Genomic DNA, 115,343 nt, shown 5'->3' with positions numbered 1-115,343 from the left:
CTCACGGACGGTCATGGTGAACTCTCCTCGCGGTGAAAGGGATCAGAAGTTGCCGAGACCGCCGCAGACGTTGAGCGCCTGCGAGGTGATGGAGGCGGCGGCGTCCGAGGCCAGATAGCCGACCAGTCCGGCGACCTCCTCGGGCGTCGAGTAGCGGCCGAGCGGGATCTTCGCCTGGAACTTCTCGAGGATCGCGTCCTCGGAGGTGTCGTACGCGGCCGCGTAGCCCTGCCGTACGCGCTGTGCCATCGGCGTCTCCACATAGCCGGGGCAGACCGCGTTGACGGTGATGCCGGTCGGCGCCAGCTCGTTGCCGAGGGCCTTGGTGAAGCCGACCACCCCGTGTTTGGAGGCCGAGTAGGGGGCGCCGAGCACGACCCCCTGCTTGCCGGCGGTGGACGCGATGTTGATGATCCTGCCGCGGTCCTTGGCCGCCATGCCGCCCGCGTTCAGCACCTCACGGGTCATCAGGAACACGCTGTGCAGATTGGTCGCGATGACGTCGTACCAGAGCTCGTCGGCGATCGAGGCGGTGGGACCGCCGCCGCTGCGGCCGGCGTTGTTGACCAGGACGTCGACGGTGCCGAAGCGGTCGACGGCCTGTCGTACGAAGCGCTGAACGTCGGCACCCTCGCGGACGTCCGCGACGGCGCCGTCGATGTCGAGGCCCTCGTCGAGCAGCGTCTTGACCGTCTTCGTCACGCCGTCCTCGGTCCGGGCGCACAGGAACACACGATGGCCCTGTCCGGCGAGGAGCCTGGCCGTCGCGAGGCCGATGCCGCTGGTCGCGCCGGTGACGACGGCGACCTTCTTTCCGGAGTTCTCGGTCGTCATGCTGTTGTCTCCTGTGTCTCCTGTGTCTCCGGGCGGGATGTAGGGGCGTCAGCTGGAACGGGCGGGCACCAGGAAGGAGTTGACGGCGTCGATCAGGGCGCGCGGCGTCTTCGCCTCCGTCACCGTGTCGTCGTCGAGGGTGATGCCGAACTCGCGCTCGATACGGCTGCTGGTCTCCAGCAGGGCCAGGGACTCGTATCCGAGCGACTCGAACTCGGCGTCGAGAATGTCGCCGTCCAGGTCGACGGCCTCGTCGGCGCCTGCCCCGTCGCGCAGAATGCGCCGAAGGTCGTCGAGGGTGAACTCGCGGTCGGACATGACGGTCCTTTCGTCGGGGTCATGAGGGAGCGGGGGAGTGAGGGAGCGGGGGAGTGAGAGAGCGGGCGAGTGGGGGGCGAACGAGGGATACGGCGGCCGACGGCACCGCTCTAGTCGTCGACGGCGCGCACCACGGCGGCTGAGTTGAAGCCGCCCTGCCCCCGGGCGAGGATCAGCGCCGCGCGCACCGGCATGCGGCGCGGGCGGGTGGTGACCAGCTCGATCGCGTACGCGTCGCTGGGCCGGGTGCCGACGGACGCCGGGACGACCCCGTCGCGGATGGCCAGGAACGCGGTGGCCAGGTCCAGCGGGGCGGCCCCCGAATACAGGCGGCCGGTCATCGTCTTGGGCACGCTGACCGGGACTCCGCGGGGCCCGAAGACTCCGGCGATCGCCTCGGCCTCGACCCGGTCGAGCTCGGGCAGCGCGGCTCCGTCGGCGAACACCACGTCGATGTCGCCCGCGACCGTTCCCGCGTCGCCCAGCGCCAGCTCGATCGCCTTGCGCAGACCGGGCGGACGCCCGCTGCCGGGCCGGGGGTCGAAGGTGGACCCATACCCGGCGATCTCCCCGTAGATCCGCTGGGCGCCCCGGGCGCGCGCCCGCTCCAGGTCTTCGAGGACGAGCAGCGCGCCGCCCTCGCCGGGCACATGGCCGCGCGCGCCCGCGTCGAAGGGCACATACGCCCGCGCCGGGTCCTCGCTGGTGCTCAGCCGTCCACCGGCCATCTGGGCGACCCAGCCCCAGGGACAGATCGAGGCGTCGACGCCGCCCGAGACGACCAGCGGGGTGCCCTTGCGGATCTGACGGCGCGCGTGGGCGACGGCGTCGAGCCCGCCCGCCTGGTCGCTGACGACCACCGCGCTGGGGCCGCGCATCCCGTTGCGGATGGAGATCTGGCCGCTGTTGACGGCGTAGAACCAGGCGAACGACTGGTACGCGCTGACGTAGCGGCTGCCCTGGCTCCACAGCGCCTTCAGTTCCCTCTGGCCGAACTCGAAGCCGCCGGAGGAGCTGGCCGTGATGACGCCCATGTCGTACTCGGGCAGTCCGGCGGGGTCGACGCCCGCGTCGGCGAACGCCCAGTCCGCGCCGGCGAGCGCGACCTGCGTCATCCGGTCGGTCTGCGGCAGCAGCCGGGTCGGGAGGTGCTCCAGGGCGCTGAACTCCCGGATCTCGCCCGCGAGCCGGGCCGGGTACTGTGCGGGGTCGAAGCGGGTGATCCGCCCGATGCCGCTCGTGCCGGCCAGGGTCGCCGCCCAGTACGCGTCGGCGCCGAGGCCGTTGGGCGCGGCGACGCCGAGCCCCGTGACGGCCACGCGGACGGCCGGGCCGGCGCTCGTACGGCGCCTGTCGCGGACGGCGGTCTGCACGCTCACGCGGCGCCCCTTTCGGCACGGTCGGGGCGGGCCAGCACGATCGCGCTCTGGAAGCCGCCGAAGCCGCTGCCCACGGAGAGCACGGCGTCGGTCCGCCAGTCGCGGGCGGTGACCGGCACATAGTCCAGATCGCACTCGGGGTCGGGGGTGTGCAGGTTGGCGGTGGGCGGCACCGCCCCGTGCTCCATGGCCAGCGCCGACGCGGCGATCTCGATGGAGCCGATCGCACCGAGGGAGTGGCCGACCATCGACTTGATGGAGCTGACCGGCACGTCGTAGGCGTGGCCGCCGAGGCTGCGCTTGAAGGCGGCGGTCTCGTGCCGGTCGTTCTGCTTGGTGCCCGAACCGTGCGCGTTCACGTAGTCGATGTCCTCGGGGTTGAGCCGGGCCTCGTCGAGCGCCACCGTGATGGCCTCCGCCATCTCCCGCCCGTCGGGGCGCAGTCCCGTCATGTGGAAGGCGTTGCTGCGGGTCGCGTACCCGGCGATCTCCGCGTAGACGTGCGCGCCGCGGGCCCGGGCGGAGTCCAGCTCCTCCAGGACGAACACGGCGGCGCCCTCACCGAGGACGAACCCGTTGCGGGTCCCGTCGAAGGGCCGGGAGGCGTGCTCGGGGTCGTCGTTGCGCGGGGTGGTCGCCTTGATCGCGTCGAAGCAGGCCACGGTGATCGGAGAGATCGGGGCGTCCGCGGCACCGGCGACCATGACGTCGGCGGAGCCCTCCCGGATCAGGTCGGCGGCGTATCCCACCGCGTCGAGGCCCGAGGTGCAGCCGGTGGAGACCACGGTGCTGGGCCCCTCCGCGCCGACCGCCCAGGCGACTTCGGCCGCGAACGAGCTGGGCACCAGGTAGTTGTAGAGATGCGGTACGGCGTAGGTGTGGTCGACCAGGTCGAGCCGGCCGTTGTCGCTGACCGTGCGGTACTCCTGGTCGAGGCCCATGGTCGCGCCGACGGCGCTGCCTATGGTCACGCCGGTCCGGTGCGGGTCGAGTCCCCCGAACTCCAGGCCGCTGTCGGCGACCGCCTCGCGCGCCGTGACCACGGCGAACTGCGCGGCTCGGTCCATGCGCCGGATCTCCTGCGGGCTCAGCCCGAGCAGCGCGGGGTCGAAGTCGGCCTCGGCGGCCACCTGGGAGCGGAACGGCGACGGGTCGAAGAAGCTGACGCGGCGGGTGGCGGTGCGCCCGTCGGTCAGCAGGCTCCAGAAGTTCTTGGCGCCCACCCCGCCCGGCGCGGTCACCCCGATCCCGGTGATCACGATCCGGCGGCCGCGGGAGGCGGTCACAGTGCGGTCCAGTGGTAGAAGCGCCGGGCCATCGCGTCGGCGGGCGAGCGCCAGGTCACCGGGTCGTACGCCTCGATGAACGGCTTGAGGTCCTGGCTGATCCCGATGAACCGCGGGTCCGTCCTGGCCCGTTCGATCCGCTCGCCGCCGTCCTGCTCGTCGAAGTCCTGCAGATGGAAGTAGAGCCCCCGGTACGAGAAGAGCTGGCGGCGCCGGGTGCCCATCAGGTGCGGCATCCCGGTCGCGTCGAAGTTCCCGAACAGGCCGGCGACGTCGTCGGCGGAACCGGGTTCCATGCGGGCCACGATCAGCGTGCTGTGCATCTCTGTCTCCTTGTCAGGACGGTCGGCGTCAGGACGTCAGGACGTCAGGCGGCGTCAGGACGTCAGGGCGGTCGGCGTCAGGACCGCGGCGTCCGCGAGGGGCCGAACCAGCGCTCCAGCGCCATCGGCAGGTCGTGATGGCTGCCCGGCGCGGCCCACGCCACATGCCCGTCGGGGCGCACCAGCACGGCCGAGGTACCGGCCAGCGGACTGTCGTCGGGCAGGCCGTGCGGCAGCGCGGTGACGATGTCCACGCGGTCCGACCAGTCGGCCGCCCGGCCACGCAGCACCGCGTTGTCCTCCAGGTCCAGGAGCACACCGCGGGCGGCGCGCAGCAGCTCGGTGCTGCTGGTCTTGCGCTGGTCGCCGACCAGTTCCAGGTGCGGCATGCGCAGGCCGAGCAGGGGATGGCGGCCCGGTCCGACGTCGTAGCGGATCTCCAGTCCGCTGACCATGCCGGCCAGATGGCGGCTGACCTCGTCGTACCGGATCAGCTCGCGCAGGACGTCCCGCAGCGGCTGTACCTCGTCGCCGCCGAGGAAGAGCAGCCCCTGGGCCTTGGTGTTCATCATCAGCCGCTGTCCGACGGGGTGCCGCTCGCCGTGGTAGGTGTCGAGCAGTTCCTCGGGCGCGCTGCCGCGGACGACCGCGGCCAGTTTCCAGCCGAGGTTGACGGCGTCCTGGATGCCGGTGTTCATGCCCTGGCCGCCGGCCGGCAGGTGGATGTGCGCGGCGTCGCCCGCCAGCAGGATCCGCCCCCGCCGGTACTCGGTGACCAGGCGGGTCGCGTCGCCGAAGGCGCTGACCCACACCGGTTCGGCGTGCGAGATGTCGATGCCGGTCAGCCGCTGCCAGGCGGCCGCCACCTCGTCGTACGAGGGTGGTTCGGTGCGCCGCTGGGGCGGGGTGCCGCGTTCGCAGACGATGATGCGGGTGATCCCGCCGTCGCCGAGCGGGCCGACCATGACCATGCCGCCGTCCACGGTCTCGCCGATCAGCCGGGGTTCGAGGTCGACGCCCTTGATGTCCGCGAGGTACATCTCCAGCGTCGCCGGGGTGCCCGGGAAGCCGAATCCCGTGGCCTTGCGGACGGTGCTGCGTCCGCCGTCGCAGCCCACGAGGTAACGCGCCGTCAGCCGCCGTTCGCCGTCGGGCCCGCGGACGTCGGCCTCGACGCCCTCGGCGCTGTCGCGCACCGCGAGCAGTTCGTGCCCTCGGCGGATGTCCGCGCCCAGGTCACCGGCCCACCCTTCGAGGATGGTCTCGGTGGTCGACTGCGGCACGGTCTTGGCGGCCTGGAGCACGCTGTCGAGTACGCCGAAGTCGACCGGCAGGCCTCCGAAGTGCCCGGCGTCGCTGGTCCCCATGTCGCCGAAGCGGGGCAGCAGGCCGCGCTGGTCGAAGACCTCCATCGTGCGGGTGGTGAAGCCGAGGCCACGGGACTCGCCGGTCCGGCCGGAGAGCCGGTCGACGACGATGACGTCGACCCCCGCCAGGCGCAGCTCGGCGGCGAGCGTCAGGCCGGTGGGGCCCGCGCCGGCGACGATGACCGAAGCATCCATGTACTTGTCCTCCGGGCATTTCAGAGAGAAATTGCGGGAGATGGCTCGGGATATAACGCGGACGTTAAATCCCGGAAGTAAGCGGAAACCAGATGAAACGAGCGGGAGGCCGGTCTTTGTGCGGGCCTGCCGTGGAACGCGCACCGGTTGGTCGACACAGTGCCGCGGAATCTATTGATGAGCTTCTTCGGTCATCCGCGGAATGTCAAGCCGCCTTTTTCAGGCGGGTCACAATCTTCCGTCAAGCAAGGGTTAAGTCGCACTTCGGGAAGACGCTCCGTCAGGAGATTCCGCGCGGTTCCGGGCGCGCGCACCGAGCGAACGCTGGACGTCCTCGGCGTGGTAGTACGTGCGCCCGGCCTCCGCCCGGCGCCGCCATCGCCGCTCGCTGGCATGCCGGTAGACGCTGCCGGGCGCGATGTCCCACAGCCGGGCGATGTCGGCGGCGCCGATCCAGCGCACCCGGGTCTCCCGGGCCAGCAGCCGGCTCAGGCTCAGCCACTCGTCGGCGGACCAGCGATGGTCGTGGGCGGCGTCGCAGCGGATCTCGACCGGCACCTCGGACCGGTGCGGCCGTACGAGCGCCACCAGGACGCCGCGGCAGTCCGCCTCGACGCACGGCCCGATGGGCACCCGGCGCAATGGGCTCGGATCGACGACGCGGTGGGCGTCCCGCACCAACGTGGCGGTTTCCCGCGAGAGTTCGGCCGCCGCCTGATGGGTGGTGAGCCAGTCGCAGTGCCGGGCGAGGAAGGCCGCGAGGGCCTCCACGCTCGTCGGTGGAGGGCTGGTCCGGCGCTCGTCGACGACCACGGACGACCAGGAGCGCAGGACCCCCGTGATGGCCGAGCGGGCGTCGGAGGCCGCCGTGTTGAAGGGCAGTCCGGGCAACGGGCCGCCGGAAGTGCGCTCGCGCGCCCGGTCGGAGCCGCCGAGCAGCCGGCCGCACTCCTCGTAGAGCCGGGGCAGCCGGCGCAGTTCGGCGACGAGCCGGTCCCGGCAGCCGGGACAGAGCCGGTGGCCGCGAACGGCGAGCCGGCGCGGCCGGCCCTCGGCCGCCCGGCGCTCGCACCGGGCACCTCCGCACACCGTTAATTCATGGGTCGTACCTGCGATTCCTCGGATCATTTCCCCCACCATTTCTCGGGTGGGAGGAGGCTATTTCCGATTCGCTCTGCGACCTGTGAGTGACGTCACCTTCTGTGGGGTGCGTGCCGGAGATATCTGACTTCTCTGATGAATTTGTCGTGGATTTGAACGTGACGGCAATTCAGATTCCGAGTCGGGCGGCGATCCCGTCGAGGACCGCGTCGAGTCCCGTTTCGAACTGCCCCTCCAGGTCGTCCTTGCGGGACGCCTCGCCCACATAGCGGGTGAACGTGGGGTAGCGGCCGGTGTTCACCAGCCAGGTCAGCCGGGGGGCCAGTCCCGAGCGGGTCTCGTCCCCGGTGGACCAGCCCTGCTCCCGCATCAGTTCGGCGAGACCGATCTCGTAGCCCACGGCGCCCTGCACATAGGAGTCGACGGTGCGGTAGACGGCCATCATCGTGTCGGCGTCCAGGCCGAGCCCGTCCAGCGCGGCCAGCCCGGCCTCGGGCACGGCCAGCTGGTTCGGCGTCAGCGTGAACACCGCCGTGCGGGCCACCCAGGGGTGCCGCAGGAGCAGGGTCCGGGTGCGCAGGGCGAGCGTCCGCATGGCCTCCCGCCAGCCCTTCGCGTCATCGGGCAGCGTCAGCTCGCCGTAGACGTGGTCGACCATCAGCTCCAGCAGTTCGTCCTTGCCGGACACATAGCGGTACGCCGCCATGGGGGCGACACCGAGGTCCGTCGCGAGGCGCCGCATGGTGACGGTGTCCAGGCCTTCGGTGTCGGCGATGGCCACGGCGGCCGCGGCGATGCGTGCCGGTGTGAGCGCCGAGCGCGGGGCGGGGGCCGGGCGGTCGAGGCGTTCCCACAGGAAGACGTTTGCCTGGGGGGCGTCCGGCTCCGGCGTCACCTGCGTCTCCTCTTTCCTTCGAGCGGGCATGGGTGAGGACTCCTTCCGGCGCCGCGTATGTGTACAACGTAACAGTGGTGGACAACGTACACGCGGCTGTGTACGTTGTATCTGTAGCGATACGACGTACACTACCGGGAGTTCCGCATGAGTGACCTGAATGACAACCCGCTGCAGGTGGCGGCCCTCGTCGGCAGCACCAGGGACGGGCGCTTCGGGCCGGTCGTGGCCAACTGGCTGCTGGGCCAGATCGCCCAGCGCAAGGACATGGACGTCGACGTCGTCGACCTCGTCGAGACCCCCCTGCCGACCGTCATGCCCGCCTTCGGGCAGCAACTGTCCGACGAGGACATGGGGTTGCTCGGTGCGGTCGCCCCCCGCCTCGACGCGGCCGACGCCTTCGTCATCATCACGCCGGAGTACAACCACAGTTACCCGGCGGCCCTGAAGAACGCCATCGACTGGCACAACCCGCAGTGGCACGCCAAGCCCGTCGGCTTCATCTCCTACGGCGGCATCTCCGGCGGCCTGCGCGCCGTCGAGCACCTGCGCGGCGTCCTGGCAGAGCTGCACGCGGTGACCATCCGCAACTCGGTCAGCTTCCACAACTACGGCGACAAGTTCGGGCCCGACGGCAAGCCCCTCGACCCGGAGTGCGACATCGCGGCCAAGGCCCTGCTCGACCAGCTCGCCTGGTGGGGCCAGGCCCTGCGGGACGCCCGCGCAGCCCGCCCGTACACCGCCTGACGCGAGAGAAGGCCATGACCCGCGACACGGCGGCCACGCCCCGTCAGAAGCTCCCCTACCTGGGCATCTTCGGCCTCATGCTCGGCATTTTCCTGGCCACGCTCGACGGACAGATCGTCAGCATCGCGCTGCCGACCATCGTCGGCGACCTCGGCGGCCTCGAACACTTCTCCTGGTCCGTCACGTCCTACATGCTCACCATGGCCGCCGCCACCCCCATCTGGGGCAAGCTCGGCGACCTCAAGGGCCGCAAGGGCGCGTACCTGTGGTCCGTGGTGCTGTTCCTGGCGGGCACGGTCCTGTGCGGGCTCGCCCAGGACATGGGACAGCTCATCGCCTTCCGCGCCGTCCAGGGCCTCGGCGCCGGCGGCCTCATGGTCGGCGCGCTGTCCGTCATCGGCGTCCTGGTCCCCGCACAGGAGCGCGGCCGCGTCCAGTCGATGGTCGGCGTGATGCTGCCGGTCGCCTTCGTCGGCGGGCCGCTGCTCGGCGGGTTCATCACCGACGCCCTGGACTGGCGCTGGGTCTTCTATGTCAACGTGCCCTTCGGCGTCCTCGCGCTCGTCGCGGTCGGCAAGGGCGTCCGGCTGCCGAAGGAACGCGCCGGCGGCCGGATCGACTACCCCGGTACGGCCCTGCTGACCTCGGCCATCCTGGCACTCACCCTGCTGGCCAGCTGGGCGGGCACCCGCTACGACTGGGGATCACCGCAGATCGTGGCGCTCGGCGTGGTCGCGGCCGTGGCCCTCGCCGCCTTCGTGCGCGTCGAGCGGCACGCGGCGGAACCCGTCATCCCGCCGCGGCTGTTCCGCAGCCGGGACTTCGCCCTCGCCCAGACGCTCAGCTTCCTGGTCGGCGCCGTGCTGATCTCGGTCGTCAACTACCTGCCCCAGTACATGCAGTTCGTACAGGGTTCCTCCTCCACCGTCAGCGGTCTGCAGATCCTTCCCCTGATGCTGGGCATGCTCGCCGCCCAGCTGACCGTCGGGCGGCTGATGGACCGGGGCGGACTGGACCGCGTGGTTCCGATCACCGGGGGCGCTGTCACCGTCGCCGGCGCCGTGCTGCTGCTCCTGCTCGGCACGGACACCCCGGTGTTCGCCGCCTCGGCCCTCACCCTGGTGCTGGGCACCGGCGTCGGCATGCTGATGCAGAGCACACTTCTCACCACCATGAACACCGCGCCGCCACGTGACATGGGGGCCGCCACCGGCACGGTGACCCTGCTGCGCACCATCGGCGGCTCGCTCGGTGTCGCCGCGCTCGGCGCCGTGCACATCGGCCGGATGACGGGCGAGCTGAGGGACAAGCTCGGGGCGCGGTCCGCCCAACGGCTCACCTCCGGCGGCGAGTTGACTCCCGAGTCGCTCGACAGGATGCCCGCGCGGCCGCGTGGCGTCGTTCAGGAGGCCTTCACCAGTGGACTGCACGGCGTCCTCGTCGGCGCCGCACTGCTCTCCGCGGCGGCCTTCCTCCTCGCATGGTTCGTCCGCGGCACCCCGCCCCCCAAGTCCCCGGCGCCCGCCCCGGATCCGGAACCCACCCAGATCCCGGCGCCGACCACGGACTGACCCGACCGGCCCGACCGCCCGACTGACCCGGCCGACCCCGCCTGATCGCCCTTCCCCGTTGTCCGGCCACCTTCCCGTCAGGCGCTTTCCGCGCCCCGACCGAAAGCAGACTCCGCAGATGTCGAACAGCTCCGCCGAACGCGCCAAGGAACTTCTGCTGCGCCCTTTTTCCCTGGGCGGCCTCACCCTCGCCAACCGGATCGTCATGGCTCCCATGACCCGCGAATTCTCGCCAAACGGCGTTCCGGGGCCGGACGTTGCCGCCTATTACGCGCGGCGGGCGGCGGGCGGTGCCGGCCTGATCATCACCGAGGGGACGTACATCGGCCACGACTCGGCCGGTTCCAGTGACCGAGTCCCCCGTATACACGGCGAAGCGGCCCTGGCGGGCTGGGCCGACGTGACCGACGAGGTGCACCGCGCGGGCGGCAAGATCCTCTCGCAGCTGTGGCACGTGGGCCTGGACCGCAAGGCCGGCGCCCCGCCGGTGCCCGAGGCCCCGAGCATCGGCCCCTCCGGCATCGCCGTCGACGGCACCCCGTACGGGCGGGCCATGACGCAGGCCGACATCGACGCCGTCGTCGCGGCCTACGCCGCGGCCGCCGCGGCCGCCGAGCGGACCGGCTTCGACGGCATCGAGGTGCACGCGGCGCACGGCTACCTCATCGACCAGTTCCTCTGGGAACAGACCAACCGCCGTACCGACGCGTACGGCGGTGACCTGGTCGCCCGTACGAAGTTCGCCGCCGAGATCGTCGCCGCCTGCCGCGCGGCGGTGGCCCGGGACTTCCCGATCAGCTTCCGGTTCTCGCAGTGGAAGGTGGGCGCCTATCAAGCCAGGATCGCCCGGTCGCCACAGGAACTGGAGGCCCTGCTCGCCCCGTTGGCCGACGCCGGCGTCGACGCCTTCCACTGCTCCACCCGCCGCTTCCACCTGGCCGAGTTCGAGGGCTCCGACCTGAACCTCGCCGGCTGGACGAAGAAGGTCTCCGGCAAGCCCACGATCAGCGTCGGATCGGTCGGCCTGGACAACGAGTTCATCGACGTGTTCCAGGGGAAGCCGGGCTTGGTCACCGGCATCGACGGACTGCTCGACCGGATGGAGCGGGACGAGTTCGACCTGGTCGCCGTCGGACGCGCGCTGCTCGGCGACCCCGAGTGGATCACGAAGGTCCTGGACGGCCGGACCGAGGAGCTGGAGTCCTTCCACGTGGGCCTGCTGGCCACCCTCCACTGACGCCACGTGCCTACAGCAATTCCATCCGAAACGAAAGGCGGCGCCTCTCGCGCCAATAATCCGCGAATCAACAATCAAGCACGGCCATCATGGCCGAATATGCACCGCCGATATTGCCCCGTGCGCCCTGGATGCTTCACCAACCTCATTTTCGATGCGCTGTCAATAGTAATGTTTGACTTTTCATCGAGCGGTTTGTAGGCTTCTGGAAGCGCGACTAGATCCGCTTATCTGGGATAAACATGGGGGAGTATCGGATGAGCCATCAGTCCACCACATTTCTCGAACCTCCGATGTCGGAGCATCTGCCCAGTCACCGCGCGCCGACGCAGTCGCGCCCAGCCAGTCGCAACGCCCAGCAGCATCCGCCCATACAGGCCTTACCGCAGTCGACGCCCCGCAAGGCCCGTGCGGCCCTGCGGGTCCTGGTCGTGCAGAGCGGCGGGCCGGCCACCGAGTCCCTGGTGCTGAGTCTGCTCCGGCACGGCTACCAGGCCATCAGCGTGGACACCGGCAGCGAGGCGCTGCGGAAGTACCGGGAGGCGGATGTCCTCCTCCTCGACCTCGACCTGCCTGACCTCGACGGCATCGAGATCTGCCGCTCCGTGCGGGCCGCGTCCGGCATCGGTGCCATCGTCGTCACGGCACGCGACACGGAGCTCGACCGCGTCCTCAGCCTCAAGGCAGGAGCGGACGACTATGTGATCAAGCCATACAGCCTGCCCGAGCTGATGGCCCGTATCGAAGCTGTCATGCGCAGGGTCCGCCCGCTGCCGCTGACCAGTGAGGTGATCACCAGCGGCCCTCTGCGGATCGATGCCCGCACGCGCGAGATCCGTCTCGACGACCAGCCCGTCGACGTGACCCGCAAGGAGTTCGATCTGCTTTATCTGCTGGCCTCCAGGCCCGAAAGCGTCATTTCCCGCGAGCAAATCATGACGCTCGTCTGGGGCGATTCACGGTCCCGCCCCGGCCGTACGATCGACACGCACGTGAGCAGCCTGCGGAGCAAGCTCGGATCGAGCAACTGGATCATCACGGCCCGCGGTGTCGGTTTTCGATTCGGGCATGCGTGAATTTTGAGTATGCGCGAAGATTCGGCTATGCGTGAAGGGGACAGGTCAATTTCCGGTAACGCGGAACCCTGTATTTGTGAGCGTTTCCGGTTCGTTGAATTCATGACCGTAGCGGAGTCCGGATCCCGCTGATCCCCGCACCAGCACATGGCTGAGCCCGCGCCCCTCGGGGGGCGCGGGCTCAGCCATGTGCTGGCTAGGACCGTGCGCGCCGAACCGCCTCGATGCCGGCGACCGTCGCGACGCCCACCATCAGATGCATGACCGTGAGGGCGGCCGCCGTGCCGCCGTCGGTGTCGCTGGTGAGCGGACCGAGGGCCGTCAGCACGGCGAGCGCGCCGGCCACGATCTGCGCCACGCGCAGGAGCACCGGTTTCCACCGGGCCGCCAGCGCGGCGACCGTGACACCCAGCGCCGTCGGCACCACCGACGCGAAGACGACGCCGCCCGCGATGATGTCGTCCGCCCTTCCGTTGAGCTCGATCGTCAGGGAGGCTCCCGCGCCGTCGGCGACGAACAGGATGATGAGATTGACGGTCATCGCCACGACGGCACTGCCCACTGCGGCCTGCCACACGGGCAGCCCCCGGCGTCCGCGAGCGGTGGTGTGAGGCGCGATGCCGCTGGGGTTGCTGCTGGTCATGAAGGGGCCCTCCGGTAGGGGGTGTTGGGGGATCAGGACGGGTTGAGCGAGAGGCCGTGCCGGAAGACGTTGCGCGGGTCGTAGGTGTCCTTGACCCGCTGCAGCCGGGGGTAGTTGTCCTTGTAGAGGATCGTGTAGAAGGGCACCCCCGTGGTGTTCTGGTACGGGTCCCTGATCTCCACGTCGGGGTAGTTGATGTACCCGCCGTCCTGCTGGTCGTTGGGGACCGGGAAACCGCCGGTGGAGGCGTGGACGCCCTTGCGGAGCGTTCTGATCCACTCGATCTCGGCCGCGTCGGACGACGCCTCGGACCAGTTGGTCGAGTACCAGAGCTTGAAGACGGAGTCCCGCTGGGCCACGGCGGTCGCCGACGACGACACGGTGTTGATCTTGCAGCCGTACGCCGCGAGATACACCAGCCCGGCGCCGGTGGAGTGCTTCGGATCCGTCAACGAGCGGTAGACGACGCCGATCTGGGCCTCGGTCAGCGGCTTGCGCAGATGCCCGCCGATGGACTTGTGCCGGCTGTAGGCGCCGAACGCGGGCGTCGGCTCGGTGGCGGCCTCCACCCACGGCATCTCCTTCGTGTCCGTCGTGGGCGTGACCCCGACACCGGCCGACAGCGCGACCACATAGGCGTCGAACAGCCGCGGTGTGTCGGGGAGCGTCGCATCCATCCGGACTTCGAGCGTGAACGTCCCCACCAGCGACGAGTGCAGCTGGAAGGAGCTGTGCAGGGTGGCGTACGGCGAGGTGGGCCCGCTGTTGGCCGCGTGCCAGGCACCGTGGTTGAGCAGCAGCCTTGTGAAGCGGGCCTCCGTCATGTCCGCCCACGACCAGGTCACCAGGGACTTACGCACCCGGGCGGGCGGCTTGGGGAGCAGTGCGGCCGGGCTCCCGGACGTACCGGGTGTACGGAACCAGAACTTGGTCACGATGCCGAACTGGCCGCCGCCGCCTCCGGTGTGCGCCCACCACAGGTCGCGGTGCGGGTCGCCGCGCCGGCTGGTGGCGACGATCGTACGGGCCGCTCCGTCGCGTCCGGCGACCACGACCTCGACGGCGTAGAGATGGTCGACCGAGAGTCCGTAGCGCCGGGACAGGGGGCCGTAGCCGCCGCCGGAGACATGCCCGCCGACACCGACCTCGGGGCAGACTCCGCCCGGCAGGGTCACCCCCCATCCCTCGTACAGCGCCTTGTACACCTCGCCGAGCCGGGCGCCGGACTCGACGGCGAAGGCGTTCATCTCTCTGTCGAAGGAGATCGCCTTCATCTCCGAGGTGTCGACCAGGAGCCGGAACCGCGGGTCGTCCACCAGGCCGTCGAAGCAGTGACCACCGCTGCGGACGGTGATCCGCTGGTTGTCGCGGATCGCCTGGTTGACCGCCTTCTCCACCTGGGAGGCGCTGTGCACCAGCCAGATCTCGTCGGGGCTGCTGACGAAGCGGCTGTTGTAGCCGCGCCCCGCCAGCGCCGCGTAGCGCGTGTCACCGGGCCTGACGATCTCCGCCGGCGGCACCGCCGCGGCGCCGGAGGTACCGCCGTAGGCGGCGGGCACCACGGCGGACAGCCCCGTCGCGGTGCCCGCCGCAACGATGGAGGAGCCCAGGAACGTGCGGCGCGAAACCATGTCGAGCACTCACCTTTTCTCAAAGTCCGGGGAACGGCTGAAACTGTCGCCAGCCAAGCAGCGGCGCCGGGCCGCCCGTGCGCAGTTGACATGGATCTGTCGAAGCCCCGTACGAAAGTTGATCCTCCGGCAGAAACCCACAAAAACCGCCACCCGATGGCTCGGGTGGCGGGCGGGTGGAGAAAGGTGAGGGGAGGGGGCGTGGTCAGCCGCGCAGCGCGGAGGTGAAGATCCTCGGCAGCGCGGACCAGCGGGGTGCGCGGCGAAGCCGGTGAGGGGACGGCCCGTGGTGGCCGCGGTGCGGTTGGCCGGGGTCACGCTCTGTGGCGGGGTTCCTGAGGGTGGCGCAGGCTATGACGGCGCAGGGCGTCATCTGACGACGCCGCTCCGCGGATCTGGCATTTCCGGCTCGCACAGATGCGGCCGCACCCCCTCCTGACGCTCATCGTGGGTGGGGGTACGGCGGCACCTGGCCAAGTGGCGGGAACGGCTCACTGCGCAGTCCCCAGCTGCCAACGCACCGGCTCCCGCAGCACGCTCCGGGCGCCCGTGAAGTCCGCGAGGCGCGCAGCCACCGTCGCGACCGCCAGCCTCTGGGGCAGCGCGGCGGAGAACTTCAGGCCGTTGACCGCACGAGGGTCGACGTCCGGGAGGACGAGGAACTCCGCGTCGACAGCGGATGTGTGGTGGATGTGCCACATGGCCGGGGTCAGATCCTCCCGCAGACGCACGAAGCAGTCCGTCGGACGTTGTACCGGGTCGGTGATCGGCGAAAGGGTTGCCGTGAGGGTCGCGTTGGCCCGATAGCCGGCCCAGGTCCACCAGCGGACATCCGTTCCGGACCGGGTCACCAGCGTCCCGCCGGGGTGGACCATGTGCGGGGCCTCCTGCGAGCGCCATTCGGCGAGGCACGCCTCCGCCCTGCGCGTGAGGGGTACGGGCGGTTCCGCTCCCAGCAGTACGTCGCGCATCGCGCGCACGAGCGCGAACGAGAGCCCCGCCGGCGAGCCACCCGTCCACTTGGCCACGCCTCCGCTGTCGACGGGCTCGACGAACACCCGTTTGCGTCCCCAGTCGATGAACGTCACCTGCCAACTGCGCCCGGCGAGCAGCAGGCGCCGGGGCCCGGGACGTTCCTCCGTCAGGACCGTCGGGTCCATCCGGCCGATCTCGCTGCGGCCGGACAGGACGGTGAACTGGGGAGGCGCGGTGAAGGAGGCGGTCAGTCCCATGAAGTGGCGGCGGCCGAAACGGCGCTCGGCGGCCTCCCCGATGAAAAGCTGGCCGCTGTCGGTGTCGAGGAAGCCCTCGGAGACCAAGTGCCGCAGGACGGGGGCCGCCGAACGGTTGAAAGGTGCAAGGCCGTTCCACTGGTCGGCCCACAACTGATCCCCGAGTTTGTGCTGTTGGAGCGTCACGGCCAGCAATTGCTGAGCCACCAGATGCCGTGGCTCGGGCGGCGCCGTCACCGGCTCCACCCAGCCGCGTCCCCACAGCAGCAGAAGACCCGCAGCCTGGAGGAAGGTGTCCTTGGTGGTGGCCAGGAACAGGCAGTTGCGAGTCGAGCCGGGGCGTCTGCCGGTCCGCCCGATGCGTTGGAGGAACGACGCCACAGTGGCGGGCGCATCGATCTGGATGACGCGGTCCAGGTCGCCCACGTCGATGCCCAGCTCCAACGTGGACGTCGAGACGATGACGCAGTCGCGCGCCTCCGCGAAGGCCTGCTCCGAGCGCGCCCGTTCGTCCGCCGACAGGGAGGCGTGCGACAGGAACACCGTCACCTCTCGTTCGCGCAGCGCCGCGCCCAGTTGCTCGACCTGCACCCGCGAATCGCAGAACACCAACCGCTTCTCGCCCTTGTGCAGGGCTGCGATCACCTTGGCGGCGTTGCCGAGCGAGCCGACGTAGTCGAGTTCCACGGCGCCGGGTGGGTGCCCCGCGGTGGCGTCGGCAGGTACGGCGGAGGGTTCGGGCGCGACGACCGTGCCCGGGCGCTGTCCCGCCCCGGAGCCCTGGAGCCAGGTGAGCAGGTGTCGTGGGTTGCCCACGGTTGCCGAGAGGCCGACTCGCTGGATGGGGCGCCCCACCACCCTTTGCAGACGTTCCAGTACGGCCAACAGGTGCCAGCCGCGGTCGTCGCCGGCGAAGGCGTGTACCTCGTCGACCACGACCGCCCGTACCTGACCGAGCAGGTGGGCGTGGTCGGTCTTCACACCGATGAGCATCGCTTCCAGCGACTCGGGCGTCGTGAGCAGAATGTCCGGGGGCTCGGTGCGGATGCGCCGCCGCTGGGACTCCTTGGTGTCCCCGTGCCACAGGGCCGCCCGGCGCCCCAGCCACTGTGCGTAGGTGTCGATGCGTGGGACGAGGTTGTTGAGCAGTGCCTTGAGGGGGCACAGGTACAGGACCGACGTGCCGGACCAGCGGTGCTGGGACATGGCCGACAGGAGCGGCAGGCAGGCCGCCTCGGTTTTTCCGCCCGCGGTGGGGGCGAGCAGCACGGCGTCCTCACCGTCCATCAGCGGCGCGATCGCGGCTCGCTGGAGGGGGCGCAGGTCGGGCCATCCCAGGGTGTTCACGACGTGGTGAAGGACGACCGGGTCCAGGCGGTCCACCGGGTCCAGACGGTCCACCGGGTCCAGGCGGTCCACCGGGTCCAGGCGGTCGACGGGTTCCTCCCCGATCGGCCGCGGCGCTGCGGCGCTGTCGTCTGTTCCGTCCGCGCTCATACGTCCAGCTCGATCTCGTCGGCCGCATCGGCTGTGGCGAAATTCCTTTCCACGTCAGTGAGTTCGCCGCTGCTCACGGTCAGTCTGTAGTGCTTCCTCGGGTCGAAGTCGGCGAACTGGTCGACGCGGTCGAGGACGTCGCCGACGAGCTTCTTGAGGAACAGCCGTGGCGCCACCCCGGCCTTTCCGCCGAGTGCACCCCCGACCGCCCGGGCCAGATCGGCCACGTATGCGTCGTCGGCGAGGGATGTGATCCGCTCGGGCGCGTCGGCACCGGCCGCGTACAGGTCACGGATGGTCACGCCCAGGCCGGTGAGGGACTCCTGAGTGAAGCCCGGCAGGCGCAGCTGCACGGCGCGCGGATTGTCGAACCGGGGGTCGGTGGAGAAATCCGTGGCCAGCCGCTGGGCGAGCGGGGCGAGCCGCTGGACGCCCTGCTGACCGTCGTAGAAAGCGGGCGTGCCGGTGATGACCAGGTACAGGCCGGGGAAGCGGCCGGAGTGCACCTCGTCGATGAGCTGGCGCAGGGCGTTGAGCGCCTTGTCGCGGGCGTCCGAGCGGACCCGCTGGAGGGTCTCGACCTCGTCCAGGACGACGAAGAGCCCCCGGTGTCCGGAGTCCCGCAACACGGTGAGCAGGCCCTGGAGGAAGCCGAGGGCGCCGAAGTGGTCCAGGTCGCCGCGCACTCCGACGGACCGCCGGGCCGACGCGGCCACGTGCGGCTGGCCGCCGAGCCACGCCAGTACGGCCGAGGCGGTCGCCTCGTCGCCCTGCGCGAGCGCGGTGCGGTAGCCGCGCAGGGCGGTGGCGAAGGCCGGTGCCTGCCGCGAGACCTCCGCCAGGCGGGCGGTCAGCAGCCGGTCGGCCTCCTCCGCCAGGTCGTCCTCGCCCGCCCCGGCCGCGAGGGCGTCCTCCTCCAGCGCGTAGAACCAGGCGTCCACGACGGGCCTGAGCGCGCTCGGCGGGAAGCCGGCGGTGGCGAGGCGCTCGGTCAGCCGTCGGTAGACGGTCTCCAGCCGGTGGAGCGGGGTTTCCGTCTCCGAGATCTGGATCTCCGAGACGGCCATGCCCAGACGCTTGGCGCGCTCCCCGAGCCAGCGGGTGAAGAACGTCTTACCGGATCCGTACTCGCCCCGCACCGCCTTGAACACCGAGGACCCGGAGGCGACCGCCTGCAACTCGGCGTCCAGCGCGGACTCGAACCGGTCGAGTCCGGTGGCGAGCAGATCGAGCCCGCTCTCGGGAACGGCCCCGCGGCGCAGCGCGTCGATGACCGCGCGCCGACGTGCCGCGGAGGCGGGAGAGGCCGTGGAAGGTCTGGTCGTGCTCACCGCCCCAGTCTCTCACCCCCCGTGTGACGGGAATGCGGGGTCGCCGACGTGCCTCGTCACGAGGTCAACTCGGTCCGGGACGTGGATCGTTGTGTGGGACACGCACGCTTGTTTCTGACCGCGCGGGGCGCGGGCGCCGGCACCAGGGCCCCGCACTTGCGACGTGCGGGGCCTGAGGCGAACCGGGCGTCGGATTGCTGTGACGTCCCTGGGACCGAGGCCGGCACGGCATCCCGCTTCGGGGATGCCGTGGCAGTGGGTCAGCCGAGCCCGAACTGCTCCCGCAGCAGCCCCGGATGCAGCCGCACGGTGCGCCCGTCCGGCAGCGTCTCCAGCACCTGTACGCCGTCGTAGTTGAGCAGCTGGCGGAGCACCGCGGCGAAGCCGTCCGCCCGCGTCGCCGGATATCCGGCGCGTTGCGCCAGCGCCGTCACGGGCAGGGTGCCGCCGGCATCGAGCAGCGCGGTGACCGCCTTCTGGAACTTGACCATCTCCCGTTCTGGCGGCTTGCGCGCCAGCAGCTCGGCCTGGCTGTGCAGCGCGTCCGAGGCGAAGAGGCGCGTGACGAGGGAGTCGGCCGGCGCCGCCTGTTCCGCGGCGGCCGGGGCGGGAGAGGGCGCGCTCGGCACCTGGGAGTCGTCGAAGAGGGAGTCGTGCGTCTCGGCGATCTCCGCCTGTGCCTTGATGGCCTGCTTCGACCGGGTCGGCCTCTTCGCGGGTGCCGCGCGCTCCGGGCGGGCGGCGACCGGCACGGCGGCCCTCTCGTCCAGGTGCCACCAGGACGGCCGCTGGTCGCCCAGTTCCCGCCATTCCTTCGGCGGTGTGGCGCCGAACGGCAGGAAGGCCAGGACCGGGATGGCGAACTCGGCGAGGGAGGCGCCGCCGTGGTAACCCGCCTTGAGTGCCGTGTAGCGGGAGTCGGCGTCCCACAGGGCGACGATCGACGCGCCGGGCTCCGGCCACACCACCCGGGGGCCGGTGAGCTCGACCTCGGAGGGCCCGAGCGGTCCGCCGGGTGCGCGGTGCCGGGCGGAGCCGGGCGCCACCGCCTCGGCCTTCGCGCCGTGCCGGTCCACGACGTGGCCGTGGTCGCTGGTGACGAGGACGGCCATGCCCTCCTCGACGGCGACCCGCAGCAGGTCCGGCAGACCCGGGATGTGCTCGGGCAGCCAGGTGCCGTCGCCGAGCTTCTGCTCCTTCGCCAGCCGGTCGTCGATGGCGTTGAGGACCACGGCGACATGCGTACGGCCGTCGGTGAGCGCATCGGTCAGGGCCGGGCCGAAGGTCTCCCCGGCGCTGGCGGCCCGCAGGTCGTCCTTGTGGAACACGGCCGCCGGTGCCCCGCCCCACAGCTTCAGCGTGGGCAACAGCCGCTTCTCGTCCGCCTGCGAGCCCTTCATCAGGGCGCCGGTCAGCAGCGCGGTGCGGGACACGGCCGTGAGGGTGGGCAGGGCGGCGGCCATGGACCGGCGGCGCGGCTCGCCGTCCGGCAGTGGGTCGAACTCCGCCCAGGAGGCGCGCAGTTCCTCGGCCAGCTCGCTCGCGATGGCCGCGCTCATCCCGTCCAGCACGAGGAGCAGCACGCGCCGGTCGCCGCCCGCGCGCACGACGGGCTTCACGGCCCGGTCGAGGAAGGTCTCCACCGTGAGCATGGAGCCGGGCTGCGTGCCCGCCGCCGTCCAGGTGGCCAGGGCGCGGGCGAAATGACGGTCGATCTCGTGCCGCCGCTCGCGCACGCGCGCGGCGAGCGCGTCGTAGGCGGACTTCAGTACGGCGTCGGGGTCGCCGCCCGCCTCGATGTGCTCCAGCGCCTGGTCGACCCAGCCGGTCTCGGCGATCTGGCGCTCTAGGGCAGCCGCGACCGTCTCGCAGGCGACGGCCGGGTCACCGGCGAGCCACTCGGCCAGCCGCCTGCCCATGCGGGCTCGCTCGATGCGGGCGCGGGCGTCGGGGCCGTCGGCACGCTTGTGGTCGCCCAGCGCGCGGACGGCCTCCGCCACGGCGTCGAGTCTGCCGGACCTCAGGGCGTGCCCCACGGCGGTGAACCGCGCCTCCAGACCCGCGGGCAGCAGAGGGCTGGTCCGCCCGGCCGCCTCGGCACCGAACTGCCGCACCAGAGCCGCGGCGCGCTCCAGCACGGTGTCGCTGACCCGGCGCGCCTCACGCGCGTCCTCCGAGGCCGCGTCGGAACCCGTGCGGCGGGCCGCAGTGGCGAGCAGGGTGCCGACGTACTCCTCGCAGGCCCGCGCGAACACGGAGGCCAGGGAATCGAGTTGCTCGCCGGTCGCCGGCGGCTGTTCCCCGAACCAGCGCTCGGCGCGGCCCCGCGCCCGGTAGGCGTCGGCGTCGGCGGGCGTGTGCAGCCACAGCGCGCCGCAGACCAGCCCGAAGGCGACCGCGTCCACGCCGTGCTCGGCCTCCACCAGGGCGAGCAGCGCCCGGCCGGTGAGGCCGGCCTGGTCCTCCTCACCGAGGAACTCGGCCAGCCCCGCGCGTTCCGGACCGCGCAGTTCGAGCAGCAGCTCGGGACCGCCAGGCGTGAGGGACCACCGCAGCAGGGAGTGCGGGTCGAGCGTCCCACCCGCCGGAGCACCCACTCGCGCACCCGCCGCGGCGCCCGGCGAACGGTCCGCGTCGGTGCCGTACCCGCCCAGCCGCAGCCGCCGCATCGCCAGCGCGGACAGGGCGGTACGCCGGGACAGGATGCCCCCGGCGAGCGATGGCCAGCCGCCCGGCGGAGTCGCGTCGAGCAGGGCCTCGGCGGCCCAGTTGGCGTCCCGGAGCCGCTGGTCGACCTGCCTGGCCCCGAACGCCTCGCGGACCACGTCCCAGCTGTCCAGGCTGTTGATGCGCTGCTTGTGGACGCGGGCCAGGACCGCCGGGTCCAGCTCGCTCTGCTCCCGGTCGGTCAGCACCACCAGGACGGCCGGACCGGTCCCGCCGCCGGACCGCGCCGGCCGCCCGGCGAGATGGTCCAGGACCAGTTCGTGCACGGCCAGCGGGGACGGGGCAGCGGCGATACGGGCGGTGTGCCCGTCGCCCCACACCGGATCAGCCGGCCCGTCCCACACAGGCTCGGAGCGCAGCAGGACCACCCGCCGCTTGTCGCCGTCCCGGAGGGAGGCGGCCAGCGACGTCTGGGACGACAGGTACTGCGTGACGGTCGCGAGGTTCAGCCGGATGGCGATCGGCCCGGCCGCCTCGGCAGCGGTGACGGTGGTGCTCATCAGTCGACGACCCGCCAGGTGATCTCGATCGTGGCGCCCGGCTCCTGCGCTGCCAACTCGGCCAGTTCAGCCTGGAGTTCGGCGGCGGCACGCGCTGCCGTCGTACGACCGCCGCCGGACCGGCGGGTCCGGCCGGTACCGGACGCACCCGCCGCCGGGGACAGTTGCACGGGGATCTCGGGCACCGGCGGGTGGCTGGTGTCCGTGGACAGCGACACGTCCCCCGGGCCGGGCCGCGGCGGGGCGGGCGGCACCGGCTGGGCGGCGGCCCGGTTCCGCTTCACCAGGGCGAGGACCTCGCGCTGGGTGCGGGGCAGGGCCTCGTGCAGCGGGTAGGTCCGCTGGTCGCTCTGCGCCACGTTCCGCAGCGAGTCCAGCAGGGCGAGCCCCTCGGGCCCTTCGTTCGACGCCAGTTCCAGCGTCGTCCAGGACGCCGAGTCCAGCGCCTGCGCCACCGTCCGGGCCTGCTTGACGGACGTGCCGTAGCGGTCGGCGGTGACCTGCCCCAGGCCGAACGACGCCAGCGCCTCCACCGTCTTCTTCGCACCGGCCGCGCCCTGCCCGGCCGCCTGCGTCAGCGCCTTCAGCAGGTCGACGGAGCGCCGCGCGAGGGCGAGGCGGCCCGTCTCGTCGGTCTCGTCCAGCCGCAGGAAACCGGCGTGCGTCTCCAACTGCCGTACGAGATCGGCGGCCGCGTCCTGGTAGGTGCGGGCGAGGTCGACGATCTGGCGGGCGAACTGGTTGACGATCCGGCCACGGCGCAGCGTGGGCGCCTTCTCCCCGAAGATCGCCTCGAACCGCTGCCGGGCCGCCTCCCAGTCCTCCTCGGACGGCAGCGGCTGGCTGCGCAGCGCGTCGTGGTCCTTGATCTGCGTCAGCTCGGGCGCCGGGTCGAGCGGCATACCGCCGCGCACCCACACCCGGTCGTCCATCTCCGCGAACGACGCGACGACGAGCCGGGCGAGGAAGTCGGGCAGGCCACGCGGGTTCGGCTGGTCCGTCCAGTCGGTCAGCGTGATCAGGCTCAGGTCGCCGGTGATGCCACGCTCGCGCGCCAGCTTGCGGAAGTGGTCGGCCCAGTACAGCGACAGCTCGAAGTAGGCCTCCTTCTGCTGCCCCAGTCGCAGCGGCCCGGCGACCCGCTGCATCAACTTCCGGTCCGGACCGGGCACTTCGGTGCGCCCGTCGCGGGCCTCGGCGGCGTCCCGTACGTGGCTGAACACCTTGCGGGCGTCGGCCGGCTTCATCGTCCACTCGGGGTCGTCGGCGGCCAGGTCCGGATGGTCGGGGTACTGGCTCGCCAGCAACCTGCGCGCGATGTGCCGCAGTCCCTCGTGCATCGAGTGCCCGAAGGACAGCGTGAGCCCGTCGACCTCGCGCAGCGACTGCAGGTGGTCAAAGAAGCCCAGCTCGACGTCGGACTCCTTCTTGTCGGCGAGGCCGTACGCCTGCTTGAAGGCGGCCTTGACGTTCCTGAGCAGCGACTCCCGCTGGGTCTCCAACAGGCCCTTCGCGCGGGCCCGGTTGTCGGCGTTGAGGTGGCCGGCGTACTGGCCGTTGAACCGCTGGTCGTCGTCGAGCGCCTTGTCGATGACGACCAGCCGCCGGAAGTCCGCGTACCGCTGCGCGGACAGGTGCGCGGGCAGCCACGCGACGGTCCGCGACCGCTCGCCCTGCTGCCGCTCCCGCAGCCGCCGCATCCGGTCGACGTCCTCGGCGGTCCCGTACTCGCTCTCGTCGTACGGCAGGTCGATGACGATCCGCCACAGCCCCTCCTCCTGGGGCGTCAGGTCGTGGTCGGGCAGCTCGTCCTCGTCGGCGACATTCCCGAACACGACCTCGGCACTGCGCTGGGTGCCCCGCCACACGAAGTCGAGGTGGGTCGACAACTGCCCTTGCTCAACGCCCAGTTCCTCAGCCAGCAGCCGCTTGGCCAGCGCCTGCCGGTTGGCCGGGTTGTCGTTGACCTGGGCGTTGGCGATGACGGAGTCGACGTCCACGCCGGACAGTTCGAGCCGCACGCCCGGGTTGGCGTCGGTGCCGGTCTCCTTGATCTCCGGGAACCGGCCCGCCCACTCGGCGATCTTGTTCTTCAGGATGCCGTACTCGCGCCCCGGAATCGGGGCGACGACAGAGCCGTAGTTGAGCGCGGACAGCCGCCGGACGGTGAGGTCGGAAAGCGCGGGCACGCTCGGCGCCAGCGCGGACAGAAGCAGCGTGCCGACGATGCGGTTGTCGCCGACGAAGCTCTTCACCCGGCCGCGCAGTTCGGGGTCGGTGATGCTGTCGGGGCCGCGGTGCGTGTACTGCTCGACGTCCTCCTCGGACACGTTGTACGTGGCGAGCAGGTACGGGCGCAGCTTGGTCCGGTACAACTTGTCGGCGGCCTCGAAGACGACCTTCAGGCTGTCGGTGAACGGCTTGTCGCCCCCGGCGGTGATCAGCGGGTACAGATCTCCCACGGGGATGAGGTCCCCGAGCCGCAGCTCGTCCCGGTGGTCGGCGAGCAGCTGGCCCATGAGCTTCATACCGGTCCGGTTCCGCTGGAGCGCCGACGACACGTGCACAAGGGTGTCCATGAACGCGGGCGAGAAGGGGTACGTCAGCCGGAAGCTCTCCTCGTCCGCCCCGACCCCGTCGGTGCCCCGATCGGACCCCAGCAGCGTGTCCCACACCTCCTGGCGGACCTTGCGGGTCTTCTCGAACTCGGTGTTGATCTGCGTGGCCGCCTCGGGGCTCTTGGCCTGGAGCAGACGGGCGTGGGCGATCTGCGGAAGGTTGCGGTCCTCCAGCGTGATCTTGTCGAACCGCCCGGAGGCCTGGCTGAGGGTGTCCTGAATGGAAGCCTCGGCGGCACCGGACAACTCCTCACCCACCAACTCACGCAGATCACGCTGCCGGGCGATGAACGACACGACCGGAATGGCCCGGCGCGCGTCGGCCCCCTCCACAAAGTTCGTGATCTTCCCGGCCTCGCGCCCCACGAACTTCTGGTCGTGAATGAGGGTGGCCAGCCAGAGGATCAGCTCGTCGAGGAAGAGGATCAGCCCGTCGTAGCCCAACTCCTTGGCGTGTGCCGCGATCACGGACAGACCGGCGTCGAGCGAGATGAACCCGTGCTCGTTCTCGGCGGCGTTCTTGGCGAAGCCGGGCAGGAGATTGGTGCTCGCGTCCTGGACGAGACGCGCGCGCAGCTCGGCCGGGGTGGACGGGCTGACGAGGTTCAGCGCCTGCCCGGACTCGTGGATCTCCTCGGCGGCCAGGGCGGTGTCGAGGAGGGCAGGGGCCCACGCGAAGGACTCGCCCCACTCGTCGTCCTCGGCGTCGGCGTCCGCCCCGTCGGGGGACGCGAGCCCGTTGACGATGAACTCGTCGCCGTGACGGGCCCGCAGCGCACGGATGTCCTCGAAGAGCGCGTCGGTCCGGTACACCTGCGGGGTGGGCGCGTCGGGGTGCAGCTTCTTGACATGGGAGACGTATCCACCGAGGACCCGCTGCTCCATCGCCTTCGCGCCGAGCATGTGGTACGGCACGAGCAGGAACCTCTTCCCGTCCGTGGTGAGCCACTCGTGCTTGGTGAACAGCGGGTCGAAGGCCTGCTCGGCACGGGCGGCCGACCTGCCGCTGAGCAGTGCGTGCAGCACGGCCATGAAGTGCGACTTACCGGAGCCGAACGAGCCGTGCAGGTAGGCCGCCTTGGAGGCGTGCCCGTCGAGAGCCGTCTTGATGAGCCCCAGCGCCTCGTCGAAGTTCTCCAGCAGCCGCTCGGTGACCACATAGTCCTTGAGCGCGCGTTCGGCGCCTTCGGGGGTCGTCGCCTCGGAGAGCTGGAGCACGAAGTCCGAGGTCGAGATGGACTCCTTGATGTCGATGACATCGCGGAGCAGGGGCGGCTGCTGGGCCTGGGCCATCGGGGTCTCGTTCTCCTTCTGTGGTGGCCGACGGGGCGCTGTCCCAGCATGTCATCCGCCGCGGACAACCAGTGAGGGCCGCGACCTCTCCATTACCAGAGCGAGCGCACGATCCTTTCCCTGAGTCCGGAGATGTACGGCGGCTCGGGGGTGACACCGCTGGACCCGCGCGGTTGACACAGTGCAGCGGTCGTGGGCCTCACGCGTGATCTCGGCGACGACCGGCTGTCGCTCCTCGGTCACCGGGAGGTCGCCCGTGCCGCGCGGATCTCGGCGACTGCCGCGGCGACAGCGGTGTCGAACCCGGGGTCCTGACGGGCGACGATCCGGCCGCGGAACTCCTCCACCAGCCTGACTGCACCGGAGAGGTCGGCGGGGTCGGCGGGGTTGATCTCACGGGCGAGTTCGGCCTCGAAGTCGTCGGCGTCGCCCGGGAAGCCGTAACCCATGACGAGGGCGGCCCGGAGTTCGCCGATGGTGCGCATGGGGGGAAGGTGAGGCGGTTCGGGGGCTGCCGGTGCGTGGTCACGGCGACGGTGGCTCCTTCTTCGCGGTGTCGGTTTCACGGTATGTGGGGCGTGACGCGGTGTTCTCCTGATCTGCCGCCCCGCCTCCGTTCAGGCAAGGGTCTGCCGACTGCGCGCGTTCGCCTCGGCCAGGCGGGCACGGAGCAGTTCCGCCGGGGTGAGCGGCCGGACGGCCGCCGGGTCGGCGTCCCATTCCCGGCCGCCGGAGAGGGGGCGGAGCTGGAGGTACGGGCCCTCGTGCCCCATGACGATGCCGATGCGGTCACGGGTTGTGTCGCGGACGGCGGTGCCGGGTGGGGGCGGGGTGCCGGTTTCGGGAGTGGGGGTGGGAGTGGTGGGGTGCGGGGTGTTCATCAAGCAGCGCCCCTCGCGATGACGGCGGCGAGGGCGAGGGCTACGGGGGCCGAGCAGACGCCGAGGTGGACGAGGGCGTAGCGGGCGCTGGGCGGAGTGTGGTGGTCGCCTGGTGCGGTCTCCTGCGCCGCCTCCTCCGGGTCGTCGGGGAGAGCGTCGCCATACGGGGTGCGGATGTCCATCGCGGGGAGCTGGATGCCGGCGTGGGTGAGGGCGGTGGCGAGGGCGTCGCGGGCGGCGAGCGCTTCCTGAAGCTTGGGCGTGGGCTTGCGGTCCTTGGCGTGGTTCGGGTGCGGCATGGGTTGTCGTCCTTCCGGGAGGGTGGGGTGGATTCGCGAATCGGCCTTTGCCTGGGTGATCGGTGAATTACCGTGCGTAGTGGGCGCATTACGAGAATGCCGCCGGAGTGGGTCGGGACGTGCCGTGGACGCGGTCGAGTTCCTCGTGGGACGGCGCACGTTCCACAACTTCCACAGGGGCGGCTGTGGGCGCGTGGGCACGGGTTATGTGTGAGTACGGGTACGAAGGGCTTACGGGCCGGTCCGGGACGGTCGGTGACCGGGAGCCCTGGAGGGGAGTCACGTTGCCGCAGCGACGCGTCGTCACGGGCCGCAGTCAGGAGCCGCGCCAACGGTTCGCCGAGGAGTTACGGCAGTTGCGGGCAGGCAAGGGCGACAGCCTGCGGCAGCTCGGGGAACGGCTGGGGTGGGACTGGTCGTTGTTCGGGAAGATGGAGAAGGGGGAGACGCTGGGCGGTCCGGAGGTTGTCCAGGCGTTGGACCAGTACTTCGGGACGCCGGGGATGCTGCTCGCGCTGTGGGAGTTGGCGCGTGGCGACCATACGCAGTTCCGTGAGCAGTATCGGCGCTACATGGCGCTGGAGGCGGAGGCCACCAGCTTGTGGCACTTTGCAGTGAGCGTTCTGCCGGGCTTGCTTCAGACTCCGGGGTACGCACGGGAACTGCTGGCGGCGGGCGGTCTCAAGGGTGACGAACTGGAGCAGCAGGTCGAGGCGCGCATGGGGCGGCGGGAACTGTTGACGGGGGAGGAGTCGCCACCGTTCCGGTCGATCATTTCGGAAGCGGTCCTGCGGTCGCCGCTGCGTGATGCGGGGGAATGGCGCAAGCAACTGGAGCATCTGCTGGCGATGGCGGAGCGGGAGGACTTGACGGTTCACGTCCTGCCGCTGAGCGTTGGACCGCATGGCTTGATGAACGCCACCGTCATGTTCCTGCGCTTGCTGGACGGACGTACGGTGGCATACATGGAGAACGGCTACCGGGGCGAACTGATCGAGGAAAACGGCCCGGTTGATCGCTTGCAGCGTGCGTACGATGCAGTGCGCGACCTGGCGTTGCCCCCCGCCGAGTCGCGGAAGTTCGTCCTGCGCCTGTTGGAGGAAACACCGTGCGATCCCTCGACCTGACCTTCGCTACTTGGCGCAAGAGCAGCTACAGCAACCAGGACGGCGGCGAGTGCGTGGAGGTTTCCGACGACTTCGTTACCGCCGTCCCTGTGCGCGACAGTAAGAACCCGCACGGGCCGGTGATCACGTTCGCCGCTGATGGCTGGTTCTCGTTCGTAACGGCCGTGAGGCGTGGCGAGTTGGGCGCCTGACCCGCGCGTCCAAGGAGTCGAGACGTTACGACGGCCCCGTACCCACCAGCGTGGTGGATACGGGGCCGCCGCCGTTCTCGTCCGACTCGGTGCCGACGCTAGTTCTTAGCGGTACGGCGTCCGCGAGTCGCGGCGGCCGGACGCCAGGCCTTCAGCTGTTCATCTGTGAGGCCGTGTTCGCCCTGGGCCATCTGCCGGTCACCCTTGATGAACGCGGCAGGGGAGACGCCGAAGGTCGGGTCGACCTCGTTGTGCCACTGTTCCAGCCAGGGCTGAAGCTCCAGGAGCCCGGCGAGGAACGGCGTCACCTCCTCCGTGCTCATGGCCTCGCGGGTGGCGATATACGTGTCGATGGCGTACGCCTGCTCGCGGTGGTCCCAGCCGGCCCAGCCGTAGAGGTCGGGGGTGGGGACGTTGGCGTTCCCGAACGAGATGAAGCGCTCCTTGGGCACGTCGAGCTTGCCGCGCGCCCGCCAGTAGGAGGGGCGCAGGAAGTCGGCCGAGGTGTACTTCGGCGGCACGGGGATGGAGTCCCGGATCTTCTTCTTGGCAGGCTCGTCGGGGGCGGCGTCCTCCTGACGCTGGAGTTCCCAGACGTGCTCCCAGTCCTCGCGCTTCTTCAGGCCGGAGGGCTTGTAGCGCAGTGCGGAGAGGAACGGCACGTGCTCGTCGGTCATCAACTCGGCGACGACGGTGGGAAGTTCCTTACGAGGAGCGTAGATCTTGGCGACGGAGACGAAGTCCTCATCGCGGGAGAGGGTGTCGGTGAGCCGGGAGAGTGTGACGAGGGTGGGCATGCCGTTCTCGTCGTACCAGTGCTCACGCTTCTCGATCCGATCGAGCAGCCAGGCCCGCAGGGCCTTCTCCTGGAGAGCGTCCCAACCCTCGGTTGCCCAGCGCCGCTTGTACTCGGGGCGCTCGACCATGCCGATGGCCCGGCTCGACTCGATGGCGTCGATCCGCTTCTGGACGACCTCGCGGTAGGCGGCGGGCCAGTGGTCGGGGATCTCCGTGATGGGCGTGGACCCGTGCCGCTTGAACCACTCGTCACTGGCCTCCCCGGCGGCCACGCGCCGCGCGAGCACGATCTCGAATGCCCGCTCACCGAGGTTGAGTTCGGGGATGTCGGGGGAGGCGGGGTCCTCGGAGACGCGGAGGTCATCGGGGTGCAGGTTGTAGAGCGAATAGACCTGCCAATCGAGTTCCTCTTGCAGGGCGATCATGCGGGCGCGCCTAGAGTGCCAGGCGGCGCTGGCCTTGCGGAGTGCAGTGGCTGTGGGGGACGCCTCGGTGACGAGGGTCGAGGGGGTGGTGGCCGAGAGACCTCGTCCCAGGTCGTCCAAGGCAGTTGCTAGCAGGGTGGGGTGAGTCGCAGGGAGAGGGAAGCCCAACATGGGGGTGCTGTTGAACTGGTAGAAGTCATCGAACGGGAGGGTGCTCTGGCGGGCCCCTTTGGAATCGACGGTGCTGCCCATGTTGTGGCTGACCTGCTTCATCCAGAAGCCGGCGGTGGAGCTATTAAGGGTGCCGAGCAGTTGCAGATGCCCCTCCTCGTTCGCTCCATCCCGCAACTTAATCACTGGGGCGGACTTATTGAATACCCGTCCTCCGCGGTCCAGTACGAAGTGATTGTGTGTTGCGACAAAGGAGAAGGAAAGAAGACGAGGTGAGTTGAGTCGATCGCGCTTAGAGAAGGCATAGTCTGACCATGCCATTCCACGCTGTTCCTTTGTCTCACCGAAGTAGAGCGTGCTGCGCAGTATCTTGCGCCCGCGCCACAGCATGCTAGCTTCGATACGTTCGCGTTCTTCAGTTGAAACCCCGACCGGAAAGATGCAGGATGCCGCTGGGTCGCAAACCCAGTCGCGTACTTGGTCACCTTCAACAAATGGGCGCATCGGGGAGACGTTGCGTTCCGCCCAAGTTGCCGTTGGGTGCGGGTAGACGTACAGCTCGTCATCTCCGGTGATCGCGGCCGATCCAATCGCCTCCGCGACAGAACTCAACGGCTGCTGCGATGCGGCCTGCAAGGTTTCAACAGTTTCCAAACTACCATCCGCCAACATCCACGGATGTTGTCCGAAGTATCGGTCTCGATCAAGGTCGCCAATTGATACCCACTTGCTTGGTGCCCCTGGCTCGTCGATGTGCTCGACGATTGCGCGCCAGACGAGCCCATTTTCGGCAACTTTAGGGCTTGACGGCTCGCCAAGAACCCCTCGAATCGTCCGCACAGTGCTGGATCGCCCGCTCCCTCCACGTGGCTTTCCAATCAGCATCACGGTGGGGGTTCCGTGTCCCGGGATGTATGCTCCCGAGGTGTCAATTACCTCTGTCAGTTCTACCTTGTGCGCGAAATAGTCTTCGATGAGTCTTCTTCCGAACTCGCGCTTCATGAATGAGCTAGCAGTGATCTGGCCGACCATGCCGTACCCGAGCCCGCTATCGGCGCCCCCCACCTTCGCCAGCTCGAAGAACCGCTGAGCGAACGGCACCGACAGCGCATACTTCCCCGCGCACGCGTCGTACAGATCCCGGTAAAGCTGATTGAGCCTCTTGTCCTTCACCGTGGGATAAGGCGGATTCCCCACCACCACGTGATACCGCCCCGCCCGCAAAATATCCGGGTGCTCATGCACATCCTCAGTCTCGTACTTGAACTCCGCAAGCTCATCGGCCCCCTCCTCCTCCAGCCCATCGAAGAGGTTGCCCTGCGTGTGCCGATGCTTGATGAGGGAGTCACCCACCGCCAAATGAATCGGCCACTCGTACTTCCCGGCCCCAGCCATAGTGGTCACCCCACTGGCCGCCATAGCCGCAACAAGCAACCGGAACCGCGCAATAGCCACAGCGAACGGATTCAGGTCAACCCCGTGCACCGAATCCAGCGCCGCCCGGACCCGCTCATGAACATCGCGCCCCGGCTGCCCTTCCCCCCACAGCCGAACCAACCGCCGGAACGCCCCCAGCACGAAGTGACCCGACCCACAAGTCGGGTCGATCATCTTCAAGCCCTCGTAGCCGAACTCCCGTACCGCCGGATCCATTGTCCGGTCGAGGATGAACTCCTCGACGAACTCCGGAGTTTGAAGCAGCGCGTACGTCTTACGAGCCGCCTCGCTCAGGTCCTGGTACAGGTCACCCAGGAACCGCGTGTCCCAGCCCCGCGTGCCGTCGCCGTCCTCCTCCAGCGGGTCGGTGAAGTCGTGCACCAGCGCACCCGACTCGTCCCGCCCCCGCCAGAACTCGACCAACTCCCGCGCCCCGTCATGCGACAGCGGGATCTGGTACAGCGGGTTGTGCCGGCGGTCGAACAGCAGCCGACCCGCCTGGCCCGACCCCAGCTCCGCGAACGCCAGCTCAAGCCAGCCCCGGTACGTGGGGTCCTGGGACCTCGACACGTAGTCGTCGAAGCGGGCGAGCGCCAGCTCACGCCGGTCGTCGCCCGGAGCCGTGACGTACGGCTCGGGAATCAGCCCGTTGTCCTCACAGAAGCGTACGAAGACAGTCCCCAGCACCCACGCCACGGCGACCTGCGTGACGCGCTCGTCGAGCCACGAGTTCCACGTCGCCGCCGTACGCCCCAGCTTGCGCGCCTTCTCGTACTCGCCCTTCAGCCGCGAGCCGACCTCCGCGACGGCCTTCACCTGTTTCCCGAGGTCGGTCTCGACCGCCTTGACCTGCTTCTTCAGGTCCTCCAACAGGGCCTTGCGGTCGATCACTTGTCGTCTCCCTCGGTCATTCCCTCACCCGCGCCGGACCGGTGGGAGTTGTTCACCCACGAGTCCGGAAGTTCGATCCACTCGCCCAGGCCGGCCTGGTACGGCACCGCCACCGGCCCGAGCTTCGGTTCGCGCGCCGGGTCGCCCTGCGGCACCAGCAGCCACAGCCCGCGCCCGCCCTGCCGCGCGACCTCGGCCAGCCGGTCCAGGACGCCCATCGCGTCGTACCGCGCGAACACGGCCGCGTCCGTCAGCAGCACAGGACGCAACCCAGCCCCAGCCCCAGCGCCGCCCAGCAGCTCCCGCACCCGCGGCTCCAGCGCGCCCCAAGCCGTACGCGCGTACTCCGCGAACTTCACCGCACCCCGCGAACCCGGCTCCGCCACGTCGGCCTTCAGCAGCGTCTCCCACGTCGGCTTGGTCCCCGGAGGCACCAGCCCGTGCATGGCCTCAAGGAACAGCTCCGTCACCGACACCACCTCGGCCCCGGTCCGGTCCACCCGGCCCAGCTGCTCCACCGCACGCCGGGACAGTCCCGCCCGTACCGTCAGCACCCGGTAGCCGTCCCGGCGCGACGACGCGGCGAGCTGTTCCTCCGCCCGCACCGCCCCCGCCAGCGTCGGGTCGTCGGAGTACCGCGTCACCGCGCCCACGTCCGTCGCATGGCGCCCGGCGCGCGTCGTCACGTAGCTGGACGCGCTGTCCATCCGCGTCGGCAGATAGCGCAGCGTCTTCCCGTCCTCGTGGGTCGAGAGCGCCAGATCGAAGCCTGCCTCCCGCAGCGCCTTGGTGAGGGCACCGTCGGTCGGCAGGTCGTGCGTGAAGGCACCCCGCATGTCGGGGACGACCAGCTCCGGGAAACGCGCCCGTACCCGCTCGTGGACGGCGTCCGGCGTCAGACCCGGCTGGATGCCTTCCCGCATGCCCGGCGTGAGGCGGACCAGGCCGGCCTGCGTCAGTCTCAACGCCCGCACCAGGGACAGGTCCCGCGGGTATATCTCCAGCCGCGGGGTCGCCGCCGCGTTCACCGAGGCCGCCGCCGCCAGTTCCACGAGGCGCCGCTCGTCCCACTCGATCGTGCCCGGCGGCGGAGCCAAGGCTGTCAGCTCGCTGAGCACGGTCGTCGCCGTCGGCAGCGTGTCGAGCTTGGCCAGGTCATCGGCCTTCTTGCCCAGGCGCGTCGCGTAATGCAGCAGACCCGGCGCCGTCGGCGTGTCCGGCGGGTCGCCCGGCGTGCCCGCCTCCTCGTCGGCCTCGCGGACGTCCAGCGCGAGCAGGCCCGCGCCCAGGGACTCCTCCGTCGCCTTGCGGTTGGGCTGGTGCTGGAACTGGGCGGTCTCCGGGTCGAGTTGCTCGACCTCCACGACCGCCCGCACCGCCGCGAGCGCGAGGGCGCGCCGCTGTTCGCGCTCCGCGAGCTGCGTGCCCCGGCGCAACGCCAGCGCGTCCGCGATCTCGGCGGCCGGGGCGACGCGGCCCAGGTCCTCCAGCAGGCCGATGATCTCCGAGCGCAGCGCCCGCACCGCCGGGTGCTTCTTCCAGCGCTTGCGCTCCTCCTTCATCAGCCGCGACACCTGCGGCGCGGACTGGCCGATCCGGTCGGCCACGTCCTTCTGGAACGGCCACACCCCGATGTCGGGCAGCTCGCCGCGTTCGTTGGGCAGACGCAGCAGCAGCCGTACGGTCTCGACCTTGTCGCGGTTGGCGCCGTTGTTGTTCAGCTCCTGGACGAGGATCGTGGCGAGGGCGTCGAGGCTCACCGAGCGCAGGGCCGCGCCGGGCAGGGCGCCGGCCGCCTCGCCGGTCGCCAGTGCTCCGGCGACGGCGGACTCCGCACCCGTCAGCTGCTCCAGCTCCTCCTCGGCCTCGGCCCGGCCTCGCGGCGTCAGCGGTGATACGGGGGCCGCGCGCAGCAACTGGCCCCACTCGCGCTGCCGGCGCTGCAGTTCCGCCCGCGTCTTGGCGCCGAGTCCGGGCGCGTTGAGCAGTTTGCGGCGGCTGTAGTCCAGGAACTGGCCGACGTCCGTGATGTCCAGGCCGTAGAGGAAGGACTCGGCGGCGGGGGAGAGGCCCGCCTGGGACAGGTGCGTCTCCCGGGTGACGTTCTCGGCGAGCTGGTCGCGCTGCTGTTCGGCGGTGAGCGGTTCGGCCTCGGCGATCGCGGCCCGGCCCGCCGGAGTGGGGGCGGTCTCGTCGGCCTTCGCCTCGGGGTGGCGGGAGGGGCGGTGGCTGGACGGCACCGTCTGCGACGCGTCCAGGAAGATCTTCTTCCAGGCGTCCCGCATCGGCTTCAGCTCGGGGAAGCGCTGGGCGGCGTCGCGGCGCAGGGCCTTCTTGAAGAAGGAGGTCAGGCCGTCGGCGATGGGACGCTCGAACGCGTCCGACTCGATCTTCGGGTGCGGGAACTCCGCCTGGTCCGTCTGGCGCGGGAGGACCGAGCCGTCGCCCCACTTGGGCAGTTCGCCCGACGCCATCTGGTGCAGCGTGACCGCGAGTGCGTACCGCTCGGCGTGCGAGTCGTACGCGGTGCGCGTCAGCGTGCCGATGAACGGGTCCAGGTAGCCGTCGGTGCCCGCCTCGTAGTCCTTCGCCGGGTAGCCCGCGAGGGAGAAGTCGATGAGGACCAGTTCGCGGGTGCGGTTCGGGCGGACGCGGATCGCGATGTTGTCCGGCTTGATGTCGCGGTGCCAGACACCCTCGCCCTCCAGGAAGTCGACGGCGCCGAAGAGGTAGTCGCCGTACGCCTCCAGCTGGTCCATGGGCAGGCGGCCCCGCTCGCGCAGCTGGCGCGCGACGGTCTCCTCGCGGCGGCGTGTGCGACTGCCGCCGGACTCGGCCTCCTCGGTCGTCTCCTCCCGCTCGTCACCCACGTACTCCAGCGCCAGGGCCGTGCGTCCGCCGATGCGCAGCGGCTCCGGTTCGACGAGGCGGATCACGCGGGAGTCGGGGCGCAGCCGGCCCATCACCTCGGCCTCGTGGGCCAGGATCTCGCCGCGGCTGTCGGTCAGCGCCACCTTCAGTACGGCGAGCGTGCGCGTCCTGCGGGTCTCCGCTTCCAGGTCGCGGACGAGGAAGGCACGACTGGTGGAGCCGGTGCCCAGGCGGCGCAGGACCTCCCAGCGGCCGGCGAGGACGTCGCCCTTCGCCGCCTCCAAGGGGTCCCTCTCGGGTGCCTCCGGCGTCGCGGGCGGTGCGGTGAGCGCGTCCTCGACGAACTCCAGCATCTCCATGAACTCGTCGACCGTGGACAGGCGTTGCTCGGGGCGGTAGGCGGTGGCCGCCTGTACGAGTTCGTCGATGTCCTCCGACAGGTCGTCCACCAGCGAGCCGGGGCGCAGGCCTTCGCCCGCCTCCAGCCGGGCCAGCAGCTCCGCCTGGCTCGCGGCCGGGGCCTTGCCGGTGACGAGGAGGTACGTGAGGACGCCGAGGCCGTACACGTCCAGGTACACCGGGTCGGCGTTGAGTGCGGTCAGCTCGGGGGCGAGGTACGGGTCCGCGTCGTCGGAGAGGTGCATCGCGGACAGCGCCGTCGGGGCGTACCTCGTCATGCCCTGGCCGGAGCTGCCGGTGCCGCGGTGCGTCGCGATCTGCCAGTCGGAGATCTCCAGACGCGGGCTGAGCCAGGCCGCCTCCTCGCCGACCGCCTTGCCGCGGGGCCCACGGGCGCGTGGAACGACGTGCACGGAGCGGGCGGCCAGCGCGCGGTGGTAGATCCGGCTGGAGTGCGCCGACCGCATCGTCTCCGCCAGCTGCCGCACCAGTGCCATGCGGCCGAGGACGTCGAGCCTGCCGCCGTACTGGAGCAGGTACTCGTCCAGGCGCAGCGTCTGCGGGTGGTAGTCGAAGATCAGGGCCGGGCCCGCGGAGTGGCCCGACGGGTCGTACTGCTTGAGCTGGACGACGCCGGTGTGCTTGAAGCGCCGCAGGACCGCCGCCTCGCGCCGCGCCGCGTTCTCCACGGACTGCCGTACGGACGCCTCGGAGCCGCGCTCGCGCAGGTAGATGCGTACGCGGGCGGTCTCCGGCAGCTCGCTGTGCCGGGCCGAGTAGTCGGCCCAGGTCCGGCCGGTGTCAAAGGCCTTGCGCTCCAGCAGGTAGGGGCCGACCTTGTACTCGGCGTCGCTGCGCCGGATGCCGACCCGCTCCAGCGCGGCCTTGACCTCGCGGGAGTCGATCGCGGTGATGCGCTGGCGCGCGTCGCGCGGCGGCTGCTTCAGCATCGCCACCAGGTCGTCGATTTTATGGACGCCGTTCTGGTCGTGGGCCGGGAGACGGACGCGCAGCGATCCTTCGGTGAAGCACACGGCCTCGCCGACCCACACCCGCTTGCCGTTCCTGCCGAGCAGGCCGGCGAGCTCCTTCGCCTTCTTGTTGACCAGGTGCAGGGGGTTGCCGTGCGGGCGGCGGTGACCACGGGGCGTGGTCTGCACCCAGGTGCCGTTCTCGCCCGCGACCGAGCCGTGCCAGTTCTTGAGCTCGATCATGTAGACGCCGCCCGGGGCGACGACGAGGAGGTCGACCTCGCGGACGTGTCCGGTGTTCGCGGTGAAGGTGAAGTTCGACCACGCACGCCACGGGTCGGAGTCGGGCAGCTTCTCCCGGATGGCCTCCAGTCCCCGGCGCTCGTGATCGAACTCGGAGACGGTGACCGTGGTCCACCGGCCGTCCCGCATGCTCTGCCCCACCTCTTGAACGTAGTGAACGGCCCCCCTGGCCGACCGTCTGCCCGCTCTGCCGCTCAGAGGGTGATGGTGTGGTGAAATCCTAGCGGTGGGGTCTGACGCCGGGATGAGTCATGACGTCGAGGCTGTGAGCAACTTGGAGTCGAAATAAAGGGTTATGCCCAGTTCAGGGGTCAATGTTCCGCACTCCAGGTGGGCCGTGGATGTCGCGGTCGGGATGCTTGAACCGCAGTGACCGGACGGCCGCCTCCAACGCCGCGAAGCTCGGCTTGCCGCCCGCCGTGCGCGGAGGGCGCCCGTTCCAGGCGAGGTTGGATCCGTCGATGACGAGCGGCGGCACGGTCGCGCTCGCGCCGGCAGGCAGGGGTGAAGAACGCGGCGGGGCGGGCTTGGGCGCACCCGGGTCCGGGTGCAGCACAGCGAGTTTCGAACCGAAAGGACTGGCGAGTGCTTTTCCCCGAAAGTCGAGGGGGCCTGTGGTCCAGGGCGGTCGTTGCCGCGTGCCTGTACCTTGCCACGTTGTTCTGGTTGGCCTTGAGTCTTCCGTTCGTGGGCGAGGAAATCGGACCCACGAGTGACCCCGACGACGTTGCGGGGGCCAACTTCATCCTCTTGTTCGCCGCCGTCTTTCTGCTGGCCGCCGCCGTGGTGTCCCGCAGGTGGAAGGCCGCCTGGGGAGTGTCCCTGAGTCTTCTGGTTGTGCTCATCGTGGTCTGGACCCAGGTTCCTTCCCTGATCGAGCACTGGAATTTCGAGGGTCCGCGCCGGTTCTGAGCGAACGGCACGTCCGTGCAGGTATACCTGGGTCTTCGCGTAGCCCGGGCCGCTCTGGGAACAGCTCCGTTCCGGCCCAAAGTCCCCGAGAAGTCCCACAGGGCCGCTACGCCCGTTCCCGACCCGCATGTGCGCAGGTCAGGCCGGGCGCGGCGGCTATCTGTCAGAGAGCGCTCAGATGTCCCGGAAGATCTCGATCTGCGCCCCGATCGAGTTCAGGCGCTCGGCGAGGTCCTCGTAACCGCGGTTGATCACATACACGTTGCGGAGCACGGACGTGCCCTCGGCCGCCATCATGGCCAGCAGGACGACCACGGCCGGCCGCAGCGCGGGCGGGCACATCATCTCGGCGGCGCGCCAGCGGGTCGGGCCCTCGACCAGGACGCGGTGCGGGTCGAGCAACTGCAGGCGTCCGCCGAGGCGGTTGAGGTCAGTCAGATAGATGGCCCGGTTGTCGTAGACCCAGTCGTGGATCAGCGTCTTGCCCTGCGCGGAGGCCGCGATGGCCGCGAAGAACGGGACGTTGTCGATGTTCAGGCCCGGGAACGGCATCGGGTGGATCTTGTCGATCGGCGCCTCCAGCTTGGAGGGCCGCACGGTCAGGTCCACCAGCCGCGTACGCCCGTTGTCCGCGAAGTACTCCGGCGTACGGTCGTGGTCGAGGCCCATCTCCTCCAGGACCGCGAGCTCGATCTCCAGGAACTCGATCGGCACCCGACGCACCGTCAGTTCCGACTCGGTGACCACGGCGGCGGCGAGCAGGCTCATCGCCTCGACCGGGTCCTCGGACGGCGAGTAGTCCACGTCGACGTCGATGTTCGGTACGCCGTGCACGGTGAGCGTGGTCGTGCCGATGCCCTCGACCCGTACGCCCAGGGCCTCCAGGAAGAAACACAGGTCCTGGACCATGTAGTTGGAGGACGCGTTGCGGATGACGGTCACGCCGTCGTGGCGGGCGGCGGCCAGGAGCGCGTTCTCGGTGACGGTGTCCCCGCGTTCGGTCAGCACGATCGGGCGGCCGGGGGCGACCGCGCGGTCCACCTGGGCGTGGTAGTGCCCCTCGGTGGCGGCGATGTCGAGCCCGAACCGGCGCAGCGCGATCATGTGCGGCTCGACGGTCCTGGTCCCCAGGTCGCAACCGCCCGCGTACGGCAGCTTGAAGGCGTCCATACGGTGCAGCAGCGGGCCGAGGAACATGATGATCGAGCGGGTACGGCGGGCCGCCTCCGCGTCGATCGCCTCCATCTCCAGCTCGCTCGGGGGCACGATCTCCAAGTCGACGCCGTCGTTGATCCACCGGGTGCGCACCCCGATCGAACCGAGCACCTCCAGAAGCCGGTACACCTCTTCGATACGGGCGACGCGACGCAGCACCGTGCGCCCCTTGTTGAGCAGCGTCGCGCACAGCAGCGCCACGCCCGCGTTCTTGCTCGTCTTGACGTCGATCGAGCCGGACAGACGACGTCCGCCGACGACGCGCAGATGCATCGGGCCCGCATAGCCGAGCGAGACGATTTCGCTGTCCAGGGCTTCACCGATTCGGGCGATCATCTCAAGGCTGATGTTCTGGTTGCCGCGCTCGATGCGATTGACGGCGCTCTGGCTGGTGCCGAGCGCCTCGGCAAGCTGCGACTGTGTCCAGCGCCGGTGCTGCCGGGCGTCACGGATGAGCTTGCCGATGCGTACGAGGTAGTCATCTGCCATGGCGCGACCGTATATCGGATGTGAGATAAAGAAAAGTGGAGCAGGTCCTTCCGGGTGCGGGAGCGTCAGGGCGGGCCGGTCACAGGGGAGTTCGGGCGCTGTGTTCGAGGAGTGCCGCGACGGTGGCGGTGCAACCAGGGTGCAGCCCATTGAGGTCGCCGCCGGCTAGTGCCGTGAAAGGACTCCCTCATGACGGTTCGTCGGTGTTGAGAGTTTTTGTCACCAATTTGTCCACTTCGTCCGTAGTCTCACGCGCGGCGACGCGGACGGTCTCGGTGAGTTCGCGACGCCTGTTCATGTGCTTTGAGTAGTACGTCCCCATCGCGCGCATATGGCAGCTCGAGGAATCGCTCCCCCTCGTTGAGCGCCTCGGACTGCGGCCAGGGCGAGAGGGGGTCAACTCCTGGCGCAGATCGCGTTCTTCGGCATGCGTGAGCTCGGGTGCGACCGGGGCAGGCTTCAACCGGGCCTCCGTTGCCGCGAGTTCACCCGCTTCCTGGCGGTCCGGCTCCTCCGGGTTCGGCCGGGGCCAGCCCCCTGCGCGGCCACCTGGATCAGTTCGGCGAGCGTCCCGGCGTACGTCTCCATAAGGCGCAGCGCAGCCGTCCATCCGTCCGGGTGGCCCGCCAGGTGCTCCCGTACGAGCCCGGCGGTGTGCCGGCGGACTCGCGCGGGCCCGGTGCCACCCTGGGGAGTGTGCCGAAGCAGCTGGATTCGCCTCGATGGGATGACAGGCGACAAGGAGGCCGGGCATGACCAGCCCGCCCCCATGTACTAGAGTTATCTCGACATCGAGATATCTGCCGAGGTGCACCGCAGCCGCCACCCCGGTAAGGGTTACCTAACTTAGCCTTACCTTAGCGGATAGGCCCAAACGTCGTGGCGGCAGGATTGCGGTGGTACGCGCACATCAATGAAGGAGACTGTCGTGTCGGCGAACAGCTTCGACGCCCGCAGCACGCTGCAGGTCGGCGACGAGTCGTACGAGATCTTCCGGCTGGACAAGGTGGAAGGCTCGGCTCGCCTTCCGTACAGCCTGAAGGTGCTGCTGGAGAACCTGCTCCGCACCGAGGACGGCGCGAACATCACCGCCGACCACATCCGAGCCCTGGGCACCTGGGACTCGCAGGCCCAGCCCAGCCAGGAGATCCAGTTCACGCCCGCCCGCGTGATCATGCAGGACTTCACCGGCGTGCCCTGCGTCGTCGACCTCGCCACCATGCGCGAGGCCGTCAAGGCGCTCGGCGGCGACGCGGCGAAGATCAACCCGCTGGCTCCGGCCGAGCTGGTCATCGATCACTCCGTCATCGCCGACAAGTTCGGCACGAACGACGCCTTCAAGGTGAACGTCGACCTCGAGTACGGCCGCAACAAGGAGCGCTACCAGTTCCTGCGCTGGGGCCAGACCGCCTTCGACGAGTTCAAGGTCGTCCCGCCGGGCACCGGCATCGTCCACCAGGTGAACATCGAGCACCTGGCCCGTGTCGTCATGGTCCGCGACGGCAAGGCGTACCCCGACACCCTGGTCGGCACCGACTCGCACACCACCATGGTCAACGGCCTCGGCGTCCTCGGCTGGGGCGTCGGCGGCATCGAGGCCGAGGCCGCGATGCTCGGCCAGCCGGTGTCCATGCTCATCCCGCGCGTCGTCGGCTTCAAGCTGACCGGTGAGCTCACGCCCGGCACCACCGCCACCGACCTTGTGCTGACCATCACCGAGATGCTCCGCAAGCATGGCGTCGTCGGCAAGTTCGTCGAGTTCTACGGCGAGGGTGTGGCCGCCACGAGCCTCGCGAACCGCGCCACCATCGGCAACATGTCGCCGGAGTTCGGCTCCACCGCCGCGATCTTCCCGATCGACGACGAGACCCTGAAGTACCTGCGCCTGACTGGTCGCAGCGAGCAGCAGGTCGCGCTCGTCGAGGCGTACGCCAAGGAGCAGGGCCTCTGGCTGGACCCGGCCGCCGAGCCCGACTTCTCGGAGAAGCTCGAGCTGGACCTGTCGACGGTCGTCCCGTCCATCGCCGGCCCGAAGCGCCCGCAGGACCGCATCGTCCTCGCGAACGCCGCCGAGCAGTTCAAGAAGGACGTCCTCAACTACGTCACGACCACCTCCGACGAGGCGGGCGAGGAGTCCTTCCCGGCCTCCGACTCCCCGGCCATCCACCCCAACGGCGGTCCGTCCAACCCGGTCACGGTCACCGCTCCCGACGGCACGATGTACACCCTCGACCACGGTGCGGTGACGGTCGCGGCCATCACCTCCTGCACCAACACGTCGAACCCGTACGTCATGGTCGCCGCGGCGCTCGTCGCCAAGAAGGCCGTGGAGAAGGGCCTGACCCGCAAGCCGTGGGTCAAGACCACCCTCGCCCCGGGCTCCAAGGTCGTCACCGACTACTTCGACAAGGCGGGCCTGACCCCGTACCTCGACAAGGTCGGCTTCAACCTCGTCGGCTACGGCTGCACCACCTGCATCGGCAACTCCGGCCCGCTGCCGGACGAGGTCTCCAAGGCCGTCAACGACCACGACCTCGCGGTCACCTCGGTCCTCTCCGGCAACCGGAACTTCGAGGGCCGTATCAACCCCGACGTCAAGATGAACTACCTGGCTTCCCCGCCGCTGGTCGTGGCGTACGCCCTCGCGGGTTCCATGAAGGTGGACATCACCAAGGACGCCCTCGGCATCGACCAGGACGGCAAGCCGGTCCACCTGGCCGACATCTGGCCGACCGAGGCCGAGGTCAACGACGTCGTCGCCAACGCCATCGGCGAGGACATGTTCGCCAAGTCCTACGCGGACGTCTTCGCCGGCGACGCCCAGTGGCAGGCGCTGCCGATCCCGACCGGCAACACCTTCGAGTGGGACGCCGAGTCGACGTACGTCCGCAAGCCCCCGTACTTCGAGGGCATGACGATGGAGACCACCCCGGTCTCGGACATCGCCGGCGCCCGCGTCCTCGCCAAGCTGGGCGACTCGGTCACCACCGACCACATCTCCCCGGCCGGTGCGATCAAGGCCGACACCCCGGCCGGCAAGTACCTCACCGAGCACGGTGTGGAGCGTCGTGACTTCAATTCCTACGGCTCGCGCCGAGGCAACCACGAGGTCATGATCCGCGGCACGTTCGCCAACATCCGCCTGCGCAACCAGATCGCACCGGGCACCGAGGGCGGCTACACCCGCGACTTCACGAAGGAAGGCGCCCCCGTCTCCTTCATCTACGACGCCTCGCGCAACTACATCGAGCAGGGCACCCCGCTGGTCGTGCTGGCCGGCAAGGAGTACGGCTCCGGCTCGTCCCGCGACTGGGCCGCCAAGGGCACCGCGCTCCTCGGCGTCAAGGCCGTCATCGCCGAGTCGTACGAGCGCATCCACCGCTCGAACCTCATCGGCATGGGCGTGCTGCCGCTGCAGTTCCCGGAGGGCGCCTCCGCCGAGGCCCTCGGCCTCACCGGCGAGGAGACCTTCTCCATCACCGGCGTCACCGAGCTGAACGACGGCACCACCCCGCGCACGGTGAAGGTCACCACCGACACCGGCGTCGAGTTCGACGCGGTCGTCCGCATCGACACCCCCGGCGAGGCGGACTACTACCGCAACGGCGGCATCATGCAGTACGTGCTGCGCAACCTGATCCGCAAGTGATGTGCCCCTTGGCGTGACTGCCCAGGGTTCTGGCCGCCGCCCGTCACCGGGTGGCGGCCAGTTCCGCATGCGTCCGAGTGCCGGCCACGTGGGCGCGGCCCTTCATGAATCCCCGGTTCCACTGTGGCAATCGGCCGTGGTGTTCTGCTGGAAGTGACCGGCGCAGGGCCCGGCCCGCCGGGGCCTCGAGTCCTCGCCGGTCCCAGGAGCGGCACGCACCGCACCGGAGGTGGACAGCATGCCCGGTCCCGGCTCCGGAGCCCTTCATGACGGACTGGTCAGGGCCGCCCGTGCCGCGGGTGTGCGGGACGAGCGCCTGCTGAAGGCGATCCGTGACACGCCGCGGGCCCGGTTCGTGCCGGAGTCCCACCTCGCGTCGGCCTACTGGGATACGCCGATTCCCCTCAGCCACGGACAGGTGACGACACAGCCCTCGCTCGTGGCCCTCATGGTCGACGCACTGGCCCTGACCGGCAGCGAAACCGTCCTGGAGATCGGCACCGGCCACGGCTATCAGACCGCCCTCCTGGCCCGCCTCGCCGCCCACGTCGTCAGCATCGAGCGATGGCCGGACATGGCCCGACAGGCGCGGGACAACCTGGCTGCGGAAGGCGCCGAGAACGTCGAGCTCGTCGTCGGCGACGGCACCCTGGGCCTGCCGGGCCGCGCCCCCTATGACGCCGTCATCGTCTGCGCCGCCCACCCCGAGGTACCGCCGCCGCTTGTCGCGCAGCTGCGCGCCGGCGGCCGACTGGTTCAGCCGATCGGGCCCGGCGGGGCGGAGGACGTCGAGCTGTACGAGCGGTCGGAGCACGGATTCGTACGTGTCGGGCTCGTCGTACCGGCCCGGTTCGTCCGGCTGTACGGCACCTACGGATTCCCGTCCGAGGTGCCGCTCGGCGATGCGGGGTGACGGGGCGACGGCGGATCACGCGGGAGCCTGCGGCCCGCCTGCCTCTCCGCCCGGCACGGCGTCCGTGGCCTCCGGAAGGACCAGTTCGGCCCAGATCACCTTGCCCTGCGGCGTGTACCGGGTGCCCCAGCGCTCGGTCATCTGTGAGACCAGGAACAGACCCCGGCCTCCCTCGTCGGTCGTCGCGGCGTAGCGCAGATGCGGCGAGGTGCTGCTGCCGTCGGCCACCTCGCAGATCAGCGTGCGGTCGCGGATCAGCCGTACGTGGATCGGATCGGAGCCGTAGCGGATGGCGTTGGTGATGAGCTCGCTCAGGACGAGTTCCATGCAGAAGACGAGTTCGGACAGGCCCCACTCCTTGAGTTTTCCGGACACGGCGAAGCGCATCCGTGACACGGCGGCCGGATCGCGCGGCACGTCCCAGTCGGCGACCTGGCCGGGCGGCAGCGCCCGCGTGCGCGCGATGAGCAGAGCGACGTCGTCCTTGGGGCGCTCCGGCAGCAGTTCGTCCAGTACCGCCCGGCAGCTCTCCTCCGGCGGCCGGTCGGGATGGCCCGCCAGCGCCTGGCGCAGCAGCTCCATTCCCACGTCCAGGTCGCGCGTACGGTCCTCGATCAGGCCGTCGGTGTACAGGACGAGCTGAGTGCCCTCCGCGAGGTCCAGTTCCGCCGTCTGGAACGGCATGCCGCCGAGCCCGAGCGGCGGCCCGGTCGGCACATCGGGGAACGTGACGCTTCCGTCGGGCTGGACCAGCGCGGGCGCCAGGTGCCCCGCGCGTGCCATGGCGCAGCGGCGCGTCACGGGGTCGTAGATCGCGTACACGCAGGTGACCCCCACGATCTCCGCGGACGCCTCCGCGCTCGCCTCGTCCTGGTCGATGCGGCCGACCAGGTCGTCCAGATGGCTCAGCAGCTCGTCGGGCGGCAGGTCGAGCGTGGAGAAGTTGTGCACCGCGGTCCGCAGCCGCCCCATCGTCGCGGCGGCGTGGAGGCCGTGGCCGACCACGTCGCCGACGGTCAGCGCCACCCGGCTGCCCGGCAGGGGAATCACGTCGAACCAGTCTCCGCTCACGCCCGACTGCGCGGGGAGGTAGCGGTAGGCGACGTCGAGGGCGCTCTGCTCCGGCAGGGCCCGGGGCAACAGGCTGCGCTGGAGGGTGACCGCCAGGGCGTGCTCGCGGGTGTACCGGCGGGCGTTGTCGATGCTGACCGCGGCACGGGCCACCAGCTCCTCCGCGAGCGACAGCTCCTCCTCGTCGAAGGGGTCGTGCGGCTTGGAACGCCAGAAGTTGGCCAGGCCCAGCACGACACCGCGGGCCTGGAGCGGGGCGGCGATGAGCGAGTGAATGCCGTAGTCGGTGATCGCCTGGGTGCGCTCCGGGTCCTGTGCGTACCAGCCCGCCGCGCTCGACAGGTCGGTCACCAGCTCGGGGCGGCCGGTGGCGTAGCCGTGTCCTTGGGGCGTGGACGGCGGGAAGTCGATCAGCCTGCCCTTCTCGTAGAGCGGGTGGTCGTCGCGGATGCCGCACACGGCGATGCGCCGCAGGGCCGTCGCCGTGCGGGCCGGCTCCTCGCCGCGCACCACGTCGTCGGCCAGGTCGACGGTGGCGAAGTCGGCGAAGCGGGGGACGGCGACCTGCGCCAGCTCGTCGGCCGTGCGGATCACGTCGAGGGTGGTGCCGACGCTCATTCCCGCGTCGTACAGCAGCTTGAGCCGCTCACGTGCGACTTTCGCCGTGCCGGACACCGCCTGGAGCTCGGTGGAGTCACGGAGCGTCACCACGGTTCCCTCGGGGCCGCCGTCGCGGTCCGTGGGCCGCTGGTTGACCGCCAGCAGCCGTTCCCCGGCGAAGTGCACCTCGTCGGAGGCCTCGCGCCCGGAGGCGAGCAGCTCCACCATGTCGGGGTCGAGGCCGGACAGCTCCCACACGCGCCGCCCCTCGGCGTCAGGGGACAGCTCCAGCAGCCGTCTGGCCTCGTCGTTGACCAGCAGCAGCCGCCCGCCGTCACCCAGGATGAGCACCCCTTCCCGTACGGAGTGGAGCACCGCGTCGTGGTGCTCGTACATGCGGGTCATCTCGGCCGGGGCCAGGCTGTGGGTCTGCCGTCGCAGCCGCCTGCCCACCAGCGCCGTCCCGCCGGTGGCCAGCGCGAGCGCACCGGCGCCGGCGGCAAGGATGATCGGCAGTTGCTGGTACACCTGCTGGGTCACGTTCTCGACCTTCAGCCCGGCGGAGACAAGGGCCACCACCGTGCCGTCGGCGTTCCTGACGGGAACGGTGGACTGCACCTCCTGGCCGAGCGGGCCGATGACGCTTTCGGTGTACGCCTTCCCCGCCAGCGGCGGGCCCAGCTCGCCCACGAACCGCTTTCCGATCAGGCCCGGCAGGGGATGGGTGTAGCGGATGCCCTTGGTGTCCATGACCACGATGAAGTCGACGCCCGCGGACTGGCGCGCCGTCTCGGTGAGTGGCTGGAGCTCTTTCGAGGGGTCGGGGGCCCGCAGCGCCGCCAGGACGCCCGGAGAGTTCGCGAACGTCTGTGCGACGGCCATGGAGCGGCTTCTGGCCTCGGCGTTGCTGTCCCGCTGCGACTGCAGAACCAGGGCGAAGACGCCACAGGCCACGAGCAGCACGACCAGCGCCACCTGCAGCACGAGCACCTGCCCGGCGACGCTTCGGGGGCTTTTGCCGTGCAGCGGGCGCAGGAAGATGCGCCTAAAGCGGGCGAATCGGTCCGGCATGCGCCATTTGTAGCATTGGTGATCCCTGGTGGCCATGGCCCAGTCCAAGCGCTGGACAGCATTGCTCGCTTCTGACTCGCATGGCGCATAGCTTTCATTGGCCCCTTGCGTCGCAGAAGACCCTTGCGTCGCACAAGCCTTGCATCATAAGCACCGTGCGTGCGTCACAGAAGTACCCTGCGTCACAGAAATACCGTGCGTCACAGAGCCATCGCCGGCACCGGATCCGCTGGCCGGCTGCCCCACCCACGAACGCAAGGCGGGCCCGGAGTCTCCTCCGGGCCCGCCCCTCTCCTGTGGGGGGAGTCTGTCAGGCCAGCAGCTCCACCTCCGCGAGCCTCGCCTCACCGTCGAGGACCAGGCGGTAGTGCGCGTACGAGCCCGGGTCCGCGACCGTGAACGCCCGGGTCTGCTTGTCCCAGGCGAAGGACTCGCCGGAGCGCCGGTCCAGGTCGGTCCACTTGCTGCCGTCGGACGAGCCCTGGAGGACCCATCCGGCCGGGGCCTTGGCGCGGTCCGAGGAGGTCAGGGTGTACTGAACCCCCTTGGCGGACGCGGACGTCGGCAGATCCACGGACGTGACCGCAGCGTCCGTCGCCGAGGTGTTGTCGAAGAGCGCGCCCTCCCCCTTGAGGGCGTCCGCGCGCGGCGAGGGCACCTTGTCGTCCTGCGTGATCGACACGGGCGCCGCGTTCCTGCCCGAGCCCCACGAGGACGGCTTGGAGCTCATGTCGAACTCCAGGACGCCGCCCCGGGAGATGAGCGAGTGGGGGAGCGACGTCGAGGTCCACGTCTTGCCGTTGACCTTCAGGCCCCGCACGTACACGTTCTTCGCGCTGTTCTTGGGAGCCTTGACGACCAGGTCCTCACCGTTCTCCAGATGGACCGTGGCCTTGGTGAACAGCGGCGAGCCGACGGCGTATTCGCCGCTGCCCATCACCAGCGGGTAGAAGCCGAGCGAGGAGAAGAGGAACCAGGCCGACTGCTCGCCGTTGTCCTCGTCGCCGTGGTAGCCCTGCCCGATCTCACTGCCGGTGTAGAGGCGGGAGAGGACCTCGCGGACGTTCTTCTGCGTCTTCCAGGGCTGTCCGGCGGCGTCGTACATGTAATTCACGTGGTGCGCCACCTGGTTGGAGTGCCCGTACATGCCCATCCGTACGTCACGGGCCTCGGTCATCTCATGGATGACCCCGCCGTACGAGCCCACGAACTCCGGCGAGGCCGTCTCGGGCGTCGCGAAGTACCTGTCGAGCTTCTCCGCGAGTCCGTCGCGGCCGCCGTACAGGTTCGCCAGGCCGCGGGAGTCCTGCGGCGCGGTGAACGCGTACCCCCAGCCGTTCGTCTCCGTGTAGTCGTAGCCCCACACGCGCGGGTCGTACGTGGACGACTCGACCCGCCAGCCGCCCTTCTCGTCGCGGCCCTGGAAGAAGCCGGCCTTCGCGTCGAAGAGGCGCACGTATTCCTGGGCCCGGTTGAGGAAGTACGAGGACTCCTCCTTGTAGTGCTTCTCGCCGGTCTTCTTGTAGAGGGCCTGGCCCATCCTCGCGATGCCGTAGTCGTTGAGGTAGCCCTCCAGCGCCCACGACAGGCCCTCGTGCGTGTCGGTGCTCGTGTAGCCGAGGAAGGGGGAAGTCGTCATGCCCTTGCGGCCCACGCCCGACGTCGGCGGGACGACCGTCGCGTTCTTCAGGGCCGCGTCGTACGCCGACTTCGCGTCGAAGTCCACGCCCTTGACGTACGCGTCCGCGAAGGCCACGTCCGACGAGGTGCCGGTCATCAGGTCCGCGTACCCCGGCGAGGACCAGCGCGAGGTCCAGCCGCCGTCCTTGTACTGCTGAACGAACCCGTCGACCATCTCGCCTGCCTGACGGGGGGTCAGGAAGGAGTACGCCGGCCAGGTCGTCCGATAGGTGTCCCAGAAGCCGTTGTTGACGTACACCTTGCCCTCGACGATCTTCGCGCCGGTGTGGGTGGGGGTGTCCGGACCCGGCATCGGCGAGAACGGCGACGCGTACTGGTACTTCGAACCGACCTTCTCGAAGCCCGAGTTGGGGTACAGATACAGCCGGTACAGGCTGGAGTACAGCGTCGTCAGCTGGTCCGGCGTCGCGCCCTCGACCTCGACCTTGCCGAGCACCTTGTCCCACTGCTGCTGTGCCCGCGCCTTGACCTCCCCGAAGGACGTGCCGTCGGGGATCTCCTGGCGGAGGTTGTCCTTGGCCTGGTCGATGCTGATGAGGGAGGTGGCGAGGCGCAGGGTGACCGTGCGGTCGTCCGAAGGGTCGAACCGCAGATAGCCCTTGACCCCGCTGGCGTCCCCTTCCGTCACCTTCGCGTCGAAGACCCCGTACACGAAGAGCCGGGTGGCCCCCGTCGACAGGCCGGACTTCACGTCCGAGTAGCCCGTGACGATCCCCTTCTCCTTGTCGAGCGTCAGCCCCGCCTGGTCGGTCACGTTGTCGAAGAGCACGCTCGCGTCGTCACCGGGATAGGTGAAGCGCATCACCGCCGCGTGGTCCGTGGGGGCCATCTCTGCCTTGAGGCCGTTCTCGAAGGTCACCCCGTAGTAGTACGGGCGCGCGGTCTCCTTCTCGTGCCGGAACGCGAGCGCGCGGGCCGTGCGGCCGGTGTCCGGGGTGCCGGACGCGGCCGACGGCATCACCTGGAAGGTCTGCCGGTCACCCATCCAGGGGCTGGGCTCATGGCTTGCGCTGAACGCCTGGATCGTCGGCAGATTGTCGGAGTTGTTCGCACGTGCGTAGTCGTAGAGCCAGCTCAGCGAGCCCGCGTTGGTCACCGGCGTCCAGAAGTTGAAGCCGTGCGGGACGGCCGTCGCCGGGAAGTTGTTGCCGCGCGAGAAGCCGCCGCTGGAGTTGGTGCCGCGCGTCGTCAGCGCATAGTCGGACAGATGCGCCTTGGGCTTCTCCGGCTGCTTCACCCGCAGCGCGACGTCGTCCAGCCAGCCGCGGAACTTCGCCGGCCCCTTCGGGGAGTCGTACGCGACCAGGATCCGGTCCACCGTCCTGCCCGCCGCGACCGAACCGATCCGCGAGGTCACGTTGTTCCACTGGTTGACGTACAGCACCTTGGCCGCGCCCTGCCCCTGCGGGGTGAGCCTGAAGCCATGCTGGTCGGTGGCGTTGAGGTCACTCAGATAGGTGCCGTCCGTGAAGACCAGGTCCACGGCCACGTTCGTGGCGTCGTAGTCCCGGTCGCGGTCCGCCATCGACGGGAAGACCCGGTACGACAGTTCGGTGTCGCGCCCGACGGGCACGTTCACGTCGAAGACCTTGTTGTACGAGTACGCCCGGCCGTCCGGCTTGTGGGTACCGGCGTAGCGCAGGGCACGCTTGCCGGTGAAGCCCGCGCCCGCCTTCGCGGTGGGAGAGCCGCTCGGGCCGCGGTCCACCAGCGAGAGCATGTCCTTGGGGGCCGGATCGTCGCCCTGGCCCGTCGAGAACTGGACGTCGGCGAGCTGCAGAATGCCGCCTCCGCCGTTGTTCTGGGTGACATCGAGCCGGAAGTGCTGGTACTCGACGGGGCTCGCGATGTCGTACGACTTCGTCTGGAACCGCTCGCCGAAGGATTCACCCGCGCGGGTGTCGAGGGTCTTCCAGTCCTTGCCGTCGGTGGAGCCCTGGAGGGTCCAGTCCTTGGGGTCGCGCTCGTCGTGGTCGTTGGCCGAAGTGAGCGCGTACGTCACCACCTTGACCGGGGCGTCCAGGTCGAACTCTACCCAGCCGGTGGGCGCGAAGGTCAGCCACTTGGTGCCCGGCTCGCCGTCGACGAGGTTCTCCTTCACCTCGCCGGCGCCGGTGTGCTCGCCGCTCGCGCGGACGTCGGTGACATGGTCGGTGACGTTGCCGGGGATGCCGGAGCTGTAGCCGCCGTCGACGCCGGACGCTCGTTTCGTTCCGTCAGGTTCTGTATCGACCGTGTTCAGCCAGTCCGGCGCTGGATCGCCGGATTCGAAGGAGGAGGCGAACTCCCGGTCGGCAGCGGCCGGTTGGCCGGGCAGGGCGACCGCCACACCCTGCGAGGCCACGACGAGGGAGAGCGCTGCCACCCCCATTGCCGTCGAGGAACCCCATCTAGCCGTGGAACTCCGTCTGTACCTGGCTCTGTGCTGCATCCGCTAGCACCCTCCCTGTCCACTCGCGTGCACCGGACAACGTTGTCAACTGCGCTGCGCAAGGACCATTTGGGAGCCAAGTTGTCAGTGATGTCAAGGGCGTTGGATGTGGCGTCCGGGGTAACTACCGTGCGACGAACTGGGCATCGCGTTCATCGGGGGAGGCTGACACCCTGTCGATCTTCGCTGGGGCAAGGTGCGGAGCCCGCACATTTCCGCGAGGTCTCAACTCGGAAAAGACCAACGGCCAAACCTGCATTCGATCTTGCTCCGTTGGCGGGAAGTGGACTATACCTGTCGGCGTCCGCCCCCGCCGTTCGGCGGTCGTGGACAGGCAACGTCCAGGGGGAATTCGGGAGGTGGCGGACCGTGACACAGAGACCTGCCGTCGCGTCGTCCCGCTGAATCCCCCACGCACGACCCCAGCTTGACCTAACCGCGGTGCCGGGGAGGATCCGGTTCACCGCCTGAGTCCTGGAGAAGGCGAGGACTTGAGCATGGGATCCACTTCCGCCGAGAACAGCAAGCCCGAAGGCGTCGGACGGCGCGATCTGATCAAGCGGTCGGCCGCACTCGGCCTGATCGCCGCACCGACGATGGGCTTCCTCTCCGCCTGTGCCAGCAGTGACAGCGGTTCGGACGACAAGGCCAAGACCGGCAAGAAGACGACGAAGAATCCGCTGGGCGTCAACGAGACGGCCGCACTCTCCGTCGTCATCTTCGACGGCGGTTTCGGTACGAAATACGCGACGGACGCCAACGCCGAGTACAAGAAGGCGTATCCGAAGGTCAAGATCGATTTCCACAAGACCCAGAAGATCCAGTCCGAGCTGCAGCCCAAGTTCAACGGCGGTACCCCTCCGGACCTGATCGACAACTCAGGCGCCGAGCAGATGGACATGGGTGTGCTCGTCGGCAAGAAGCAGCTCACCGATCTGACGCCGCTGCTCGACGCCCCGTCCATCGACGACCCGGCGAAGAAGGTCCGGGACACGCTGCGCCCCGGCATCGTCGAGATGGGCCAGTTCGACGGCGACCCGGTCTGGATCATGTACTACGCGTACACGGTCTACGGGGTCTGGTACTCGCAGACGGCCCTCGAGAAGCTCGACTCGACGTACCCCGAGGACTGGGACGCCATGCTCGCACTGTGTGCGAAGGCGAAGAAGAAGGGCATCGCCGGCTGGACGTACGCGGGCAAGCACCCGTACTACCTGCCGTTCTCGCTCTACCCCTTCATCGCCAAGATCGGCGGCCGCGAGGTTCTCGACAAGATCGACAACCTGGAGCCGAACGCCTGGAAGGACCCGGCCGTCAAGGCCGGTTTCGAGGCGTACTACGAGCTCTACAAGAAGGGTTACATCCTCAAGGGCACCCCGGGCATCGACCACATCCAGTCGCAGACCGCCTGGGCCAAGGGCGAGGCGCTGTTCATCCCGAACGGCTCCTGGGTGGAGAACGAGTCCGCGAGTGTCATCCCGTCGGACTTCAATCTGGCCGTCGGCGCCCCGACGGGCCTCGACAGCTCCGACAAGCTGCCGTTCGGCACCATCTGGGCCTCCGGCGGCGAGCCCTTCATCGTCCCGGCCAAGGCGGCCAACCCCGCGGGCGGCATGGAGCAGCTGCGCATCATGCTCAGCGAGGCCTCGTCGAAGAACTTCACCAGCCAGGTGAAGTCGCTGAGCGCCTTCAACGGCGGTACCGACGGCATCGAGCTGACCCCGGGCCTCAAGTCCGGTGTCGCGGCGCTGGAGAAGGCCGGCGACAACGTGGTGAACCCGCGTCTCCAGGACTGGTACGTGAAGCTCCAGAAGGAGCAGATCGGTGTCGCCGGTCTCGGCGAGATGATGGCAGGGCGTCTGACCCCGGCCGAGGCCATCAAGAAGATCCAGGGCTACGCGGACGCGGCGGCCAAGGACCAGTCCATCAAGCACTTCAAGCACCAGTAGCGGCGCGCTGCGCACACGTCACCAGCGGCGGCATCCGCGCAACGATCGGGGTCGGTAACCATGCAGCATGGCAAGTACCGGTTCATCGGGGGGTTCTTGGTGACCCCCTTGGTGTTGTACGCGGTCTTCGTGATCTGGCCGTTCATCCAGGCGATCTACTACTCGTTCACGGACTGGACCGGCCTGAGCCCCGACTTCAAGATGGTCGGTTTCGCGAACTACACCAGAATGCTGGACGACGACGTCTTCTGGAAGTCGTTGCAGCACAGCCTGCTGTTCGCGTTGCTGCTGCCGCTGGTGACGCTGGGCCTCGCGCTCTTCTTCGCCTTCATGCTCAATGTCGGTGGGCGGCGCCGTAAGGGCGCCGCCATCACCGGAGTGCGGGGATCGGGTTTCTACAAAATCGCGTATTTCTTTCCGCAGGTGCTGTCGATCGCGATCGTCGCCCTGCTCTTCCGGTTCGCGTACAACCCCAACGACGGTGTGCTCAACGGGACGTTGACGGCCATCGGCCTCGGCAGTGTCCAGCCGGACTGGCTGGGTGACCCGAATCTCGCCCTCTGGTGCGTGATGGCCGTGCTCCTGTGGAGCACGGTCGGGTTCTTCGTCGTGCTGTTCTCCGCGGGAATGGCATCGATTCCCATGGACTTCTACGAAGCCGCGCTTCTCGACGGCGCGAACCGGTTCACCACGTTCTTCAGAATCACCCTTCCGCTGCTCTGGGACACGGTGCAGTCGGGTTGGGTCTACATGGGAATCCTGGCCCTGGGTGCCGAGGCGTTCGCCGCTGTTCAGATCATGACGGTGGGCCCGGGCGGTCCTGACTATTCGACCACGGTCCTACCGCTGTACGTGTACCAATCGGCGTTCCGCGACGCGAACGCCGCCTACGCAACGACGATCGGTGTCGCTCTCCTCATCGTCACGCTGCTGTTCGCGGCGATCGTGATGCGGCTGGGGCGGCGCGAGCGGCTGGAGTTCTGATGAAGACCACTGACACTCCGCCGCCCGCGGATCCGGTCGAGGACCACCCCCGCGTGACGAAGACGCAGGCCGCGCCCGAGAAGGCGAAGAACGGCGAAGGAGGTGTCCTCAACGTCTTCTCGCACGGCATCCTCGTCATCTGGGCGATCATGGTCGTCCTGCCGCTGCTCTGGGCGGTGATGACGTCCTTCAAGGACGACAACTCCATCTTCAGCTCACCCTGGTCGCTGCCGGACAAGCTGCACTTCGAGAACTGGTCGCGCGCGTGGTCCCAGGCGCACATGAACGACTACTTCGGCAACACGCTCATCGTGGTGGGCTTTTCACTGGCCGGTACGCTCGTGCTCGGCTCGATGGCGGCCTACGTCCTGGCCCGCTTCGACTTCCCGGGCAACCGGTTCATCTACTTCCTCTTCGTCGGAGGAATGAGCTTCCCGATCATGCTCGCCCTGGTGCCGCTGTTCTATGTGCTGAACAACATGCAGCTGCTGAACACGCTACCGGGCCTGATCCTCGTCTACATCGCCTACTCGCTGCCGTTCACGGTGTTCTTCCTGACCTCGTTCTTCAGGACGCTGCCGACCTCGATCGCCGAGGCGGCGTTCGTCGACGGGGCCTCGCACACCAGGACGTTCTTCCAGATCATGCTGCCGATGGCCAAGCCGGGCCTGGTCAGCGTCGGCATCTTCAACTTCCTGGGCCAGTGGAACCAGTACATGCTCCCCACCGTGCTGAACACCGACCCGGACAAGAAGGTGCTGTCCCAGGGCCTCGTCGAGCTGGCCACCAGCCAGGGGTACAAGGGCGACTGGTCGGGCCTGTTCGCGGGCCTGGTGATGGCCATGCTCCCCGTGCTGGCCGCGTACATCGTCTTCCAGCGGCAGGTAGTGCAGGGGCTGACGGCGGGTGCGCTGAAGTAGCGGACCGTAGCCGAACGGTCGATGTGTGAACCCGCCCCGGTCCGCGGCCGGGGCGGGGTCCGTACACAGGCGGGGGGCCGGGCCGGTCCGCGGCCGGGGCCGGGCCCGTACGCAGGCTGGGGCCGAGTCCGTACGCAGGCGGGACCCAGCCCGTACACATGTGCCCATCCGTGCCGGATCCAGCTCAACCTCTTGACGGGAGGCAACCCAAACAGCTCAGCTTAGAGTTCACTACTTGGACATAGGCGGGGCCTCATCGTGGCGGCCTCGTACGCGGGAGGTTCGTCGTGGAGACTCCGGGGTCGCAGTCGTCGCTGCACCGAGCCAATCTGGAGCGCGTCGTTCGGGCGGTGCGCCTTGCAGGTTCGCTCACGCAGGCGGAGATCGCGAGGACGACGGGCCTGTCCGCCGCGACGGTGTCCAATATCGTCCGGGAGCTCAAGGACCGCGGGACGGTCGAGGTCACCCCCACGTCGGCGGGCGGCCGCCGGGCCCGCAGTGTGTCCCTGAGCGGTGACGCCGGCATTGTCATCGGCGTCGACTTCGGGCATACGCATCTGCGCGTCGCGGTCGGGAATCTCGCCCACCAGGTGCTGGCCGAGGAGGCCGAGCCGCTGGATGTGGACGCCTCCGCCGCGCAGGGCTTCGACCGGGCGGAAGTGCTGGTCAGCCGCCTGATCGCGGCCACCGGGGTCGACCGTTCCAAGATCGCGGGCGTGGGGCTCGGCGTGCCGGCCCCGATCGACGTGGAGTCGGGCACCCTCGGCTCCACCGCCATCCTGCCGGGCTGGACCGGCGCGAAGCCCGCCGAGGAGCTCCGCGGGCGGCTCAGGGTGCCCGTGCACGTGGACAACGACGCCAATCTCGGCGCGCTCGGCGAGATGGTCTGGGGGAGCGGGCGCGGGGTCAGGGACCTGGCGTACATCAAGGTCGCCAGCGGTGTCGGCGCGGGCCTGGTGATCGACGGCAAGATCTACCGCGGCCCGGGCGGCACAGCGGGAGAAATCGGTCATATCACCCTTGATGAGTCCGGCCCGGTCTGTCGTTGCGGCAACCGGGGATGCCTGGAGACCTTCACGGCGGCGCGCTATGTGCTGCCGCTCCTGCAGCCGAGTCACGGCACCGATCTGACCATGGAGGGCGTGGTCAGGCTGGCGCGGGACGGCGATCCGGGCTGCCGCCGGGTGATCGCCGACGTGGGCCGTCACATCGGCAGCGGCGTCGCGAACCTCTGCAATTTGCTGAACCCCAGCCGGGTGGTCCTCGGCGGCGATCTCGCCGAGGCCGGGGAGCTGGTTCTCGCGCCCATCAGGGAGTCCGTCGGCCGCTACGCGATCCCCAGCGCCGCGCGCCAGCTCTCGGTGCTGCCAGGGGCGCTCGGGGGCCGTGCGGAGGTCCTCGGGGCACTCGCGCTCGCGCTCAGCGAGATGGGCGATTCGACCCTTTTGGATGGCTCGCTTTCCACAACGACGCCCGTCTTCACTTAGAGAACGCATGGCACCGTTGCCATCTCGTTAAGTATTTACTTCTTGACGCCGAACCTGTGGCCGAGTTGACTTCCAGCCACCTCGGCCGCAACGACGCGGCCTCGTCAGGGAGGTTTCTGTAGTGAACACGCGTATGCGTCGTGCCGCCGTCGCCGTTGCCGCTGGTGCGATGGCTGTTTCGCTGGCCGCCTGTGGCAGTGCCAAGGAGTCCGGCGACAAGGGCGACAGCCCCAGCTCCGCCAAGAAGGGCGATGCGATCAAGGTCGGTCTGCTCCTTCCCGAGAACCAGACCGCGCGTTACGAGAAGTTCGACAAGCCGCTGATCGAGGCGAAGATCAAGGAGCTGACGAACGACAAGGGCGAGGTCGTCTACGCCAACGCCAAGCAGGACGCCAGCACGCAGAACCAGCAGGTCGACACGATGATCACCAACAAGGTGGACGTGCTGATCATCGACGCTGTGGACGCCGCGGCCATCAAGAACTCGGTCCAGAAGGCCAAGGACGCCGGCATCCCGGTCGTCGCCTACGACCGTCTCGCGCAGGGCCCGATCGACGCCTACACCTCGTTCGACAACGAGACCGTCGGCAAGACGCAGGGCGAGGCCCTCCTCAAGGCCCTCGGCTCCAAGGCCAAGAGCGGCAAGATCGTCATGATGAACGGGTCGGTGACCGACCCGAACGCCGCCCAGTTCAAGAGCGGCGCCCACTCCGTCCTCGACGGCAAGGTGAACGTCGGCAAGGAGTACGACACCAAGGAGTGGAAGCCGGAGAACGCCAACTCCAACATGGAGGGCGCCATTTCGGCTCTCGGCAAGAAGAACATCGTCGGTGTCTACTCCGCCAACGACGGCATGGCCGGCGGTATCATCACCGCCCTCAAGGCCGCCGGCATCTCCGTCCCGGTCACCGGCCAGGACGCCGAACTCGCGGGTGTGCAGCGCATCGTCGCCGGTGAGCAGTACATGAGCGTCTACAAGCCGTACGCCCCCGAGGCCGACGCCGCCGCCGAGATGGCCGTCGCGCTCGCCCAGGGCAAGTCGCTGGACTCCATCGCCAAGGACAAGGTCGACAGCCCGACCACCAAGGGCGTTCCGTCGGTGCTCGTCGGGGTCACCTCCCTGACCAAGGACAACATCCAGGACACCGTCATCAAGGACGGCGTCTACACGGTCAGCGACATCTGCACCTCCGCGTACAAGGCGGACTGCGACAAGCTCGGCCTGAAGTAATCCGCCGCAAGTCTCTTTCCACGTACGGGAATTCCCTCTTGAATTCCCGTACGGGACTTGCGCACTCCAAGCCCCTCCGGCGCCCCGCATCCACCAGCCCCGCAAGCTGAGCGACCCCGGGGAAGTTCAGGCACGCACCCACGCCGCCCGGCACGCACTCTCGCCGCACCGGCCAAAGGCCCAAGTAGCTCCGCTACGAGGACCTTCGCCCGGCACGCCGAGAGCACGCACCGAACGACGCGGGAACGCACCCGCACTTCCCCGGCGCCGCTTGGCGGGGCGCCGGACGGTACCCCCCTCCAAAAACTTCTGCACAACCTCCCGCCGGGTCAGGCGGCGAAGGAGATGGTTCACGTGTCCGCTACGCCTGTCCTGGCGTTGCGCGGGGTCTCCAAGCGGTTCGGTGCCGTTCAGGCGCTCACCGACGTAGAGCTTGAGGTCCACGCCGGTGAAGTGGTCGCCCTGGTGGGCGACAACGGCGCCGGAAAGTCCACGCTGGTCAAGACGATCGCCGGCGTGCACCCGATCGATGAGGGCGCCATTGAGTGGGACGGCAAGTCCGTCCAGATCAACAAGCCGCACGACGCGCAGGCGCTGGGCATCGCGACCGTCTACCAGGACCTCGCGCTGTGCGACAACATCGATGTCGTCGGCAACCTCTACCTGGGCCGCGAGCTGAAGAAGCGCGGTGTCCTGAACGAGGTCGAGATGGAGCGCCGCTCCCGCGAGCTGCTGGACACGCTGTCCATCCGGATCCCCAGCGTCCGTATCCCGATCGCCTCGCTCTCCGGCGGTCAGCGCCAGACGGTGGCGATCGCCCGTTCGATGCTCGGTGAGCCCAAGCTCGTCATCCTCGACGAGCCCACCGCGGCCCTCGGTGTCGAGCAGACCGCCCAGGTCCTCGACCTGGTCGAGCGGCTGCGCGAGCGCGGCCACGCGGTGATCCTCATCAGCCACAACATGGCTGACGTGAAGGCAGTGGCCGACAAGGTCGCCGTCCTGCGCCTGGGGCGCAACAACGGCGTCTTCGAGGTCAAGTCGACCTCCCAGGAAGAGATCATTTCCGCCATCACGGGCGCCACGGAGAACGCCGTGACCCGTCGTGCGGCGCGCAGCAACGGGGAGGCTCAGAAGTGAGCACCGACAAGACCTCCGCCACCGCCGAGGACCACGCCGTGGAGAACCCGGAGGCGGCCGCCGCGGCGGTCACCGCCGTCGACCCCCGCCTGCTGGTCCGCGAAGAGGGCCTCAAGGGCTACGTCACCGAGTTCAAGCGCAAGATGAAGGCCGGTGACCTGGGTTCCCTCCCGGTCGTCATCGGTCTGATCGCCATCTGGATCATCTTCCAGAGCCTGAACTCCAACTTCCTCACCGCGGGCAACCTGTCCGACATCTCCGTCGCCATGGTCGGCACGGGCATGATCGCCGTCGGTATCGTCTTCGTGCTGCTGCTCGGCGAGATCGACCTGTCCGTCGGTTCGGTCTCCGGTGTCGCGGGCGCCACGTTCGCGGTGCTCAACGTCTCGAACGGCATGAACGAATGGCTGGCCTTCGTGCTGGCCATCCTCACCGGTACGGCCGCCGGCGCGATCCACGGTTACGTCTTCGCGCGCATCGGTGTGCCGGCCTTCGCCGTCACCCTGGCGGGTCTGCTGTTCTGGAACGGCTTCATGCTCCAGGTCCTGGGCAGCAACGGCACCATCAACCTGGACAGCGAGGGCGTCGTCGCCAAGCTGACCAGCTACTACTTCACCGATGTGGCCGCCGCCTACGGGCTCGCGATCGTCGTGACCGCCGCGTACTTCCTCAGCTCCTACTCCGGCAACCGCCGCCGCGAGGCCGCCGGTGTGCCGTCCCGGCCGCTGAGCGAGACCATCGTGCGCACCGCGCTGCTCGCGGTCGTCACCTTCGCCGTGGCGATCCTCTACAACCAGTACAAGGGCCTGCCGCTCGCCGTGGTGATCTTCATCGCGGTGCTGCTGCTCACGGACTTCGTGCTGCGCCGCACCTCGTACGGACGGAAGATCTTCGCGCTCGGCGGCAGCGTCGAGGCCTCCCGGCGTGCGGGTATCAACGTGGAGATGATCCGGATCTCGGTCTTCGCGATCTCCGGCACCTTCGCCGCGATCGGCGGTCTGTTCATCGCCTCGAAGATCGCCTCCGCCAACCAGGGCGCCGGCGCCGGTGACCTGCTGATGAACGCCATCGCGGCGTCCGTCATCGGTGGCACCAGCCTCTTCGGCGGCCGGGGCCGCACCTGGAACGCGCTGCTCGGTGTCCTCGTGATCGTCTCGATCCAGTACGGCCTCGCCCTGCAGGGCATCGCCTCGCCGATCCAGTACATGATCACCGGTGGTGTGCTTCTCGCCACGGTCGTCATCGACGCGATCACCCGCAAGACCCAGAAGACCGCCGGCCGCGCGTGAGCGCCCCGTCGGCCGTCCCCGCTGTGCGGGTAAGCCCGTGAGACCTGTGCCCGGCACCCCTGGCGGTGCCGGGCGCAGTCATGTCCGCAACGAGAGCGGGAAGGGGAGCGCGAGTTCCCGCTCCGTACCGCCGATCGTGTGGCATAGATCGCCAGGCCCGGGCCTCCACCGCAAAGGCGGAACATTAGACTCGACAGGCCCGGCAACAGCTCGATCAGCTCTACTGCAAGGAGGCACGGGTGCCGCTGCTGACCCGCATCAGGGGACCGCGTGATCTGGACCGGCTCAGCCTGGAGCAGCTGGACCAGCTGGCCGGTGAGATCAGGACCTTTCTCGTCGACGCGGTCTCCAAGACAGGCGGCCACCTCGGCCCCAACCTCGGTGTCGTGGAGCTCACCATCGCTCTGCACCGTGTCTTCGAGTCGCCGAAGGACAAGGTGCTGTGGGACACGGGCCACCAGTCCTACGTCCACAAACTGCTCACCGGCCGTCAGGACTTCTCCAAGCTGAAGATGAAGGGCGGCCTGTCCGGCTACCCCTCGCAGGCCGAGTCCGAGCACGACGTCATCGAGAACTCGCACGCCTCCACGGTGCTCGGCTGGGCCGACGGCCTGGCGAAGGCGAACGAGGTCCTGCGCAAGGACGCCCATGTCGTCGCCGTCATCGGCGACGGCGCCCTCACCGGCGGCATGGCCTGGGAGGCGCTCAACAACATCGCCGACGCCAAGGACCGTCCCCTGGTCATCGTCGTCAACGACAACGAGCGCTCGTACGCCCCCACCATCGGCGGCCTCGCCAACCACCTGGCGACCCTGCGCACCACGGACGGCTACGAGCGCTTCCTGGCCCGCGGCAAGGACATCCTGGAGCGCACGCCCGTCGTCGGCAGGCCGCTCTACGAGACCCTGCACGGCGCCAAGAAGGGCCTCAAGGACTTCATCGCCCCGCAGGGCATGTTCGAGGACCTGGGCCTGAAGTACGTCGGCCCGATCGACGGTCATGACATCGAGGCCCTGGAGTCGGCGCTGGCCCGCGCCAAGCGCTTCGGCGGCCCGGTCATCGTGCACTGCCTCACCGAGAAGGGCCGCGGCTACCAGCCTGCCCTGCAGGACGAGGCGGACCGTTTCCACGCCGTCGGCAAGATCCACCCCGACACGGGCCTGCCGATCGCCTCCTCCGGCGCCGACTGGACCTCCGTCTTCGGCGAGGAGATGGTCAAGCTCGGGCAGGAGCGCAAGGACATCGTCGCCATCACGGCCGCGATGCTCCAGCCGGTCGGCCTCGACAAGTTCGCCAAGGCTTTCCCGAAACGGGTCTACGACGTCGGTATCGCGGAGCAGCACGGCGCCGTATCGGCCGCGGGCCTCGCCACCGGCGGCCTGCACCCCGTCTTCGCCGTCTACGCGACCTTCCTCAACCGCGCCTTCGACCAGGTCCTGATGGATGTGGCCCTGCACAAGTGCGGTGTCACCTTCGTCCTGGACCGCGCGGGCGTCACCGGCACCGACGGCGCCTCGCACAACGGCATGTGGGACATGTCGATCCTTCAGGTCGTGCCGGGCCTGCGCCTGGCCGCGCCGCGCGACGCCGACCAGGTCCGCGCCCAGCTGCGCGAGGCCATCGAGGTGACCGACGCGCCCACCGTGGTCCGCTTCTCCAAGGGCGCGGTCGGCCCGGCCGTGCCCGCCGTGGGCCGGGTCGGCGGCATGGACGTGCTGCGCGAGCCGGGCACCGACACGCCCGATGTGCTGCTCGTCTCGGTCGGTGCGCTCGCGCCGATGTGCCTGGAGATCGCCTGCCTCCTCGACAAGCAGGGCATCTCCACCACCGTCGTCGACCCGCGCTGGGTCAAGCCGGTCGACGAGGCCATGGCCCCGCTCGCCGAGCGGCACCGGGTGGTCGTCACCGTCGAGGACAACTCCCGCGTCGGCGGCGTCGGTTCGACGATCGCGCAGGCCCTGCGCGACGCGGGCGTCGACGTCCCGCTGCGCGACTTCGGCATCCCGCCGCGCTTCCTCGACCACGCCTCCCGCGCGGAGGTCATGGCCGAGATCGGCCTGACCGCGCCGGACATCGCCCGTCAGGTCACCGGCCTCGTGTCCCAGCTCGACGGCCTGCCCCGGCCCCGGCCGCGCCCGGCCGGGGGAACCCCCATCGACACCGCCGCACAGGCCGTGGACTCGGTGGAGCGCGTGCGCGACTGACGTACCCCGCAGGTCCGATGGGCCGGTTTCTCCAACCCCTACGGGTGGAGAAACCGGCCCATTCGTGTGAACCCTCTTATGCCGATGCTTACGGGGCGCCCACCCTCCCGATCATGTCGTGGACGACAAGCGTGGGAGGTACGCCCGTGAGCAACACCCTCTTCAGGACGAAGAAGGTCGAACAATCGATCTTGGACACTGAGGAGCCGGAGCACGCACTCAAGAAGTCGCTGTCCGCTCTGGATCTCACCGTCTTCGGCGTCGGTGTCATCATCGGCACCGGCATCTTCGTCCTCACCGGCAAGGTCGCCAAGGAGAACGCGGGCCCCGCGGTCTCCCTCGCGTTCATCGCCGCGGGCATCGTCTGCGCTCTGGCCGCGCTCTGCTACGCGGAGTTCGCGTCCACGGTTCCCGTGGCGGGATCGGCGTACACCTTCGCGTACGCCTCGATCGGTGAGCTGCCCGCCTGGATCATCGGCTGGGACCTGGTCCTGGAGTTCGCGCTCGGTACGGCGGTGGTCGCCGTCGGCTGGTCGGGGTATCTGCGCTCGGCGATGGACAGCTGGGGCTGGCATCTGCCCGAATATCTCGGCGGACGGGAAGGCGCCACCGGGTTCGGCTTCGACATCCTCGCCGCCGCGCTGGTGCTGGTGCTCACCGCCGTCCTCGTCATCGGCGTGAAGCTCTCCGCCCGGGTCACCTCGCTGGTCGTCGCCATCAAGGTCACCGTCGTCCTCATTGTGATCATCGCGGGCGCGTTCTTCATCATGGCCGACAACTACGACCCCTTCCTCCCGAACGCACAGCCACAGGAGGCGGGCGGCGGTCTGCACTCCCCGCTCGTCCAGTTGATCTTCGGCTACGCGCCCACCAACTTCGGTGTGATGGGCATCTTCACTGCCGCCTCCGTGGTCTTCTTCGCCTTCATCGGCTTCGACGTCGTGGCGACGGCCGCGGAGGAGACGAAGAACCCGCAACGCGACATGCCCCGCGGCATCCTGGGCTCGCTCCTCATCTGCACCACGCTCTACGTCCTGGTCTCGCTCGTGGTCACGGGCATGCAGAAGTACACCCAACTGTCCATCGACGCCCCGCTCGCCGACGCGTTCAAGGCGACCGGGCACCCCTGGTACGCGGGCGTCATCAGCTTCGGTGCCGTGGTCGGTCTGACAACGGTCTGCATGATCCTTCTCCTCGGCCAGACCCGGGTCTTCTTCGCGATGAGCCGTGACGGACTGCTGCCGCGCTTCTTCTCCCGGGTCCACCCGCGGTTCCGCACCCCGCACCGGCCGACCATCCTGCTCGGCGTGATCATCGCGGTCGTCGCGGGTTTCACGAGCCTCGGCGAGCTGGCCGAACTGGTCAACATCGGCACGCTCTTCGCCTTCGTCGTCGTCGCGATCGGCGTCATCGTCCTCCGCCGCGCCCGCCCCGACCTGCATCGCGCCTTCCGCGCCCCGTGGGTGCCCCTCGTCCCGGCCGTGTCGGCGCTCGCCTCGCTGTGGCTGATGCTGAACCTGCCCGCGGAGACCTGGGTGCGGTTCGGGATCTGGATGGCGATCGGCTTCGTCGTCTTCTTCCTGTACGGGCGTTCGCACAGCCGTCTCGGCCGGCACGAGGAGACGACGGTGGGCCAAGTACTGAAGGGGCGGAAACGCGACGACACCAAGTAATCGAACGGCTTGTTGTTCCGGCCCCGTATGTCCCGCTTCGGTGGAGACTGCGGGGCCGGATAGCGTGCTCCCTATGCTCGCCGGGCTCCTGGAATCACCACGCTCCGTAGTTACGTCCGTGACGTCGTCGGTATCGGACCGCGGCTACTGGAGACGGGTCCTGCCCGTGCTGACGCTGCTCGCCTGCGTCACCCGGGTCCCCTCCTTCGTACGACCGCTGTGGAACCCGGACGAGGGCTATCTCGCCGTACAGGCACGGATACTGGCGCACGGGGGAGAGCTCTACGAGACGGTCGTGGACCGCAAGCCGCCGCTCGTGCCATGGCTGTACGAGGCGGCGTTCGCCGTGTGCGGCTCCGACTCGCTCACCCCGGTACGGGTCCTCGCGGTGATGGCGCAGCTGACGACCGCCGTGCTGCTGGCGTCCCTGGCCCGGCGCCGCTGGGGCGGGACGGCCGGGCGCACGGCGGGCGTGCTGTATCTGCTCGCCTCCATCGGGCTCAACCCCGAGGACGCGCAGGCCGCGACCTTCGAGGTCTTCATGCTGCCCTGCACCGCCGCGGCGATGTGGTGCGCGGACCGGCGCCGCTGGGGTGCGGCGGGGTGCGCGGTCGCGTGCGCGTTGCTGGTGAAGCAGACGGGCGGGGCGGTGCTGGTGCCGGTGGTGTGGATGCTGTGGCGCTCCGGTTGCTCGCGAACCGGGGTGGCACGGCTGGGAGTTGGGGTGACCGCTCCCGTGCTGTGCGCGGCGCTGCTCACCGATCCCGCGGGCTTTCTGTTCTGGACGGTCACCGGTTCGGGCGCGTACGCCTCCTTCGCCGGGTCCGAACTCCACGTTCTGACACGGGGGTTGACCAACAGCGTGATCCTGGCGGTGGCCTGTGCCGGGCTGATTCCTCCCGTCGTACGGGTGCTGCGCATGGCCCGTGCGGGATCGGTGGAGCTCTGGGTGTGGCTGGCCTCGTCCGCGGGGGCGGTCATGTTGGGCTTCCACTTCTTCGGCCACTACTACCTGCAACTCATCCCGCCTATCGCCCTGTTGGCGACGGCCGCGCTGCACGTCCTGCCCCGCGAGCGGCTGGTGAGGGCCGTCGTCACCTCGGCCTGCTGCTGCACGCTGTTCGTGGCCTGGGGGCTGCTGGCGCCACGCTCCGACCTCGCGCATGCGACGCGTCTCGCGGACGCGGTGGCCCGGCGTACGGATCCCGGGGACCGGGTGCTGGTCTGGGGCATGCACCCGGAGACGTACTGGCTCGCCGACCGCGCGCCCGCCAGCCGTTATCTGACCGCCGGGCTGCTCACCAACTACAGCGGGGGGCGTAATGGTCCCCAGGTCGGGGAGAAGTACGGGGTTACGGGTGCCTGGTCCGTGTTCCGGGGGGAGATGGCCGCCCGTCCGCCGGTCCTTGTCGTCGACGATTCCGACGACAAGCCGTACGGCCCCGAACGGGTGGCGTCGCTGCGGCGGCTGCTGGCGGTGGGGTACGAGGTGGTGGGGGAGGTGGACGGGGCGGTGATGTACGTGCGGGGAGGCGGGTGACGGGTTTTTCGCCCCGTTTCAGCCCGTCCGGCGTTTGAGGACGAGGCCGTTCAGGCCGATGCGGGGGTCTGGGGGCGGCAGCTCCCAGGGACGATGGGGGTCCCCCCGCTCTGGGGGTACCTCCCAGGCCCTTAAGGCACTGGGGGAGAAGCCGAGAGTGGGGGAGGGTAGGGGCGGAGGGGCGAAACACGCTGCTACATGTCGCCCCGCACCGCCCGCGGCCCCGTCACCTCCGCCCCGAACTCGGCCACCCGCCGACGCAGTTCACGATCGGCGGTGACGACCAGGCAGGGCCGATGACGGGCCGAGGCCGCAAGCTCGGTGATGTGGTCGTCGCCGCTGCCGGACGCGGACTCGACCCGTACGCCCGGGACGGACGCCACGCCCCGGGCGGCGCCTTCGACGACCAGGACCAGTTCCACGGGGCCGGCGTGCCCGGGAAGCCCCTCCCGGCCCAACCGGTCGCGCAGCCGCTCCGCGGCCCCGCGCCGGTCACGCCACCACCCGTCGGGCACGGAGCCGACGACGTTGGCGCCGTCGACGATGACGAGGAGGGGCTCGCGGTCGTCCATGGCATCAGGGTCGCACGGAAGTCGCGCTCGCCCACCGCGAGGTGACCGCGCGGACCGCGGAGGCAGCCTCCGCGACCCGCGCATCGCTCGTCCGCACGGACCGCGCGAGCTCGACATGCAGGAACGGCACCCGCTCCGCGGCGGCCTTGCGCCCCTGGACGTTGTCCTGGCCCTCCAGGGGGCAGGAGCGCACCCAGGCGCGGCACACCGCGAAGTCCCGCGCCCCGAGCGCGGCGGCGAGCCGGCGCCCGTCGGCGCGACCCTCCGTGCCGCTGCCCGCGGAGGCGACGGCATCGTGGCCGGGAGCGGAGTCGTCGGCGAAGCCGTGCAGCTGGATGCCGGGCAGTCCCCGCTCGGCCAGTTCGTCGCACACGGCGTCGAAGACGGAGTCGCGCCGGTGCGCCATGTCGGCGGCGTCGCCCTCCCCGGCCCTGCGGTGCGCGCCCGCGAGCACGAGCACCCCGCCGGGCGAGCCGAGCAGCACCCGCGCGCCGAGCCGTTCGGTCTCCGCGTCGGCGACGGGGTGCGGCACCTGCGCGGACCAGCGGACCGGCGCGGACAGGTCGATGTAGACGCGGCCCCAGCCACGCGGCGCGGGGCTCTCCTCCGTGCGGTCGGACAGCTCCGCGTACCGGCGTCCGGTCGTGGAGTCCGTGAGCGTACGCAGCTGGAAGTCGACGTCGGAGAGGAGGCCGCGGGCGCGGTCGGGGTGGCCGTCGAGGATCTGGCCCACGGCGTCGGCGACCGCCCGCCGCTCGGCGCGGCGCGGCTCGCGGTACCCGGAGTCCTCGTCGAACCCGGCGGTGAAGTCGGTGATCCGCCGCTCCAGGCGGACGCCCGCGGGAGCGGTGGCGGCGGTCTGTTCCGGGGCCGGGGTGTCGCCCCCGCGTGACTGGCTCGCGCGGCCGAAACCGTATGCGGTGAGCCCGGCGGCGAGTACGCCGAGGATCACGATCGCCGCCGTGACGCTGATCGTTTTCGCTCGGTTCACTCTCGTACCCATGGCCGCACACAAGATAGTCACAGGGCGGGACCAGGCTCACGCGGGGTATGAAGCGTTCCGTATGCCCGGTCGTGATCGGACACAAGCAGATTTCCTATCTGTTTCTTCAACATGTGCAACCCTTTGGCTTCATTACTTGTCTGACCAGACCGAGTGGCACCCGTGTGCCCTCTGAGGCGTGCGGTGCCTTCCTTGGCGTGCCCGCGCCGTCTGTAACTGCGTGAGAGGAGCCCCCCGTTGGCCGCTGCGGCGCCGAAGCGGCGGCACAAGGTCCGTCGAAGGGCCGACATGTCCCTGATTGGTGGGATACGTCCACCCATAGCTGTCTTGTCCGTTCTGCTGCTCACGCTCGCGGGTATCACCGCTCTCACCCTCGGCAAACCGGCCGGCGTCCTGGTCCCGAAGGCCGTCCTGACCTCGCAGCAGTACGTCGCCGAGGACGGCGCCGTCGCCCTGCGGACCTCGCTCGACGAGTCGATCAGGGACCTCACCAACACGGCCACCCTCTTCAACGAGGGACAGCCCGTCTCCGCCGACACCGTCCTGGACAAGATCGGCAACGTCTACCAGAAGTGGCGCGGCACTGCCGTCGTCGAGATCAAGTCGGGCAACCTGCTCGCCGCACGCGGCGAGAACGTGCCGCTGACCGCGATCGACCGGAGCAAGCTCTCCGCGAAGGACGGCCTGGCCCCGCGCATGGTGCGCATGGACAACGGCCAGACCCGCCTGGTCATCCTCGCCGTGCTGTCCTGGGAGGGGAAGCCGCAGCAGCTCCTGGTCGCCTCCAGCAGCCTGACCTTCCCCGGAGTGAGCCTGGCCGACGGCCGCGCCATCGGCGTCGTCGACTCCACCGGGCAGGTGCTCAGCAGCCACGGCAACCTCGACACCAAGCGCGCCCAGCAGCAGCTCAAGTCCTTCGCCACGGCCGCCGCCAAGAAAGCCGAGCAGCACCCCATCACCGCCAAGGAGCCCGGCGCGGGCGGCTACACGGGCGTCAGCGGCCACCTCACCGGAGGCGCCGCCCAGGACATGCGCACCGTCGGCGGATACGCCACCCTCGCCGCGCCCGTCGCCGGTGAGACCACCGTGGCCAGCGGCCTCGGCCTCACCGTCGTCACCCAGGTCGACGTCGAGGAGCGGACCGCACAGCTCACCCGCCCCGCCTTCGGTATCGCCGCGGCCGGCGCCCTGCTGGTCATCGGCGGACTCGCCGTCATGGTGCTGCTCGGCACCGTGCAACGCCCGCTGATCCGGCTGTTCCTGGAGAGCCGCCGGCTGACCCGCGGCGACCTCGCGCGCCCGGTGACCGTGCCCAAGTCCGGTGAGGCCGCCCGGGTCGGTGCCGCCCTGGAGCGGCTGCGCCGTCAACTGCAGGGCGCGCCCGCCGACGCGGAGGCACCGGCGTCCCGCAGGGGACTCGGCGCCCGCGCCCTGCTCGCCGTCTGCGCCGTCCTGCTCCTCGCCTGGTCGGTGCCGCTGATGCTGGTGCTCAACCGCGCCGACGACTCCGTACGCGTACCGAGCCAGATCGTCCGGGACCAGAAGTCGCGTACCGCCACCGTCAGCGACCGGGTGCGCCGCGCGCTCAACGAAGGCCACGCGGACCTCGCCGCGGTCGCCGCGCTGATCGGCGACCGCACCTCGGCCGAGGACATGAAGACCGTCCTGGAGCGCACGGTGGAGGACCACGACCGCTACCAGTCGGTGTACGTCCTCGGCGCCGACGGCACGATCCTCGCCCAGGCGGGGAGCACCCCGCACCACACGGCGGGCAAGGGCCCCTCCACGAAGTCCGTCGAGGTGACCGGCGAGGGCGGCAAGACGCCCGTCATCACCGCGACCGCCGAGGCACCCGGACGCGACGGGGCCGCCGTGGTCGCCGAGTTCCGCATCGAGTTCCTCAATGCGCTCCTCGGCCGCCAGGGCATGGGCGACGTCCGGGTCCTCGACGCAGAGAACCGTGTCATCGGCGGCGACGCGGGCTACCTCGCCTTCCAGAAGGCGCCCTCCCACCTCACCCCGCTGCTCGGCAAGAAGGACGCGTACGCCACCGTCCAGCGCACCGGCGGCACCGTGCGCGTCGCGGCCGTGGCGCCCTTCACCGGCGGTGGCGAGGCCAAGTCCCTGCAGTGGAAGGTCGTCAGCTGGCAGCCCGCCTCCGGGCTCGCCATCCCCGAGTACAGCCTCCAGAACCGCACGGTGCTCGCCGGACTCCTCGGCCTGACCGCCGCCGCGGCCTGCCTGGGCTGGCTGCACATCGTCGTCGTACGCCCGTTGCGCGAACTGGCCCGCCAGGCCGAGGCGCTCGCGGGCGGCGACCGCAAGACCGTGCTCTATCCGCGCCACCACGACGAGGTCGGCGCCGTCGCCCGCAGCCTGGAACTCATACGTCAGCAGCTCCAGGAGCAGCGGCGCGGACGCGACGGCGGGACACGCACCCCCGCCGGAGTCGGAAGGAACTAGGACCAGACCGTGCTCTTCCTCTACACCGTGCTCGTGGTGTGCGGAGCCATCCTGCTGATCGCCGGAATCGTCGAACAGCGGCGCCACTTCGTGAACCTCGACCGCATCCCCAGCCGCGTTCTCGTCAACGGCATCCGCGGCAAGTCGTCCATCACCCGGCTGTGCGCGGGCGCCCTGCGCGGCGGCGGGCTGACCACCGTGGCCAAGACCACTGGCACCGCGGCCCGGTTCATCCACCCCGACGCGACGGAGGAGCCGGTCTACCGCAAGTTCGGCATCGCCAACGTCGTGGAGCAGATCGGCATCGTGCGGCGCGCCGCCGCGTACCACCCGGACGCCCTCGTCATCGAGTGCATGGCCGTGATGCCGGCCCTCCAGGAGATCAACCAGTCCAAGCTGATCCGCTCCACGATCGGCGTCCTGTGCAACGTCCGCGAGGACCATCTCGCCGAAATGGGCCCGACCCTCGACGACGTGGCGCGCTCCCTGTGCCGCTCCATGCCCGAGGGCGGCATCTGCGTCACCGCCGAGAAGGACCGCTTCCACATCCTCCAGGAGGAGGCGGACGCCCGGGACTGCGAGCTGATCTACGCCGACCCCGAGACGGTCAGCGACGAGGAGCTGCGTGGCTTCAGCTGGTTCACCTTCAAGGAGAACGTGGCCATCGCGCTCAAGGTCGCCGAACTCCTGGGCGTGGAGAGGCAGACCGCCCTGCAGGGCATGTACGACGCCCCGCCGGACCCCGGTGTCCTCTCCGTCGAGCGGTACCTCACCCACGACGACAAGAAGCTGCGGTTCGCCAACGTCTTCGCGGCCAACGACCCCGAGTCGACGCTGATGAACATCAACCAGCTGCTCGACCTCGGCGCCATCCACCGCCCGCTGAACGTCGTCATCAACTGCCGTCCCGACCGCGTCGAACGCAACGGCCAGATGGGCGAGATCATCCCCGAGCTCGACCCCGAGCAGGTCTTCGTGATCGGCCACCCGGCCAAGTCCGCCATCGATGCGATCCCGGCCGCGTACCGCGACCGCGCCGTCGACCTCGGCGGCGACCGGCGTGACCCCGAGGAGTTCATGGCGCAGCTCCTCGGCCGCCTCGGCCCCGACTCCTCGCTCGTGGCCATCGGCAACATCCACGGCCAGGGCGAGCTGCTCCTGGAGCACCTGGCCGAACTCCCGGCCGACGACAGCCCCGACGACGCCCCGACCCGCCCCGCCGCCACACCGGCGAAGGCGCCGGCCGAGCCCCGCGAGCACGTCGAGACGGTGCAGCTGTACGCCCCGCGCCTCGACCCGTACCAGCAGTACTCGGAGGCGTACGAGTCGCGGTACGCGCCGCAGCCGCAGCCGCACGTGCCGGTGCAGCGGGGTGCGCGGCAGCCGTATCCGCAGGAGTCGTACGACCCGCGGTCGGGGCCGGCCCAGGGCACCCACGAAGCCTGGCCGACCGCCGTCCAGGCTCCCGTCCAGACGCCGGCCCAGGCTCCCCTCCAGACCCCCGAGGCCCGTCAGCATAACGCTCCGCCGCAGCACAACGCTCCGCCGCAGCATCACGCTCCGCAGCAGCACCCCGCTCCGCCGCAGCACCGCGAACGGCCGCAGTCCCGCGGCCTGTTCGAGCCCCGCCTCCCGCCCGCGCCCCCCGCCGACGACTCTCAGCAGTGGCAGAACCCAGGAGAGCAGCACCCTTGATCCCCGCCGTCCTCACCCCCGAGATCGCCGCGATCGGCATCGCCATCGGGCTGCTCTTCTCGCTCGTCTGCTATCTGACGACCAACCTCTCGCCCGGCGGAATGATCACCCCCGGCTGGCTGGCGCTGACCCTCGTCGAGGACCTCCAGCGCGCGGCCATGGTGGTCGGCGTGACCGTGCTGACGTACGTCGGCACGCTGTTGATGCAGAAGTTCGTGATCCTGTACGGCAAGCGGCTGTTCGCCGCGGTCGTACTGCTCGGCGTGACCCTCCAGGCGACCGTGATGATCGTGCTGTCGCTCGAGTTCCCGCTGATGTACGCGAACCAGACCCTCGGTTTCATCGTGCCCGGCCTGATCGCCTACCAGCTGGTCCGCCAGCCCAAGGGTCCCACCCTGCTGGCCACCGGCTCGGTGACGCTCATGGCCTATGTCGTCCTCACCGCCGGGATCCTCCTCGGCGTCATGCCGTCCGCCTGACCATCGGAGCCGACCCCATGCCCCCCAAGAAGAAGCGCCCCGTGCTGCACGCCGTGACCGTCCTCGCGCTGCTCGGCACCAGCGGCTACCTCACGGTTGAACTGCGCAAGGACGAGCAGGCCAAGGCGCCTTCGGTGCAGGCCGTCACGGACGAGCCGAACCTGGAGTCCAGCACCGGACAGCAGGGCGGCAAGCAGACCTGGGAGCGCCTGAAGAACCCCGAGCGCACGGTGCTGCGCGGCGCCGAGGGCCAGGTGCTCGCCACCTTCACGGACAACGCCCGCACCGCCACCCTGCGCGGCCCCTCCCGCACCTTCAGCGAGTCCGCCAACACCACGTCCAAGGTGGTGACGGAGGACTGGGTGCGGCTGATGCCCGAGCCGTGGACCAAGGGCGCCGAGAAGGAGAAGTGGTTCAAGGACTGGTTCAAGGAGTACTACGGCAGCCAGGAGGACGACATCTTCGCGTACTCCTTCCAGTACGTGCAGGGCGCTCCGGTCAAGAAGGACGACGAAGGCATCCCGTACGCGGGCGACGCGGTCTTCGGCCCGTTCAAGCCGGACGGTGTGGACCGCCTGGAGCAGAACGACTTCTACGACTACCTCGGCATCCCGTACACCTTCCGCGACGGCACCACCATGCCGGCACGCCAGGACCGCTACCGGGCCCTGGACTGCTCCGGCTTCATGCGGATGATCTGGGGCTACCGCGCCCGCCATCCGCTGATGGCCACGAACACCGCGGGCGACGGTCTGCCGCGCACCGCCGACGGCATGGCCCGCTCGAAGGTGGGCGTCGACATCATCAAGCTGCAGGGGCCCGCGCCCTGGTACACGCGCCCGAAGAACATCGACGTCCTCCAGCCGGGCGACCTCCTCTTCTTCAAGATGGACCACCGCACCGGCAACCACATGGACCACGTCGCCCTGTATCTGGGCCTGGACACCGACGGCCACCGCGTCTTCATCTCCAGCCGCAAGGAGGTCAACGGACCGACGATGGGCGACAAGGGCGGCGCCTCGCGCATCGACGGCAACGGCTTCTACGCCGGTCTGCTGCGCAGCGCCAAGCGGCTGTGACCGGATGATGGGGTACTCCCTGGCCGAGAGAAGCCAAGACCTTGGGGGAGGGCCTCGGCTACGGGCCCGCCCCGGACTAAAGTGAACCGGTGATTGGCGACTGGCTCATACGCGGCCGCGACGGCAGGCTCAGTGCTTACCTGCTGTCGGAGGCCGCCGTCCGCTGCCGGGCTGAGCGCGGCCCCGGCGGCCTCTGGGATCCTCCGCGCACCGTGGGCGGCACTCAACGCCTGCATCCCGTGCTCGCCGTGGGCCAAGGCTCCGACGGCTACGCGCATCTCGTCTCCTGGCGCCCCACGGTGCGCGAGGAGTCGGGTCTCGTCCACTCGACGCACTTCCGGCCGCGTCTTGCCGCCCTCGACTGGGACCCGATCGGGCACCCTGACAGGACAGGGGGCCGGACCGGCAACCCCGCCTGCACGGTCGACGCCCAGGGGCGCGCTCATGTCTTCGTACGCAACAAGGGCGGCGGGGTGAGCATGCTCGGCCAGAAGGAGAAGGGCGGCTGGGGCCCTTGGCGCGACCTCAAGGGGCGTGCCGTACACGAGGACTTGGCGGCGGTGACGGGGGAGTCCGGCCTCGTCGAGCTGTACGCGGCCGTCCCCGGCGGCATCCTGCACTGGCGCCAGGAGAAGCCGGGCGCGGTACCGGTCATGGAGGAGGCCCTGGAAGCGCCGGTACGTTCCGGCACCCTCCGGGCGCTCGCCACCTCCCCGTCGTCGACCACCGTCTTCTTCACCGACGCGTCGGGTGACCTGTGCGCCTGGCGACCCGGCACCAAGCCGGTCGCCCTCGTAGCGGCCGCCGGCCCCGGCCCGGTGTCGGCCATCCGGTGCTTGCTGGACGGCCTCGACTGCACGTTGCTCGCCCAGCGTTCGGCGAGTGGGCGGGTGGCCTTCACCGCTTTTCCGACGGAGTCGGAGTCGGCGGGCGCCTGGTGGACGGAGTCCGGTCCTCAACTCCCCGCCGAAGCCCTGGTGTCCCTGGCGGAGGACGAGAACGGCCACGTGGTCGCGGCGAGCCTCACTCCGTCTACGGGTGAGTTGCTGGTGACGCGCCGCAAGGACGAACCGGGGCTTGCCCTGGAGCCGTGGCGCCCGGTGTAACAAGCATTGTTTCGCCCCCACCGCCCCTTCCCATCCCTTGGGGGCTCCGCCCCCAGACCCCCGCTCCTCAAACGCCGGAGGAGCTGAATTTCAGCCCCTCCGGCGTTTGAGAACGAGGCCGTTCAGGCCGACGCGGCGGTCTGGGGGCGGCAGCCCCCAGGTACGGGACGGGCAGGGGCGGAGGGGGCGAAAACGTCTGGTCCGGCAGCGACGCCGGTGCCCCGCACACCACGAGGGCGTGCAGGGCACCGGCAAACACAGCGGAGCGCTTACGCCGGGACGGAAGCCACCCCAACCTCCAGGAACCGCTTCCCGTTCACCCGCTCGGAGACACCCTCACGGTCCAGGTACGGCGTAATGCCACCCAGGTGGAAGGGCCACCCCGCACCGGTGATCAGGCAGAGGTCGATGTCCTGCGCCTCGGCTACGACGCCCTCGTCGAGCATGAGCCCGATCTCCTGGGCGACGGCGTCCAGGACGCGGTCACGGACCTGCTCCTCGGTCAGCACGACATCGCCCTGCTGAAGGAGAGCGGCCACCTCGGGGTCGAGCTCCGGTTTCCCGGAGTCGTACACGTAGAAGCCACGCTTGCCCGCCTTGACGACGGCCGCGAGGTTCGGAGAGACCGTGAAGCGGTCCGGGAAGGCCCGGTTGAGGGTCTCCGAGACGTGCAGACCGATCGCGGGACCGACCAGCTCGAGGAGGACCAGCGGCGACATCGGCAGACCCAGCGGCTCGACCGCCTTCTCCGCGACCTCGACCGGCGTGCCCTCGTCGATGACGTTCTGGATCTCGCCCATGAAGCGGGTGAGGATGCGGTTCACGACGAACGCGGGGGCGTCCTTCACCAGAACCGCGGTCTTCTTCAGCTTCTTGGCGACGGCGAAGGCCGTGGCGAGCGAGGCGTCGTCCGTCTGCTCGCCGCGGACGATCTCCAGCAGCGGCAAGATCGCGACCGGGTTGAAGAAGTGGAAGCCCACGACCCGCTCGGGGTGCTTCAGCTTCGACGCCATCTCGGTCACCGACAGCGAGGAGGTGTTGGTGGCGAGGATCGCGTGCGCCGGGGCGACCGCCTCGACCTCCGCGAACACCTGCTGCTTGACGCCGATCTCTTCGAAGACGGCCTCGATGATGAAGTCGGCGTCCGCGAAGCCCTCGGCCTTGTCCAGGACACCGGTCACCAGCGCCTTGAGGCGGTTGGCCTTGTCCTGGTTGATCCGGCCCTTGCCGAGCAGCTTGTCGATCTCGGCGTGGACGTAACCCACACCCTTGTCGACGCGCTCCTGGTCGATGTCGGTCAGCACGACCGGCACCTCGAGGCGGCGCAGGAAGAGCAGGGCGAGCTGAGAGGCCATCAGGCCCGCGCCCACGACGCCCACCTTGGTGACCGGACGCGCGAGCGACTTGTCCGGCGCACCCGCCGGACGCTTGCCGCGCTTCTGGACGAGGTTGAACGCGTAGATGCCGGACCGGAGTTCGCCACCCATGATCAGGTCGGCGAGCGCCACGTCCTCGGCGTCGAACCCCTTCTGGAGGTCACCGTCCTTCGCCGCCGCGATGATGTCCAGCGCGCGGTAGGCGGCCGGGGCCGCGCCGTGCACCTTGCCGTCGGCGATGAAGCGGCCCTTGGCGACGGCCTGGTCCCAGGCCTCGCCGCGGTCGATCTCCGGGCGCTCGACCGTCACGTCACCCTTGAGCACGGACGCGGTCCACAGCAGCGACTGCTCGAGGAAGTCGGCGCCCTCGAAGATCGCGTCGGCGATGCCGAGGTCGTAGACCTGCTGGCCCTTGAGCTGCTTGTTCTGGTTGAGCGAGTTCTCGATGATCACCGAGACGGCCTTCTCCGCACCGATCAGGTTCGGCAGGATCGTGCAGCCGCCCCAGCCGGGGACCAGACCGAGGAAGACCTCGGGCAGCGAGAAGGCGGGGAGGGCCTTCGAGACCGTGCGGTACGTGCAGTGCAGACCGACCTCGACGCCACCGCCCATCGCCGCGCCGTTGTAGTACGCGAAGGTCGGCACGGCCAGGCCCGCGAGGCGCTTGAAGACCTCGTGCCCGCCCTTGCCGATGGCCAGCGCGTCGTCGTGCTTCTTGAGCAGCTCGACGCCCTTGAGGTCGGCGCCGACCGCGAAGATGAACGGCTTGCCGGTGATGCCCACGCCGACGATGTCGCCGGCCGCGGCCTCCTGCTCGACCTGGTCGATGGCGGCGTTGAGGTTCGCCAGCGACGCCGGGCCGAAGGTGGTCGGCTTGGTGTGGTCGAAGCCGTTGTCGAGCGTGATGAGCGCGAAGCGCCCGCCCGCGGCGGAGCCGCTGTCAGATGCCGTGAACGGCAGGTCGAGGTGGCGTACGTGCGCGGACGTCACGACCTCGTCGGGGAACAGCTCGGCCGCGCCCTTGAGGAGTTCAGCGGTGGTGCTCACTTGTCGCCTCCGGCGTCCTTGTGGTGCGGGTTCTCCCAGATCACCGTGGCGCCCATGCCGAAGCCGACGCACATGGTGGTGAGGCCGTAACGGACCTCCGGCTGCTCCTCGAACTGGCGGGCCAGCTGCGTCATCAGACGGACGCCGGAGGAGGCGAGCGGGTGACCGAAGGCGATGGCGCCGCCGTACTGGTTGACGCGCGCGTCGTCGTCCGCGATGCCGTAGTGGTCGAGGAAGGCCAGGACCTGGACGGCGAAGGCCTCGTTGATCTCGAAGAGGTTGATGTCCTCGATCGACAGGCCGGCCTTGGCGAGGGCCTTCTCGGTCGCCGGGATCGGGCCGTAGCCCATCACCTCGGGCTCGACACCCGCGAAGGCGTACGAGACCAGGCGCATCTTGACCGGCAGGTTGTGCTCGCGGGCGAAGTCCTCGGACGCGATGATCGACGCGGTCGCGCCGTCGTTCAGACCGGCGGCGTTACCGGCGGTGACGCGGCCGTGCACGCGGAACGGCGTCTTCAGACCGGCCAGGTTCTCCAGCGTCGTCCCCGGGCGCATCGGCTCGTCGGCGCTGACCAGGCCCCAGCCGGTCTCACCGACCTCCGCGTTGGTGTTGCGCACCGAGATCGGCACCAGGTCCTGCTGGATCTTGCCGTTGGCGTACGCCTTGGCGGCCTTCTCCTGCGAGCGCACGGCGTACTCGTCGGCGCGCTGCTTGGTGATGTGCGGATAGCGGTCGTGCAGGTTCTCGGCGGTCATGCCCATGAACAGGGCGGACTCGTCGACCAGCTTCTCGCTGACGAACCGCGGGTTCGGGTCCACGCCCTCGCCCATCGGGTGGCGGCCCATGTGCTCCACGCCACCGGCGATGACGGCGTCGTACGCACCGAAGGCGATCGAACCGGCCGTGGTGGTGACGGCGGTCAGCGCGCCCGCGCACATACGGTCGATGGAGTAGCCCGGGACGGACTGGGGAAGCCCCGCGAGGATGCCGGCCGTGCGGCCCAGCGTCAGCCCCTGGTCACCGATCTGCGTGGTCGCGGCGATGGCGACCTCGTCGATCTTCTTGGGGTCGAGGCCGGGGTTGCGGCGCAGCAGCTCCCGGATGGCCTTCACGACGAGGTCGTCGGCGCGGGTCTCGTGGTAGATGCCCTTCGGGCCCGCCTTGCCGAACGGGGTACGGACGCCGTCGACGAAGACGACGTCCCTGACGGTACGAGGCACGATGGCTCTCCTCCAGATGCGGGATGGCACTGCTGCGATGCGCTGAGCGCGCGCTCAGCACACATGCTACTTGTGGGTAACGTAGCTGCCCAGTCCCGAAGCCGGGAGCGGCGAAGGTCACATGAAATCGTGGTGGTTCGGGAGTGCCCCGCGCCACTCGAGGGGCGCGGGGCACTGACATACGCGGCTCCGCCGCGTGGGCGCGAGCCGCCGAAGAGGACGTGCGGCCGCCGTACGAAGAGTCCACGTACGGCGGCTTCGCTTCGCGAGCCTCAGCTCCTGACGGACAGCGTCCCCACCAACACCGGGGTCACCTGCTCGACCTGCCAGGGCCGGGCCCCGTACCCCGCAAGAGCGGCGGCCACGGAATCCGAGTCCGCCGGAACCGGTGGCTCCCAGCACACCCGCCGTACGGTGTCCGGCGTGATCAGGTTCTCCTGCGGCATGTTGAGCTCCTCGGCCAGCGCCGAGACGGCGGCCCGCGCAGCGGACAGCCGAGCCGCAGCGACCGGATCCTTGTCGGCCCAGGCCCGCGGCGGCGGAGGCCCGGTCACCGGCTGCCCCGCCTGCGGCAGCTCGGCCTCCGGCAGCACCTTCGCGCGGTCGACGGCCGCCTGCCACTGCTCCAGCTGGCGCCGGCCCATACGGTGCCCGAACCCGTTCAGCGCGGCGAGCGCGTGCACGTTGGCCGGAACCGAGAGCGCGGCCTCCACAATGGCCGCGTCGCTCAGCACCTTGCCCGGCGAGATGTCCCGCCGCTGCGCGACCCTGTCCCGGGTCTCCCACAGCTCCTGGACGACCGCCATCTGCCGGCGGCGGCGCACCTTGTGCATCCCGGACGTACGACGCCACGGGTCCTTGCGCGGCGGCGCGGGCTGGGCTTGCGCGATCGCCTCGAACTCCTGCCGGGCCCACTCCAGCTTGCCCTGCCGGTCGAGCTCCTTCTCCAGGGCGTCGCGCAGATCGACGAGCAGCTCCACGTCGAGCGCGGCATAGCGCAGCCACGGCTCGGGCAGCGGGCGCGTCGACCAGTCGACGGCGGAGTGCCCCTTCTCCAGTACGAAGCCGAGGACGCTCTCGACCATCGCGCCGAGGCCCACCCGGGGGAACCCGGCCAGGCGTCCGGCCAGCTCGGTGTCGAAGAGCCGCGTCGGCACCATGCCTATGTCGCGCAGGCAGGGCAGGTCCTGGGTGGCCGCGTGCAGCACCCACTCCACTCCGGAGATCGCCTCGCCGAGGCCCGACAGGTCGGGGCAGGCGACGGGGTCGATCAGCGCGGTCCCCGCTCCCTCGCGGCGCAGCTGCACCAGATAGGCGCGCTGGCCATAGCGGTACCCGGACGCGCGTTCGGCGTCGACGGCTACGGGGCCGGATCCGGCGGCGAAGGCGGCGATCACCTCGGCGAGCGAGGCGTCGTCGGCGACGACGGGCGGAATGCCGTCTCGGGGCTCAAGCAAAGGGATCGGCGCCGGTTCGACGTCGTCCGGAGGGGCGCCTCCGGTGGTTCGCAGTGAGCTGTCTGCTGCGGTCTCTTGGGCGTCGGTCACCTGTCAAGAGTATCTGTGTATGGACGACGCCCGTCGACGGAACGTTCCGTCGACGGGCGTCATGGGGTCGTAAACCAGTCAGGTCAGTGAAAGATCCGGGTTCACGGCCGGAGGCGGAGGTAAGGAGTGGTGTGCCAGGCTTTATGCGGTTTGCCAGGGTTCAGTGAATAATCCCCGTGCGCAGGGCCACCGCCACCATCCCGGCGCGGTCGCCCGTGCCGAGCTTGCGGGCGATCCGGGCGAGGTGGCTCTTGACAGTCAGTGCGGACAGGCCCATGGAGACGCCGATGGCCTTGTTCGACTGGCCTTCCGCGACCAGGCGGAGCACCTCGACCTCGCGTCCGGACAGCTCGCGGTAGCCGCCCGGGTGGCTCGGGGCACCTGGGGGGCGGCGGTGCATACGGGCGGCGGCGGAGCCGATGGGCGCGGCGCCCGGCCGGGTGGGGAGCCCGACGTTCGTACGGGTGCCGGTGACGACGTAGCCCTTGACGCCGCCCGCGAGGGCGTTGCGTACGGCGCCGATGTCGTCGGCGGCGGAGAGGGCGAGCCCGTTGGGCCAGCCCGCGGCTCGGGTCTCGGAAAGGAGGGTGAGGCCGGAACCATCCGGCAGATGGACATCGGCGACACAGATGTCGCGCGGGTTGCCGATTCGGGGGCGGGCCTCCGCGACGGACGACGCCTCGATGACGTCGCGCACTCCGAGCGCCCACAGATGGCGGGTGACGGTGGAGCGGACCCGGGGGTCGGCCACGACCACCATGGCAGTCGGCTTGTTCGGGCGGTAGGCGACCAGGCTTGCGGGCTGCTCGAGGAGAACGGACACCAGGCCTCCTGGGGTGCGGGACGGTGCCGGCTCTGGGGATGAAGCCGGGACGAACCGTGCTTTCAAGGTCACAGAGGTCTTCGGCAGTAAACCCATCGACCTTTAGAGAATGATCACGATGTGGTGAGTAGCAATCCGTGCAATTCGGACGCGCGATCGATCATCCGAAGATCGAACCGAGTCGCTCCGCGTCAATACGCGGCCGAAAGTGGCCGTATCGACAAAGAATCGATAAGGGGCCGGAGAGGGTCGGAGAGGGCCGGAGAGGGCCGGTGCGGACCGGTGTGGACCGATACGGATCGGGAAGGGGCCGGTGCGGACCGCGAAGGGGCGCGGAATGACATCGCTGACCTCGCTCAAGGGCCGCCGCCCGGGGCTCAGCGGGGCTGCGGGCCCCTGCGCTGCGGGAGGGTGACCACCGAGGCGTCGCCCGGGGTGACCGGCGGGAGCCCGGCGACCTGGCAGAGCAGATCGCACCACGCCGCGAGGTGTGCGGCCGTGTCCGGGACGCCGCCCAGGCCCTCCCGGGGCGTCCACGACGCCCGGATCTCGATCTGGGAGGCGGCCGGGCGCTGCGCGAGACCGCCGAAGTAGTGCGAGCTCGCGCGCGTGACGGTGCCGCTCGGCTCGCCGTACGACAGCCCGCGGGCCTGGAGCGCGCCGGTCAGCCAGGACCAGCAGACCTCGGGGAGCAGCGGGTCGGCGGCCATCTCCGGCTCCAGCTCGGCGCGGATCAGGGTCACCAGACGGAAGGAACCCTCCCATGCGTCGTGTCCCGCCGGGTCGTGCAGCAGCACGAGGCGGCCGTCGGCCAGGTCCTCGCCGTCGGCGACGACCGCGGCTTCCACGGCGTACGCGTAGGGGGCGAGCCGTTGCGGCGGGCGCGTCGGGTCGATCTCGATCTCCGGCCGCAGCCGCGCGGCCCTCAGCGCCTCGACGGCCGCCCGGAAAGGCAGCGGCGCCGTCTCCATCGCATCCCCGTCCCCCTCCTTCACGTCGTCCATTCCGCCAGCGCCGTCCGACAGTCGTCCCTGAGCCGCAGCCATGCGGGGAAGATTAAGGGGAACGGAGCCTTCGCGCAGGGAGAGACACCCGCGCGCACGACCACTGACCGGATCGCGCGGCGCGAACGCGCCGGTCGGAGCGCCGGAGCCCCGCTGGGAGCGCCAGGGCGGCGGGTTCCCGCCGGAGCCCGGCACGGCGGCGTCGGCCGGAGCCCGGGACCTGGGTGCCGGTGGACCGTGCGAGACTTTCCGTCGTGAGTGCCAACCACAGCCCTTCCGGGCAGCAGCCGTCAGCCACGTACGAGTCCGCCTTCCTCAAGGCGTGCAGGCGCGAGCCCGTGCCGCACACGCCGGTGTGGTTCATGCGGCAGGCCGGTCGCTCGCTGCCCGAGTACCTCAAGGTGCGCGAGGGCATCCCCATGCTGGAGTCCTGCATGCGGCCCGAGCTGGTCGCCGAGATCACCCTCCAGCCGGTCCGCCGGCACAACGTGGACGCGGCGATCTACTTCAGCGACATCGTGGTCCCGCTGAAGGCCATCGGCATCGACCTCGACATCAAGCCGGGCGTCGGCCCCGTCGTCGAGAACCCGATCCGCAGCCGCGCCGACCTGGCCCAGCTGCGCGATCTGACCCCCGAGGACGTCCGTTACGTCACCGAGGCGATCGGCCTGCTCACGGCCGAGCTCGGGTCGACCCCGCTCATCGGTTTCGCGGGCGCGCCTTTCACCCTGGCGAGCTACCTCGTGGAGGGCGGTCCGTCCAAGAACCACGAGCACACCAAGGCGCTCATGTACGGCGACCCGCAGCTGTGGGCCGATCTGCTCGACCGTCTCGCCGAGATCACCTCCGCCTTCCTGAAGGTCCAGATCGAGGCGGGCGCCAGCGCCGTCCAGCTCTTCGACTCCTGGGTCGGCGCCCTGGCACCCGCCGACTACCGCCGCTCGGTGATGCCCGCGTCCACGAAGGTCTTCGACGCGGTGGCTTCGTACGGCGTTCCGCGTATCCACTTCGGTGTCGGCACCGGTGAGCTGCTCGGCCTGATGGGCGAGGCGGGCGCGGACGTGGTCGGCGTCGACTGGCGCGTCCCGCTCGACGAGGCCGCCCGTCGCGTCGGCCCCGGCAAGGCCCTCCAGGGCAACCTCGACCCGGCTGTGCTGTTCTCCTCGCCCGAGGCCGTCCAGACGAAGACGCGTGAGGTGCTCGACGCCGCCGCCGGTCTCGAAGGCCATGTCTTCAACCTGGGCCACGGCGTCCTGCCGACCACCGACCCGGACGCGCTGACCCGGCTCGTGGAGTACGTCCACACGCAGACCGCACGCTAGGGCCTGTCCGCCGGACAGGCCCTGACCTCCCGCAGCTCTCACCGGCCGGGCCGCGCCCGCCTGCCCCACAGCAGGCCGCGCGGTTCCGGTGGGGGCGGGGTGCCGGGGCGCAGTGGCCAGGCGAGCAGCACGCCCGCGAGGAAGCCGACCACGTGGGCCGCGTACGCCACCGTCCCCGCGGCCGAGACGCCGCCGCCGTACGAGTACACGGCCTGCAGCACGAACCAGAAGCCCAGCACGATCCACGCCGGCAGCCGCAGCGGCAGGAAGATCAGGAACGGGACGAGGACCCACACCCTGGCCTTCGGATAGAGGACGAGATAGGCGCCCAGGACTCCGGCGATGGCGCCTGAGGCGCCGATCAACGGGTCGCCGGAGTCGTCGTTCAGCACCGCGAAGCCGTACGCCGCCGCGTAGCCGCAGGCCACGTAGAACAGCGTGTACCGCACACGGCCCATGCGGTCCTCGATGTTGTTGCCGAAGATCAGCAGGAAGACCATGTTGCCCAGCAGGTGCAGCCAGCTCCCGTGCAGGAACAGCGACGTGAACACCGACAGCGGCGGCGACTTCTCGTAGCCGGGCGGGCCCACTACACAGCCCGCTCCCTGCGGCCCGATCCCGACGTCGCCCGTGGGCACCACCCGGGGCATCTGGTGGTGGATCAGCTCCTGCGGCACCGCGGCGTAGCGCTCCAGAAACGCCTGCAGATGACACAGCTGCGCCAGCCCGCTCTCACCCGCCACCGATCCGGCGATCCCGGGCGTGAAGACGAACACGAGAACGTTGGCGGCGATCAGCGCGTACGTCACATACGGCGTGCGCCGTGCCGGGTTCACGTCATGGACGGGGATGACCACAAGGAAGTACTGCCCGTGATGCGCCGGTCGAACCCGCGCACCGCCGCGGGTGTGCGCGGGGTCAGGGGTGCCAACTCGGGGGGCGTGCGGGGGTGTTGCCGCTGCCGCGTCTGCCGCGTGGTGCCCCCCGCCCCGCTGAACACCACCGTGCCCCTGTGCGTATGTCTCCTCAACCGCCCGCGCCGCGAGGAAGACGCGCCGCGAGGAAGACGTGAGGACACAGGCCATGAACGAGCGAGTTTCTCCTCCGATGCATGCCCTGCCCGACGGTGAGGCGGAGATCGCCCTGGTGCTGCACCTGCCCTGGGAGGATGTCGCCGCGCTCGGCCAGGAGGCGGGCCGGCTCGCGGCGCGGATGCAGCGTCCGGTGACCCTCGACGAGGCCGTCAGCCACCGGCTGCGGTCCGCCCGGCCGGCGGCTCACGCGAAGCCGGCCCAGGCCCCGCCCGCGGTGCCCGCACCGGCCTCCGTTTCCTCGCTGCCTGCCCGGCCGCCTGCAGAGCAGGCCCGTCAGGCCATAGACCGCATCAACGGGACTGCCGGGCAGGAGTCCGGGTAGCAGCGCCGCGGGGCCGGAGGCGGACGTCGACCGTCGGTCGTGTGTGGCTGTTCGCGCCCACGCGGCGGAGCCGCATCATGCCATCGCCCCGTGTCCCTTCGGGGCGCTCCCTACCCGGCGTTCTTTCGTACCGCGGCTACCGCCTTGCGCGCCGCCACCAGGATCGGGTCCCAGACCGGGGAGAAGGGCGGCGCGTAGCCGAGGTCCAGGGCGGTCATCTGCTCGACCGTCATGTGCGCGGTCAGCGCCACCGCCGCGATGTCGACCCGCTTCGCCGCTCCCTCGCGGCCGACGATCTGGACGCCGAGCAGCCGTCCGGTGCGGCGCTCGGCGAGCATCTTCACCGTCATGAGGGCGGCGCTCGGGTAGTAGCCCGCGCGGCTGGTCGACTCGATGGTGACGGTCTCGAACCGCAGCCCCGCCCGGTGCGCGTCCTTCTCACGCAGCCCGGTGCGGGCGATCTCCAGCTCGCAGACCTTGCTCACCGCTGTACCGACGACACCCGGGAACGTCGCGTACCCGCCACCGGCATTGGAGCCGATGACCTGTCCGTGCTTGTTGGCGTGCGTGCCCAGGGCGATGTGACGCTCGCGCCCCGAGACCAGGTCGAGCACCTCGACGCAGTCGCCGCCCGCCCAGATGTTCTCGTGCCCGCGCACCCGCATCGCCAGATCGGTGAGCAGCCCGCCGTGGTCGCCGAGCGGCAGTCCGGCGGCCTTGGCGAGCGTCGTCTCGGGTCGTACGCCGATGCCGAGCACGACCACGTCCGCCGGGTACTCGGCGTCCTCCGTGGCAACCGCCCGGACCCGCCCGTCGTCACCGGTGAGGACCTTGGTGACCTCGGCGTCGTTGACCATGGTGATGCCCAGGCCCTCCATGGCCGTGTGCACCAGGCGGCCCATGTCCGGGTCGAGCGTGGACATCGGTTCCTTGCCGCGGTTGACGACCGTCACCTCGTACCCGCGGTTGATGAGCGCCTCGGCCATCTCCACGCCGATGTAGCCCGCGCCCACGACCACCGCGCGGCGGCCCTCCGTCGCCGTCAGCGTGTCCAGGAGGGCCTGGCCGTCGTCCAGGGTCTGCACGCCGTGCACGCCCGGCGCGTCGGTGCCCGGCAGGTCGGGGCGGATCGGGCGCGCGCCGGTCGCGATCACGAGTTTGTCGTACGACGTCCACGCCGCGGCCCCGGTTTCGAGGTCCCGGGAGCGCACGCGGGCGCCCGCGACGTCGATCTCCGTGACCTCCGTACGCATCCGCAGATCGATGGCGCGCTCCCGGTGCTCCTCGGGTGTCCGCGCGATCAGATGGTCCCGCTCGGGCACGTCGCCGCCCACCCAGTACGGGATACCGCACGCCGAGTAGGAGGCGAAGTGCCCCCGCTCGAACGCCACGATCTCCAGCTCGTCCGGCCCTCGCAGCCGGCGCGCCTGTGACGCGGCGGACATCCCCGCCGCGTCACCGCCGATCACGACGAGCCGCTCCGTCGCCCTGCCTGCCCCGCCGGTGCCGCTCGTACGACTCATGCTCATACGAACACGCTACGGGGCCCGGGCGTTTCAGTCCTCCTCGCCGCTCTTCCCGCTTTCGCCGCTCCCGCCGCGCACGGCCGGGGCCACCGGCAGCGCGCCCGTGCCGGCCGTGCCCGCCGCGGGGCGGCGCGGCAGCCGGGGCCGCACGAGGCGCAGCCACACCAGGGCGATCAGCGCCAGGCCCGCCGCGAACGGGAGCACGGCTCCGAGCGCCAGGGTGATCCAGCGCAGCATCGTGACCAGCACGTGCCAGCCACCCGCGAGCGCGTCCACGAAGCCCGGGTCCTCGTCCTTCTTCTCGGCCTTCTTCACCGGGGTCTCGGACAGCGAGAGCGTGATGGTGGCCAGGCTGGTGCGGTCCTTCAGGGACGCCTGCTGGGCGAGCAGCGCCTCCAGATTGGCCTGACGGGTGCTCAACTCCCCTTCCAGCGTGACCACATCGCTGAGCTTGCTCGCCTGGTCCATCAGTTCGCGCACCCGGGCCACGCTGGCGCGCTGCGACGTGATGCGGCTCTCCACGTCCACGACCTGGTCGGTGACGTCCTGCGCCTTGGCCGTCCGCTCGACGACCTTGCCCGCGCCCTCCAGATCCGCGAGCACCTGGTCGTACCGCTCGGTGGGCACGCGCAGGACCAGGCGCGTGCGCTCGTGGCCCTTCTCGTCGCGGGTGGTGGTCTCGTTGCCGACGTAGCCGCCGGCGTTCTCGGCCGTGGTGCGGGCGTCGTCCAGGGCCTTGGGCACGTCCTTGACCCGTACGGTCAGGGAAGCGGTGCGGATGATGTGGCTCGCGGTCACCTTGGGCGGGGCAGTCGCCTTGGAGCCGCCGGCCTTCCCGCTGCCCGCGGCGCCCGAGTCCGCCTGGGCGCCCGAGTCCGCTCGCTCGGCGCCCGGGGCGCCAGCCTTGGCGTCGCCGGCATCACTCCCCGTGCTGTCATTGGAGGCGCTGCAGCCCGTCAGCGCCAGGGCGGTGGCGAGGAGGATCCCGGCCAGAGCCTGAACCGGTCGTACGGATCGTCGTGTGCGCATGTGGCCTACCTCCGAGGGTCGTGTCGACTGACGCTCCTTCGACGCCGGAACCGGTCGGGACGTTGGCTCGATCCGGTCGCGATGCGGTCACGGTCAGGACTCGTGGGGACCTCGGACTGCTGGTCGGAGTGTCAGTGGGGTTTGAGAGGGTGGAGGCATGCGCGCACAGGAGACTCGTACGGGTACGGGACACGTCGTGGTCATCGGGGGCGGGATCGCGGGTCTGGCCGCGGCCCACCGTTTGCTGGGCCGCGGCGCGCGCGTGACCGTCCTGGAGGCGTCGGACCGCGTCGGCGGCAAGCTGCTCCCGGGTGAGATCGCGGGCGCGCGGGTCGACTTCGGCGCGGAGTCGATGCTCGCCCGCCGCCCCGAAGCGGTGGCCCTCGCCCGTGAGGTGGGCCTGGCGGACCGCCTCCAGCCGCCGGCCACGGCGACCGCCTCGATCTGGACGCGCGGCGCCCTGCGCCCCATGCCCAAGGGGCATGTGATGGGCGTTCCCGGCACCGCGTCGGCGCTGGCCGGTGTTCTCTCCGACGAGGGTCTGACCCGTATCGACCGTGACGCCGACCTGCCCCGCACGGAGGTCGGCGACGACGTGGCGGTGGGGGAGTACGTGGCGGCACGCCTCGGCCGGGAGGTGGTCGACCGCTTGGTGGAGCCCCTCCTGGGCGGTGTGTACGCGGGCGACGCGTACCGCATCTCGATGCGCTCGGCGGTACCGCAGCTGTTCGAGGCCGCCAAGAAGCACGACTCCCTGACCGAGGCGGTCCGCGAGATCCAGGCACGCGCCGCCGCCCAGCAGACGGGCCCGGTGTTCATGGGCATCGCCGGGGGAGTGGGCCGGCTGCCGCTGGCGGTCGCGGAGTCGGTGCGGGCTCGCGGTGGCGAGATTCTGACCGGGATGCCGGTGACCGAGCTGCGCAGGACCGACAGGGCGGCGTCGCCGCCGGCCGCCGCGGGCGCGCCGTCGTCGGGCGGCGGAGCCTCGCGCTCGTCGGGTGGTGACGGCACGCGGCAGGCGGGCGGTGAAGGCACGTGGCCCGCGGGCGGCGACCGCTTGCCGTCCCCGGAGGCCTCTGCGGCGGCGCGGCCGCAAGCGGCGGCCTGGCGGATCGTCGCCGGAGGCCGCGTCCTGCACGCCGATGCCGTCGTCGTGGCCCTGCCCGCCGCGGCGGCCGCCGTGCTGCTGCGGGCCGAGGCGCCCGCCGCCGCGACCGAGCTGGCCGCCGTGGAGTACGCCTCCATGGCGCTGGTCACCCTCGCCTATCGCCGCGCCGACACCGGCCTCCCCGAAGGCAGCGGTTTTCTGGTGCCCCCTGTCGACGGGCACACCATCAAGGCGTCCACCTTCGCCTCCCAGAAGTGGGGCTGGATCGCCGAGGAGAACCCCGATCTGCTCGTCCTGCGGACATCCGTCGGGCGGTACGGCGAGACGGAGGTGCTCGGCCGCGAGGACGCCGACCTCGTGGCGGTGTCCCGGCACGACCTGCGGGAGGCCACCGGCCTGGACGCCGCTCCCGTCGCGACTCGGGTGACGCGATGGGACGACGGGCTGCCGCAGTACCCCGTCGGGCACCACGCGCGCGTGGCCCGCATCCGTGAGCACATCGGCAAGCTCCCGGGCCTCGCTGTCTGCGGCGCGGCGTACGACGGGGTCGGCATCCCCGCGTGCATCGCGAGCGCGTACGCCGCCGTGGACCTGCTCGGCGGCGACGGCGCGGGCCTGGACGAGCTGATCGCGAACCCGGTGCAGAGCGTTCACGGCGGCGCGGGACAATAGCCCCATGAGTGACGACGCCCCCGCCAAGATCCCGAACATCGGCAAGAAGGCCAAGGACCTCAACGAGGTCATCCGCTACACCCTGTGGTCCGTCTTCAAGCTGCGCGACGCGCTGCCCGAGGACCGCGCCGGATACGCCGACGAAGTCCAGGAGCTCTTCGACCAGCTCGCCGCGAAGGATGTCACCATCCGCGGCACCTACGACGTGTCGGGGCTGCGCGCCGACGCCGACCTGATGATCTGGTGGCACGCCGAGACGAGCGACCAGCTCCAGGAGGCGTACAACCTCTTCCGCCGCACCAAGCTGGGCCGCTCCCTGGAGCCGGTGTGGTCGAACATGGCGTTGCACCGCCCCGCCGAGTTCAACCGCTCGCACATCCCGGCGTTCCTCGCCGACGAGACGCCCCGCAACTACATCAGTGTCTACCCGTTCGTGCGCTCCTACGACTGGTACCTGCTGCCCGACGAGGACCGCCGCCGCATGCTCGCCGACCACGGCAAGATGGCCCGCGGCTACCCGGACGTGCGCGCCAACACGGTCGCCTCGTTCTCGCTGGGCGACTACGAATGGATCCTCGCCTTCGAGGCCGACGAGCTGTACCGCATCGTCGACGTCATGCGTCACCTGCGCGCCTCCGAGGCCCGGATGCACGTCCGCGAGGAAATCCCGTTCTTCACGGGGCGCCGCAAGTCGGTGTCCGAGCTGGTGGCAGGGCTCGCCTGACCGGAAGCGGCGCGCTGTGGGCGGCCGGGGGTCCGGGGGTTGCCCCCGGGGGATGCGGCACGGGGCGCCGTAAGTCGGTGTCCGAGCTGGTGGCAGGGCTCGCCTGACCGGAGCGGCGTGCTGTGGGCGGCCGGGGGTCCGGGGGTTGCCCCCGGGGGATGCGGCACGGGGCGCCGTAATCCGAGCTGGTCGCGGGCCTCGCCTGATCAAGGCGCCTGCCGGACTGTCTTCGGGTGCTCAGGCTCGTGCGTGGTGCTCCGCGCGGAGACCCCTGAGCCCTGTGATTCCTGTGGGTCCCGCGATCCCTGTGAACCCTTCGAACGATCGCCCGGCGCCGCCGGCTTCGGCTCCGCGTGCGGCGCGCAGGCAGCGCGCCGCACCGGGAGGCGGCCCTCCAGGAGGTAGGCGTCCAGGTAGCCGTTGACGCACTTGTTGGGCCCGCCCCCGATGCCATGCGTCCCGGACCCGTTCTCGGTCACCAGGACCGAGCCGGACAGCCGCCGGCGCAGCTCCAGGGCCCCGTCGTACGGCGTCGCCGCGTCCCGCTCCGCCGCCAGGATCAGCGTCGGCGGCAGCACGCCCGGCGGCGTCCGAACGTCGAGGGGCTTCTGCCGCGGCTCCGGCCAGTAGGCACACGGCAGGTTCATCCACACGTTGTCCCAGGTCTCGAACGGCGCCCGGCGCGCGAGGCGCGTGTTGTCGCGGTCCCAGATACGCCAGTCGGCCGGCCAGGACGCGTCGTTGCACTCGACGGCCGTGTAGACCGCGTTGCCGTTCTCCTGCTCGGCGGCTGCCTCCGGATGCGGGCCGGCCTGCTCGATCAGCGGCTTCGGGTCGCCCTTCAGATAGGCGGAGAGCGCCTGGGCGCGCCGCGGCCAGTAGTCGTCGGAGTACCCGGCATCCAGGAACGCGCCCTGCATCTGCCCCGGTCCCACCTTGCCGCCCGCGGGCGAGGCGGCGAGCTGCGCCCGCGCCCTCTCGTAGCTCTGCTGCACGTCGTCCGGTGTGGCCCCGAGCTCGTACACCTCGTCGTGCTTGGCGACCCACGCGCGGAAGTCCGCCCAGCGCTTCTCGAACGCGGCCGACTGGTCGAGGTTGTTCCGGTACCAGATCTTCTCGGGGTCAGGGTTCACCGCCGAGTCGAAGACCATCCGGCCCACGTGCGAGGGGAAGAGCGTCGCGTAGAGGGCACCGAAGTACGTTCCGTACGAGGCGCCCATGAAGGTCAGCTTCGGCTCGCCGAGCCCGGCGCGGAGCACCTCCAGGTCGCGGGCGTTGTTGAGCGACGTGTAGTGGCGCAGGGCGTTGCCCGAGCGCTGGGCGCATCCGCGGGCGTACGCCTTCGCCGCCGCGATGCGCTCCTTCTTGTACGACTCCGAGGGGAACGTCGGCGCCTGCGAGGGCGCCTTCACGAAGTGCTTCGGGTCCTGGCAGGACAGCGGGGCGGAGCGGTCGACCCCGCGCGGGGCGTAGCCGACGAGGTCGTACGCGGCGGCGATGCGCTTCCACTCCGGGCGGTGGCCGATCAGCGGGAAGCGCGTGCTGGAGGCGCCAGGGCCGCCGGGGTTGTAGACGAAGGCGCCCCGCCGCGGCACCCTCCGCTTCGAGTTCTTCGCGTCCTTGCCGGTGGCCTTGACGCGGCTGACGGTCAGTTTGATCTGCCGGCCGTCGGGGTGGGCGTAGTCGAGCGGCACCGTGACCGTGCCGCATTGGACACTGTCCGGCAGGTCCTCTTCCTTGGGGCAGTTGGCGAAGCGGATGCCCGCGGCCGTGGCGCGCGCGGCGGCGACGGCTGTGCCGCGCATCTCGGCAGAGCCGGCGGCCGGGGCCGGCCAGGCCGGCCGACCGCCCGCCGGGGCGCCGACGAGGGCGGTCAGGAACACGGACCCTGCGGTTCCGTAGAGGACGGCAGCTCTCATCGGGAATCCCTTCAGCGCGCGGGCAGCGACAAAAAGGGATGTTTCGTTTGACGGTTGGCGAAGTAAAGCACCGGGCCGCCGGTGTCGGCCTCTATGACCCCGATGCGCCCTCTGCGGGCGCCCCTCAGCCCTTCAGCCGCCCGGCCTTGCGCTAGTTCCGTCGCTCGGGGCTGCGGTCTCGGTGCGTGAGGGCCGCGCGCAGGTCCGGCTCGCCGATCGCGCGAACACCGCGTACGGCGACGGAGGTGAGGTACGTACGGTCGTCGCCGAGGTCGTCGGTGCGGCGGGCGAGGGTGCCGAGCAGCCGCTGTCCGGCCGGAGACGCCCAGCGCGTGTAGGGATGCACCTCGATGCGGGCGATGGCGAGGCAGCTCAGCGTGAGGATGAGCGGGAGCGCGAACCAGGCGGCGACCGGGACCTCGTTGCCGGTGGCCTGGGCGGGCAGCAGCAGGGCCACGGCGCCGAGTGCGACCACGGCAGCCGCCGCGGCCTGGACCTGGCGGACGGCGCCCGCAACGGTGGTACGGGCGCCGTCGGGGACGGCGAGGCCCGCCGCGACCAGGCGGTCGGCGAGGCGGCGTACCGAGTCCGCGGCGGCCGCCGCCGCCCGTACGGGCGCTATCCGGGACTGGCCCTCCGGGCCGATGGCTCCGATGACCGAGCGCTCCATCTCGTCGCGCCCGCGCGGGTCCACGACGGTCGCCCAGCCGGTGTGCGCGAGCAGCAGCCGGCGCTGGCGGGCCATCGACACCAGGGTCAGATCGGCGACCCGGGCCGGGCCGCCGGACAGGAACGCCGCCTCGTACAGCGTGAGGTCGTGCCCGCGCGCCGCGTCCGCGTCGACGGCCGCCGCCCGTACGGCGGCCAGACACAGCCGGGTGCAGGAGGTGCCGGCCGCGACCCAGGCCAGGAGCAGGAGGAGGACCCAGAACATGCCGTTTTTCTATGCCACGGGCCAGGCGGGCGCCATGGTTTATCCACGATGTGGACGGAGTGTTGCCGGTATGTGACGTTCCGGATTTGCTTGTGGGGCCGGGGAGTTGAGGAGGGGTTGGCGCGCGAGGCGGCCGGCGGAAGCGGGTGGCCCGGCGACGGCGGCGGTACGGGACCGCCGCGCGCGTACGACGGCCTCAGCGGCGCAGCAGCACCCGGCTGGTGGCGCGGCGGGTGGCGCGGGCCAGACGGGCCGTGGGGCGCTGCGACAGCGGGGCCGGGCCCGAGCGCTCCCGCCACCAGCCGCGCAGCCGGCGCCGGGTCTCCGCGTCCTCGGGGCGACCCGCGAGGAGCAGGTGCTCGGCGAAGTCGAGGGCGTCGCGCCGATAGCCGCCGGTCATCGGATGCCCCTGCGCATACGCGAGAAACGCCGGCCTGTACCCGTCCGCCAGGATCTCCGGCAACTCCGGGGCCACCTTAGCCACGACATCCGCCCGCTTGGCGGCAAGCGCCCGCGCCTGCACCCCGAGCCGCACCCGGTCGAACCCCTCGGGCACGGGGGTCCCCGCGACGAGCGCGGACAGCAGGGCGGCTTGGGCGAGGGCGAGGCGCTGGCGGGCGGGAGCGGGGGCGTGGGCGAGGGTGGTCGCGGCGGTTCCGGCTGCGTGCTCGGCGGCGGTCTCGGTGAGCGGCGCGGCTTTGCCGGTGGCCTCAGGTGCGCGTCCCGGAGTGTGCGCGGTCTGCGCGCCGGTTGCGGGTGTCCCGGCCGGGGCGTGCGCGCCGACCTGCCGCGCCATGGCCGCGGCGCTCGCGGGCGCCGCCGAGGGCCGCCCGTACGCCGTCCGCGAGCCCTCTCCGGACGCCCCCGCCGCCTCCAGTACCCCCCGAATCGCCCCCAACTCCCGCTCCAGCTCCCCCGGTTCGGGGAAGTTCTCGTCGCGCTCGAGGAGGACCCCCGGTGGGGTCACTCGGGAGGCGAGGTCGGCGAGGATGTCGAGGACGGGCTGGGGGACGGGGTGGGCGTGGCTGTCGTGCCAGACGCCGTCGCGTTCGAAGCCGCCGGCGACGTGGACGTAGGCGATGGCTTCGAGGGGGAGTTCGTCGAGGGCCTTGGCGGGGTCCTCGCCCCGGTTGACGTGGTTCGTGTGGAGGTTGGCGACGTCGATGAGGAGGCGTACGCCGGTGCGGTCGGCCAGGTCGTAGAGGAACTGGCCCTCCGTCATCTCCTCACCGGGCCAGGAGATCAGTGCGGCGATGTTCTCCACCGAGAGGGGGACGGGCAGGGCGTCCTGCGCGATACGCACGTTCTCGCACAGGACGTCGAGGGCGTCCCGGGTACGGGGGACCGGCAGCAGGTGCCCGGCCTCCAGCAGCGGCGACGCGGTCAACGGCCCGCCCGCCCGTACGAACGCGATGTGCTCGGTGACGAGCGGCGAGCCCAGCGCCTCCGCGCGCTCGGCGAGCGCGGTGAGCCGCGCCTCGTCGGGCCGGTCCGCGCCGCCGAGGCCCAGTGAGACCCCGTGCGGCACCACGGTGACCCCACGCTCACGCAGCCGCAGCAGCGACTCGGGGACATGCCCGGAGCATACGTTCTCGGCCACGGCCTCGACCCAGTCGATGCCGGGCATGCGTTCCACGGCCTCGGCTATCTCCGGCCGCCACCCGATTCCCGTCCCCAGCCGCCTCAGCCGCCTCATGGCCCCTCCTCCGTCGTCCGTCACGAACCTCGACCAGACCCTGTGTGTCGTCTCCTTACGACGGACCTGTGTTCCGGTGTGACGGAGTCATGGCCCCCGGGCCCGGCGCCGAACCCATCGGAGGGGACGTTCAGAGCAATATTTGAGGTTCGGGGCGGCAGCGTTGCTTCAGCACGTTGTCCGGGCCCGCGGGCCCCGCGTGCGAAGCGTGACGCGGCCGGTCAGGAACGCAGCGCCGGGTGATCCGCCACCACCGTGCACGACCCCGGCGCGATCTCCGTGAAGCCCGCGTCGCGCACCAGCGGCAGCCCGGAAGCGGTGAGTTCACGCCAGCGGGCCGGGTCGGCGGTGCGCACGGTGAGCGCGAATCCGCTGTCGCGCCAGGCCGCGCGCTCCTCGTCGGACAGCTCCCACCAGGCCAGCTGGGCGCCGTGGCCCGCCTGCGCCATGGTCTTGCCGGCCGACATGCCGAGGTCGGGGTTGAGCCACAGGACGGGAGCGGAGAGATCGGCGTCCACCGGCGGCTCCGGGTCCTCCAGGTCCGTGCCGGAGACCTGGAGCCGGGCCAGGTCCTTGGGCCAGCCGTCCAACGGGACCGGCGGGAAGACGCGCACCTCGGCGGACTTCCCGGTCACCGTGATGCCGGGCAGCGCCTCGGCCCGCCGCCACTCGGCGCCGCGCGCCCGCCGGACGACCTTGCGGATCCGCGCGTCCTGCCAGTCCCGCATCGCCTGCGCCCATTCACCGTCCCCGAGGGACCGCTCGTCGCCGAGGATGCTCAGCACAGCGCGGGCCGCGGTCTCCAGCGCGTCGGTACGCGCCGGGGGAGCGGCCCTCTCGATGCGTGCGACCAGAGGCAGCACGAACTGTGGTGCTTCGTCGCGCTCGGTGCGCTCGGAACGGAAAGGGCTGTCGTCGGCGGGGGTCGGGTCGCTGCTCACGCACCCCAGTCTGCCAGGCGGAAGATCCGTTCCTCCGGCGAGCGCCCGCCCGGTCCGGTCTTCCGCGGGCGCCCGTTCCGAGGGCAGCAGCCAGAAGGCCGCCGTCGCCCGGACCCCGCCCGCCGAGCCGAGCCGGAGCAGCCCGAAGGGCCGCGTGCCGCTCAGCCCGAGCAGGCGGTGCGCTCAGCCTCCTGCCACTCGCAGACCGGGCACAGCGTGATCCCCTTGTACGACTCCGGGTACTCGGTGGGCTCCCGGCACAGCACGCACTCGGCGTACGGTGGCCCGTCAGCCCGGGGCGGCCTGGTCGCGTCGATCGTGCAGTAGTCGTCGCTCATACCTCCAGGGTACGAGGCTCGGTGGGCGTACGAGGCTCGGTGGGCGTACGAGGCTCACCGTCGGCGTACGAGGCTCACCGCCGGCCGGCGGCTGCCCCGATCAGTTCGGACACCTTCACGAACCGGTACCCCTGTTCGCGCAGCTCGGGAACGATCGTCAGCAGCGCCGGCTCGGTCGCCGGGGCCGCGCTCCGCGTGCAGTGCATCACGACGACGGACCCCGGCCGCACGCCCTCGATGACCTGCCGCGCCACAGCATCGGAATCCGTCGCGAACGCGTCCCCGCTCACCACGTCCCACTGCACGGCGGTCACCCCGACCCCGCTCAGCATGCGCAGCGCCCGCTGGTCGTAACACCCACCGGGGAAGCGGAAGTACGGCATGGCATGGGGCAGGCCCGCCTTCTTGAAGGAGGCGTACGCCCGCTCCACGTCCGCCTGCATCTTGTCCTCGGGCAGGGTCGGCAGCCCGTAGCAGTCGTCCGTGAAGGCGTAGTGGCTGTACGAGTGGTTGGCGACCTCGAACAGCGGGTCCCGCCCGATGTCCCTGGCCTGCCGCGGATACTCGTCGACCCACCGCCCTGTCATGAACACGGTCGCGGGCACCTTGAACTCGCGCAGCGTGGCGATCAGTCGCGGATTGTCGAAGTGCTCCCCATCGGCCGCCCGCTCCCCCTGATCCGCGGTCATGTCCGCGTCGAACGTCAGCGCGACCACCTTGTCCGGAGTCCGCGGACCGTTCTTGAAGACGGGGGTCAGTCCGGCGGGACCGGGTGCGAGCGTCGGGGGGTGGGACGGCGTGGCACTGGACGAGGCGGGATGCGCCGGGCGGGCGGCGCGCGGGGTGCCGGGTGCACCGCAGGCGGCGAGGGCGGCCCCCAGGGTGGCAAGGGCGCAGGTCGCGATGAATCGTCGTACAGGAGTGATCACCTGATGACGATATGCAGATAAATCAGATGATCCGACCCTTATGGGCGCATGCCGGGCGGATACGGCCCCGATCTCACCCGCCTGGAGCTGGCTGACCTGCTGCGGTGTGCGCGGACGAGTGGTGCACACCCATTCGACCGGTGTGTGCGTGGTGCCCAACTCCGAGAGGTGGAGGGGGAGTTCGCGGCAGCTGTCGACGGGTGTCAAGTCCTCACCGGTGGACGGGAGTTGTGTGCGGCACCCGGGCTCATCTGGGGCGTTTATGACGCATGTGGAGCACTTGACTTCTGTGTGTGCATATGTCTAGGTTAGGTACGGATTGAACGAAATCTCCGTCTTTTGCCTGGTGAGAGACGAACATCTCAACATTCCGAGCGACGACCGCCCGGTCGTTGACAGTCCCGACGGGCGGAATCCCGCCGCGGGGTGTGCCGTGCGAATATCGGCAGCCCGGGTGGGCCCGATGCCGCGCAGTCAGCGCGTGAGTCGACAGACGGAAGCTCCCGTCACCTTCAAGGCCGATGTACCGGACCCCCCTCATGAATGCCCTACGGGCTCATGAACGCGATACGGGGTCCGGCCCCGTCGACGCCCCCGGGAAAGGGAAAGCATCATGCGGGCAACGACATCCAGGATCCTCAGGCTGGTCGGCAGCCTCTTCGCTGCTCTGGCTCTGGCCTTCGGCGGAGCCGGCATAGCCAGCGCCGCCAACTCATACGACTCGCATCGATCCGATCGCGACTACTGCGACGGTCGCTGGGGCGGATACGACTGGGGCTACTGCGGCTACGGCCACGGTCACCACGGCAACGGCTACGACAACGACCGCGGTGACCACGACAACGGGCGCGGTGACCACGACAACGGCCGCGGTGGCAATGGTCATGGCAATGGCAATGGCAATGGCCACGGCGGTGGCGGTCACGGCGACGGTGGCGGTAACGGTGGCGGCGGTCACGGCGGTGGCGGCGGCAACGGTGGCGGCGGTCACGGCGGTGGCGGCGGCAACGGTGGCGGCGGTCACGGCGGTGGCGGCGGCAACGGCGGCGGTGGCGGCGGTAACGGTGGCGGTGGCGGTGGCGGCGGCCACTGATGCCTGAACCAATGACCGCGCATCGGCTCGTTACAGCCGGTTGAGCCTTCGCAGGTGGCCCCGCGCAGCGACAGCTGCGCGGGGCCACCTGTCATGTCGGGCCGGAACCCTGCACGTATGTCGGGGCATGTATGCCGGGCCGGAACCCTGCGCGTCACTTGCCGGGCTCGTCGGGCTCATCGGGCTCGTCGAGTTCGTCGAGTTCGTCGAGCGGGATGTGCTCATGGGGCTCGTCGGGCTCGCGCTCGTCGAGCGGGATGTGTCCATCGGGCTCGTCGAGCGGGACATGTCCATCGGGTCGCGGGGGTGTCGACGGCTCGGTCGCCGCAGGCGGCGCTTGCCCGGCCTGTGCCCGCTCCAGGAACCGCAGCAGCTCCACAGGGAAGGGCAGGACGAGCGTGGAGTTCTTCTCGGCCGCGACCGCCACCACCGTCTGCAGCAGTCGCAGTTGCAGCGCGGCGGGCTGCTGGGACATGACACCTGCGGCTTGCGCGAGCTTCTTCGACGCCTGCAGTTCCGCGTCCGCGTTGATCACCCGGGCCCGCCGCTCCCGGTCGGCCTCGGCCTGCCGGGCCATCGACCGCTTCATCGTCTCCGGCAGCGACACGTCCTTGATCTCGACGCGGTCGATCTGCACACCCCAGCCGATCGCCGGGCTGTCGATCATCAGCTCCAGGCCCTGGTTGAGCTTCTCGCGGTTGGACAACAGATCGTCGAGATCGCTCTTGCCGATGATCGAGCGCAAGGACGTCTGCGCCATCTGCGAGACCGCGAAACGGTAGTCCTCGACCTGAATGACCGCGTCGGCCGCGTTGACCACCTTGAAGTAGACGACCGCGTCGACCCGGACCGTGACGTTGTCCCGGGTGATGCCCTCCTGGGCGGGCACCGGCATCGTCACGATCTGCATGTTGACTTTGTTCATCCGGTCGATGACGGGGAGGATCATGGTGAATCCCGGCGGCCGCACGTCACCGAGCAGACGCCCCAGCCGGAAGACCACACCGCGTTCGTACTGCTTGACGACCCGGGCCGCCGCCGACAGGTAGACCAGACCGGCCGAACCGACCCCTACCGCCGCGACGACAAGTTCCTCGACCATGACGACTCCCTTCGAGCCGTCCAGTATGACTTGTATGTCCACTTTACGTCGTAGGGCTGGGCCTACCGCACGGCAGGCCCAGCCCCTACGGGTCTCGGCGGGTTACGACCCCGAGGTGACCTTCACCGGCTCGATCCCGGTCGCACGGTGCCGCGCCGACCAGTTCTCCAGCGCACTCCGGCACACGTGGTCCAGGTGGTGCAGGCCGGAGAGGTCCAGTTCGACGGGTGGGCGGCGGGGCTCCCCGTCGCCGACCGCGGCGAGCGCCGCCGGCACCGCACGCAGGCGCCGCGGCAGCCGCTGCCACAGGACGAGCACGGCGACGGTGCCCGCGCCGAGCCCCAGCGATGCCAGGGCCTCGGTGCTTCCCGCCGCGTCGACGAGCGCCTGAGGCAGCCCGGCGAGCTTGTCGAGTCCGGACGCCGGTGCCTCGAGGCCCGCCATCGCGTAGAGCTGGCCCGCGATCAGCACGAGCCCGATCCCGGCCAGCATGCCCTCGACGACGGCCACGGATATCGCGCGGAAGTAGCGCCCCAGCTTCAGGGCGCCCATGAGGAGCTGGAGCAGACCCGTGGCGAGCACGATGACTCCGAGGACGGCAAGCCCGAACTCCCGTACGGCCTCGAAGACCAGCACGGTCAGCCCGGCGGCCGGTCCCGACACCTGCAGGCTGCTGCCGCGCATCAGCCCGGTGACGATACCGCCCACGATGCCGGTGACCAGGCCGAGTTCGGCCGGTACATCGGAGGCGACCGCGACGCCCACGCACAGCGGTAGGGCGACGAGGAACAGGACGATCGACGCCGCGAAGTCCTGCCGAGCGTAAGGGAGTTTCATTGCGGAGAGTTTCGTTGTGGAGAGTTTCGTGGCGGAGAGTCTCATCGCCCGGCTCACAGCGCTTCGAAGGAGTCGGTTTCCGGCCGGTGCGCGCGTACGGCACCGTGTGGACCTCGTAGTACCAGACGTGCAGGCGCAGTTGACCTGCCGTCAGGGCTCGCTGCACACACGGGTATTCACGAAGCCTGAGCAACTGCGCGAGCACGTGGTTCTGTACGGCGGAGGCGACGGCGGGGTCGTCGTCCGGTGTGTCGGACGGGGGTTCGGCCTGCGCGAGCCAGTCGCGTACGGCCGGTACGGCGGTCAGGTCCTCGCCGCGCACCATCGCGCCCACGGCGCCGCAGTGCGAGTGGCCGCAGACCACGATCTCGGAGACGCCGAGCACGTCGACGGCGTACTCGATGGTGGCCGCCTCGCTGGTGGGGTGCTCGGAGGCGTACGGGGGAACGATACTGCCCGCGGTGCGCAGCTCGAAGAGCTCGCCCGGGCGGGCGCCGGTGATCAGGGCCGGGACGACCCGGGAATCGGAGCAGGTGATGCTGTGTTTTTCTGGGGGATACCGCCAGACCCCCGGGACCTGCGGAGACTGGCCTTCGGCCAGTTTGGCGAACTCCTCAGGCGATGGCTTGTTCTGGCCCTTGACCAGGGAGGGGTGAGGGGTCAGGCGGGCTCGACGAGTCCCTTGGCGTCCCGCGCCAGCGCCGTGAGCCGGGATATCGCGCGGAAGTACTTCTTGCGGTAACCGCCCTTCAGCATCTCCTCGCTGAAGAGCTGGTCGAAGGGCAGTCCGGAGGCGAGGACCGGTACCTCGCGGTCGTACAGGCGGTCGGCGAGCACGACGAGCCGCAGCGCCGTCGACTGGTCCGGGACCGGCCGGACATCGGTGAGGCAGACGGCCCTGACGCCGTCCGTCATGGCGCCGTACCGGCTGGGGTGGACACGCGCCAGATGGTCGAGCAGATGCGGGAAGTCATCGAGGGACGCGCCGCTGGTGGCGTACGCCGCCTTCGTGACCTGCTCGTCGGAGAACGGCGCCGGGGCCTCGGGCAGCCCGCGGTGGCGGTAGTCCTCGCCGTCGATGCGCAGGGGCCGGAAGTGCGCGGACAGTCCCTGGATCTCGCGCAGGAAGTCGGCCGCCGCGAACCGGCCCTCGCCGAGCTTGCCCGGCAGCGTGTTCGAGGTGGCGGCGAGCGCGACGCCCGCGTCGACCAGCTTGCCGAGCAGGGTGGAGACGAGGACGGTGTCGCCCGGGTCGTCCAGTTCGAACTCGTCGATGCACAGCAGCCGGTGGTCGGACAGCGTATGCACGGTCTTCTGGAAGCCGAGCGCGCCGACCAGGTTCGTCAGCTCCACGAAGGTGCCGAACGCCTTGAGCGCGGGCTCGGCCGGGGTCGCGTGCCACAGGGAGGCCAGCAGGTGGGTCTTGCCGACGCCGTAGCCACCGTCGAGGTAGACGCCCCGGGGGCCGGCGGGGGTCTTCGGGGCCTTGCCGAAGCCGAACAGCCGGCGCCCGCCCGTCTCCCACCACCGCCCTTCCAAGGAAGCGCTTCGCGCCCTCTTTTTTCCGCCGCCGACCGCGTGCGCCCCGCCCAGACCGCCGGCGAAGCCTTCGAGGATCCGTACGGCCTCGGTCTGGCTGGGCTGCTGCGGATCCGGGATGTACGTGGCGAAGCGGACCGAGTCGAAGCGCGGCGGCGGCACCATCTCGGCCACGAGCCGGTCGGCGGGGACGTGCGGCACGCGGGCGCACAGGGACAGCGGGGCCGCTTCGGCTATCGGGTCGAACCCGGAGGCGGTGGAGGAGGGCGACACAGTTCCCCACTCTAAGGGCCGTGCCACACTGCACGACATGCGACGCCTGTTCCCTGTGACCTACGAAACAGCAGCCCAGGCCCCGGGTGGGCCCCCTGAGGCGGGTGGGGCGGACAGCGAAGGCGTGTCCCCCGGGACGTCTTCCGGGGCGGATGTGACGGACCGGGAGTGGGGGCTCGGTGAGCTGGCGGAGGCGTACGCCTACCCCGAGGTCAGCGAGCCCTGGCTGCGCGCCAACATGGTTTCCACGCTCGACGGCGCCGCCCAGCACGAGGGGCGCTCGCAGCCGATCTCCGGCGCCACCGACATGCGGGTCTTCGGGGTGCTGAGGGGCCTCGCCGACGTCGTGGTCGTCGGCGCGGAAACGGTACGCCAGGAGGGTTACCGTCCGGCACGCGCGCGTGAGGCCTTCGTGGCGCTCCGGGAAGCCGCCGGACAGGGCCCCGCGCCCGCCATCGCCGTGGTGACGGCGAGCCTCGACCTGGACTTCTCGCTTCCGCTCTTCGCCTCGCCCCTGGTGCCCACGCTGGTGCTGACGGGAGCCGCGGCGCCCCCGGACCGGATCGCGGCGGCCGAGAAGGCGGGCGCCCAGGTGGTGATCGCCGGGGACGGCAGCGGGGTGGACCCCGCCCGCGCCGTACGGGCCCTCGGCGAGCGCGGGCTCACCCGGCTGCTGACCGAGGGCGGGCCCCGGCTGCTCGGCCAGTTCGTCGCGGCCGGCGTGCTCGACGAGCTCTGCCTGACCGTGTCGCCGATGCTCACCGCGGGCGACGCGCAGCGCATCGCCTCAGGGCCCTCGATCGCGGTCCCCCAGCGATTCGAACTCGTGTCCCTGCTGGAGGAGGCCGGGTTCCTCTACACCCGATACCGTCGGTCCTGACGAGTTGGCGGAATGTCCCGTTCCGTTTAGCTTCCGGCGGGCACACTAAATCTCGCAGACCCCGTGCGGTTACGGGGCAGGATGGTTTCCGCAGGGGGCCTGGGAACGGCCCACGGAGGAGAAGGGCGCCTGTCGTGTTCACAAGCGTATTGATGATCGAGAAGGCCCTGACGTCCGCCGACGTGGAGTTCGTCACCACCTTGCACGGCGACGAGGAGGTCGCCTTTCACGTGCTCCTCCAGCCCCGGGGCGACCAGGCCGACCGGCTGCTGCGGGCCATCGACGACGTGGCGCTCGGCGAGCTGGACGAGGCGGCGCACGAACGGGAGACCCCGGAGGGCGAGGAGGCGGCCGGACAGGGACAGCAGGCCCTCGATGTGTCGCTGGTGGCCCTGCGCGCGGCCGGCAGCCAGGCCGAGGGCCGGCTCATCGAGGACCACCCGCTGGACGCCCTCAAGAGACTGGTCGACGAGAGCGACGCCGACGAGGTCATCGTGCTGACCGACCCCCACTACGTGGAGGAGTTCTTCCACCGCGACTGGGCCTCCAGAGCGCGGCACAAGGTGGGGGTACCGGTGCTGAAGCTCTTCTCGCACAGCAAGGCGTGAGCGCGTGAGCGCTGCCGCTGGGCTGGGCGGTGGGCGCCGTTGGGGTTGTGGTGGGCATGCTGCGGGGCTGCGGGGCGCGGGGTGCACGTACGTGTGGCTGGTCGCGACCGCGCGGTGGAGCCGCGCAGGGCACGGCCATGCGCGGCGGGCCCGCGTCTTGGGGGGCTTTCGTCGCAGCCCCGCACCCCTCGTGGGGCGCTTCCGTCGCAGACGCGCACCTCCCGGGGGCGCTTTCGTCGCCGCCCGTGCGCCTTGATGGCGCGTCCGTCGGCGTCCCCTGTGAGGTCGTCGGCGTCCCTTGTGAGGTGCTGCCCGCCGTACGCAATAGTCTGGGGGCGCGTTCTCTTCGGGGGGCGCGCTCACCTTCGTACCGGATCTTGGGGAGATACACGCATGGCACCCGGCCTTCCTACCGCCATGGACCGACCGCACTTCATCGGCATCGGCGGCGCCGGAATGTCGGGCATCGCGAAGATCCTCGCGCAGCGCGGGGCCAAGGTCGCGGGCAGCGACGCGAAGGAGTCCGCGACCGCCGAGGCCCTGCGCGCGCTGGGCGTGACGGTGCACATCGGCCACGCGGCCGACCACCTGGCGTCCGACGCCACCTGCGTCGTGGTCTCCTCCGCGATCCGCGCGGACAACCCGGAGCTGGCCCGCGCCGCGGAACTCGGCATCCCGGTGGTCCACCGTTCGGACGCCCTCGCCCGGCTGATGGACGACCTGCGCCCGATCGCGGTGGCGGGCACGCACGGCAAGACGACCACGACATCGATGCTGGCGGTGTCCCTGTCCTCGCTGGGCCTGTCCCCCTCGTACGCGATCGGCGGCGACCTCGACGCCCCCGGCTCGAACGCCCGGCACGGCGACGGTGACATCTTCGTCGCCGAGGCGGACGAATCGGACCGCAGCTTCCACAAGTACGCGCCCGAGGTGGCGATCGTGCTGAACGTGGAGCTGGACCACCACGCAAACTACGCGTCCATGGACGAGATCTACGAGTCCTTCGAGACGTTCGTGGACCGCATCACCGAGGGCGGCACCCTGGTGATCTCGGCGGACCACGAGGGCGCGCGCGAGCTGACGCGCCGGGTCACGGCCTGTGACGTCCGCGTGGTGACGTACGGCGAAGCGGCGGACGCGGACGTCCGGGTGCTCTCCGTGGTCCCGCAGGGCCTCAAGAGTGAGGTGACGATCCTGCTGGACGGTTCGGAGCTGACCTTCACGGTCTCCGTCCCCGGCCGTCACTACGCGCACAACGCGGTCGCCGCGCTGGCGGCGGGCGTGGCGCTCGGTATCCCGGCGGCCGAGCTGGCCCCCGCGCTCGCCTCCTACACGGGCGTGAAGCGCCGCCTCCAGCTGAAGGGCGAGGAGGCGGGCGTCCAGGTCATCGACTCGTACGCGCACCACCCGACCGAGATGACGGCCGACCTGGAGGCCATGCGCGCGGGTGCCTCCGGCCGCATCCTCGTGGTCTTCCAGCCCCACCTGTTCTCCCGCACCCAGGAGCTGGGCAAGGAGATGGGCGAGGCCCTGTCCCTTGCGGACGCCTCGGTCGTCCTGGACATCTACCCGGCCCGCGAGGACCCGATCCCGGGCGTCACGAGCGAGCTGATCATCGAGGCGGCCCGGGCGGTGGGCGTGGATGTGACGCAGGTCCACGACAAGGCCGAGGTTCCCTCCGTCGTCGCGGGAATGACCAGGCCCGGTGATCTGGTTCTCACTATGGGCGCGGGCGACGTCACGGATCTCGGTCCCGAGATCCTGACCCGCCTGGCGCAGCAGTCGTATCTTTCCTGACTTTCCATTGTGAGGGGTTGAGCTTCATGTCGTACGACATCGAAAAGCCGGATGAGCAGTGGCGCGCGGAGCTGACCCCGGCGGAGTACAAGGTCCTGCGCCAGGCGGGCACGGAGCCGGCGTTCACCGGTGAGTACACGGACACCAAGACCAAGGGTGTCTATTCCTGTCGCGCCTGCGGCGCCGAGCTCTTTACCTCCCAGGAGAAGTTCGAGTCGCACTGCGGCTGGCCGTCCTTCTTCGATCCGAAGGACACCGACGCGGTCGAGCTGATCGAGGACCGTTCGCACGGGATGGTGCGTACCGAGGTGCAGTGCGCGAGGTGCGGTTCCCACCTCGGCCACGTCTTCGAGGGCGAGGGGTTTCCGACGCCCACGGATCAGCGGTACTGCATCAACTCGATCTCGCTGCGTTTGGCTCCGGACGAGGAGTAAGGGGGCGGGACGCCGGGTCCCTGTGGATCCGTCGGCTCACGAAGTTGTCGGGTTCCGCGTCAACACCCTTGCGGAGCCCGGCAGTTACGATCATGCTTCTCCCCGGTCGAGCGTTGTGCACCGATGAGCGGCGATGGTCGGAAGTAGGGGTGACTGCCACGGTGGGTGTGACCGGGGTCGAGGCGGTGGTGCGAGCCGACGCGGCGCTGCTGGAGGCCGATCTGGCGGAGTTCCTCGGCTCGTTGACCGCCGCACCGGCGCACGGAGGCCCTGGGGCGGCGGCGTCGGTGTACGACGCGGCGTTGCGGCGTTCGTTGTACGAGCCGGTCGCCGATGCGGTCGGATCCAAGGTGGGGCAGGAGGCCTTGCCGCCCGCTGCCGGGGCGCCCGGCGGCAACGGGGCGCCGCTGCGTCCGTCGATGGTGTACTGGGCGTACCGCAACTACCGTGGCTTTCCCGACGAGGTCGGGGACCAGGCGTCCTCGGCGGATCTTGCGACGATCCGCCGCGCGGCGGTGGCGGTGCGGATTCTGTTGAAGGCCGCAGTCGCACTCGACGACATCCAGGACGGCAGCGACGTCCGCTACGGCGAGGCCGCGCTCCACGTCACCCATGGCGTACCGCTGGCCCTCAACACCGGTTCCTGGTTGATCACGGCCGCGCTGCGACACGCGGCCGATCCGGACGTTGTGGACGGCCTCGTGCGGTCGATCGCAGACGGCTTCACCGGCCAGGCCGTCGACCTGGCCGCGCGGTCGGCGCGCACCCGCGCCGAGCTGGTGGCCGCGCCCCATGAGGCGCGGGTGGACTTCTGGGAGTCGATGGCCGCGCTCAAGACCGGGACGCTGTTCGGGATGCCGCTCGACGCGGCGGTGGCAGCTCTGCGTGTCGCCGCGGATGAGCGGCGCACGCTGGACGACGCCATGCGCCGGCTCGGGCTGGCGAGCCAGCTGTTCAACGACCTGACCGACATCGTGCCCGAGCTCGGCGGGGCCAACACCCACGAGGACTTCGACGGATTGAGCAACCGCGTCTTCCTGGAACTCCTCGACTCCGCGCCGCCCGCGCTGTGCGCTTCCGGCGAACTGGCCGGCGAGAGGCTGAAGTCGTTCGTCCTCGGCCATCCACGGCTGGAGCAGACGCTCCTGGCGCTCGCCGCCGAGGCGGTCGAACTGAAGCGGGCGGCCAAGGACGCTGTGCACCGCGTGTGCCGCTCCGAGCGCAGCGCGGCGTACTTCGACGTGACGATCGAGCGCAAGGGGCACCTCATCGACCGTCTCCACGAGACGGTCCGGCAGCGGAGCGGCGCGTGACGGCTGTGGTGGCCGAGCGGCTGCGGGCCGGCACCCGGGGCTGGCACGATGCCTTGGAAGCCACCCGGTTCGCCACCGCGATGGCCGACGGGACCCTCCCGCTCGACCGGTACGTCGGGCAGCTCACCGCCTACCGCGTGGTCCTGGAGGCGCTCGAAGGCGAACTGTCGTGCGCCGCAAGCCCGTCCGTCGCCCGGGTCTGGTCGGCGGACCTGGCCAAACTTCCCTTCCTCGAGCGCGACCTGCGGTATTTCGCCGAGTCGGGCATCGCTCCGAAGCCCTGGGCGGCCGACGAGACGGCGGCGTTCGCGCAGGAGATACGCCGCACCGCCGCATCCGCCCCCCAGGACCTGCTCGGCTTCCTGTACGTACTGGAAGGCTCCACGCTCGGCGCCCTGGTACTGCGCCCGTACGTCACCACGGCCTACCGGCTGCGCACCGCGGACGGAGTGGCCTACTACGGCAGCGGCGACCGCGACCGCTGGGCGCGCTTCACGGCCCGCATGAACCAGGCCCTCACCGAACCCGAGGCGCAAGACCGCGTCATCACCGCCGCCCAACGGGCCTACCACCACATCGCGGCGATTACCGAGGCCCTGTCCGTGGGCCTGCCGGCTCCGAACCCGTGAACTTCTTTTTCCCACCCTGAGCTGTGCACCTTTCTCGAGGTCACATACCTACAGGTCGGCTACGAGGAGCCGGTAGCCGGCATCGAGTGTGCCGCGGGCGAGCAGGTCGGCGTGGCGTTCGTACCAGAGGCCGGAGGACAGGTCGTCGGACAGCCGCGCCAGGCCCGGGCGGAGGACCTCCTCGCCGGTCTGGGCGAGCATCGAAATACCGGCCCGTACTTGCGGATCGAGGTAGGCGTCGGGCCGACGCCAGAAAGCGGCGCCGAAACCGTCCGTGCAGTCATGCGGGATCGGTACCGTCTCGATGCGGGCGCCTCCCAGGAGCGCGGCCAGCCGGTCGATGGCGATGGCCCGGGTGTCGTCGAACGTTGCCGCCTCGGGCAGGTAGTCGTGCACCAGCCAGAACCTGCGGAAGGCGACCTGGTCCCAGGTGAGGATCACGACGCGTCGGCGGGCGATCCGGAGTAGTTCTCCGATGCCGGCTTCCAGGTCCGTCCAGTGGTGCACGGTCAGGAGGGCCATCGCCGCGTCGGCCGAGTCGTCAGCGAGTGGGATCGACTCCGCGGAGGCCTGCATGGCCCGCGCAGAGCCCGCCGGACGCTGGGCGATCATCACCGAGCTGGGTTCGACTGCCAGCACGGTTTGCGGCGGCTCGTATGAACCGGCGCCGGCGCCTACATTGATCACCGTTGCAGCATCGCCCAGTGCCTTGTGGATCCGGGCAGCGATCCGGGGATCCGGTCGTCGGGTGGAGCTGTAAGTCCCGCCGATGCTGTCATAGGTCGCCACGAAGGACAGGATGCCCATGTCGCATGCGCGGGATGCGGGATGCGGGATGCGTGATGCGTGATGCGGGGGCTGGTCGCCGGGGCGGGCGTACGGTGCTGCGCGTACGCCGCGCGGCGTTCACGGTGCGGACGGCATGAGCGCAGCGGCGCCGCACCACGCGGCCCGGCGCCGAGGCCCGGTACCCAACTATCCACCCCGCCTCGGTCATGGCCGGATCCCGGCTGTTGTCAACGTCATGTAAGCGCTCTTATCGTCCTCTTCAGCCGAAGACAGAGGAGACCACCCCGTGCCCCTCCCGCTGTCCGTGCAGCTCTACACGCTGCGAGAAGAGTTGGCCGACGACCGGGACCGCACGCTGCGACGCCTCGCCGGGATCGGATACGGCGCCGTCGAACCGTACCGGCCACAGGACGACCCCGAAGGATTCCGCGCCCTCGCCGACGACCTCGGCCTGACGATATCCGGCGCCCACTGCGGCGCCCTCCTCGACCCCCGAGCCGTCCCGGAGATCTTCGCCGCGGCCAGGATCCTCGGCACCGACCACCTCATCGTCCCCGCCGGAATCCCGCACGAGGACTTCACCACGCGCGAAGGCCTGGCCCGCGCGGCCGGCACCCTCAACCGCCTCGCCGAACAGGCCGCACCGCACGGCCTGCGGATCGGATACCACAACCACTGGTGGGAGCTCGAGCCCCGGATCGAAGGACGGCACGCCCTCGAAGTCCTCGCCGAGCAGCTCGCCCCCGAGGTCTTCCTGGAGATCGACACCTACTGGGCCGCGGTGGGCGGCGCCGACGTCGTCAGCGTGCTGCGGCGGCTCGGCGAGCGCGTCCACGCCCTGCACATCAAGGACGGGCCGGTCCTCAAGGGCGAGCCGCACACCGCCGTCGGCCAGGGCCGGATGCCCGTGCCGCGGATCCTCGCCGCCGCCCCACACGCCCAGCCCGTCGTCGAACTCGACTCCTGTGCCGGCGACATGATGACGGCGCTCGCCGAAAGCCACGCCTACCTCACGTCCCTCGACCCGCTGGAGACGGAATGAGCCTCGGACCCCTGGGCGTCGCGATCGTCGGCGCGGGAGTCATCAGCGACCAGTACCTCACGAACCTCTCCACCTTCCCGGACGTGAAGGTGCTCGGCATCGCCGACATCGATGTCGAACGGGCCCGCGCACAGGCCGCCGCGTACGACGTCCCGGTCGCCGGAGACCTCGACACGGTCCTGGCCCTCCCCGAAGCCGAGATCGTCGTCAACCTCACCGTCCCCGCAGCCCACTACGACGTCGCGAGCGCCGCGCTCAAGGCGGGCAAGCACGTCTACGGTGAGAAGCCGCTCGCCCTGGACCGCGACGAGGGCGAGAAGCTGCTGGCCCAGGCCTCCGACCTCGGGCTGCGGGTGGGGTGCGCGCCCGACACGTTCCTGGGCGCGGGCATCCAGTCCGCCGCGCGGGCCCTCGCCGCCGGTGCCATCGGCGCCCCCGTCTCGGCCATGACCGCGGTCATGAACCGCGGCCCCGAGCTCTGGCACCCCAACCCGGAGTTCTTCTACCAGCCGGGCGCGGGACCGCTGTTCGACCTCGGGCCGTACTACCTCACCACGCTCGTCGCCCTCCTCGGCCCCGCCACCCGCGTGGCCGCCCTGTCCCGGACGGGACGCCGGGAACGCGTCATCGGCTCCGGCCCCAAGGCGGGCACGGCCTTCCCGGTGGACGTGCCCACCCACGTCACCGCCCTGATCGACTTCGAGGACGGGCCCAGCGCGTCGTCGACCTTCAGCTTCGACTCGGCCCTGGGCCGCATCCTCTTCGAGATCACCGGCACCGAGGGCACCCTGGCGGTGCCCGACCCCAACACCTTCGGCGGTCGGCTGCGCGTCAGGGCACCCGGCGAGACGGAATGGCGCGAACTGCCCGTCGATGGGCCGCAGTCGGGGCGCGGCATGGGCGTCCTCGACATGGCCCGGGCGATCCGCGCCGACGGGCCGCACCGGGCGTCGGGCGAACTCGCCCAGCACGTACTGGAGCTGATGACGGCCGTCACCGACTCCGGCGAGCGCACCGCCTTCACGGCCGTCGCCTCCCGGTGCGCCAAGCCTCTGCCGATGCCCGCCTCTTGGGACCCGGCCGCCGCCACGCTGACCTGACGGCGCCCGTACGTCCCTCGTCGCCGTCACGTCAGCGGTGACCTCGGCGACATCGTCGGCCGGCCCAGCGGCAGCGGCAACCCGCTCCGCGTGGATCGACCACACTGGCGAACTCCCCGTCATCGAAGGCACGTTGATCCGCCTGGAGGTCGACCGCCTGCCCTGGCGGCCACGATTCACTCCCCGTCTGGCTGTGGACGTCGGCCACCGGCCTGACTGGCGAGGACGTCGACCTGCGCTGGCAGGCGTTCCTGCGCAGGTTCGACCTGGAGCACAGGTAGTGCATCAACAGCATTTCATCTGCGGCTGACGCCTGGCGAAGGCCGCGTCGGGTTCCGAGTCCGCCCGGGGCAAGCGGGGCGTCCACCCGCTGCGGGCAGGCACCCGTCCCGGTGAAGCCGTTTCGGCTACCCTCGTACTCAAAGACCCTGCTGGGGAGGGTGAGTTGACGGGGAGCACAGGGGCTGTCGAGCCGGGTGGTGGAAGGGTTCGCAGGAGGGATTTGCGGACCAGGGCCTTTCCGGTGCTTGCCACCAGTACGCCGCTCGAGAGGCTGGAGTCGGTTCAGTCGCTGCGTGCCTGGGCCGAGCAGGAAGCCGAGGACGCCATCGAGTGGTACCTCGAGGACAAGCGGCTCAAGCGTCTTGGATCCCGGGTCATCCGCGGCCTGATGATCATACTCGCGACGACCGGCACTCTGATCCCGCTGGTCGGCGCCGCCTCGGATGCGGACATTCAGAGCTGGGGCTATGTCTTCCTGGCCGCGGCCGCGGGCTGCAAGGGTTTCGACTACTTCTTCGGCCTCTCCACGGCCTGGATGCGTGACATAACCGCGGCGCAGGCGCTGCGCGGCGAGGTGAACGCGTTCCGGCTGGCCTGGTCGGCGGAGCTGCTGCGGGATGTCACGGGCGAGCCGGAGCAGGCGGTGATCGAGCGCAGGATGAACCTGATCGGTGGGCTGGTCGGCAGGATCCGGGCCCACCTCGAATCCGAGACCGCGGACTGGACCGCGGAGTTCCGGGCAGGGCTCCAGCAGTTCCAGGAACAGGCCGTGGCGCTGCCGGCGCCGCGGGAAGCCGGTGCGGCAGCGGAGCGCTGACCGCCCGGTCCCGTCGCCCCGTCCCCCAGCCGAATCCGCGTCCCGTCCCCCAGCCGAATCCGCGTCGCGGATCCGCCGGCTCCCGAGGATGTGCCATGTCACGCTCCACCCGCTCAGCAACCCGGACGCGACACGCCTACGGCCCGCAGCCGGGTGCGAGCCCGGTCGACGGCCTGCTGGTGCGCTCCGACCCGGTGGGCGCGCGGCTGGTGGAGCGGGCCCTGCGCTCGCTCGCCGAGCCGGCGTTCCTGCTGCCGAGGCTCAGCGCCGTCTGGCTCTGGGGCGACGAGATCGTCGCGGAGGTGGCCGACGCCTCGGCCGGCCGTCTGCTGCCCGACCAGTGGCGGGCGAGCCGCGACGCGCGCCGGTGGTACCTCAGCCGGGAGAGCGCGAGGGCGTGCGAAGACCGGGACGCGGCGGCCGATGCTCTCCCCTACCCCCACGTCGTGACGGTGGGCAGGGGCGATGGCCTGAGGCTGCTGCTCAACCTCGACGCCGGGACGGGTCTGGGCGCCGTGACCGGTCCGGTGGCGCTCAGGGGTGCTCTCCTCGAGGCGATCGCCGCCGAACTGGCCACGACGCAGTGGTCGGGCCAGGTCCGGATCACCGGTGTCGGAGTGGCGCACGACCTCGCGTCCTTGTTACCGGACCGGGTGGACGTACTGCCCGGCATCCCCGCCCTGCTCGAGTCGATGGCGGCCGGTCCGGCGTCCGACGCGGTGCTCACCGGTTGGGGGTACCGCCCCGCACATCCCGCGACCGCGAGCCAGGTCATCCTCGTCGGCACCGAGCCGTCACCCGCCGAGGCCCGGCACCTCGCCCGACTCGCCGCCCGGGGCGGAAGGATGGGGCCGCGTGTCCTCGTCGGCACGGCCCACGGTGACCTGCCCGGCGCGGGCTACGAGATCGAGATCGCCGAGGACGGCAGGATCCGCGCTCCGCTGCTGGGAGTTGACGCGGCGCCGGAGTCGGCACCGCCCGCCCGTACCCGCATACTGCCGGCGCCCCGGGTGGCGCGGCCCCCCTCATGGTCGTCCGTTCCGCTCACCCCGGGCCCGGGGCGTACGGCGGTCTCGGGCGCCGACTGGACGTTCACCGTCGTGATGCCGGGCGGGGCGGAGCAGGACGTCGTCCTTCAAGCCGACGAGTCGACGCCCGTCGGGGCCGTCGCGGCCCAGCTCGCCCGTCTCGGCCCGCGTCAGACGACCCCCGACCTGTTCACAAGTGAGGGGGAGCGGTTGGCGCCGGACGCGACGCTGGCGCGGACACCCCTGTACGACGGCTGCAGGATCTTCCTCGGTGCGCAGTCCGAGGGGGCGGTCCCGGCCGGAGACAGCGGGCTGCGGCTGACGTCGGAGGGTTTCGCGCGGTTTCGCGATCTGTACGTGTCTCCGGCCGGGGGAGGAACGCTGGCGTTCGACCGGCAGGCGGCGACGGAAGTGGGCGCCGCTGCGGGGAGCCAGGCGGCGGCGGACGGCAAGGACCGGAAGTCCGCACCGCCCCTGAGCCGTTCACTGCAGCGGGCCTACGCCGCCTTGGTACGCGGCCGGACACCCGGCCGGCCGGGCGAGACGAGGCCGCGCTTCGCCGACTCCTTCGAACTCCCGGGTGAGATCTTCGGGTCGCTGACCCGGCTGTGGGAGCGCGGCCCGGACCACCCGGACCACCTCGTCCTGCGCGTCGGCCGGAGCACGGGCGGCCCGGTGACCCTCTCCCTGCGGCACAGCGGCAGTCTGGGCATCGCGGCCCATCGCGACGTCGCCCGCAGGCTGGCGGGCTGGCTCGTTGCCCAGACGGTGCTGCTGCACCCGCCCTCCGACGTCGCGGTACGGGTGCTCACCGACGAATCGGGGGAGAAGTTCTGGAGATTCGCCCGATGGCTGCCGCCCGACGGGCTGATGTCCCGAGGGGGCCAGCCGGTGCGGATCAGCCGTGAGCCCGCAGCGCACGGGAGACTCCTCGACGAGGCTGCGCTGATCATCCTCGAACGGCTGCGGGGCGAGCGGGGACCGGAGTCCCCCTGGGGTGACACCACGCTGGTCATGGTCGTCGACGACCTGTCGGCGCTGCGCGCGGCCCCGTGGGCCGAGGAGGTGCTCCGCTCCGGGCCGGACGTCGGGGTGTACGTGATCTGCCTCGCCGAGGACAAACGGCACCCGCTCGACCTGTACGGGACCCGCCTGACGCCGGGCGACGCAGGGGGGTGGGTCATCGGCCTCGCGCAGGAGCACAACGGCATGAGGCAGAAGTGGGTCCCCGACCAAATGGTGCCGGCCCAACTCGACGGCCTGGCACGGCTGCTCGCTCCGCTGTGCGACGACTCCGCCGGGACGACCGGCCCCCGGACCGAACGCCTCCTGGATCTCCTCGACCTGGATCTCCCGACCGCCGAGCGGATCGCCGACCGGTGGCAGGGCACCCCGCGCTCCCCGGCGGCGGTGCTGGGCGGTTCGGCCGGCCGGCCCTTCGTCCTCGACCTGCGCGGCGACGGCCCGCACGCCCTGGTGGCCGGGATGGCCGGCTCCGGGATGGAGGACCTGCTGTGCGCCTGGCTGACGTCACTGGCCGTGGCGAACCGCCCCGACGAGCTGAATCTGCTGTTCGTCCACCACGACGGAGGTGAGGCGTTCGCCCAGGCGGCCCGGCTGCCGCACACGGTGGGCGTGCACACCGCACTCGACTCCTACGCGGCGGCACGCGGACTGACCGCTCTTTCCGCAGAACTGAGGCGCCGTCAGAAGCTGGTGAAGGAGGCCGGGGCCCGCGACTTCGAGCAGTACACGGTGATCCGCGCGTCCGACGCCGCAGAGCTGCCCGCCCTGCCCCGTCTGGTACTCGTCGTCTCCGATCTCGCCCAACTCCAGGAGGAAGTACCGGAGTTCGTGTCCGGGCTGATCGACGCCACCCGGCGGGGCCCGGAAGTGGGCGTCCACATGGTCCTCGCGACCCGCCGCCCGTCCGACGTGGTGACCCGGGACGTACTCGAGTTCGCGCCCCTGAGACTCGTCCTGCGGCTCGCGGATCCCGCCGACAGCGAGCTGCTGATCGGCACCCCGGCCGCCGTCCTGCTGGACCCGGGACGCCACGGACTCGCCTATGTGCGCCGCGCCTCCGGTGCCCTGGAACTCGTACGCCGCGCACGCCTGGGCGAGCGGCAGCAGGAACCGTCCGCTCCGCGCGACGCCGTACGGGTCCTGCCGACGGACTGGACGGGTGCCCCGCAGCAGCCTCCGGCCAGAACTCCCGGGGCCGCGGCCCTGGCCGCCGGCGGCGACGAGTTGGCCGACCTCGTTCGCATCATCGGACAATTCAACGCGGACTTCGGTGGTGAGCTGGCCGACCTCGTCCGCGCCATCGGACAGGCCGCGGCCGCCCTGGACGACCTGCCCGCACCGCACGTCCCGTGGCCGCCTCAACTGCCGCTGTCGGTCCGGCTGAAGGAGACCGCCGTCGGGCCGGACGCCCTGTGGCCCGTCCGGCCCCGGCCCGGGGCGCGCACACCGGTCGTCTTCGGACTGCGCGACGCGCCCGGCGCCCAGGGGTTCCAAGAGGCCGCCTGGGACCTCGACCAGGACGGACCCCTGCTCGTGTCCGGCGACGCGGTCAGCGGGCGGACCCAGCTGCTGCTCACCCTCGCCGTCGCCGTCGCCGAGCAGTACAACGTGGCGGACGTCCACCTCTACGCCATCGACTGCGGCTCCGGAGCCCTCGGTGCCCTGACCGACCTGGTGCACTGCGGAGCCGTGGTGACCTCGGACGAGACGGAGCGGATGCGGCGGCTCATCGACAAGCTGGTCACCACCGTCCGCAGCCGCCAGGAGCTCTTCACCCAGACGGGCATCAGGAGCCTGCACGGCCACCGGCAGGAGCGCCGCGGTGGGGAGAAGCCGCCGTACCTGGTTCTGCTGCTGGACGGCTGGGAGGAGTTCGTGGACTGGGCGCGCCGGACCTCCAACGACGGTTGTGTCAGGGACCTGCTCGACCTGCTCCAGGACACCCGGACCGGCATCTGTCCCGTCATCGCCGGAGGCCAGGAGGTACTGGCCCTCCGCCACGGCCTGGCCGACGCAACCACCCTGGTGCTCCGGCAGGCCGACCGCACGGGCTACGAGCGGGCCGGGCTCGGCGGACACCTGCTGCCGCCCGTGTTCGGTCCCGGCCGGGCCCTGTACGCGGGGACCGGTGCGGAGGTGCAGATCGCGCTGCCCGACCGGATCCAGGAGACGGTGACAGAGACCCGGCACCGCTACGCCGGCGTGTCACTGGAGCGCAAGCCGTTCCGCATCGGGAGCAGCGCGCTGGCAGCGGACCGGTTCTCGCTCGGGCCGGCCGGCAGACCGGTGGGCCGGGAGGATGTGTTCGCCTGGCTGAACCGCAACTACCGGGACGGCACGCCCGCCGCGCTGCTGGGGCCGCGCCGGGCCGGCAAGTCGTGGATCATCAAGGAGCTCCAGGAACGCATGCGGTCCGACGGCCTGGGCAACGTCCAGAAGGTGGTGACGCTGTCCAATCGGGACAGGGCCGGATCGCAGGACGAACTCGCCGTCCGGCTCATGCCCGCGCTGGCCGAATCCGCCCGGGCCGCCGACGAGTTGATGGACCGGGCCGCGGCGGGCAGCGGTGCGTCCCGGCTGGTCCTCCTGCTCGACGAGGTCGGGCGGCTCACCGGCTACGACCCGGCGGCCGTGTCCTGGCTGCGCGACCTCGGCCAGGCGGGCGCGTGGCTCGTCTACTGCGGCACCTACAAGGACTGGAACGACACCCGGCGTCACGCCCTGGCGGTACCCGGCTCCAGTTTCGGCAACGACGTCAACCACTTCACTCTCGGCCCGCTGGCCGAGCCGGACGCCCGCGAGTTCCTGACGGGCACCGCGGAGAACGAGGGCTTGGTGATCCCGTCCGTCACCGCCGACCGCATCCTCAAGAACGTGGGGCCCTGGCCCTTCTATCTGCAGGTGGTGGGCGACGCCCTCGTGCGCGCGGCACGCGCCGGCAGCACGCTGGCCCTCGACGACGCCCGCGAACTCCGGTCGCTCATCGAGCGGGAACTCCTCGTGAACAAGGCCGATGTCTTCCGCTCCCGCTGGAGCGAGATCGGCGTCGCGGCGCGTGAGGCCCTGCTCGAGGCACGCGGAGGCCTGCCCAAGAACCCCAACGCGGCGCAGGGGACGCAACTGCGCGATGTCGGACTGCTGCTCCCCCAGAACAAGTGGCTGCCCGACCGGCCCTTCTTCGACTGGATCCACTACGCGTACCAGGAACTGCACGATGAGGAGCAGCGCTGATGAGCCAGTACCGGCCGAGCCGGTCGTACGACCCGAACCTCGACGTCAGGTTCCGCGGCCCGCACGTTCCGGCGTGGGCGCGCCCGCTGGTGGACGGGTATGCGCCCAACGACGCGTGCTGGCTGGTGGTCATGCCCCGGCGGTCCGGCAAGAGCTGGCTCGCCGGCGCCGTGCGGCGCGCCCGTCCCGAAGGGCGCACCCGGCTCGTCGACGTGCGCAGGGAGACCGACGTACGCAAGTCGGGGCTGACCTGTCTGACCAGCGGCAAGGCCGGGCGCCCACAGCTCGGCGACGTGGACATGGTCCTCGTCGACGAGCCGGCCATCGGCCCGTCGAGCGGACAGGCCAAGGACCCCGCCACACTGGCCGAGGGGCTCAAACGGCTGCGCGAGGAAGGCGTCGTACCCGTCGTCTTCGCCACGCCTGCCGAACACGAGCTGCTCGCCCCGCACCTGGGAGCCGACGCCCTCAAGGACATCCTGCCCCCGCCGCCGCTGACGGACGAAGAGGCCGCGTGCATG

The 115,343-nt window shown here is 70.4% G+C and carries 83 protein-coding genes and 3 pseudogenes (2 of these 86 only partly in view); 41 read left to right on the top strand and 45 right to left on the bottom strand.

What is annotated here, in order from left to right; translation table 11 throughout:
- From C4B68_RS09615 to C4B68_RS09575, 9 genes are all read right to left on the bottom strand, one after another.
- Window positions 1–15: the 5' portion of an aromatase/cyclase gene (locus C4B68_RS09615; RefSeq protein ID WP_099498960.1), read on the bottom strand. The gene continues 924 nt to the left of window position 1, outside the view; only the first 15 of its 939 coding nucleotides appear in the window; the start codon lies at window positions 13–15; its stop codon lies off the left edge, out of view.
- Between the two features lie 27 nt (window positions 16–42).
- Entirely contained in the window at window positions 43–834 is a 792-nt protein-coding gene (gene fabG / locus C4B68_RS09610) for a 3-oxoacyl-ACP reductase FabG (protein ID WP_099498959.1), read from the bottom strand.
- Between the two features lie 48 nt (window positions 835–882).
- Window positions 883–1,152, bottom strand: coding sequence for an acyl carrier protein (locus C4B68_RS09605; RefSeq protein ID WP_099498958.1), 270 nt, complete (start codon window positions 1,150–1,152; stop codon window positions 883–885).
- 110 nt (window positions 1,153–1,262) lie between these two features.
- Window positions 1,263–2,525: a ketosynthase chain-length factor gene (locus tag C4B68_RS09600; RefSeq protein ID WP_240634686.1), complete on the bottom strand. Its 1,263-nt coding sequence runs from the start codon at window positions 2,523–2,525 to the stop codon at window positions 1,263–1,265.
- Between the two features lie 2 nt (window positions 2,526–2,527).
- Entirely contained in the window at window positions 2,528–3,817 is a 1,290-nt protein-coding gene (locus C4B68_RS09595) for a beta-ketoacyl-[acyl-carrier-protein] synthase family protein (protein ID WP_099498957.1), read from the bottom strand.
- Complete coding sequence (locus C4B68_RS09590) at window positions 3,814–4,140, bottom strand: TcmI family type II polyketide cyclase (RefSeq protein WP_099498956.1); 327 nt, start codon at window positions 4,138–4,140, stop codon at window positions 3,814–3,816. The genes C4B68_RS09595 and C4B68_RS09590 overlap by 4 nt, the downstream gene beginning before the upstream one ends.
- A 77-nt stretch (window positions 4,141–4,217) precedes the next feature.
- Entirely contained in the window at window positions 4,218–5,702 is a 1,485-nt protein-coding gene (locus tag C4B68_RS09585; protein WP_099498955.1) for an FAD-dependent monooxygenase, read from the bottom strand.
- Between the two features lie 252 nt (window positions 5,703–5,954).
- A complete protein-coding gene (locus tag C4B68_RS09580; RefSeq protein WP_143674235.1) occupies window positions 5,955–6,830 on the bottom strand; it encodes a hypothetical protein in 876 nt (291 codons plus the stop codon).
- Between the two features lie 142 nt (window positions 6,831–6,972).
- A complete protein-coding gene (locus tag C4B68_RS09575) occupies window positions 6,973–7,728 on the bottom strand; it encodes a TetR/AcrR family transcriptional regulator (RefSeq protein ID WP_099498953.1) in 756 nt (251 codons plus the stop codon).
- A 117-nt stretch (window positions 7,729–7,845) separates the two neighbouring features.
- Between C4B68_RS09575 and C4B68_RS09570 the strand changes: the two genes are divergently transcribed.
- The 4 genes from C4B68_RS09570 (at window position 7,846) to C4B68_RS09555 (ending at window position 12,329) form a co-directional block, all read left to right on the top strand.
- The gene (locus C4B68_RS09570) at window positions 7,846–8,445 is read left to right on the top strand and encodes an NADPH-dependent FMN reductase (protein WP_099498952.1); all 600 of its coding nucleotides are present in this window, start codon (window positions 7,846–7,848) and stop codon (window positions 8,443–8,445) included.
- Between the two features lie 14 nt (window positions 8,446–8,459).
- Window positions 8,460–10,016 (top strand): MDR family MFS transporter, encoded by a 1,557-nt coding sequence (locus tag C4B68_RS09565; RefSeq protein WP_240634271.1) that lies wholly within the window; start codon window positions 8,460–8,462, stop codon window positions 10,014–10,016.
- 118 nt (window positions 10,017–10,134) lie between these two features.
- Window positions 10,135–11,253, top strand: coding sequence for an NADH:flavin oxidoreductase (locus tag C4B68_RS09560; protein ID WP_099498951.1), 1,119 nt, complete (start codon window positions 10,135–10,137; stop codon window positions 11,251–11,253).
- Between the two features lie 257 nt (window positions 11,254–11,510).
- Window positions 11,511–12,329 carry a response regulator transcription factor gene (locus tag C4B68_RS09555; RefSeq protein ID WP_099498950.1) on the top strand — a complete coding sequence of 273 codons (819 nt, stop codon included), beginning with the start codon at window positions 11,511–11,513 and terminating at the stop codon, window positions 12,327–12,329.
- 196 nt (window positions 12,330–12,525) lie between these two features.
- On the opposite strand, the gene C4B68_RS09550 is transcribed toward C4B68_RS09555, so the two are convergent.
- The 9 genes from C4B68_RS09550 to C4B68_RS09510 form a co-directional block, all read right to left on the bottom strand.
- Window positions 12,526–12,972 (bottom strand): DUF6069 family protein, encoded by a 447-nt coding sequence (locus C4B68_RS09550; protein ID WP_099498949.1) that lies wholly within the window; start codon window positions 12,970–12,972, stop codon window positions 12,526–12,528.
- Window positions 12,973–13,004: 32 nt separating this feature from the next.
- Complete coding sequence (locus tag C4B68_RS09545) at window positions 13,005–14,603, bottom strand: FAD-binding oxidoreductase (protein ID WP_099498948.1); 1,599 nt, start codon at window positions 14,601–14,603, stop codon at window positions 13,005–13,007.
- A gap of 491 nt (window positions 14,604–15,094) precedes the next feature.
- Window positions 15,095–17,332: a DEAD/DEAH box helicase gene (locus C4B68_RS09540; RefSeq protein WP_099498947.1), complete on the bottom strand. Its 2,238-nt coding sequence runs from the start codon at window positions 17,330–17,332 to the stop codon at window positions 15,095–15,097.
- Entirely contained in the window at window positions 17,329–18,663 is a 1,335-nt protein-coding gene (gene brxD / locus C4B68_RS09535) for a BREX system ATP-binding protein BrxD (RefSeq protein ID WP_099498946.1), read from the bottom strand. The genes C4B68_RS09540 and brxD overlap by 4 nt, the downstream gene beginning before the upstream one ends.
- Window positions 18,664–18,923: 260 nt before the next feature.
- The gene (gene pglZ, locus C4B68_RS09530) at window positions 18,924–21,890 is read right to left on the bottom strand and encodes a BREX-2 system phosphatase PglZ (RefSeq protein ID WP_099498945.1); all 2,967 of its coding nucleotides are present in this window, start codon (window positions 21,888–21,890) and stop codon (window positions 18,924–18,926) included.
- Window positions 21,890–25,801: a BREX-2 system ATPase PglY gene (gene pglY / locus C4B68_RS09525; protein WP_099498944.1), complete on the bottom strand. Its 3,912-nt coding sequence runs from the start codon at window positions 25,799–25,801 to the stop codon at window positions 21,890–21,892. The genes pglZ and pglY overlap by 1 nt, the downstream gene beginning before the upstream one ends.
- 239 nt (window positions 25,802–26,040) lie before the next feature.
- Window positions 26,041–26,286 (bottom strand): hypothetical protein, encoded by a 246-nt coding sequence (locus C4B68_RS09520; RefSeq protein ID WP_104879969.1) that lies wholly within the window; start codon window positions 26,284–26,286, stop codon window positions 26,041–26,043.
- 132 nt (window positions 26,287–26,418) lie between these two features.
- Entirely contained in the window at window positions 26,419–26,682 is a 264-nt protein-coding gene (locus tag C4B68_RS09515; protein ID WP_104879968.1) for a hypothetical protein, read from the bottom strand.
- The gene (locus tag C4B68_RS09510) at window positions 26,682–26,981 is read right to left on the bottom strand and encodes a hypothetical protein (protein ID WP_099498943.1); all 300 of its coding nucleotides are present in this window, start codon (window positions 26,979–26,981) and stop codon (window positions 26,682–26,684) included. The genes C4B68_RS09515 and C4B68_RS09510 overlap by 1 nt, the downstream gene beginning before the upstream one ends.
- A 284-nt stretch (window positions 26,982–27,265) precedes the next feature.
- On the opposite strand from C4B68_RS09510, the gene C4B68_RS09505 reads away from it, so the two are divergent.
- Both C4B68_RS09505 and C4B68_RS09500 read left to right on the top strand, forming a co-directional pair.
- Window positions 27,266–28,108, top strand: coding sequence for a helix-turn-helix domain-containing protein (locus tag C4B68_RS09505; RefSeq protein WP_099499053.1), 843 nt, complete (start codon window positions 27,266–27,268; stop codon window positions 28,106–28,108).
- Window positions 28,090–28,299 (top strand): DUF397 domain-containing protein, encoded by a 210-nt coding sequence (locus C4B68_RS09500; protein ID WP_099498942.1) that lies wholly within the window; start codon window positions 28,090–28,092, stop codon window positions 28,297–28,299. Before C4B68_RS09505 ends, C4B68_RS09500 begins: the two co-directional genes overlap by 19 nt.
- A 98-nt stretch (window positions 28,300–28,397) precedes the next feature.
- On the opposite strand, the gene pglX is transcribed toward C4B68_RS09500, so the two are convergent.
- From pglX to C4B68_RS41300, 3 genes are all read right to left on the bottom strand, one after another.
- A complete protein-coding gene (pglX, locus tag C4B68_RS09495; RefSeq protein WP_099498941.1) occupies window positions 28,398–32,021 on the bottom strand; it encodes a BREX-2 system adenine-specific DNA-methyltransferase PglX in 3,624 nt (1,207 codons plus the stop codon).
- The gene (gene pglW / locus C4B68_RS09490) at window positions 32,018–36,694 is read right to left on the bottom strand and encodes a BREX system serine/threonine kinase PglW (protein WP_099498940.1); all 4,677 of its coding nucleotides are present in this window, start codon (window positions 36,692–36,694) and stop codon (window positions 32,018–32,020) included. Before pglW ends, pglX begins: the two co-directional genes overlap by 4 nt.
- A 175-nt stretch (window positions 36,695–36,869) precedes the next feature.
- Complete coding sequence (locus C4B68_RS41300; RefSeq protein WP_143674233.1) at window positions 36,870–37,121, bottom strand: hypothetical protein; 252 nt, start codon at window positions 37,119–37,121, stop codon at window positions 36,870–36,872.
- Between the two features lie 131 nt (window positions 37,122–37,252).
- On the opposite strand from C4B68_RS41300, the gene C4B68_RS09485 reads away from it, so the two are divergent.
- Window positions 37,253–37,477: a hypothetical protein gene (locus C4B68_RS09485; RefSeq protein WP_240634269.1), complete on the top strand. Its 225-nt coding sequence runs from the start codon at window positions 37,253–37,255 to the stop codon at window positions 37,475–37,477.
- Window positions 37,478–37,651: 174 nt separating this feature from the next.
- On the opposite strand, the gene C4B68_RS09480 is transcribed toward C4B68_RS09485, so the two are convergent.
- Window positions 37,652–39,181, bottom strand: coding sequence for a helix-turn-helix domain-containing protein (locus tag C4B68_RS09480; protein WP_099498939.1), 1,530 nt, complete (start codon window positions 39,179–39,181; stop codon window positions 37,652–37,654).
- Window positions 39,182–40,109: 928 nt separating this feature from the next.
- Here C4B68_RS09480 and acnA point away from each other — a divergent pair.
- Window positions 40,110–42,830: an aconitate hydratase AcnA gene (acnA, locus tag C4B68_RS09475; RefSeq protein WP_099499051.1), complete on the top strand. Its 2,721-nt coding sequence runs from the start codon at window positions 40,110–40,112 to the stop codon at window positions 42,828–42,830.
- 238 nt (window positions 42,831–43,068) lie between these two features.
- The gene (locus C4B68_RS09470; RefSeq protein ID WP_099499050.1) at window positions 43,069–43,743 is read left to right on the top strand and encodes a protein-L-isoaspartate(D-aspartate) O-methyltransferase; all 675 of its coding nucleotides are present in this window, start codon (window positions 43,069–43,071) and stop codon (window positions 43,741–43,743) included.
- Window positions 43,744–43,758: 15 nt separating this feature from the next.
- On the opposite strand, the gene C4B68_RS09465 is transcribed toward C4B68_RS09470, so the two are convergent.
- The gene (locus tag C4B68_RS09465) at window positions 43,759–46,485 is read right to left on the bottom strand and encodes a SpoIIE family protein phosphatase (protein WP_099498938.1); all 2,727 of its coding nucleotides are present in this window, start codon (window positions 46,483–46,485) and stop codon (window positions 43,759–43,761) included.
- A gap of 310 nt (window positions 46,486–46,795) precedes the next feature.
- Window positions 46,796–50,557 carry a GH92 family glycosyl hydrolase gene (locus tag C4B68_RS09460; protein WP_099498937.1) on the bottom strand — a complete coding sequence of 1,254 codons (3,762 nt, stop codon included), beginning with the start codon at window positions 50,555–50,557 and terminating at the stop codon, window positions 46,796–46,798.
- A 557-nt stretch (window positions 50,558–51,114) separates the two neighbouring features.
- Here C4B68_RS09460 and ngcE point away from each other — a divergent pair.
- The 10 genes from ngcE (at window position 51,115) to C4B68_RS09410 (ending at window position 65,031) form a co-directional block, all read left to right on the top strand.
- Entirely contained in the window at window positions 51,115–52,566 is a 1,452-nt protein-coding gene (ngcE, locus tag C4B68_RS09455) for an N-acetylglucosamine/diacetylchitobiose ABC transporter substrate-binding protein (RefSeq protein ID WP_099498936.1), read from the top strand.
- Window positions 52,567–52,626: 60 nt separating this feature from the next.
- The gene (locus C4B68_RS09450; RefSeq protein ID WP_099498935.1) at window positions 52,627–53,550 is read left to right on the top strand and encodes a carbohydrate ABC transporter permease; all 924 of its coding nucleotides are present in this window, start codon (window positions 52,627–52,629) and stop codon (window positions 53,548–53,550) included.
- Window positions 53,550–54,470 carry a carbohydrate ABC transporter permease gene (locus tag C4B68_RS09445; RefSeq protein WP_099498934.1) on the top strand — a complete coding sequence of 307 codons (921 nt, stop codon included), beginning with the start codon at window positions 53,550–53,552 and terminating at the stop codon, window positions 54,468–54,470. The genes C4B68_RS09450 and C4B68_RS09445 overlap by 1 nt, the downstream gene beginning before the upstream one ends.
- A gap of 287 nt (window positions 54,471–54,757) precedes the next feature.
- A complete protein-coding gene (locus C4B68_RS09440) occupies window positions 54,758–55,957 on the top strand; it encodes an ROK family transcriptional regulator (protein WP_099498933.1) in 1,200 nt (399 codons plus the stop codon).
- Between the two features lie 133 nt (window positions 55,958–56,090).
- A complete protein-coding gene (locus C4B68_RS09435; RefSeq protein ID WP_099498932.1) occupies window positions 56,091–57,188 on the top strand; it encodes a substrate-binding domain-containing protein in 1,098 nt (365 codons plus the stop codon).
- Between the two features lie 345 nt (window positions 57,189–57,533).
- Window positions 57,534–58,325: an ATP-binding cassette domain-containing protein gene (locus C4B68_RS09430; RefSeq protein ID WP_167459056.1), complete on the top strand. Its 792-nt coding sequence runs from the start codon at window positions 57,534–57,536 to the stop codon at window positions 58,323–58,325.
- The gene (locus tag C4B68_RS09425) at window positions 58,322–59,614 is read left to right on the top strand and encodes a sugar ABC transporter permease (protein WP_099498930.1); all 1,293 of its coding nucleotides are present in this window, start codon (window positions 58,322–58,324) and stop codon (window positions 59,612–59,614) included. The genes C4B68_RS09430 and C4B68_RS09425 overlap by 4 nt, the downstream gene beginning before the upstream one ends.
- Before the next feature lie 239 nt (window positions 59,615–59,853).
- Window positions 59,854–61,818, top strand: a complete 1,965-nt coding sequence (dxs, locus tag C4B68_RS09420; RefSeq protein WP_099498929.1) for a 1-deoxy-D-xylulose-5-phosphate synthase — start codon at window positions 59,854–59,856, stop codon at window positions 61,816–61,818.
- Between the two features lie 146 nt (window positions 61,819–61,964).
- Window positions 61,965–63,491 (top strand): amino acid permease, encoded by a 1,527-nt coding sequence (locus C4B68_RS09415; protein WP_099498928.1) that lies wholly within the window; start codon window positions 61,965–61,967, stop codon window positions 63,489–63,491.
- A 73-nt stretch (window positions 63,492–63,564) separates the two neighbouring features.
- Complete coding sequence (locus C4B68_RS09410; protein ID WP_099498927.1) at window positions 63,565–65,031, top strand: ArnT family glycosyltransferase; 1,467 nt, start codon at window positions 63,565–63,567, stop codon at window positions 65,029–65,031.
- Between the two features lie 194 nt (window positions 65,032–65,225).
- Here the strand turns inward: C4B68_RS09410 and C4B68_RS09405 are convergent, their stop codons facing one another.
- Both C4B68_RS09405 and C4B68_RS09400 read right to left on the bottom strand, forming a co-directional pair.
- Window positions 65,226–65,603, bottom strand: a complete 378-nt coding sequence (locus tag C4B68_RS09405; RefSeq protein WP_099498926.1) for a PIN domain-containing protein — start codon at window positions 65,601–65,603, stop codon at window positions 65,226–65,228.
- A 4-nt stretch (window positions 65,604–65,607) separates the two neighbouring features.
- On the bottom strand, window positions 65,608–66,594 hold the full coding sequence (locus C4B68_RS09400) for a hypothetical protein (RefSeq protein WP_240634268.1): 987 nt from the start codon (window positions 66,592–66,594) through the stop codon (window positions 65,608–65,610).
- A 300-nt stretch (window positions 66,595–66,894) separates the two neighbouring features.
- Between C4B68_RS09400 and C4B68_RS09395 the strand changes: the two genes are divergently transcribed.
- The 5 genes from C4B68_RS09395 to C4B68_RS09375 all read left to right on the top strand — a co-directional run bounded on the left by C4B68_RS09395 (window position 66,895) and on the right by C4B68_RS09375 (window position 73,428).
- Complete coding sequence (locus C4B68_RS09395; protein ID WP_099498924.1) at window positions 66,895–69,069, top strand: HAMP domain-containing protein; 2,175 nt, start codon at window positions 66,895–66,897, stop codon at window positions 69,067–69,069.
- Between the two features lie 9 nt (window positions 69,070–69,078).
- Window positions 69,079–70,764, top strand: coding sequence for a poly-gamma-glutamate synthase PgsB (gene pgsB / locus C4B68_RS09390; protein ID WP_099498923.1), 1,686 nt, complete (start codon window positions 69,079–69,081; stop codon window positions 70,762–70,764).
- A complete protein-coding gene (locus C4B68_RS09385; protein ID WP_099498922.1) occupies window positions 70,761–71,243 on the top strand; it encodes a poly-gamma-glutamate biosynthesis protein PgsC/CapC in 483 nt (160 codons plus the stop codon). Before pgsB ends, C4B68_RS09385 begins: the two co-directional genes overlap by 4 nt.
- Window positions 71,244–71,260: 17 nt before the next feature.
- Entirely contained in the window at window positions 71,261–72,322 is a 1,062-nt protein-coding gene (locus C4B68_RS09380; RefSeq protein WP_099498921.1) for an NlpC/P60 family protein, read from the top strand.
- A gap of 89 nt (window positions 72,323–72,411) precedes the next feature.
- Window positions 72,412–73,428 carry a PLL family lectin gene (locus C4B68_RS09375; protein ID WP_099498920.1) on the top strand — a complete coding sequence of 339 codons (1,017 nt, stop codon included), beginning with the start codon at window positions 72,412–72,414 and terminating at the stop codon, window positions 73,426–73,428.
- Between the two features lie 269 nt (window positions 73,429–73,697).
- Here the strand turns inward: C4B68_RS09375 and C4B68_RS09370 are convergent, their stop codons facing one another.
- The 5 genes from C4B68_RS09370 to C4B68_RS09350 form a co-directional block, all read right to left on the bottom strand.
- Window positions 73,698–75,851, bottom strand: coding sequence for a 3-hydroxyacyl-CoA dehydrogenase NAD-binding domain-containing protein (locus C4B68_RS09370; protein WP_099498918.1), 2,154 nt, complete (start codon window positions 75,849–75,851; stop codon window positions 73,698–73,700).
- A complete protein-coding gene (locus tag C4B68_RS09365) occupies window positions 75,848–77,074 on the bottom strand; it encodes a thiolase family protein (protein ID WP_099498917.1) in 1,227 nt (408 codons plus the stop codon). The genes C4B68_RS09370 and C4B68_RS09365 overlap by 4 nt, the downstream gene beginning before the upstream one ends.
- A 272-nt stretch (window positions 77,075–77,346) precedes the next feature.
- Window positions 77,347–78,621 carry a ribonuclease D gene (locus tag C4B68_RS09360; protein WP_099498916.1) on the bottom strand — a complete coding sequence of 425 codons (1,275 nt, stop codon included), beginning with the start codon at window positions 78,619–78,621 and terminating at the stop codon, window positions 77,347–77,349.
- A gap of 160 nt (window positions 78,622–78,781) precedes the next feature.
- Window positions 78,782–79,444 carry a response regulator transcription factor gene (locus C4B68_RS09355; protein WP_019073943.1) on the bottom strand — a complete coding sequence of 221 codons (663 nt, stop codon included), beginning with the start codon at window positions 79,442–79,444 and terminating at the stop codon, window positions 78,782–78,784.
- Between the two features lie 377 nt (window positions 79,445–79,821).
- Entirely contained in the window at window positions 79,822–80,448 is a 627-nt protein-coding gene (locus tag C4B68_RS09350) for a DUF3000 domain-containing protein (RefSeq protein WP_180289151.1), read from the bottom strand.
- A 254-nt stretch (window positions 80,449–80,702) separates the two neighbouring features.
- Between C4B68_RS09350 and hemE the strand changes: the two genes are divergently transcribed.
- A complete protein-coding gene (gene hemE, locus C4B68_RS09345; protein WP_099499049.1) occupies window positions 80,703–81,770 on the top strand; it encodes a uroporphyrinogen decarboxylase in 1,068 nt (355 codons plus the stop codon).
- Between the two features lie 38 nt (window positions 81,771–81,808).
- Here the strand turns inward: hemE and C4B68_RS09340 are convergent, their stop codons facing one another.
- On the bottom strand, window positions 81,809–82,627 hold the full coding sequence (locus C4B68_RS09340; protein WP_099498914.1) for a rhomboid family intramembrane serine protease: 819 nt from the start codon (window positions 82,625–82,627) through the stop codon (window positions 81,809–81,811).
- A gap of 226 nt (window positions 82,628–82,853) precedes the next feature.
- On the opposite strand from C4B68_RS09340, the gene C4B68_RS09335 reads away from it, so the two are divergent.
- A complete protein-coding gene (locus tag C4B68_RS09335) occupies window positions 82,854–83,186 on the top strand; it encodes a hypothetical protein (RefSeq protein WP_099498913.1) in 333 nt (110 codons plus the stop codon).
- A 110-nt stretch (window positions 83,187–83,296) separates the two neighbouring features.
- Here C4B68_RS09335 and C4B68_RS09330 read toward each other — a convergent pair whose 3' ends face one another.
- A complete protein-coding gene (locus C4B68_RS09330) occupies window positions 83,297–84,715 on the bottom strand; it encodes an FAD-dependent oxidoreductase (protein ID WP_099498912.1) in 1,419 nt (472 codons plus the stop codon).
- A gap of 27 nt (window positions 84,716–84,742) precedes the next feature.
- Window positions 84,743–85,741, bottom strand: coding sequence for a DUF4349 domain-containing protein (locus C4B68_RS09325; protein ID WP_099498911.1), 999 nt, complete (start codon window positions 85,739–85,741; stop codon window positions 84,743–84,745).
- Window positions 85,742–85,898: 157 nt separating this feature from the next.
- Between C4B68_RS09325 and hemG the strand changes: the two genes are divergently transcribed.
- Together hemG and hemQ are read left to right on the top strand one after the other, a co-directional pair.
- Complete coding sequence (gene hemG / locus C4B68_RS09320) at window positions 85,899–87,521, top strand: protoporphyrinogen oxidase (RefSeq protein WP_099498910.1); 1,623 nt, start codon at window positions 85,899–85,901, stop codon at window positions 87,519–87,521.
- Between the two features lie 4 nt (window positions 87,522–87,525).
- Window positions 87,526–88,245: a hydrogen peroxide-dependent heme synthase gene (hemQ, locus tag C4B68_RS09315; protein WP_099498909.1), complete on the top strand. Its 720-nt coding sequence runs from the start codon at window positions 87,526–87,528 to the stop codon at window positions 88,243–88,245.
- A gap of 206 nt (window positions 88,246–88,451) precedes the next feature.
- On the opposite strand, the gene C4B68_RS09310 is transcribed toward hemQ, so the two are convergent.
- The 6 genes from C4B68_RS09310 to C4B68_RS09285 form a co-directional block, all read right to left on the bottom strand.
- Window positions 88,452–90,164 carry an alpha/beta hydrolase gene (locus C4B68_RS09310; protein ID WP_099498908.1) on the bottom strand — a complete coding sequence of 571 codons (1,713 nt, stop codon included), beginning with the start codon at window positions 90,162–90,164 and terminating at the stop codon, window positions 88,452–88,454.
- A gap of 151 nt (window positions 90,165–90,315) precedes the next feature.
- The gene (locus tag C4B68_RS09305; protein WP_099498907.1) at window positions 90,316–91,098 is read right to left on the bottom strand and encodes a TIGR04222 domain-containing membrane protein; all 783 of its coding nucleotides are present in this window, start codon (window positions 91,096–91,098) and stop codon (window positions 90,316–90,318) included.
- 196 nt (window positions 91,099–91,294) lie between these two features.
- Window positions 91,295–92,794, bottom strand: a complete 1,500-nt coding sequence (locus C4B68_RS09300) for an MbnB/TglH/ChrH family RiPP precursor modification enzyme (RefSeq protein ID WP_240634267.1) — start codon at window positions 92,792–92,794, stop codon at window positions 91,295–91,297.
- Window positions 92,795–93,015: 221 nt separating this feature from the next.
- Complete coding sequence (locus C4B68_RS09295) at window positions 93,016–93,735, bottom strand: aminoacyl-tRNA hydrolase (RefSeq protein WP_167459055.1); 720 nt, start codon at window positions 93,733–93,735, stop codon at window positions 93,016–93,018.
- Window positions 93,736–93,896: 161 nt separating this feature from the next.
- Entirely contained in the window at window positions 93,897–94,073 is a 177-nt protein-coding gene (locus C4B68_RS09290) for a hypothetical protein (protein WP_104879967.1), read from the bottom strand.
- A 74-nt stretch (window positions 94,074–94,147) separates the two neighbouring features.
- Entirely contained in the window at window positions 94,148–95,002 is an 855-nt protein-coding gene (locus tag C4B68_RS09285; protein WP_099498905.1) for a polysaccharide deacetylase family protein, read from the bottom strand.
- Between the two features lie 613 nt (window positions 95,003–95,615).
- Between C4B68_RS09285 and C4B68_RS41815 the strand changes: the two genes are divergently transcribed.
- Complete coding sequence (locus tag C4B68_RS41815) at window positions 95,616–96,095, top strand: hypothetical protein (RefSeq protein WP_167458939.1); 480 nt, start codon at window positions 95,616–95,618, stop codon at window positions 96,093–96,095.
- Between the two features lie 154 nt (window positions 96,096–96,249).
- Here the strand turns inward: C4B68_RS41815 and C4B68_RS09275 are convergent, their stop codons facing one another.
- The 4 genes and pseudogenes from C4B68_RS09275 to zapE form a co-directional block, all read right to left on the bottom strand.
- On the bottom strand, window positions 96,250–97,197 hold the full coding sequence (locus C4B68_RS09275; protein WP_240634266.1) for a slipin family protein: 948 nt from the start codon (window positions 97,195–97,197) through the stop codon (window positions 96,250–96,252).
- A 252-nt stretch (window positions 97,198–97,449) separates the two neighbouring features.
- Window positions 97,450–98,034: pseudogene (locus tag C4B68_RS09270) on the bottom strand (SulP family inorganic anion transporter); the annotation flags it as partial.
- A 53-nt stretch (window positions 98,035–98,087) separates the two neighbouring features.
- Window positions 98,088–98,680, bottom strand: a pseudogene (locus C4B68_RS09265) (carbonic anhydrase).
- A gap of 14 nt (window positions 98,681–98,694) precedes the next feature.
- Complete coding sequence (zapE, locus tag C4B68_RS09260; protein ID WP_099498904.1) at window positions 98,695–99,846, bottom strand: cell division protein ZapE; 1,152 nt, start codon at window positions 99,844–99,846, stop codon at window positions 98,695–98,697.
- Between the two features lie 37 nt (window positions 99,847–99,883).
- Between zapE and C4B68_RS09255 the strand changes: the two genes are divergently transcribed.
- The 6 genes from C4B68_RS09255 to C4B68_RS09230 all read left to right on the top strand — a co-directional run bounded on the left by C4B68_RS09255 (window position 99,884) and on the right by C4B68_RS09230 (window position 105,507).
- Complete coding sequence (locus C4B68_RS09255; RefSeq protein ID WP_099499047.1) at window positions 99,884–100,726, top strand: pyrimidine reductase family protein; 843 nt, start codon at window positions 99,884–99,886, stop codon at window positions 100,724–100,726.
- 134 nt (window positions 100,727–100,860) lie between these two features.
- The gene (locus tag C4B68_RS09250; RefSeq protein ID WP_099498903.1) at window positions 100,861–101,334 is read left to right on the top strand and encodes an indole-3-glycerol phosphate synthase; all 474 of its coding nucleotides are present in this window, start codon (window positions 100,861–100,863) and stop codon (window positions 101,332–101,334) included.
- Window positions 101,335–101,727: 393 nt separating this feature from the next.
- Window positions 101,728–103,131: a UDP-N-acetylmuramate--L-alanine ligase gene (gene murC / locus C4B68_RS09245; protein ID WP_099498902.1), complete on the top strand. Its 1,404-nt coding sequence runs from the start codon at window positions 101,728–101,730 to the stop codon at window positions 103,129–103,131.
- A 26-nt stretch (window positions 103,132–103,157) separates the two neighbouring features.
- Window positions 103,158–103,565 (top strand): peptide-methionine (R)-S-oxide reductase MsrB, encoded by a 408-nt coding sequence (msrB, locus tag C4B68_RS09240; protein WP_099498901.1) that lies wholly within the window; start codon window positions 103,158–103,160, stop codon window positions 103,563–103,565.
- A 149-nt stretch (window positions 103,566–103,714) separates the two neighbouring features.
- Complete coding sequence (locus C4B68_RS09235) at window positions 103,715–104,878, top strand: class 1 isoprenoid biosynthesis enzyme (RefSeq protein WP_240634265.1); 1,164 nt, start codon at window positions 103,715–103,717, stop codon at window positions 104,876–104,878.
- Window positions 104,875–105,507 carry a biliverdin-producing heme oxygenase gene (locus C4B68_RS09230; RefSeq protein WP_099498899.1) on the top strand — a complete coding sequence of 211 codons (633 nt, stop codon included), beginning with the start codon at window positions 104,875–104,877 and terminating at the stop codon, window positions 105,505–105,507. The genes C4B68_RS09235 and C4B68_RS09230 overlap by 4 nt, the downstream gene beginning before the upstream one ends.
- Window positions 105,508–105,555: 48 nt before the next feature.
- On the opposite strand, the gene C4B68_RS09225 is transcribed toward C4B68_RS09230, so the two are convergent.
- The gene (locus C4B68_RS09225; protein ID WP_338059733.1) at window positions 105,556–106,194 is read right to left on the bottom strand and encodes a methyltransferase domain-containing protein; all 639 of its coding nucleotides are present in this window, start codon (window positions 106,192–106,194) and stop codon (window positions 105,556–105,558) included.
- A gap of 388 nt (window positions 106,195–106,582) precedes the next feature.
- Here C4B68_RS09225 and C4B68_RS09220 point away from each other — a divergent pair, with 388 nt between their 5' ends.
- The 6 genes and pseudogenes from C4B68_RS09220 to C4B68_RS09195 form a co-directional block, all read left to right on the top strand.
- Window positions 106,583–107,338, top strand: a complete 756-nt coding sequence (locus C4B68_RS09220; RefSeq protein WP_099498898.1) for a sugar phosphate isomerase/epimerase family protein — start codon at window positions 106,583–106,585, stop codon at window positions 107,336–107,338.
- Window positions 107,335–108,438 carry a Gfo/Idh/MocA family protein gene (locus C4B68_RS09215; protein WP_099498897.1) on the top strand — a complete coding sequence of 368 codons (1,104 nt, stop codon included), beginning with the start codon at window positions 107,335–107,337 and terminating at the stop codon, window positions 108,436–108,438. Before C4B68_RS09220 ends, C4B68_RS09215 begins: the two co-directional genes overlap by 4 nt.
- 76 nt (window positions 108,439–108,514) lie before the next feature.
- Window positions 108,515–108,713: pseudogene (locus C4B68_RS43115) on the top strand (NF041680 family putative transposase); the annotation flags it as partial.
- Window positions 108,714–108,883: 170 nt separating this feature from the next.
- Window positions 108,884–109,537, top strand: a complete 654-nt coding sequence (locus C4B68_RS09205) for an SLATT domain-containing protein (protein ID WP_143674232.1) — start codon at window positions 108,884–108,886, stop codon at window positions 109,535–109,537.
- Window positions 109,538–109,632: 95 nt separating this feature from the next.
- On the top strand, window positions 109,633–114,822 hold the full coding sequence (locus tag C4B68_RS09200; protein WP_099498895.1) for an FtsK/SpoIIIE domain-containing protein: 5,190 nt from the start codon (window positions 109,633–109,635) through the stop codon (window positions 114,820–114,822).
- Window positions 114,822–115,343: the beginning of a metallophosphoesterase family protein gene (locus C4B68_RS09195; protein ID WP_099498894.1), read on the top strand. The gene runs 1,476 nt beyond the window's last position; 522 of the gene's 1,998 nt are visible here — the first part of the coding sequence; it begins with the start codon at window positions 114,822–114,824; the stop codon falls past the right edge of the window. Before C4B68_RS09200 ends, C4B68_RS09195 begins: the two co-directional genes overlap by 1 nt.

It is taken from the genome of Streptomyces dengpaensis (assembly GCF_002946835.1).
Lineage (GTDB): Bacteria > Actinomycetota > Actinomycetes > Streptomycetales > Streptomycetaceae > Streptomyces > Streptomyces dengpaensis.
The sequence above is the reverse complement of the archived record's forward strand: the minus strand, read 5'-3'. Positions and strand labels throughout refer to the sequence as shown.

What these genes read in the sequence shown, in the direction of transcription:
- fabG (WP_099498959.1), bottom strand. Translation starts at nt 834, where the DNA reads ATGACGACCGAGAACTCCGGAAAGAAGGTCGCCGTCGTCACCGGCGCG.
- C4B68_RS09605 (WP_099498958.1), bottom strand. Translation starts at nt 1,152, where the DNA reads ATGTCCGACCGCGAGTTCACCCTCGACGACCTTCGGCGCATTCTGCGC.
- C4B68_RS09590 (WP_099498956.1), bottom strand. Translation starts at nt 4,140, where the DNA reads ATGCACAGCACGCTGATCGTGGCCCGCATGGAACCCGGTTCCGCCGAC.
- C4B68_RS09585 (WP_099498955.1), bottom strand. Translation starts at nt 5,702, where the DNA reads ATGGATGCTTCGGTCATCGTCGCCGGCGCGGGCCCCACCGGCCTGACG.
- C4B68_RS09580 (WP_143674235.1), bottom strand. Translation starts at nt 6,830, where the DNA reads ATGATCCGAGGAATCGCAGGTACGACCCATGAATTAACGGTGTGCGGA.
- C4B68_RS09575 (WP_099498953.1), bottom strand. Translation starts at nt 7,728, where the DNA reads ATGCCCGCTCGAAGGAAAGAGGAGACGCAGGTGACGCCGGAGCCGGAC.
- C4B68_RS09570 (WP_099498952.1), top strand. Translation starts at nt 7,846, where the DNA reads ATGAGTGACCTGAATGACAACCCGCTGCAGGTGGCGGCCCTCGTCGGC.
- C4B68_RS09565 (WP_240634271.1), top strand. Translation starts at nt 8,460, where the DNA reads ATGACCCGCGACACGGCGGCCACGCCCCGTCAGAAGCTCCCCTACCTG.
- C4B68_RS09560 (WP_099498951.1), top strand. Translation starts at nt 10,135, where the DNA reads ATGTCGAACAGCTCCGCCGAACGCGCCAAGGAACTTCTGCTGCGCCCT.
- C4B68_RS09555 (WP_099498950.1), top strand. Translation starts at nt 11,511, where the DNA reads ATGAGCCATCAGTCCACCACATTTCTCGAACCTCCGATGTCGGAGCAT.
- C4B68_RS09550 (WP_099498949.1), bottom strand. Translation starts at nt 12,972, where the DNA reads ATGACCAGCAGCAACCCCAGCGGCATCGCGCCTCACACCACCGCTCGC.
- C4B68_RS09545 (WP_099498948.1), bottom strand. Translation starts at nt 14,603, where the DNA reads ATGGTTTCGCGCCGCACGTTCCTGGGCTCCTCCATCGTTGCGGCGGGC.
- C4B68_RS09540 (WP_099498947.1), bottom strand. Translation starts at nt 17,332, where the DNA reads ATGAGCGCGGACGGAACAGACGACAGCGCCGCAGCGCCGCGGCCGATC.
- pglZ (WP_099498945.1), bottom strand. Translation starts at nt 21,890, where the DNA reads ATGAGCACCACCGTCACCGCTGCCGAGGCGGCCGGGCCGATCGCCATC.
- pglY (WP_099498944.1), bottom strand. Translation starts at nt 25,801, where the DNA reads ATGGCCCAGGCCCAGCAGCCGCCCCTGCTCCGCGATGTCATCGACATC.
- C4B68_RS09520 (WP_104879969.1), bottom strand. Translation starts at nt 26,286, where the DNA reads ATGCGCACCATCGGCGAACTCCGGGCCGCCCTCGTCATGGGTTACGGC.
- C4B68_RS09515 (WP_104879968.1), bottom strand. Translation starts at nt 26,682, where the DNA reads ATGAACACCCCGCACCCCACCACTCCCACCCCCACTCCCGAAACCGGC.
- C4B68_RS09510 (WP_099498943.1), bottom strand. Translation starts at nt 26,981, where the DNA reads ATGCCGCACCCGAACCACGCCAAGGACCGCAAGCCCACGCCCAAGCTT.
- pglW (WP_099498940.1), bottom strand. Translation starts at nt 36,694, where the DNA reads ATGCGGGACGGCCGGTGGACCACGGTCACCGTCTCCGAGTTCGATCAC.
- C4B68_RS09480 (WP_099498939.1), bottom strand. Translation starts at nt 39,181, where the DNA reads ATGGCAGATGACTACCTCGTACGCATCGGCAAGCTCATCCGTGACGCC.
- C4B68_RS09470 (WP_099499050.1), top strand. Translation starts at nt 43,069, where the DNA reads ATGCCCGGTCCCGGCTCCGGAGCCCTTCATGACGGACTGGTCAGGGCC.
- C4B68_RS09465 (WP_099498938.1), bottom strand. Translation starts at nt 46,485, where the DNA reads ATGCCGGACCGATTCGCCCGCTTTAGGCGCATCTTCCTGCGCCCGCTG.
- C4B68_RS09460 (WP_099498937.1), bottom strand. Translation starts at nt 50,557, where the DNA reads ATGGGGGTGGCAGCGCTCTCCCTCGTCGTGGCCTCGCAGGGTGTGGCG.
- ngcE (WP_099498936.1), top strand. Translation starts at nt 51,115, where the DNA reads ATGGGATCCACTTCCGCCGAGAACAGCAAGCCCGAAGGCGTCGGACGG.
- C4B68_RS09450 (WP_099498935.1), top strand. Translation starts at nt 52,627, where the DNA reads ATGCAGCATGGCAAGTACCGGTTCATCGGGGGGTTCTTGGTGACCCCC.
- C4B68_RS09445 (WP_099498934.1), top strand. Translation starts at nt 53,550, where the DNA reads ATGAAGACCACTGACACTCCGCCGCCCGCGGATCCGGTCGAGGACCAC.
- C4B68_RS09435 (WP_099498932.1), top strand. Translation starts at nt 56,091, where the DNA reads ATGCGTCGTGCCGCCGTCGCCGTTGCCGCTGGTGCGATGGCTGTTTCG.
- C4B68_RS09430 (WP_167459056.1), top strand. Translation starts at nt 57,534, where the DNA reads ATGGTTCACGTGTCCGCTACGCCTGTCCTGGCGTTGCGCGGGGTCTCC.
- C4B68_RS09410 (WP_099498927.1), top strand. Translation starts at nt 63,565, where the DNA reads ATGCTCGCCGGGCTCCTGGAATCACCACGCTCCGTAGTTACGTCCGTG.
- C4B68_RS09405 (WP_099498926.1), bottom strand. Translation starts at nt 65,603, where the DNA reads ATGGACGACCGCGAGCCCCTCCTCGTCATCGTCGACGGCGCCAACGTC.
- C4B68_RS09395 (WP_099498924.1), top strand. Translation starts at nt 66,895, where the DNA reads ATGTCCCTGATTGGTGGGATACGTCCACCCATAGCTGTCTTGTCCGTT.
- C4B68_RS09380 (WP_099498921.1), top strand. Translation starts at nt 71,261, where the DNA reads ATGCCCCCCAAGAAGAAGCGCCCCGTGCTGCACGCCGTGACCGTCCTC.
- C4B68_RS09350 (WP_180289151.1), bottom strand. Translation starts at nt 80,448, where the DNA reads ATGGACGACGTGAAGGAGGGGGACGGGGATGCGATGGAGACGGCGCCG.
- C4B68_RS09335 (WP_099498913.1), top strand. Translation starts at nt 82,854, where the DNA reads ATGAACGAGCGAGTTTCTCCTCCGATGCATGCCCTGCCCGACGGTGAG.
- C4B68_RS09330 (WP_099498912.1), bottom strand. Translation starts at nt 84,715, where the DNA reads ATGAGCATGAGTCGTACGAGCGGCACCGGCGGGGCAGGCAGGGCGACG.
- C4B68_RS09325 (WP_099498911.1), bottom strand. Translation starts at nt 85,741, where the DNA reads ATGCGCACACGACGATCCGTACGACCGGTTCAGGCTCTGGCCGGGATC.
- hemG (WP_099498910.1), top strand. Translation starts at nt 85,899, where the DNA reads ATGCGCGCACAGGAGACTCGTACGGGTACGGGACACGTCGTGGTCATC.
- hemQ (WP_099498909.1), top strand. Translation starts at nt 87,526, where the DNA reads ATGAGTGACGACGCCCCCGCCAAGATCCCGAACATCGGCAAGAAGGCC.
- C4B68_RS09310 (WP_099498908.1), bottom strand. Translation starts at nt 90,164, where the DNA reads ATGAGAGCTGCCGTCCTCTACGGAACCGCAGGGTCCGTGTTCCTGACC.
- C4B68_RS09305 (WP_099498907.1), bottom strand. Translation starts at nt 91,098, where the DNA reads ATGTTCTGGGTCCTCCTCCTGCTCCTGGCCTGGGTCGCGGCCGGCACC.
- C4B68_RS09300 (WP_240634267.1), bottom strand. Translation starts at nt 92,794, where the DNA reads ATGAGGCGGCTGAGGCGGCTGGGGACGGGAATCGGGTGGCGGCCGGAG.
- C4B68_RS09290 (WP_104879967.1), bottom strand. Translation starts at nt 94,073, where the DNA reads ATGAGCGACGACTACTGCACGATCGACGCGACCAGGCCGCCCCGGGCT.
- C4B68_RS41815 (WP_167458939.1), top strand. Translation starts at nt 95,616, where the DNA reads ATGCGGGCAACGACATCCAGGATCCTCAGGCTGGTCGGCAGCCTCTTC.
- C4B68_RS09275 (WP_240634266.1), bottom strand. Translation starts at nt 97,197, where the DNA reads ATGGTCGAGGAACTTGTCGTCGCGGCGGTAGGGGTCGGTTCGGCCGGT.
- C4B68_RS09255 (WP_099499047.1), top strand. Translation starts at nt 99,884, where the DNA reads ATGCGACGCCTGTTCCCTGTGACCTACGAAACAGCAGCCCAGGCCCCG.
- murC (WP_099498902.1), top strand. Translation starts at nt 101,728, where the DNA reads ATGGCACCCGGCCTTCCTACCGCCATGGACCGACCGCACTTCATCGGC.
- msrB (WP_099498901.1), top strand. Translation starts at nt 103,158, where the DNA reads ATGTCGTACGACATCGAAAAGCCGGATGAGCAGTGGCGCGCGGAGCTG.
- C4B68_RS09215 (WP_099498897.1), top strand. Translation starts at nt 107,335, where the DNA reads ATGAGCCTCGGACCCCTGGGCGTCGCGATCGTCGGCGCGGGAGTCATC.
- C4B68_RS09200 (WP_099498895.1), top strand. Translation starts at nt 109,633, where the DNA reads ATGTCACGCTCCACCCGCTCAGCAACCCGGACGCGACACGCCTACGGC.